This is a genomic window from Pedobacter hiemivivus (genome assembly GCF_005144565.1).
Taxonomy (GTDB): domain Bacteria; phylum Bacteroidota; class Bacteroidia; order Sphingobacteriales; family Sphingobacteriaceae; genus Pedobacter; species Pedobacter hiemivivus.
Genome location: NZ_SWDX01000007.1, coordinates 57672 through 173014 on the forward strand (window position 1 = coordinate 57672; position 115343 = coordinate 173014).

Consider the following 115343-nt stretch of genomic DNA (forward strand, 5'->3'; position numbering starts at 1 on the left):
TATCGCCATTAATGGTAATGAAATCATAGGTTATGGTTTTGCAGCCATCAACCAATTGGGAGAAGTTACGTTAAATTCCCACTGTAAAGTAGTTGAGGACTTGTCCATCGGATACACACTAGAAGAGCAAGCTAAAAAAACGCTACATTCAACATTTGAAAATGTCGGGGAAGACAATGCCAAGTTTAAGAGCTCTGTTCTGAGATTAGTAGACTGGTTAAATAACTGTTATTAAAATGAAAAAGGAATCCTTGTACCTTAAGATTGCAAAAGTAATGGAGGAGCAGATCTCGACCGAAACTTTAAAACTCGGTGATAAGCTTCCTTCTATTCGTTCCGTACAGAAGCTCTACAATGTCAGCATAAACACGGCTAAGCAGGCCTACCTGGAGTTAGAAAGTAAATCGCTTATCGAACCGAGAGCAAAATCTGGATATTTTGTGAGCAAAGCATCCATGAGGAAATTTCCGCTTCCATCAATAGGCAAACTTAAGGCTTCGGCTCAGGAGAAGCAGCCTGAGGATTTAATCAGTAAGGTTTTTAATACATTTGAAGATAAAACGATTAGCCATTTTTCTTTGGGTGTTCCAGATAAAAGCATGCTCCCCATTGCAAAACTGAACAAAGGGGTGATCAATGTTGTACGTAGACTTAATGATGATTGGGCAAGTTATGAACCGGTACAAGGCAGCGTTAACCTTAGAAGAGGTATTGCCAAGTGGTCCTTGGTGCTCGAAGGAAAGATTACTGAAGATGATCTTGTGATCACTTCTGGTGCAATGAATGCGATTTTTAACTGTCTGATGGCTGTAACTAAACCCGGAGATACTGTTGCTATTGAGAGCCCAGTTTATTTTGGTATCGTGCAGATCATTAAATCTTTGGGATTAAAGGCTATAGAAATCCCTACACATCCCATAACTGGTGTAGATTTAGAAGCCATTAAAAAAGTGCTACCGCAATTAAATGCGTGTTGCTTCATTAGTAATTTTAGCAACCCATTAGGATGCCTGATGCCAGACGAGCACAAGATCGAACTGGTTAGGATGTTGACTACATACGATATTCCCCTGATCGAAGATGACCTTTACGGTAATCTTTTCTTTGGCCCTACAAGACCTAAACCTTGTAAGGCTTTTGACGAAGCGGGTATTGTGTTGTGGTGCGGGTCAGTCTCTAAAACTTTGGCACCTGGGTACCGGGTTGGTTGGGTGGCTCCTGGAAAGTACAAAGAGAAAATTATAAGGCAGAAGCTATTACAGACCATTTCAACACCTTCTTTGTACCAGGAAGTGATTGCCGATTTTCTGGAATATGGTAGGTATGACCATCATTTGCGTATGCTGAGAGGTAAGCTCTACACAAGTTGCCTCAAATTCCAAAGAGCAATTGAAGAGTATTTCCCTTCTAATACTAAAATATCACAGCCTCAGGGCGGTTTTATGTTATGGTTGGAGTTGGATAAAAAGGTGGATACTGCCGAATTATTTGACATAGCCATCAAGCAGAAAATAAGTTTTGCACCTGGTAGGATGTTCACTCAATACAATCAATACAACAATTGTATGCGGTTAAACTATGGATTGGAATGGAACGCTCAGGTAGAGGCTGACTTAAAACGGTTAGGACGGCTAATTAAAGCTGTATATTAGTCTAAGCTAGTTGCCATCTGCAAGGATGGTGCTGTGAATTGTAAAAAAAGCTCCGTAAATCAAGTATTTACGGAGCTTTTTTTGAATAAAGGTTAGTATTAACTTAGGCTCTTTTAACCTGAGTTGCGTTCAATCCTTTTTTACCATTTTCTACTTCATAGCTAACTTTATCGTTTTCTCTAATTTGATCGACAATTCCTGTTACATGTACGAAGATTTCAGGTTCACCATTATCTGGTACGATAAAGCCAAAACCTTTTGATTCATTGAAAAATTTTACTGTTCCTTGAGGCATTTTGTTTAGTTTAAATTTGTAATTATGATTACCATAACAACATCGTTATGGGATTGTTTTGTGTTTTTTTTCTATTGTATCATAAATGTGATATTTAAATGTACAATAAAAATAGTAATAGTCTATACTTCAAGTAGATTTATTGGATAAAATTATAAACTTTAAATATTTATATTGTCATGATAATAGATTAATCGGATGCGTATACTATATGGTTTATGTTTTTTTTATAAAAAACTTATTATCCCTTCATTTGTCGTTTCAATTGTGCTGTCGTTTCTTACGATGAAGCGCATTGATTTATACGCTGGTATCGGAATTTCATTTATCTTTTTGACCCCTGCATTCCATTATTTTATCTATGAAGTTAGAAACCCTAATGAATACTATTTTTATTATAATTTAGGTCTGAGCAAACTTGCTTTATGGATAAGTACTATAGTTGTTAGCCTGATTATTGGTTTGTTATTTCTAATGTTATGAGTGGATTACATGTTGATAGCGTTAGGAAACAGATTGGAGATAAACAAATCCTCAATGATGTTTTTATCTCTTGTAAACCAGGACAAATTGTTGGTCTTTTGGGGCGAAATGGATCTGGAAAGTCTACATTACTAAAGATTATGTTTGGGTCGTTAGCCGCTGAGTATAAGTTTGTGACTATTGATGATAGTAAGCTAGATTCGTTATACGGTAATAGAAAACTAATCCATTATTTACCCCAAGACAATTATCTGCCTAACCATATTAAGATAAAAAGCATAATCCATTGTTTTTGTAATAAAGAGAATGCGGCCGTGCTTGTCGAGAATGATTTAATTAAACCCTTTTTGCAAAAGAAAATTAAAGAGCTCTCGGCGGGTGAAAATAGGATTTTGGAGATTTTATTAATGGTTCATTCCGAGGCAACATATTTATTATTTGATGAACCTTTTAATGGTGTTTCTCCATTATGTGTCGAAATTCTGAAAGACCTTATTAAAAAGCATTCAAAAGATAAAGGGTTTATAATTACTGATCATGATTACGAAAATGTACTAGATATTTCATCAACTGTCATTTTGATGGATAATGGAAATACTAAAGTGATCAAAGAATTTAAAGAGTTAATACAGTTTGGATATTTACCGGCGGGATCTCTGAGTCCTATTTTATAAACGTAATTTGGTAATATTTTTTCCTGTCATTATAGGTGTTGGTTCCATGGCTGTAGAAATGGGAATTACCATAAACTCCGTTAAAACACATCTCAGGTTGGCTAATAAAGCTTTGAGAGAAGAACTTGTAGGATCCAAAACCTATGTGATGAACGTATTGTATGCTTAATTTTTTTGTTGCTTTTTTAACTTAGTGCGTTAAGTAGCTAATGTATTTTGTTGTTTACAATTCCATTTTTGGGTCGGGTTTTGTGTAGCATTACATACACACAAATATAACCGATATGAAAAAATTATTTATTATCGCAATGGCTTGCTATGGCTTTAGCGCTCGTGCCCAGTTGCGCGAATCCAAGGACTTTTTGTACCTCTACTCTGATTCTATTATCTACGCCAGAGATATTAAAATCCGGCCAGATTTTTCAGGGAATCTACGAGTTAGAGTCGATTCGAGAAATGTTCCGATAGCACAAGTCAAATTTCTAAATAGTAAGGATGGTTTTTTTGCCAATACCAGAAAAATTGGGATTATACGTACTGCGGGCTTCGCAGAGCGAATTATTGAAGGGCGGATTAATGTTTTTCAGGACAGAACATTATCATATACCCCTTTTGTCTATGATGCACACCATACAAATGAGATGCATTATCCATCCGGAGCTGCACCATCAGTAAGTGCCAACCTGTATTATAATACCGGCTATGCTGATTTGAAGATGTTAAATTACGTTAATCTGAAGAAGGACATGGCCGACAATCCTCAGAGTATGGATATGCTTTACGCTTACAGAAGAAGTATGAATACAACTAAATTTCTTTACATAGCTGGGGCTGCGTCTATTTTGGCTGCGGGGCTAACTTCTATGGGAGGAGGTGAAAGCGCCTATTCAACGAGTAGGTTTACAACGGGAGTCAGTTTAGGGGCCTTAGGCTTGGGATTGATCGCTGGTGGGTACCTAAAGAGTGTTGCTGCTAAAGGGAAGCTAGAAACTGCGGTAGACATCTACAACCGGTAACAAGCGAATAACCCCCCTTCAAAAACAAAAAAGCCTGAGATCTTACGATTTCAGGCTTTTTGTAGGTTTTGATACCTTAGCGGAGAGTGGGGGATTCGAACCCGCGGACCCTTTGACAAGTCAACAGTTTTCAAGACTGCCGCAATCGACCACTCTGCCAACTCTCCGGCGCAAAAGTACAAACTTCAGTCTATTTTACAAACTAAGATTCAAATAAATTTCATTTTCCTTCAGAATGGCCATTTGATTGTGTTTAAAGGCTATTTAATTATATTTAAAGGGCTGAAATATGTTACGTTAATCCCTATTTTTCTCCTACGGCATTTTAATGTGGTAGTTTATTTTTAATAACTCCGTAAAGGTAAGTTCCAATCAATGCGCCTAACACAACAATTCCCATAGTCCAGTAGCCGTATCCGATATTGACAAACATCGGACCCGGACATGCTCCTGTTAGTGCCCATCCCAGACCAAAAATTGATCCGCCAATCAGGTAACGTGGCCAGCCTTTATCCTTATCAGGGAAAATAATTGGCTCACCTTGAGTATCTTTTAGTTTGAACTTTTTAATCAGATATACCGCAATCGTACCAAGCACTACAGCTGTACCTATTATTCCATACATATGGAAGGATTGAAAGCGAAACATTTCCTGAATCCTGTACCAGGATATAGCTTCAGACTTGGCCATGATGATGCCAAATAGTATTCCTGCAATTATAAATTTTAGGCCTTTCATGTCGTTAAAAAATTAATGGTAGTAAATAATGAGTCATGATCAGTCCCCCAGCAAAAAATCCTACTACTGCTATCAGCGAAGGAAGCTGTAAGTTTGATAAACCACTAATGGCATGACCTGAAGTACAGCCACCAGCATACCTTGAGCCGAAGCCAACCAGGATTCCACCCAGGAACAAGATGAATATTCCCATTGGGGAGCTCATAGCTTCAGGACCAAAAATCTGTGCCGGATTTAGTTGCCCATCGAATTGAACACCAATTTCTTTCAGATCCGAAATAGTCGAGGCCGATAAACGGAGTGATTCACCACTATTAAGTAATGTTGCAGCGATTACTCCGCCCAGTACAGAACCCAAAAGAAATAAAAGATTCCACTTTTGTGTTTTCCAGTCAAAGTCGAAAAACTTTACTCGTTTGCCCGCTCCGGCGATGGTACACATGGTTCTCAAATTCGAAGAGAACCCAAATGACTTCCCGAAAAATAAAAGTAAAACCATAATTGTAGCGATGGCAATCCCGGAAGTATACCATGGCCAAGGTTGTCTCAATAAATCAAGCATGATGTTTTTATATGGATGCAAATTACGAATTAACTAATTCTATACCTAAAATGTTTGCAGAATGCGATGGAACTCAGTCGTTAATTAACGCTAAACTGACAAAGAAATTGGTTCCTTTGTTCAATTCGCTTTCAAACCAGATTTCTCCATTTTGCAATTCTACATAGGTTTTAGTTAGTTTTAACCCTAAGCCTACACCTTTTTCTTTATTGGTTCCATAAGTCGCATTACTCTTTAATGAAAATATGGACGACTGCTGATCCTGTGCAATACCGATCCCATCATCCTTTATGGATAAGATACATTTGCCATTCAGACTAGATATACTTAGGGCAACTGTTCCGCCCGGTAAAGAAAATTTTATAGCATTGTTTAATAAGTTCCTGACAATGAGCTGCAGCATATCTGGATCTGCAATTACCTTAAGGTCTTTATCTGCCGAAAAAATAAGATTGATTCCTTTCTCCTTCGCCATGCTTTTTTGCAAATTGACAGTGTGTTTTAAGGTTTTATAAATAAAAATTGAACTTAGATTTACCTTAATTTCATCCATTTGATCCTTGGCCCATGACAATATATTCTGAAGCATTTCTGAGGTTTGCCTGGTAGAGGAGAGTAGTTGCCTTTCGATTTCCACTTTTTCTTCATTATTGAGATCCATTTCATTAAGTAGAGAGAGGTAGGTTTCTATAGATGATAGTGGAGCATTGAGATCATGGGCAACGATTGAAAATAATTTGTTTTTGGTTTGGTTGCTGTTTTCTAAAGCAATAAGGCTGTTTTTTGCCAGTTCTTTCTCACGATTGTAGTTTTTTTTCATATACATCGTAATGATGGATATCAGAATGACAACTTCAAAAAATGTTTGTGCTGTATCTAAAAGTTTATGCTGTTTGTCAACATAAATTGTTTTTACCATTTCAGGATGTAAATATTCAATGGTTAAAAGAATAGCCAGGAAAATGATGTTTAATGGTATCCATATCCAGAATTGCTTTTTTGGGGTTACCGTACTGAGGATGAAAATGATGACGATAAATGTAAAGAGGTTGACCCCGTTGGATCCATCTGCTACAAAATAAGTCCCTCCGCAAAGTAGGTTAAATGAGATGGCAAATATTCCAATAGCTATGTTTAATTTATCCTTATATCGCGACAAATAGTAACCGAATAACAAAACGGCAATTAAAGGGAGCATTAGGTAACCATATAAATCTAAGCCAATTGCGAAATTTATGATGGCATTTAAGGAGGCTACAATGGCGGCAAAAATACTGACGGCATTAAAGATCCGGGATTCCATGGAATAACGCAATTCGTCTCCAATCAATGCAGACCATTTTTTTTTTATCTGGTTTGGGAACTTCAATTTAGGGTGAGCTAAATTCAAATATAGAAAATAATACCCTTCAAAAACAAAAAGCCTGCAAATCTTATGATTTGCAGGCTTTTTGTAGGTTTTGATACCATTTTGGCGGAGAGTGGGGGATTCGAACCCGCGGACCCTTTGACAAGTCAACAGTTTTCAAGACTGCCGCAATCGACCACTCTGCCAACTCTCCGGCGCAAAAGTAGAAATCTATACTGGCTTTACAAACTTTGATTTGAAATTAACCATATTCCTACTGATCCTCAGAGAGAATAATTACTTTATAGTTTTAATATCTATTGATTTCCTTCCAATACGCCAGATTTTATAGGCTGCTGACTGGCTTCTTTTAGCTTACTTTCCTGATATGGCTCAGCAAAACGGAGGCGAAACTCTTGTTTTGAATCATGATAGGAGGTAATCATCCCCATTTTTTTTCCCGACCAAATGTAATACCATGCAAGGTCAACCTGATGCGTTAAAAATCCAGTCCTGGCACTTTTTGGATACAAGTGATGGTTGTTGTGCCATTCGCCTGCAACTATACCTGGCCATAGCTGGTTAATGGACATGTCGTTTGTATTGAAATCCGTTCCTTCTCGTCTTTTGTCTTCACCTTTCCCATGACCTTCATAATTGAAAGTCCTTACACCAACAGCCCAAAAAGCAGCGGCACCAAATACGGTACAAGCCATGGGATGTCCGCCTATAAGGAAGAAGATAAGGTACCAGAAAGCCCAGTTTAGTAAACATAGTGCAATGGCTACTGTAGGATTGGTAACAGAGCCCCATTTAAGGTACTGACTGAAAGTATTGGCCTTTACTCCTGTATGACGCATCAATTTAACCGTGCTGTTATAATCCTTTTCAGAAAGGTCTTTTGCTATAGGTTGATGGTTTGCATCTGCTAGGAAGCAGTACAAGAAGCCACCAGAAGCATTGTACGGATCGCCAGGTTGATCTGATTTGGCATGATGAACATGGTGTGAAACCACATAAATCTCTTCAGGGATCATACTGATCGTTAAATTCTGGGTAATAAATTTCCAGAAATCATTCTTGAAGGTGTATGCCTGATGCGTACAATAGCGATGATGCCATATCGTTCCATGTGTTCCCATTAAAATCATGCTGTAAACAAAGAAGACAAGCAGGAGTGTTAAACTGAAAAACTTAAACACGAATAATAAAAATAAGGGGATTAGAATCAGCACCCTTATCCAGCTGAAAAACGGCAACCAGTTTTTTTTACATCGAAATACATTTAATCGCTTAAAGAATTCTTTAAAAAGTTGTTTTGGAGATGGCTTACTCAGCGCTCCCTCACTATTGGTCCAACCATAAGACGGCGGATCAAGTACTCTATCCAAATAGGCCATGAATTAAAATTTTGCTGAAAGATACAATCCAAATTTGACATAAATATGATTATTTGCTAGTAAAATTTGTAATTCTTCTTTTAAAGCTACTTTCCTGATGTCGATTGGGCTCTACTATTGCCTGGATATACCTTTATAAAACGAACACCATGCGGGTTAACCTCCGTTGAAAATTCTTGGTCAGATTGGGCAACATCCTGCTGTCTCCATAGATCACGCACTTTTTGTTCACCGCGCAGACCTAAGGTTTTCCAACTCACCGTCATCTTCTCCATTTTTTTTCCAAGATTAAATAGCCCTACAGCCATAGCACCGTCCTCAAGTGGTTTAGCATACACAACCGTTTCAGCATTCTGAGCAACCATCATCCCGAACTTGCCCAATGGATCTTGATTCACATCATTAACTTCATCGTTAGTCAGCAAACTGATCGTAAAATCATCCAATTGGGCCATATCACAACCGATGAGCAATGGAGAAGAAAGCAAGCACCACAAACTGATGTGCGTATATTGCTCGTCAGCTGTTAGCTTTGTATAATGTAGTTTAGGTCCCCAGCCCACCATACCTACAACCAGCATATCCGGGTCTACCCAATGCCCAGGACCAGAAAAAGGAGCCCATTTTGTTTGGTTGAAGCCCAATTGACACATTCTTTCCCAAGTATCCTTAATGTCACCAGTAGTTCTCCAGCTATTGGCCATTTTTTCCCATTGCGTTGCATCGCCATAAGGGGCACTGTTCGATAAGCTATACACCACATCGCGCTTGTAAGCGCGTAAAGCATCCATCATCTCTTTAACATGGTACACATCATTAGGGTTCCAATCGTATTTCAAATAATCCATACCCCAGTCATTCCATTGCTGTACATCATTTTTTACAAATGAGTATTTACCATGATGGTAGTTTATACCATGCTTTTCTTTTCCCTGCGGATCAACAAATCGATAAAATTCATTGTGTTTACCTTGTTTCAGCCAGTCGTATGTACCATTAGGATTGTCCGAGTAGGCACCCACATGCCCTGCGTATGTTCCAACCCATGGTCCGGAGTAAATGCCTATTTTCAATCCCATACTGTGTACATCATCAGCCAATGCCTTCATGTCCGGGAATTTAGTATTGGGCTGTACCGCATTGTATTTCCCACCACGTAATCCCTGCCATCCATCATCTATGTTGATGTATTGCCAACCATGATTAACCAAACCCTTTTCTACCATTGCTTTCGCCGAACTCATCACCTTTTCCTGGCTCACGGCGTCACCCCAACAGTTCCAGCTGTTCCAGCCCATCGGAGGCGTTAGTGCTATTTGATCTCCAACGACAATACGAAAGCTTCGTTTTGATTCTCCTAATGCGTTCTTAGCAGAAAGCGTTACCTCGTATTCACCACGTTTCAGCAGCGTTCCTGTTATCCGGCCAGTATTGGGATCTATATTTAATCCTTTCGGTAAATTCTGTGCGCCAAAGTGCATCGGACGAATACCTGTAGCAGGGATGGTATAAAGGAATACTGAGCCGGGACGTACGCCAAATATTTTAGCGCCATTGATTCGTGGAGTTTCAGCCGGCGCAGGGGTAAGGATGTATTTCTTTAAGGTATCCGGAGCACCTTGTGCTTTTGCCATGTTGTTGGTTAGGCATAGGATTCCGAAAGAAAGTAAGCATGTTGTTATAATCTGTTTCTTCATCATAATTCTTGTTTAGTATCCGATTGCTTTTAAAGCTGGTTTACCCAAGCGTTCCTGTAACTGCGTTAAATATAAGCTTGAAGGACCAACGGGAACATTTTGAGAGTCAAAGATGCCTTCCGGTAGCGTAGGGCCTGAGTTGTTAAAAGGTCTTGGCAATGGCATACTTCTTCCTTTGCTGCCGATTACCCAATTGTAAGTACCCGGAGGGATTTGATTTACATAGCTGCTGGCTTCACAATTCCAGGCCACAGACCATGCAGTTCCCCAACCATGACCAGAACCCATACTGCCCCTATTTTTGAAGTCCATCCCACCATTTGGCGCTTTACAGTTATCTAAAAGCATACCTGTGCTCCAGCGTTGATGTCCTTCAATACGGCCATTGCCTACAAAATTGCAATTCAAGAAAACGATAGGGCCTGTTTGCCCGGCTCCTAAAGCGACATACCAAATGTTATCGCCTTCTACCGAACAATGATCTAACAGGACTTGTCCAGCGTTTGGTGCAAATTCTGCTGGTTTTGAAGCTCCCTCATGTAAGGCCTTACGAACAACGGCTACACGTTGGATGGTAATCCTGCGGCCGCCAACTCCAACACTTTCCATAGTTTCCATCAAGTCCAGATCTTTCATCCAGCAATCCTCACCATTCAGTCTCACTGCATAGTAAAGCGCTTTGGTGTGGTTAATGGCTTGTGGCGGAGATACAATGCGCAGGTTTTCTAAACCAGCTTGTTTAAGCCGTTTTACATCATTTGCCAATACCAAGGTAGTTTCATCATTGGTGTAGTTTGCGTCATAGGAATCCACCAAAGGGACATCCAGCGTGATTTTTTGTCCCTTTATGGCCGCAATACGACGTTCAGTAATCAACAATGAACCTGCTTTAATCCAGGTTTGAGGCTTTCCGTCACGCACTAAATCATTCATTTGCATAAACTCTACCCATTTGTCCGTAACTGGTTTTCTAACTTCTACCTGATCTCCAACTTTAAATTGAGATGCATCAACTACGGTAAAGCTCATACTTCCTGCGGGTAGGTAATTATCCGTTATTTTAACTGCTTTTTCACTTTCAGTAGCATTGCCCAAACGGTTGCCAATGCGTTGATTAACTCCATTTGATAAAGTGATTGCTACATGCTTTTCACCACTCATCAAAATCACACTTCCCGTGGATGATTTGCCGCTTCCACGAAGTACAACGCCATCAGCCGTAATCTTTATAGTTTTGGAACAAGGGTAGATTCCAGGGGCTAATAAAACAGTTCCACGAAAGCCATCCTTAGCTAAGGGCATTGCTGATACTTTGTCAATAGCCGCTTGAATTAGCGCTGTGCAATCTGCATTCGCATCACTTAACGGCTTTACTGTCACTTTTACTGTTACATTAGGTAGCGCCACACCGCCACCCATATAGCCAGCATAAGAGAAGTCCATGATCCGATCGCCCTTAGGACTTTTTTTATAAACCAGTTTGCCATCAGCGCCAAGGTAAACCCATTCACTTTTTCCTGGCTCTTTTTCTTTTTTTGGATCTGTAGCCCATGCAGAAGCATTGGTCAGCATTAAAAATAACATCAAGCTTACTTTTACTTGCGAAATTCTTGAATCAATATATTTCATAAATTAATTGTTTTTTTATCAGGGATAAAATCATGAAATTGTGCTGTATCTAATGATATAGCTAACAACGAACTTACATAAGAAGGATTGGTGTTTTATATTGAAAAATAGCTTTATGATCAGTTATCTTAACATAAAAGGAGCATGAATAATACGTTTGATAGACAGGAGGAATTAGAAGACGACCTTATCCAGATCATACCCTTAAAAGCGGAGCATTTTGAAGCTTTATATCGGGTTGCTTCAGACCCCTTGATTTGGGAGCAACACCCTAATAATGATCGCTATCTTCGTGTGGTGTTTGAAGCCTTCTTTGAGGGCGCATTAGCATCTGAGGGGGCCTATCTGGTGTTAGATAAAGAGACTGGCGAAGTTATTGGAAGTTCCAGGTATTATGATTTTGATGAAGAGAAAAAGGTCATTGCTATTGGTTTTACTTTTATTGCCAGACAATTTTGGGGAGGAACTTATAACTCAGCCTTAAAAAGGCTAATGATGAATCATGCCTTTGAATACTTAGATGCTGTTATTTTCCACGTAGGAAGTCAAAATTTACGTTCCCAAAAGGCTGTAGAAAAACTTGGTGCTAAAAAGATTGGCGAACAGGTAGTTACGCCAATCAAGTTAAACTACATTTATCAGCTTACTAAAGCTGATTGGATCTCGCGGTAATTGATTGTGTTACGAAGGGGCGTCAAACATGGCCATCATCTTCGTTATTGCATCGTTATCGTGCATCCATAAGGTATTCTCAAGGGATCCTTTCGCAGCTTCAGCTGCTCTAATGCGCATTTGGTTTTCGTAATTGGCTATGGCAGTTTGTAGCGTTTTATATTCAGGATTAATCAGGTGTTCAGACAATTCCAGTGCATCTAACATGGCCATATTTACACCTTCACCGGCATAAGGAGGCATAAGATGCGCTGCATCACCTAGCATGGTTAAATTGGATAAGGCATCCCAGGTCTGATTCAATGGAATACAATACAGCGGTCTCGGTATAAAAGGAGTCTCCGCATTTTCAAATAATTCCTGCCAAATGTTATCCCATTCTGCAAATTCATGCTTAAACCAATTTAGGATGCTTGCTTTATCCGAAAAATCCAGTTCATATTGGCTTGACCAATTTTCGGGAGCTCTGAAACCTGCATAAAAAGCCACACTTCCGTCGCCTTTTGAACTGACGATTATCGTTTTTCCGGTACCAAAACCAAATATTTTACCATCTTTTAATAACTCGAAAATACGGGGCACCTTGTGCTGAGCATCATATATGCTGCCTTCAATAGCAGTTACGCCCGAGTAAACTGGCTTGAGTGGCGTAATCAAATGCCTGATTTTTGAATTCGCACCATCTGCTGCAATCACCAAATCAGCGGTAGCAAGATTACCATTTTGAAATTCGACTGTCCAAGTGTTACCGGTTTGCTGCATAGATTTAAACTGACTATTCCATAAAACGGTATCCGGATCTAAAGATTCTAATAAGATTTTCCTCAATGGACCACGGTCAATTTCCGGTCGGAAATAGGGATTGCCAAATGTTTCCTCCGGCTGATCATCCGTATGCTGGTCGTAAAAGATATTGGCTTGGTGATCTACAATACGCATTTTGTCAGCACCGGGCCGGTAATTAGCTTTGAAAGCATCCATCAGTCCAGCTTTTTCTAAAGCTTTCAAGCCTGAATCATCATGTAGGTCAAGTGTAGCTCCTTGTACTCTTGCATTTTTATTTAGGTCTCTTTCGTAAACCTTTACTTCTGCACCATTCATTTGCAGTAGTCTCGCCAATGTGAGGCCACCCGGGCCGCCACCTACGATGGCTATTTTTATATTTTTAGTTAGCATTTTGAATATGAGTTTAACTGAGGTAAAACTACTGCTTCTTCAATGCTGCTAATTGTATAAATCGGTCGTTTTTGTTTTTAGAGAGTTCTCCTGGAGCTACTCCCGAGAATTTTTTGATCTCTCGAATAAAATGGGCCTGATCGGTATAGTTTTGTTCCGGAAAAAGTCGCCCATCGTTGAGTTGGTTAAACGAAGCGCTGAATCTTAATAGGTTGCAATACAGTTTCAGGGAAATGCCGAATTGCTGATTAAAATATCGGTTGATCTGCCTGCTGCTCCAATATACCTTCTCGGATAATTCTTTAACAGTCAATGCGCCGTTTGAGGAATAGATGAGCTCAAAGAGTTTCCGTTTTCTTTCGTCTATTTTTCCCTTGATCAATTCCTTTATTTTGTTGGAAGCTTTGAAGTGAAAACTATCAAAATCATTCAGGTCATCCTGGCTAAATCCCCAAAAATCAGGCAGAAGCGGTCGGCCCTCATTAACCAAATCTGCGATGCTGGTTTTTAATAAGTATTCAATAGCCAATAACTTAAAGCTGATGGCAAAAATGACCATTTTAGGGTTAAGGGACGTTTGACCCGCCTCATTTTCTAGTCCCATGAGCATAATGTGAAATGGTTCTGATAAAGAGCGGGATAGGGAAATATCTATGGTAGCATTGGGTAATACTACTATTTCCTTACTTTCTTCTGAATGATTGACAATCATCCAAAAGCTCTCTACAAAGTCGGACAGCGATGAGTCGGGTTTGATTATTTTATACTCAATGTCATCCATTCATTTCCTGTTATAACATAGTTTCGCTATCGATCATTTTCACCTGCTTCCCCATCTTTTTTTGAATAACTTCAAAATGATGTAGTTCATTCTGGCTTACCAATGAAATTGCGTCACCTGGGTTTTCGGCACGACCAGTTCTACCAATTCGGTGCACATAATCTTTAGGTGATCGCGGCAATTCATAGTTAATCACAAAAGGAAGGAAGTTAATGTCAATCCCTCTGGCCATTAAATCTGTAGCCACCAATACCCTAAGTTTGCCTGATTTAAACAGATATAAAGATTCAGTTCTCGAACCCTGACTTTTCTTGCTGTGAATGGCTTTCGCATCAATGTTATTTTTGCGAAGCTTATTTACTACCGCATCGGCCTGGTGAGTAGAAGAGGTAAATACCAATACTTGTTTCATCTCATGGTGATTAATCAGATAGCGCAAGAAAGGGCCTTTCTTTTCATCCGAAACAATATAAGCCAGCTGATTGATCGTATCTAGCGTATCTTCCCCAGCTTCTATTTTAATCACTACTGGATCATGTAGCAAGATTTGATTAATGTTTTCAATATCAGGACTCAGGGTAGCAGAAAACAATAGGTTTTGACGCTTTTCAGGTAACAGCGCAAGAATTTTGTTCAGCTCTTCTTTAAAGCCAAGATTAAGCATCTTATCTGCTTCGTCTAATACCAATGTTTCGATGCTGGATAAGTGTACCGCATTCGAATCTATTAACTCCAACAACCTGCCGGGTGTAGCAACAAGGATATTTACACCCTGCATACCCATCATTTGCGGGTTGATAGAAACACCACCATATACAGCCAATGTTTTGACTGGCTGCGGAAGCGCCTTAGTAAAAGTCTGGAATACATTTTTTACCTGCTCAGCCAGTTCACGTGTAGGCACTAAAACCAATGCGTTGGCATGGCGATTTTTTAGACCTAAGGATTGTTGTACATTCATTAAAAGCGGCAAAGCATAACCAGCAGTCTTACCGGATCCTGTTTTAGCAATACCTAAAACGTCTTTTTTATCTAGTATGGCTGGTATAGCTGCTTGTTGTATAGGGGTAGGTACGGTAAAATTCTGATTTGCCAGTGCTTTTAATAAAGCAGGTGATAAACCTAAGGACGAAAAAGGCATGTTGTTTAATATTTGCTGTAAAATTAAACAAAAATTGCTCGCTTACGTTAAGAAACTATTTATCGATTTTTTTGTCTTGTTAGGGAATAAGGTTATAGGATGAAAAGGAAGCAGATAAAAAGGTACCTGAAAAAAAGAATGAGGAACATTGAGCAGTATGCCTTGCTCATTATGTATAACGGCGATAAGGAAGCTATACACCAGTTTCGGGTTGAATTCAAGAAACTAAGAGCTTTCGTACGTCTGGTTGGATTAGGTTCTTCGGCAAAGAAAAAGCTAAAGGTACCTTCAAAATTAAAGAAGATCTATAAGTATGCAGGAAGCGTTCGCGATTTGCAGATCTATTATGATCATATCACCCCGTTTTATAATAAAAAAGATGGGTATCCACACCAGGTGTTGCGGCAAATAGCAATAGCAAAATGCAGCCTGCTGATAACCTTAAAGTACTTTCATTTTCGCCGCGTCATCAAACAGATGAGAAGGAATGCACCTAATCGGGTATCAAAAAAAAGGCTGGAGAGGTTTATTCAAAAAAAGTCCCAGGCTATTGATAGATTGATCGAGACAGACACCCAGGACACCCGTTTGCATGTGCTAAAAAAACAACTGAAAGATGTATTGTATACCTTGAAAATATTTCATCCCCCTGTTCAAAACCACTTTCCCATTGCCGGTAAAATGAGTCTGTATGAGTTGAATAAGTTAAGTGATATTTTAAATGACTACCTGGACTGGGTAGTCGGCATAACTTTATTAAATGCGGCCTTATTAACTAGGTTGTCCCTGCATGATAAAGATATCCTGAAAGGGATCAGGAAAAGATGGAGAATTAGAAAAGCTGAAGCTATGGCTCTAGTCAAAGGTAATTTGTTTCACACCTGATTAAGGGATAATTAATGCAACTAATTTGAATATGTAGTATCTTTATAGTAACAAACTGCTTATGAAATGCAATGTAGCCTATTGCTGTATCATTTTATTGTTGGCCTGCAGCAGTAATAATAAAGCCATCAAAGTAAAGGGCTCTGATACCGAGGTAAATCTTGTTGTCAGGCTCGCTGAAAGCTTTTACCTAGTCAACAAAGAATTTAGTGTCGCTATTTCGGGTGGCGGTTCAGGATTGGGCATAGCTTCATTGCTCAACGGACAAGCTGATATTGCCAATTCATCCAGACCTTTAAATACCGATGAGATCAGGATGTTTAAAGATAGAGGAATAAGATTGCGTACCGTAGTTTTTGCGGAGGATGCAACAGCTTTTATAGTTCAAAAGAATTTCCCTTTAGATAGTATTGATGTCGGCGCACTGGGTAAAATCCTTAGTGGGGAGTACAAATCCTGGAAACCGATAACAGGTCAGGACATCAGGATCAATATTTATGGCCGACAAAGCAATTCAGGGACACATTCATTTGTCCGTAAAAAATTAAAAATCCGATTTAGCACCGATGCGAAGGAGATGAATGGCAATGCTCAAATTATGGAGGGGGTAAAAATGGATATTTCGGGGATAGGGTATGTTGGAGCCGGATATATTTTAAAGGACGGTACTGGACAGCCCGTTAAAGTATTAAGGATTTCAGCAAAAAGTGGTCGGCCAGCTATTTCTCCATTGGATCAACAATCAATCATGCAAGGTCGTTATTATTTCCAAAGGCCGCTTTACCAGTTTATTCCAGAAACATCATGGGACAAGGTTGCAGCGTTTGTTGCATTTGAGAAAAGCGGGAAGGGGCGGAAAATTATCCAGGATTCAGGTTATTACATCACTCATTAATTCTTATCATGAAGTTAGGTGTTAGAGAAAGTATTGACAAATCCATAAAGCTAGTTGTAAAAACAACGGGGCTATTGGTGATTGCTATTTTAGGTGGGATTTTTTTTATGCTGCTATGGAATACAATTGCTTTTTTCTTAAAGATACATCCGCTTGATTTTATTACTGGTACACAATGGAATCCTTCTGGGGATCCAGAGGTTTATGGGATTCTTCCCTTATTGGTCAGTACTTGTCTGGTCACTCTTGGCGCTATGGTTATTGCAATACCCCTTGGTATAGGAACCGCTGCTTATTTGTCTGAGTATGCAAGTATGCGTGTTAAAAGTGCATTGAAACCAATGATAGAGATGTTGGCCGCTGTGCCATCTGTAGCCATTGGTTTTTTGGGAATCGTTGTGCTGGGGCCTGGTATTGCAGATATTATCGGACTTTCTAACGGTTTAAATGCCATGAATGGCGCAATTTTATTAGCTGTTATGGCATTACCAACCATCATTACCGTGACTGACGATGCTTTGCATGGGGTTCCAGGTACCTATAGGGAGGCGAGCTATGGCGTTGGGGCAAGTAAATGGCAAACGCTGATTAAGGTGACTATTCCTGCTGCTGGCCCAGGTATTATGGCAGCTGTGATGCTGGGTGTAGGTCGTGCCATTGGAGAAACCATGACCGTATTGATGGCAACAGGAAATGCAGCTGCTTTTCCAAAAGGCTTTTTTCATTCTGTTCGGACCATCACCGCTACTATTGCTATTGAAATGGGAGAGGTGCCTTATCAGACAACTCATTATTATTCACTTTTTGCTATTGCTGCAGTACTGTTCCTGATTACATTAGGCGTAAACCTTACGGGAGAGTATTTTGTTAATAAATTTAGAAAATACCATTCGGCATGATGAGAAAAATTACACCGGTCATAGAATGGGGAACCTTGTTGCTCAGCACTGGCATGGTTTGTTTTTTTATGGTTGTCATCCTTTGGGATTTGATTAGTAAAGGAGCGCCTTCACTTTCCTGGGAGTTTGTTTCTACCTTACCCAGAGCGGGAATGACTAAGGGAGGTATTTTACCTGCAATCATTGGTACGGTGCTGTTGACTATGATCACTGCCCTGGTCTCGGTTCCTTTTGGGATTAGTTGCGCAATTTATCTGAATGAATATGCTACTGATAACTGGCTGACAAGAACCATCAGAGCTTCTATAAGGAATTTGTCGGGGGTGCCCTCAATAATTTACGGACTTTTTGGTTTGGCGCTGTTTGTCCAGGGACTGCAGATGGGAACATCCATGCTATCTGCCGGATTTACGTTGGGCCTGCTTTCCTTGCCCTATGTGATTATTACTACAGAAGAAGCACTTCGTCGCATTCCAGCCAGTACACGTGAAGCCGCATTAGCTGTTGGAGCCACCCAGTTCGAATCGATAAGAGATGTGGTTATGCCAACAGCTTTACCAGGCATATTAACAGGAGTGGTACTCACACTTTCAAGAGCTGCCGGTGAAACTGCTCCTATATTATTTACAGGAGTAGCATTCTATATCAACAATCCTGCAGGCTTCTTAAACCAGGAATTTATGGCGCTGCCCTACCATTTGTATATGCTTTCCACGCAACATCAGGCCATTGAACAGGTTAGGCCATTGGCTTATGGCACCGCACTTGTGCTGATCATCGTGGTATTTTTATTAAACCTAACCGCTTTTTATATTCGGTATAAACACAGTAAAAATGACTAACAAACCGATCAAACTTTCAGGTTCATCTGTTAATGTATGGTTTGGCAGTAAGCAGGTGCTAAAAAATATCAATGTAGAATTTCCAAGAAATCAGGTGACTGCATTGATAGGCCCTTCAGGTTGTGGAAAAAGTACACTGCTGCGGTCCTTTAACCGGATGCACGATCTTTCTCCCGATGCGAGGATTGAGGGGGAGTTTTTATTGGAACAGCAGAATTTATATGAAAAAGGACTTTCTGTTACCGAGGTACGCCGTCGGATTGGAATGGTTTTCCAAAAGGCCAATCCTTTTCCAAAGAGCATTTATGAGAATATTAATTATGGTTTGAAAATTAATGATGTGCCTAAAAATGAGCGTTCTGAGATTATAGAAAACGCGTTAAAGGAAAGCTACATTTGGGATGAAGTAAAGGATGAACTGCAAAAACCTGCTACAAGATTGTCAGGGGGTCAGCAGCAGCGATTATGTATTGCACGTGCAGTGGCATTAAGGCCTGAGGTAATCCTGATGGATGAACCTTGTTCTGCATTGGATCCCTTGAGTACTTTAAAGATCGAAGAACTCATTGTAAAACTTAAGAAAGATTACACCATCGTAATTGTGACACACAATATGCAACAAGCACAACGCATAGCTGATAAAACGGTTTTTATGTATTTGGGCGAAGTTATTGAAGCGGGAGATACGCATACCATATTTCACAATCCTAAAAATGAATTGACCGGTAATTATGTGAAAGGGCATTTTGGGTAAATAAAAAGCGGAAATAGTCAATCCAACTATTTCCGCTCATCTAAATTAACGCTCTCATATACAAAGACGCTAATTCGAGAAGTATATTGTGTTGCCGAACAAATATTTTTATCTCATCGCTATTTTTGTAGGGATAATTTTTTGAGTTGACCAAAAAACTGCCTGCCAATTGGTATTTCGATTTTACCAATCTCTACGTCATGATTGGTAAAGGCAGTAATTCTATTCAGGGAAATGATAAAAGATCGGTGAATTCTCATGAACTGATGATGAGGCAGAATAGATTCTACTGAACTGAGCGACTGTTTAACTAATAAAGGCGTATCCTGATGCCGATATATTTTGATATGGTCCTTAATACTTTCTATGTATACAATGTTTTCAAGAAGAATTTTAACCATTTTCCTGTTGATCTTAAAATATAGGTATTCGCACCAATGACGATCACCTTGCCTTTCTCCAATTTGGCTATCCGTATTAATCACCTTGTTCACTGCTTTTAGGAAGCGTTCCAGGCTGAATGGTTTTAACAAGTAATCTACAGCACCCAATTCAAAAGCTTCAACTGCAAATTCTGGATGCGAGGTGATAAAGATTACCTTTGGGGGCTGAGATAGGGTCCTGATAAAGCTTGTACCCAATAATTCCGGCATCTTTATATCCAGAAAAATCAAGTCAACTCTTTCTGCCTTTATAAATTCTAAAGCTTTAAAAGCACTGTTGCAGGTGGCCACAACTTCAAGTTGATCAACCATTTTACAATACTTTTCAACGCTCTTTAAGGAGAGTTGTTCATCATCTACAATTAAGCATTTCCATATCATGTTCTTACCAATTGATACTCCATTTTTATGCTGCTGTATCATTAATTCGGCCGTCATCCTGAATTTATTTCAGGATCTCGAATATCCTATTCAAAACCTGCTTAAACGAGATCCTGAAATAAATTCAGGATGACGAAGCGCATAAAGAATAGCATAAATCGATTAATGATACAGCAGCAATTAAACTATAACCGAAAATTGAACAATAGGTCAGAATTGATTAAAACGCATAAGATCGAATATTGTTCATAATTAATAAGTATGAGCGGTATGTTTTTGTATACCAAACGCCTATATCTAACTATAAAGCGGTTTATGAGCTTGTATCTGTTGTATGAATTCGTTTAACCGTAGTGTAGCTGTTATTGATTTTTTGGATTGTAAAACGGCTTATATTTAATGTGAATTAAATTTTAAGACGATGAAAAAACAGATGTTTTTTTTATTACTCTGTGGATTGGTATCCCTTCTAGGAATGAATAGCACATCTGCACAGATAAAACTTAGTGAAGTAACCATTCTTGGTACAGCCAGTAGGACCGTAGTTACTAATGCGGTTTCGAAATCATTTAACGAATTATTTAAGGATGCTATAGCACCTCAATGGTATGAAGTAAATAAGAGGTATGTAGTGAATTTTATTATGAATGACCAAAAAAATAGGGCCGTATTTACCAAGGGCGGTTCCTTAGTGTATCATCTGGTTTATGCAGCTGAAAATGAAATTCCTGAAGATGTCAAATCAATTGTGAAAGATAAATATCCTGACTACAAAATAACTTTTTCGGTTCAGGTTGAGCAAGGAGATGCGAAGGTCTGGTTTATAAATGTAGAGGATGCGACCAAGATACTCATCCTTAAGGTTTATAATGATGAAATGACTGTTGTCAATACCATTAAGAAAGCATAAGCAATTATTTTCCATAACATTCATTGGCCACTGACATAGGGTTGTCAGTGGCCATGGTTTATTTTGAGCAAAACAAAAAAATGGAAAAGCTCAATCTAACAAAAAAATACAAAACCTATTATTCCGCAAAAGAGAGACCTGAAGAGGTCACAGTCGAAGAGGCATTTTTCTTATCACTTACCGGAAAGGGGGATCCTTCAGGAACAATGTATCGTGAAAAGATTTCTGCGCTATATGCAACCGCTTATACTATAAAGTTTGCATGTAAGGCCATCGGAAAGGATTTTGTTGTTGCCAAACTGGAAGGTCTATGGAGTTTCGACGAAAAAGAATTCGGAAAATACGGAATGTCCGAGGCTCCATTAAAGATCCCAAGAAGCGAGTGGAAGTATAGAATGATGATCCGTTTGCCTGATTATGTTACCAATAAGCAGATAAATGAGGCTATTGAAACTGTCATTCAAAAAAAAGGGCTCCCATTTGTCAAGGATGTTGAAGGTTACTTAATGAATGAAGGGAAAGTTGTACAAATGCTGCATGTTGGTCCTTTTGATCAGGAGCCAGTTACATTGGAGGAAATGAGGCAGTTCATGGAAGCCAAAGGTCTTAAAAGAAATGGTCTGCACCACGAAATTTATCTATCTGACTTGAATAAAACCTCGCCTGAAAAATTGAAAACAATATTAAGGGAACCAGTTGTTTAAATTTTGTTATTTTCATTCCATGGAAAATTCAATGGAAGACTTAATGTACCCAAATGGCCGTTTTGTACCTGCTGTTAAGTATAGTCCTAATAATATTGCCTCTTGGATTGGTGGCATTAGATCGGCGCCACTGCTATTTGATTATTGTATTGAAAATCTAGATGAAGGACAGTTAAATACGACCTACCGCCCGGGTGGTTGGAGCATTATACAAGTGGTACATCATGTTGCAGACAGTCATATGAACGCCTATATCAGATTAAAGCTGGCACTAACAGAGGAGAAACCTACAATTAGTCCTTATGATGAAAACCTTTGGGCTGAACTGTCTGATGTAAAACTTGTTCCGGTCAATGTATCCATTACTTTGCTGCACGCACTGCACAGTAGATGGGCTACTTTGCTGGAAAATTTAAAAGAGGAGGATTGGACAAGAACGTACTATCATCCGGGAAATAAAGAGTACATGCCGATTTGGCAAATGACTAATCAATACAGCTGGCATGGCGCGCATCATGCAGAACAGATCATTTCATTGCGTAAAAGAATGGGCTGGTGATTTTTGGTTATGTAATAAATAGGAATACCAAAAATATAATCAGGCTGTATCATTAATCGATTTATCTTATTCTTTATGCGCTTCGTCGTCCTGAATTTATTTCAGGATCTCGTTTAAGCAGGTTTTGAATGGGATATTCGAGATCCTGAAATAAATTCAGGATGACGGCCGAATTAATGATACAGCCTGATTGTATTTTTGTATTGAAAGATGAACTTAGAAAGAATAGCGAAGCGTAACACCGTAAGTTCTTGGATCACCAAGTACGCCTGCATACAAGCCTGAGTTACCGGCAGCAGCTTGCAATTGCTCATAGTACTTAGTATTCCCAAGGTTTCTGCTCCAGGCAAATGCTGCGAATTTTTCTGATTTAAACCCTATTCTGGCGTTCAATAGCGCATAACCATCCACATTTAACACTTTTGAAGGTGTTGGGTTTGAAGAGTATTCTGAGCGGTAACTGGCATCACCAGCAATAAAATATCTACCATTTTGGACGGCCAAACCACCAGGAATGCTAAATTCTGCACCACCTGAAACATTCCATTTAGATATACCTGGTATTCTACCGCCTGAAGCATCTTTAAACGCGACCTGAGTAGCGACATTGTTAATGAGTTCCGTATGCCCGGTTTCTTCTAAAGGCAATGGTGCATTGGTGAATTTTACATACTTGCCATCAAGATAAGCTACGGCGGCATTTAAAGTTAAGAACTTTTCTAACTGAAAGCTTCCATCAACTTCCAGACCTTTTACGTTAACTTTCTCTGCATTGGCAAGATAACCTCTGTTTACACCCAACTGTGGAGATTGAACATTGGTTTGGTAATCTTTAATATCAGTATTAAAACCCGTTACGTTTAGCAAAAAGCCTTTAAAAGGTTTAGTTTTAACACCTAACTCATAATGTTGAACGTATTCTGGTTTTACTACAGCCAGAGACAAGTCTGCCTCGCCAGTTGAAGTAGTAGGTAAGCCCCCAACGTTAACACCAACTGGTTTATAAGCAGTAGAGTAATTTCCGTAAACGTTTAACTTAGTAGTAGGGCGGTACGATAACGTAAGGTTACCGGACAAATTATTGTTGTTTGTGCTTGTAGCAAATTTCTGATTGCTGTAAACAGCGGCTTTAAGCGCAAGTAAAGCTGCGTCTGAAGTTTGCAAACCTCCGTAAGTTACCCTGTCATAGTCAACATCTTTCTTGTCATAGGTAAACCTTAAACCTGGTAACACATGCAGGTGTTCTATAAACTCCCAGTCAGCCTGTGCAAAAACGGCAGCACTTAATGATTTAATGGTTGAGTTGGTTTTGATCCCGAAGCCATCTAACAGACCTGGGGTCGAGTATAGTGCCTGAGCACCAGTAGCTGATGTTTGTACAAATCTCCATTGATCTTTACCTACTTCTTCCGTCTGAGATAATCCTTTTAAATTCTGAGCAAGTGCAAATACACCAATTACGCCACTTATTTTCTCTGTAATATTACCAGCATATCTAACTTCTTGCGAATATTGATCATGGCGGGAGTTACCTTGAGATTTGGTCAATGCAGAGAATTCAGAGAAATCCCTATCGTTTGTAGGATCCCAGTTCCAGAATCTCCAGGCGGTAGTAGAAGTAAGCGTTCCATTGCCGATTTTATAATCCACATTCACAGAAATACCACCAATGGATTGGTTCTGTTTCCAGGGTGTATTGGTGCTGATCTCTCTAGAGAAAGGATCTATTTTAGGCTGCTGATATCCTAAACCAGAAATAATATTGGCATACTGGCGGTAAGCACTTCTCTCTGTTGTGGTCACACCTGCAATTACCAATGGGTAACCAGCAGGGTGCTGGATGCTTATATCGCTGCTTAACAATACTTGTAATTTATCTGATGGGGTGTAATACAACTGACCTTTAAAACCAAGGTTGTTTTGGCCACTGTATTTGCGTTCTTCTCTGGTATTCCAGATTGTACCATCGCGTTGCGTACCTGAGATAGATAATTTTGCTGCAAGATTTTTTGCTACGCCTCCTGAAACCGATGTTTTTGCTTGTATAAAATTATAGTTTCCAAAACTCAATTCTACTTTTGCACTAGGTGTTTGAGTTGGTTTTGTTGTAGTAATGTTAAATGCACCAGCGGTTGTATTTTTTCCAAATAAGGTACCTTGTGGGCCACGCAGGATTTCTATCCGTTCAATGTCAAGAAAATCTGTAGAAGTAGCGGCAGGACGAGCCTGGTAAACTCCGTCTACGTAAAAGCCTACACCCGGATCAATACCATCGTTTGTTAAACCAAATGTTGAGCCTAAGCCCCTGATATTAAGTGTTGTGTTTCTTGCATTTGAAGCATATAACTGAACCGAAGGCACCAGTTCTTTTAAACGGTTAACGTTAAAAGCGCCTGCATTTTCTGCGGCTTGTCCACCAATAACTGTAATTGCAATAGGTACATCCTGTAATACTTCTACACGTCTTCTTGAGGTTACCACGATCTCATCTAGTAGTTCACTTTCAACCAGGACCAACTCAAAAGGTGCTTCCTGAAGCTTTAATATCTGAAAATCCTGTGCTTTGTAACCAATTGAACTGACTTGAAGGAAAAATGGAAGTTCTTGGTTTGAATTGATGCTGAAGAAACCTTTTTCATCAGCAATGGTTGAGATCTTGGTACCTCTTATTTTCACAGTTGCTTTTGGTACCGGAGTTCCATTCGTATTCTTTATTGTACCAGTTATGCTTTGGGCAAAAGCAAAGCTTGCGGTGAGTAGAAATGATAAAAGGATAAGTATGCTTTTCTTCATGATTTTAATATTTATTGATTTGTTTGGTTATAGTTAATGCCATAGCAAAGCCATGTGGATGTTTTTAAGCATCCTTTATCGTCATATTTTGAAATTGTTATTAGGAGGTTGTAAGCGTTAGTTTTTACTAGCGATTACAATGGGCTGAATCAGCAGCAACAACAACACCGGTCTATAAGGAAGTACATTTCTTCTTTAGCCATTTTTCTTTTCATTTTTATAAAATGCAAATCTGTTTTCATTTACTTGTTGTTGGTAAACAGTTGTTTAGTTAGGCAAATATAGGATATATTTTATTATTAGCAATAAAATCTATGGAAATAGTAGATTATTATTGAAATAGAGGGAATGAATTGCGATAAAGTAGCTCTAAATGCCTTTAATCGTGTTTTATGAGTTTATATTTTAATTTGATCCTAACTCAATTCTTGATGCTTTTCGATATTTTATTTTGGCAAAATACGATTAGACTGAGTTTTCAATCAAATTTCAAGCGCTTGAGATTTCTCATTAATTATCTCGGGAGCTTTGGTTAAATAACCAAGGGGAAATGAGTGAAGAAATAGGTATCACAAGGTCTATCAATCCAAAGCTGTCATATACTTTTACATAGCAATTTAACGACAGGGGAGATGAACGAATATCATCAATCACTCAGCGGTTACGGGATCTATAATTGCAGAGACTTTACTTATCGAATTTGCAGGAAGCCCACCTTGTTTTGCATGCTCAAGAATCATTTCCTCATTTGGAGCATTGTAAATGCAATAGATTTTATCAGCTGTTACATAGCTATGTACCCATTGTATTTCTGGTCCGAGGTTGCTTAACACCCCACAAGATGTTTGTGAAATTGCTTTCAATTGTTCGGCGGTCAATTTTCCTGCTCCAGGAACTTCCCTTTCAATTACATATTTAGGCATTGCAATAGTTTTTAAATTTTCCAATGATGCGTTTCAATAGGGGCGACGGTTCATTTTTTGAAGCAGGGGGTACTTGGGACATTTAATTGGGAGGAAATTCTGGATACCTGCAGCTGAAATTCAGTATATAAATTTATAAAGAAATATGGGGAAATCTATGGATTTTTAGCTGCTTTACACATTATGTATACCAAAACCAAAAGCATCTCTTTGCTGGCTATAAAAAGATAACGATTTGTTAATATACAGGGACTTAGCTTTGTATAACAAATAACGCTAATCTGTATGTGCCATACATTTCTCAAGTTCAATAGCAGCCCCTATCGTTGGATAGGCTTCTTTTTTCTGATGGTATTAATACAGGTAGCCTGCAAGCGGGAGCAGCTCAAACCTGATTATCCCCCTGGTTCTAATGAACAAATCAATACCTGGATACTCGATAGCCTCAAACGATACTATTACTGGAACGAAAGCCTGCCTGCAAAAGCCAATATCGGTATCGCACCAAGGGATTTTTTTGCTGCTTTGAAAAATCCTGCCGACCGGTTTTCCTACCTGGTATTGCCATCCGACCCGGCATCCTATACATCAGATAGTAAAAGTAAGTATGGTTTTGATTACAGTACAATTAAAGAGGTAAACACCGGACAGGTGATCGGTATTATAAAACTAGTATACAATGATTCGCCCGCATCCAGAAATGGATTAAAAAGAGGCGACTATATCCGTAAAATTAATGGAACGCAGATTTCCGAATCAAATGCCACTACCTTACAAACAGAATTATTAAAAGGGGACAAAGTCGTGCTGGGTCTGGCCGAAATTATCGGCAGTAGCTGGCAGGATACCCGGTTGGCAAACCTCAGTACAGGAATAATATCAGATCAGCGGGCCATCAGTCGTATCATTGAAAGCGGCGGGAAAAAAATAGGCTACCTTAACTTCCAGAGTTTTAACGGCGGTCTAGCCAGTTCGCTCAAACCAATTTTCGCAAGCTTTAAAAGCGAAGGCATAGCCGATTTAATACTCGACCTGCGCTATAACTCTGGCGGACAGGTGGCCGAAGCCGCGGGTGTTTGCGCCATGATTGCTCCATCGGTCAGTTATACAAGCCCTTTCATTACCTATAAAGGAAATAAAAACGGAGGCCTCAGAACCGAGTCGCTGGGTGCTGCGGCAACATTTGACGGTACCGTAAATTTTAACGACCTGATGAGTCATAACCTCGGCTTGCCAAGAATTTATATTCTGAGTACAGGGGTGACGGCCTCAGCAGCCGAAGTGGTCATCAATAATCTAAAACCATATATGCAGGTGGTCCTGATAGGCGAACGGACACTGGGTAAAGATGAAGCCTCATTCACCATTAACGACATGCGCAAACCTAAGCAGGTGCAATGGGAAATGCATCCCATAGTTTATAAGCTGTTCAATGCCCAAGGAAAAGGGAATTACAGTACTGGCATCGAAGCCGATATACAGGTCAATGAGTTCACAGCCCTTCCGCTATTGCCTTTTGGCGAAGCTGAGGATCCCCTGGTAAAAGCAGCGCTTACCGGCATAACCAATAAGGCAAAAATAAGCGCTTCAAATAGGACGCTGGCAGAGGGAAATGGTACCGGCACATGGACCATACTAAGCGACACCCGTATTTTAACAGCCAGACGCAGCGTGGCGATTACCCACCGATAAATCCGGCCTAAAGATCTCGTAGACTTAACATTAACTTAAAATGCCGAGGCTAACTTGCATAAGTTAACCAAATCAATTAATGCTATGGAATTTTTTAACGCCTCCACAAACACAGCGCTTTTAAATGGATTGAGAAACGGAGATTTTGATGCTTTCAATACAATTTACAAAACACACCGAAGAAAGGTTCAGGGCTATGCTTACCGTTTTGTACGCAATACCGAAGAAGCTGAAGAGCTAACCCAGGATGTATTTGTACAGATCTGGGTGAACCGGACTAAAATTGATCCCGATAAAAACTTCGAAGCCTTTATTTATACCATTCTGCGCAACAACTTCCTTACCGCACTGAAAAGAAAATCGAGATTCTCCCTTTTTCAAAAAGTAAAAGCGGCAGACGAAGAGGAGTTCCATACTGTAGAAGATTACATAAACTTTAAAGACTGCCAGGTCATTACTAATCAGGCGGTACAAACGCTATCCCCGCAAGTGAAAAAGGCTTATTTATTAAGCCGAATAGAAGGATGTACCCATGAGGAAATCTCAGCAAGAATGGGGATATCTAAGAATACCGTAAATAACCACATAAAAAACTCGCTCGGACAAATCCGCAGGTACCTTGTCGATCGTTCACCAGAAACCATCCTCCCTTTATTGCTGTTGTTTCTGTTTTAAGGTCATATTAATGCGATCGTATTAAATCGGTCGTCATGCTGGCGAAGGCCAGTATCCCTCAATAAAAAAAACACGCAATACTGCAAATCCCTGCCGGCGGCCAGGTATTTAAAATAAAAATGAAAAGCATATAGCTGTTGTAGCTTTCTTAATCATATATACTATTGAAGGCGCATTTATAACGCGCTGAGAAAGCACCCATCATGTGCGCTAATAGAAAATGATTAAAATAAAACAATTGAAACAGCAAAACGAAATAAAGAGACTATTTAAACTATACCTGGAGGGCGAAACAAATGCCCGGCAGGAAGAATTGTTGTTTCGCCAATTAAATGAGGGCGGGGATAAAGATCCTATCCTTTTTGAGGAAATGAAAGACAGCTGGGAAAATGAGCCCTCGTCGCCCGATAATTCCCAGGAGGCTGAGGAAAGCTTTGATCAGATCTGGCTGAAGGTAGAAAAGAAAAGCCATAAGCGCTTGCAGCGGGTTCAAGTGATGAAATATGCAGCTTCAATACTACTGTTACTCTCCACAGGCCTGGGTTGGTATGCCTATCAGAAAAAGGAAAGTATAAAAACCGTTCAGCTGATCAGCAAAATAACCAGGGCGGGCGAAAAACTCAAACTAATTTTGCCCGACAGCTCGGTGGTGTACCTGGCTGGCAATAGCAAGCTAAATTGGCCCTCGCATTTTACAAAAGGAAATACCCGCAATATTTACCTTGAAGGGGAAGCTTTTTTTGAAGTAAAACATGATACCACTAGCCCCTTTATTGTACAAACCGCAAATTTACGCACTCGAGTTGTGGGGACTTCATTTAATGTATACGCTTATCCGGACGACAAACTAGCTACCGTAACTGTAAAAACAGGAAAAGTAGCCGTAGCCGAAAATGTAAAAGGCAAAGTTAAGCGCCTTTCTTTTTTAACCCCCGGGATGAAACTTATTTATCAGCAAAACAACGGAAAATATGCAGTAAGCAGCAGCACCAATGTCAATGAAGCCAACAGCTGGACCCTGAACCGCTTTGTTTTCCGCGATGAAAGCCTGAAGGGAGTGCTTGCTGGACTTGAACGGTATTACAATGTCAACTTCATACAAAAAGGCAAACACTTTGATCACTACAAGTTTAGTGTCACCTTCTCCAATAAAAATATAAAAGATGTGATGGAGCAGTTGCACATCATGAGCGGCAATAAGCTTAGGTATAAAATAACGAACAACAACACCGTAATTACTGTATGGGAGGAGGCCGCCAAATGATAAGATAGCTATTCTATAACCTACCTATAAAAAAATGAAGAACCGCTCTGCGCGAACAGAACGGTTCATAACAAATGTTTTTAACTCTTGAAAAATTAAAAAACCAATTGAACTGATGAATATAAGGCTTTACACTTATATAAAAGAATATTTGCGCCATTTGCTAGCCATAATGCTGTATTGTAGTACCATGGGAGTGGCTATGGCTACTTTCCCAAACCAGCAGGCCGCGGCACAGCAAATCACACTAAAACTACAGTCGGCCAGCATACACGTCGGGCTGTCAGCACTCGAAAAAAAGTCGGGATGTATCATCAATTACAACAAGCCTATTTTTAAGGAAGGCCAACAGGTGAGCATCGATGTAAAAGATATGGGACTGGAGCAGGTGCTGACAAAAATACTGAACGGTACCAGGGTGGCCTTCAGGTTTACCGATCAGCGTACGGTTTTGCTGTACAAACTGCCCGATCCGGTTAAGCCAGGGAAAATAAGCGGGAAAATAGTAGATGAAAAAGGCGAAAGTCTGCCTGGGGCATCTGTTAAAATCCAGGAAACAGGGCAGGGGGTACAAACCGGCGTGGATGGCAGTTTCATCCTGAACGCGGAGCCCGGCACCTATACGGTCATGATCAGCTATATCTCTTACCAAACCCAGCGCATTACCGGCGTAATAGTTACTGAAGGAAGGAATACAGCGCTTAATATTTCACTGAAACCTGATACCAAAGGCCTCAAAGAGGTCATCGTTACTGCAGGTTACAAAAAAGCAACTGCTGAAGGACTACTCGCCCGCCAGAAAAATGCGTCCGAGATCAGCAATGGCATCAGCGCTGAGCAAATTGGTCGTACCCCAGATAAAAATATAGGTGAGAGCTTAAAGCGAATCGCCGGGGTAAGCACCATGGACAATAAGTTCGTATTGGTGCGGGGTATCGGCGAACGTTACAATTCAGCCATGCTGGATGGCGTAGTCCTGCCCAGTACCGAAGCCCAAAGCCGCAATTTCTCTTTCGACCTCATCCCTGCGAATTTGGTCGATAACGTGGTGGTCAGTAAAACTGTTACACCCGATATGAACGCCAGCTTTGGCGGCGGACTCATCCAGATCAATACCAAAGATATTCCCAACGAAGATTTTACGAGCTTTACAGCTGGCGTATCTTATAACGACCAGACAACAGGGAAGGATTTTTTAAGTCATAAAAGAGGCAAATACGATTACTTTGGTTTCGACGATGGCCGAAGGAAATTTCCAAAAAATCTGGTCGGTATTGAAGGGGCTAGCAGGGAAGTGATTGATGCGCAGAGCAAAAGCTTTACGAACGATAATTTTACGGTTTATAAGTACCGGGCTGCACCCTCACAAAATTACCAGTTCAGTATGGGGCGTTTGCTTACCGTGGATACTACAAAGGGCAGTAAGTTCGGTTTTACTGGATCGGTCAGCTACCGCAATACACAAAATATCAATGTGATTGGCGATCAGCGCCGCAACATCTGGGATGAAAATTCAACCAATAATACAGGAAAATCTTACGGCTTTAATACAACCTGGGGTGCGCTACTCAATGCAGGTCTGCAATTGGGTAAACACAGGTTCAGTTTTCGCAATACTTATACCCACCTGTACAACAATAATATGACAAGGATTGTCGGCTTTACCAGTGATCAAGATCAGATCAGCAGTAAAACTGGCATTCCAACCTATATACAGGAAGTAGAAGAACCAGTTTATACCGACCTACTACAGAATAAACTGAGTGGGCAGCATCAACTGGGCAAGGTTAAAATAGAATGGGACTTTGCACGGACTTCCGTTAAACGGGAAGATAAAGATCTGGGGATTGCCGGACAAAACCTGAAGCAACTAGGTGGGGGTAGTGCTTACTTTTATGCTTTCAGTAGTACTACAGAACCTCGCATCGAACCTACTTCCCGGCATTATTATCACAATAAGGAGGGCCATTATTCCTGGGATATTGCTTCGACCCTGCCTTTTATTATTGGCACCGTAAGGAGCACAGTAAAAACAGGTTATTTTGGAAACCAGAAAAAGGCCGATTTTAAATGGCAAATTGCCCCGCTTACAGCCAACCTTGCTACCATGCCCGAAGAACTGGGCTATCTGCCGATCGGAGAAATGATTAAGCCTGAAAACATGGGCATCAATGGTTTCCAGTATGGCATATCGCCGTGGTTCCTAGACTTTTATGAAGGTAAGAGCCAAAACCACGCAGGTTTTGTAATGCTCGATAATAGGCTGATGGATAAATTGCGTCTGGTATGGGGGCTAAGAGGAGAGTATTATAAATATACCGAGATCAAAAATGCCACTAGTATAAAAGGAGAATCAATATTTAGCCTTAAACCCGATCCGCGCTGGCAATGGCTGCCCTCCGCAAATTTAACGTATAGCCCGCTTTCATCTCTCAATATCCGCACGGCATGGTCCAGCAATGTGGTGCGGCCAGAACTGATGGACAATAGCCAGTTTTTTAGGTATAGCCCTTATTTAGGCGGCCAGTTTGGTAACGAAGGTCTATACAGTACCCGTATCAACAGCTTGGATTTTAAAACAGAATGGTTTCCGGGGCTGGGCGAAATCTTATCAATAGGTGGTTTTTATAAAAAGTTTGATAAACCTGCTGAGTTGGTCATTAATGAGCATGCTGGTGGTAGCCTAAGCTATAACCTAAAAAGTTCGGAATGGGCAAAGGTATACGGGCTGGAACTGGAACTCCGTAAAAGTTTCTTAAAGAATTTTATGATTTATGGCAATTTAACATTACAAAAAACTGAGGTAAATAGCATTTATCTGATTACTAGTTCAGTTCCCGACGAACCGGATACAGAGGCCTTCAGCAAACAGAACCGCCCTATGTACGGACAGTCGCCCTACCAGATTAATGCAGGTCTCCAATACAACGATGATCATTTTGGGTTTAATATTGCTTACAACAAATCGGGCTATAAAACCTATATCGTATCCGAAGATCCTGGACTCATTGAATATGAAAGACCCCGCGAACAGCTGGATGCGCAGGTCAGCTACCGGTTTTCTAAGAATAGATTTGAAATTAAGCTCAATGCCGGTAATCTCCTCAACAGTCCTTCAGTTTTTTATAACAATATGGGTAATTACGAGAGAAACCCTGATTACGTGGCCGGAGGAACTGATATTAGCGATGCACAAAGACTAAAACCCGGTTTTACCAATAAATATGAAGCGGGCGACAGGATTACCTTCAGCCAGAAATTTGGCCGTACCTATAGCACCTCATTAAGTTACACATTTTAGCAGCATACATCATGAATGTAGATATAATGTTAAACACAATTTTAAAAAGAAAGGAGGAAACCGAAAGAATGGTTTCCTGAACCGCCGGAAATAAAAAAACGAAGGGCAGTTTGAAGCAGGCCCCTCGTTTTATAAACCGATACTTACTCACCGGTAATCAGGAATAAACCCGAATGTTATTAAAATCCCTCTGTTCAGCTGCCAAGAGGCAGAAACAGAATCCTTTGCGTCAAAGTTTAACTGGCTGCGAAGATAGAAAAAATATGATACACCGCTATCATGAGATTCAAAATAATGTTTAACACGGTGGGGCAAAAAACAAAACAGATCCCGCCAAAACTCATAAAATCATGCTTAAAAAAGCAATTTCCCTAAAACTAAATTCAACTACAGGAACAGCATTAACGCTATTGGCAGCTTTAGCAGTATCCTTAACGTCATGTAAAAAAAATGAAGGTGACAGCGCATCACCATTTGGTAACCGCAGTACTTCTGCCGTTTCCTATGCAACAGCGGCAACCTATCCGGTAAAAACCATTACTGCTACTGATCTTGATAACGGTGGAACAGTTGTGTTCGACAGGGATACAGTTTATGAGGTGAGCGGAGTAGTATATGTAACCAACAATACTACTTTAGAGATCCAGTCTGGTACTTACATTAAATCTTCAGTAAATACCCCTAATGTACAGAATGGTGTACTGGTTGTTTCAAAAGACGGTACAATTAATGCAGCAGGCGAGTCATGCAATCCTATTGTGTTTACCAGCCGTTACCTGTTAGATGGCAATCCTGCTACAGCAGCTGCTCCTGGCGATTTTGGCGGTATCATTCTTTTAGGTGAATCGACAGTGAACACAGCTACAGGAAGCTCAAATATCGAAGGCTTAACACCTTCTGCATTAACTGCTTTTGGTGGCAATACGCCTGCTGATAACAGCGGTGTATTTAAAAATGTGCGTATTGAATATGCAGGTTATAAACTGGCCGATGGCATCGAAGTAAATGGTTTAACCCTTGGCGGTGTTGGTTCATTAACTGAAATCAACAATGTTGAAGTGTCATGGGGACTGGATGATGGTTTCGAGTTCTTTGGTGGAACTGTAAGCACTTCTGATTTGCTTGCCTTCTCTAATGATGATGATCAGTTTGATTTCGATTTAGGTTATATCGGTACACTTTTAAATTCTACCGCTATTGCGAACAAAGTTTCTTCACACAGTGCAAGCAGTGGTAACAGTGACTCAAATGGTGCTGAGATTGACAACAACCCAACTAACTTTGCAGCATTTCCGGTTACGCACCCTACTTTTGATAATGTAAGGATCATAGGTGCGCTGAATACATCAGGTGTAACTCCTCCAGGTTTCAAAAACGGTATCACTGTGCGTCGTGGTGGCGAACTAGAGTTGTATGGATCAATTGTAACAGGCTATAATATCGGTCTTAGAATTGATGGAAATGCTACTCCTGCAAACACAATTGTAGGTAGTACTTCTCTACATGGTTTCACACTTGCATATGATCCGAATACATTTACTGACGCTGGCGGAAATACTTACAACAACGGTGCAACAGCATTTGCATACGGTATTACTCAGCCTTTCTGGAACGAATCAGCCTTCAATGCCGATCTAAACTATTGCTGGGCAAAATTTGACTACTAGTCTTTAAAGATTAAAATCAAATTAAGCTATAATGAACAGGGTGCAGATTATCCATCTGCATCTTGTTTTTAAAAAATAAATAAATACAAATTATGAAATTAAATAATTACCTGTTTTTATTGATTATCGGCTTCACAATGCTGGCAGCTGCCTGTAAAAAAGGAGAACCACTTCAAAAAGAACCTGTCAAGGTTGTGAAGGTTAGCATTACCGGAAGTACTACAGTGCCATTGGAATTTATTTATAAAGACAGCATCATTGCCTCAGTTGATCTGGCTAGCCGCGAAAATTTTATAAGGGAAGTTCTGCTACCGGTAAGCAATCAAAGTTCTGAAATCAGCATCAGGGAAGCAGGAACCACAAATGTAATTGACTCCCACACAGTCCCTTCATCTCCTTTTAAACAGAATCTTAGTGTTTATTATGATGGTAGCCAAACCTATGAAAAGAGTATAACCTACCAGTTAAAAGGTTTTGCAATGGCTGGCGAACTGGAATTTCTGGTGGACGAAAAACTGGTGCACACCGGAACACTGAAAATTGAGAAAAATCTGACCATCTATGTCAATGAAAATAAGGAACGTCAGTTTACCGTCCGCAAAAAAGGAGAAACTACCAATCTACTTACCAAAACCGTCACTTCATCCCCATCAACTGGGCAGTCCCTCAAATTTTTCTTTGATGGTACTCGCCTGGTCGATAACATTGAGATTAAGCCTCCGGCTAACCCCGAAAATATGTCTGTTACCGCCCAGTTTGCCACAACATTTACTATTGCCAGCGCCGGAGCCCTTTTTAAAGGAGGAGACGTGGATGCAGTATTTTATATACGGAATTCCGCTGGGGTGGTTACTGTTCCTAGCCCCGAAATCAGGATCAAAATGCCTGCGAGTGGTGCTTTTGTAACCTTTGAGCTGCCACCATTGCCCAACAGTACCTCATTTTATACTTATGATATCTGCGAAGTTGGTAGTGATGCGCTACCATATACTGATTTTCTTGTAGCCAATATCTTTCCTCCTAAACTGAATAAAGGCAAACTCGGGGAAATTAAATTCGGCAGCAGCTATTTTGAAGCAGGTGCGGCTAAACTCATCCTGATGCAGGATATGATGGCACTTAAGTCATCTCCGGCAGCCGAAAAGGGTCGCTACTTTTTTGGAAAAATTTTAGACCTTTCCCAATATTTTCAATAGCCCACAATACTTTTAACAGCCCAACAAAAAACAGCATTGGAACTTTCGATGCTGTTTTGACTCGGGTGTTTTATCCGTTAAAGGTAATATTTTACTTCCCTCAACATAGTACATGTTTTTAAAATATGGACGAATAATAAATTCCCGTAAGTAATATCAGATGAGTAACAAAATGGACGATTTGTATGTTATATTAGTAATATGTTCGAACATTTATCTAAAAGATATCATACTATTCTTCTCACCGAAGCAGGTTTGTTCAACCGGGCAAGGATTTCCATATTACTGCAATTGCTTACGGCTTTTGCAGTACTAAGTGTTTTTTTGTTCATCTTATATTTTTTTCAGGAACGCAATATTCTGCTTTACCGAATCAGCTTACTCATGGTTCTTTTCTTTGCGGGATTAATGATGCTATTTTTAAATGTATCATGGAGAATCGTTGGACACTACTTCATGTTTTGTCTGACTTGTTTCATCTGGTCTAATTTGTTGATATTGAAAAATGGGTTCAATATCGTTACGGTACAATATGTATTGATGATTGTTTCTGGCGGTTACTATATCCTTGGTCTCAGATGGGGTTGGGTGTACTCACTGATAAATACAGTGCCGATAGTGGTACTATTTTCTCTGGAACAGTTTTACGGCATCTCGATTACTTTAGGCATGGTGGGTGTAAATATCTACGCGTATAATATCTCTATTATATTTAATTTTCTATTGCTGATTTTTATTCACTTTTATTTTTTCAGAGCTTTTAAAAGGACTAGCAAAAAGGAAAGAAAATTAACGGCAAATCTGGAACGATCGCTCCGCTCAGCCAGAATAGTTGCTGAGGAAAAAACCAATTTTCTCTCCACGATGGCGCATGAATTGAGAACCCCTTTGAATGCCGTAATCGGTATCACCAATGTGTTAATGGAAAATGATCCCAAGCCTCAACAAAAGGAAGATCTGGAGATTCTGCATTTTTCTGCCGAGAACTTAATGGCAACAATAGATGACATTCTGAGCTTCAATCGTTTGGATTTGGGAATTGAAAAGCTGGAATTAACCACATTCGGGCTAGATACCCTATTGAACAATGTGTATGGGGCACTTAAACTAAAGTCTGATGCCAAGTCTATTGATTTTTTCCTTCAAGTGGATAAAGAAATTGTAGGTTTAAGTGTGCAGGGTGATCAAAATCGGTTGACCCAGATCTTGTTTAACATTGTGGGAAATGCGATTAAGTTTACACAGGAAGGCTTTGTTAAGATTATTGTATGTGTTGAAAAGTCCGTTGACAATGTGCTTACGGTCGGGTTCGAAATCAGCGATTCTGGTATAGGAATTGCCGGAGACCAGGTGAATGATCTCTTTGATCCCTATTTTCGCGGGGAGAATGGTACAAACCGGCAATATTATGGGACTGGGCTGGGACTGAGTATTGCCAGTCGATTGGTGGAACTTCATGGTGGCAGATTAACGTTTAAAAGTAAAGAAGGTACTGGCACTACTTTTAGTTTTCAGCTGAATTTCACTAAAGTTGATCCAATGGTTGATGAGCTGAAGGAGGAAGTTCAAATACCTGCTGATGAAATTGCCCGGTTACAAATTTTGGTAGTAGACGATAGTCCGGTAAATGTAATGGTTTTTCAGAAAACTCTTTCTCGATGGAATCTGAAAGCGGATGTTGCGGAAAACGGACAGATAGGGCTGGATGCGGTAATGAAAAAAACGTATGATGTAATATTTATGGATATTAACATGCCAGTAATGGATGGCTTAGAGGCATCCCGGATGATTAGGGAAATTAATGATAAACAAAAAAAAGGAATTTATATTATTGCGTTAACCGCTTCTATTGATATTTCTTTTGATAAACGTTCTGAATTTGGATGTATGGATGACTTTATGCTCAAACCATTTTATCCAAAAGACCTGGAAGATAAGCTTCATCATGTGGCGAAGTTAAAAGCAAATCGAATGCTGTAATCCTGACCAAGGTGGCTCTATTATTGAGGATATTATGGACGTGAAGATTGAAACTTATATACCTACTGAACAACTCCGGCCATTCATAAAGGAATATGTTGTTATTGAAAGTAGTGCTAACCTTGTAAACCGGGTACTACCAGAAACTTCTCTTGCAATTGCTTTCCGCTTTAGCGGGCAAATTGATTATATCATAGAGGGTAGGAATAACAGTCTTCCAGCTTCTGTTATTTCAGGATTAAGAAAGTCGCCCAGGTTAATAAATTACTTGGCCGATACTGGGGCCATTGTTGTTAAATTTCAGGAAACCGGGGCGCATGCTTTTTTAAAGGAACCCCTAAATGAGTTGTTTGGTGAAAGTGTATCATTGGATAATTTTATCAAGCAGCAGACAATTGATAGGGTACAGGAGCAATTGGCCGAGGCGAAGAATAATATTCAGCGTATAGCACATATAGAACAACTGCTGCTTTCTGTCCTCAATTTCAGCCATAGCGATACGTTAATAACAGCAGCCGTTCAGAGGATTCATGCTTTAAAAGGGTTTATTGAAATTAAAGCACTAGCTGATGGATTATACATAAGTCTGGATGCTTTCGAGAAACGTTTCCGTAAAACAGTTGGTACCTCTCCAAAACAATTTGCATCAATTGTACGCATGAAAGCTGTGATTAAAAACATACAGCCAACACAAACTTTTACAGAGGTCGCTTTTGAAGCTGGTTTTTTCGACCAAGCGCATTTTAACAAGCAGTTTAAAGTTTTTACAGGCTTAGCTCCTGCAGATTTCTTTCGTTTATCCCCACGTTGGTAAAATCAATGATTTTTTACAATTTTTTAGTTTTTGAAGTGTCGATTTTTGGATAACATAAATTCATAACATGAAACTACAATTCAAAAAAGGCACTGTATTTTGTGCGCTATTGCTGTTCCATTCGCAATTGTTCGCGCAACAAACAACAAATCATCAATTTACTAACCAAAAAAAAGGGGCACAAATGGAAATCGTTTCAATTGAAATAGAGCACAAAGCAGCAATTCGTAATCTGTACGAAAACATCATGAACAATAGGAAATTCGAACTGCTTAAAGGTCTAATATCTGAAGAATATACAGGTATTTCTGGAAGGAAAGGACCTGCGGGATTTCAGGAACAGATTGAAGCTTTAGTTAAAGCTTTTCCAGACGCTAAATGGTATGCTGACGATATCATCTGCGAAGGAAATAAGGTGATTATCAGGCAGAAATTTCAGGGTACTCATTTAGGAGAATTTCAGCATATTTCAGCAACCGGCAAAAGAGTATCTAACACCGGCACCGGATTTTATACCTTTAAAGATGGTAAAATAATTAGCACTGAGATCCAAACTGACCGTTTAAGTTTCTTACAACAATTAGGTGTTATTCCAACCGATTTGAAATCTCTTTAACAAAGAAAGCGGGAATGATCTCCGACCACTCCCGCTTCATCTAAATTAACGCTCTCATATATAAAGACGTTGATTTAGGTTAAATATTGTACTAGCCAATAAAAAAATCTAAAAACCAAACCAGCCTTTCTTTTTTATCAGTTCTTCCGGTATCTCTAATTCTGCTGCTCTGGCTTCCTTTAAATGATGTTCTACTTTCTTTTCGTCCTGAAATCCCTTTTCATTTTTGTAAATCTTAGCGAGTTCTATATGTGCATTAGGATATCCAAGCGTCAATGAAAGTTCAAAGTATTTAATAGCCACTTCATTGTTTTTTTCAGTTCCCAAGCCTTTAGATGTTAAAATACCAAAGTTAAAGGCGGAAATCTCATTTCCTTCTTCAGCGCTTAACCGATAGCACTCCAGGGCCTTTTCATACTCCGCTTTTAAATCGTAGAGATAGCCTAACCAGTTGTATTTAGGTTCGGCTAGGTCTGCGGCTGCCTGATAGTAGGCTAGAGCTTTTTCCGGATCAAAGGGCAGGAGCCCTTCTTCTGAGTAAATGTCTCCGAGATTGTTATTGGCCAGCGCCAGTTGCGCTGCAGCAGCTTTATTTAACCAGTACAATGCCTTCTCCATATCCGCCTGGCATCCAACACCATACTTATAACACATGCCCAATCCATTCATAGAACCATCGTTGCTTTTTACGGCGCTTTTGTTAAACCAAAAGAAGGCTTTATCATCATCTTTAAAACCATTAACAGTATAGTAAGTATGTGCCAGATTATTCATGGAAGGGGCATGACCTTTTTCTGCTGCGATGGTGTAATAATAAATGGCTTTACCATAGTCTTCAGTGTCAAAAGCTTGTTCGCCATAGTCAAATAAGGTGTATGTCTCGCTTAGTTCATCCCTGATCTGTTGATCATCCATTTTTTGCCCTTTTGCATAGCGCAAAAGTCTTTTTCTGGTTTCGTATTCGAAATAGTAAACGTAATCCTCGCCAGTATGTTTCAGTGCGACAGCTTTATCGGTCGGGCGAATAGCTGTCTCACTAACGGTATATACCTTGTCTTCCTTGAAAGCATAGGCAAAGCCATCTTCGGTGGGTTTCCGTACAACCAGATCAAATTCAAATCCGCTATCCAGCCGTGTTCCATCCTTTTTGTATATGGAATTGAATTTGGTCCCTTTATGAGGTTTAATTAATAGTAGCCCTTCGTGCAGGTTTTCTACAGCTTTAAGCGGGAATTCGCCCAGGTACTTAAAAAACTCATTGAAGATCTTTTGATTTTTCTGGCCAGCTACCTCAATATGGTAAAAGCCATAGGCTGCCTGGATCTCATTTTCATGTTCAACAGCAATAACAACTTTTCCGGAGGGATCGATGGTACCCCAAAGTTCAGCTATTCTTGCATTAAAATAGTTTCCCTCGTTAAGCGTGTTCAGGTCATCATAAATGAAGGGAACGACCTGATCGCCCTTTGTATTGATAAGTCCCTTTTTTTCTTCTGATACGACTACCGCGAAGCCAGAATATTCGAAGTCAAAAGCATCATCCCAGGTTAATGGAACTGTAATTCTTCCCGTGGTATCCACATAGCCATATTTACCGTTTTTTGAGACTACCGCCAGATCTTCCGGACCAAAACTATAAAATTCATCAAATTGAGGACTTAGTAATACCCTACCATCTTTATCCTTAAGTCCCCAGAGCTCATTTTCTTCGAATATTTCATAGGGTAATTTTTCTTCCTCTGAGGAGTCGATACAAGTCCATCCATAATCATAGTCTTCATAATTTAGCAGGTCTGAGAAGGAGTTAAAGGCAGGACTGACATCTTTAAGCTCTTTATAGTTGAGTAGGCTAACGTCTCCTGAGTCCATAGCCATGGTAATTACCTGATTGTTATGTGCTATGGTTGCCAGCCAATCCTTTGCCTGCTCAGCATGAGGTTTGTCTTCCATATTTAGGACATCCCACATATCAAGATGGAAATAACTTCCATCAAGCTGACCCAGGTAATTGAACAGTTTGTCTTTGGCTTCTTTAAATTTTTCACTATTTTTAATTAGGTCGGGCTGGTCTTCCAGGAAATTATAAAACCGTTTCAGGTTTTCAAGACCAGGTTTGGCATTATAATATAAACCGGAATCGTTAAATTCCACGTGATTGTTGTAGTTATTACCAGAAATAAAGCCGCTGTCGATTAATAAGGGCTGAAGCATTAGCGGCATTTCGTATCCCCATTCCATCATCATCGTATCGGCATTTTCTGCAACTGATGGGGTATTGATATTGTATAAGTAGGTGCGGTGTGACAATTCAGCTTAAATTAAAGGTTAAAAAAAACAACTCCATATTCTTAACCAATATCGTTACCGTATTGGTGTCAATTCATTACTGCCCGCCTTTTTATGAAGCAGGAAAGAAACCTGAATATCATCATCTTCAGTCTGGGCATGAATGGCAGAAAGGTAATCTTTATACATCTCGCTTGTCGGCTGTAATGCCAGCACTTTTCCACCTGCATACAGCACCATTTTAAAATCTTTTAAAGGTAAAATCTCCCTTTTTTCGCGGACTGTACCACTCATTTCGTCCCAGCGTTCCTTGGAATCTGCGGGAGTATCCCAGTAAAATGCTTTTGCCAGTTCCACTTCTTTATCATACATGAGTGATGCATAAGCATTCACATCTTTTTTTATCAGCACATTTCTGAAGTTGTTATAAACAGCAACCGCTTCTTTCAGTAATTTATCCTGATCCTCTTTACTCAAATCTTTGGAATTTCTCCAACCTTCTAACTGATAAGGAACTTCTGCATTAAAAGAGCCTTTAAATTCAAAAACCTTTTGCCCGCTGCCCAGAAATTTTTCTGTCCCCGGTTTATTGGAGGTACTGAATTCAAAAACCTGTTTATAGGTTTCTGTAGTGTTATCAGGGTTGTGATGAATCACTTTGATCTTAAATTTAGAAGCATCCACAAGTGTCGGCGACCAGCTTTGGTCTGAAAGCTGAGGCGGAAACAAGCGTATGATCATCTCCTGTTTTCCACTCGTTAATATATGATCATTAATCGGAATACGTTGCTCATTGGCACTACCCAATAACAAATAGCGGTGCAGGGGCATGTCATTGATTAAAATTTCATAACCACAGGCATCCTGACTAAATTCTACCTCATACAATGGAGTATAATCGTATCTCTTTACCTGCTTATAAATATCCAGCATTTTCTGATCCATTTTTACCTGACTTTTAATAGTTGTGCCTGATAATTGTTTTTGCTGACAGGAAGCCAGGCTCGACAGTAATACTAAGCTTGATATAATTAGTGTCCTCATTTTTCAATTTTAATCCATCTGTGTTTTCCGTCAATAGGAATAGTAAAGGTAATTCTTTCCTGGTGTTAGGTACCGAGCTGGTTAGTTCTTAATTTTTCTGGATAAAAAACGTTGGTGGTTTTTCTTTAGATCTTCATTGAATTCCTTGTTGATGAACTCATCATTGATTTCACCATTGTCGCTTTTATATTGCCGGCCAATTTCTTTCTCTCCGGCCGCTGCGAGCTGGTTAAGCGTATTCGCAACAAAACTCCCGTTTTCTTTTTTTCTTGGAATTACGAAATTGGGCAGAGATTCCAGGTAAATGTTCCATTTTCCGTCCTCTTTGCTTGCATACATGACCTGAACATAATCCAATGCTGCCTGTGGATCCTTATCTTGGTTGAGTAACAACAAGTATCCTTTATCATTGCTGCTGTTTAGAAAAACCTGGTCATCGATTTTCCATTCACTGGTCCCGAGGAATTGAATGCCTTCAATACCCTCTACGAGCCATGAGGTTAGGATCTGGTGGGCAGCAACTTTTACTTCTTTTTGTGCTATCGTATCCATTGTAGTTTTTTCTTCAGAATTCATATTTTTGCAACTGCTGGCTATACCAAACAGTAACAAAATTGCCAGGCAGATTAAGATAATGTTTTTAGTCATATTATTGTGGTGAAATGTATCCTTACTTATGCTGGTTAAACTTTCACAACAAATTTACCGCCAAATCCTCTAACATCTACGCTATGAAAAAAATACTCCTGTTTAATTTTCTTTTAATATCCATATTGAACCCCGCATTGGCACAGGAAAAATACATGGACATACAAAGCAAGGTTAAAACCGCTGAAAAAGCCTATTCGTTTAGTGATCCAAATTATAAGTTCTTAAGAAAAATGGTTACCGGCTTTGGAAAATCCGAAAAGTTAAGCCTTGCTAATTTATCAAAGGACAATGTAGGTGTTGCTATTGTATTTTCAGACCTAAGTTCTAAACTTGTTGTATCTCCAGCAAAATATACTTTCGACAACAATAAAGTTAATATTTCGGCAATCCGATCAAAAACAACCGGAGGTTTAACCGAGGATATGAAAGAATATGTTCAAAAGTATCTCTATAAGATGGAAGAAGTAGGTAGTACAAAGTTATTTAGGTCCCTGGTGTTAAATAAACCGAAAACAGAGGGTGTTTTTACGCAAAATGCAACTGAATTTGTTGTAAATGAACCAAATACATTATCTTTTGTTCGCGGAGATGAGGATTGGATGTATGTTGTTAGTATAGACAATAAATATAAAACGCTGGAGAATCCTCGTATCATTATGTATGCTTTTAAGATCAGTATTTCTGGCAAGGACATTTTCAATACAGAAAATTCCATTGATGATATGGAGAAAAGACGGATAACCAGAGTTGACAACGAAAAAACAGAAAAGGAAAAGTGGCCCCTGTTTCATGATTTCAGAACTGATGATATTCGTGAACTATTGAAAGAACTAGTTATGAAAGAGCCGTTTAAATCTAATCAGGAATTACAAAAACATATAGAAAAGTTAGACACCAAAATCACCCGGTTTAACCTGAAAGATTATGCCGCCCAGTTTAATTACTTTTTAACCTTAAACTTTTCGACATTCAAAAAGAAAGATCAGTTTGAAATAAATGAGCTCTTAAACATACAGCATTTGTCGGCCCATGCCTTAGCAGACTATTACCTGTCACAAGGCAATTACGACCAGGCTGTTGCTTTTTATAAAAAAGCAGCATTTGAATTTCCTTATGAAGTGTCGAGTGGAACAACATTTATAAAAGATATGGAGCGTATAATTTATGATCTTTCAAAATCATGCTATAAGGCCGGCAGAAAGGATGAAGCTTATGGCTATTTATTGGGATTGATCATTGATAGTCAAAACAATGAAACACTGGCAACAAAAGACTTGAAGTCTTACCTGTTACACGAAAAAGAAGATAATAGGAAATTTGCAGCTGATTTAGACAGGGCCATGAAAACAATAAAACCTAGTGAAAACGGCTACAGCTTTACTTTTATATTCAAAAATAAAGAAGTGTTTTTTTATCCGCTTAGGGCTAAATCATTAGAAGAGTATCAACAGCAAATAAAAAACAGTGAAATTTATAATTATTTAACCCAATAATTTATAGCTAATGAATTGCTTAAAGGAGCAGTTAGAATAAGAAAGTAAAACCTAGATCAGCACGCCCTATGGCTTTTTATCCTGTTATTTTTAAGGTTTTGATCAGGTTGTTTTCAAAAGAAAAATGATAACGCAATACAATGGGGCTGCCCGGGAAATTTCCCGAAACTTCTGCCTGCAGGATTTTTTCCGTTTCGGCATAAGCTAAGGGTTTCATTACCGTCTGATACTGTTTATTGGCTTTATCGATCCAATCCTGGATGGCAGTGCTTCCCTGATAAGTGTTGCCTTCGTCCACAACTGTTGCAGTTTGGGAGAAACAGCCGGCATAAGCTGAAGCATCAGATTCATCCTGTGCTTTTACTAAATTTTTAATTACTTCTGGTAAATTCATATGTCCTGTATTTTAATTTGATTAAATAGTCGGGATGGTTCCCCCATCAATGACAAATTCGGTTCCGGTTAGATAAGCTGCCCTCGCGGAAACTAAAAAGCCAACGAGTTCGGCAACTTCCCCCGGATGTGCCGGTCTGCCGTAAGGTATTCCGCCAAGTGCATCCATTACACCCTGTGTAGCCTGTTCTATGGAGATGTTTGAATGCTCGGAAATGCGTTCCATCATTCTTTTTGCCCCATCAGTCATGATCCAGCCGGGAGAGACGGTCAATACCCTGACGCCTTTTGGGGCGACTTCATTGGAAAGGCTTTTGCTGTAATTGATCAGCCCTGCTTTAGCTGCGGCATAGGGAAGGGTAGAATCGTATAAAGGGAGTTTTCCCTGGATGGATGCGATATGGATAATGACACCGCTTTGCTGCGCTATCATATGCGGCAGAAATCCCCTGTCCAAACGGACCGGGGCCAGCAGGTTGGTACTGATGGTTTCCTCCCAATGCTGATCGGTCAAGGCAGCAAAGCCACCTGCTGGTGTCTCCGAACCTCCAAGATTGTTGATCAGGATATCTAATCTTCCAAATCTGGATAACACTTCCGCTACGGCCTTTTGCGTGCCTTCAGGCTTGCTTAAGTCGGCTGATACGAAATGTAGGTTGTCATTGTTTTCTTCAGGTTTATTTCTCGCTGTTATGATTACAGTTGCACCTGCACTTAACAAACGTTCGGCTATTGCTTTTCCTGTTCCTTTTGTCCCTCCGGTCACCAGGGCGATCCTGCCAGACAATTCATTATTATCGTTCAATGGTGTCATTACTTTATCTTTCATTTGACAAATTTCAGTCCTATGGTTTGTTTGTACAAGTACGGAAATACGAATCGCATAGGGATAAATTATTCCTATATGGTACATTTAGCTATAGAGGGCTATCTTTGTATGATGTATGAAAGAAAAACAAAACCGAACCTGAACTGCGGGCTTGACCTGATTGCTGAGGTGCTGTACGGCAAATGGAAAATCCGTTTGCTGTGGTTTATCCATGAGGGCAATAAACGCCCGAGCGAACTGCAGCGTAAAATTCCGGATGCATCAAGGCGTGTGTTGAATATGCAGCTAAACGAACTGGAAAAACATGATCTTGTGGCAAGGAAAATATATCCTGTAGTTCCGCCAAAGGTGGAATATAGCCTGACCGGGTTTGGGCAGAGCTTAATTCCTGTAATTGCTGTATTGGGCGAGTGGGGTGATGAAAATCAGGAGAAGCTCAAGGATTTAATACTAAAGGGCTAACCGGCCGATGGAAATTCTGTAACTAATCAGCAGTTCCTTTCAGGCGTTGCCTGTGGTTTTTGCCCCATCTGATCATTTCCAGGATGATATCCCCAAATGATCTGCAATATTCTGTTGAGGTGTATTCTACGATTACCGGCGTTTCATCCGTAACCGTTCTTTTGATCAGCTGGTTTGCCGTCATTTCTTTTAATTCTTTGGAAAGCATCCGTGTGGTAATTCCCGGAATGCTTCTTTCGATATCCCTGAATCTTTTATTACCGTTGCAGATAGAATTGATGATCGGCAGCTTCCATTTGCCTCCAAGCACATAAAGTGTATCCTGTAAAGCCTGCACCTCTTCCTGTTGGTTGCGTGGATTGGACAGTACCTCTGTCTCAATCTGGTTTCTTTTTTCTGTTTCCATTATTGGTATACTCTGTTATACTGACTACAAAAGTATACCAGTATAGCTATATTTTTGCATATCTAAAATATATTTTTTATCATGAACAATTTAACAGGAAAAAAAGCGCTGGTAACAGGCGGAAATAGCGGCATTGGCTATGCCACCGCAAAAGAATTAAAAGCACAGGGTGCAGAGGTAATCATTACCGGAAGAAGAAAAGATGCCATTGAAAAGGCTGCCGCTGAACTTGGTGTTATCGGTATGGTAGCCGATCAGAGCCAGATCACCGCAATTGAGGGATTGGCCGCTGAAGCAGAAAAAACATTTGGTAAAATCGACATCCTGTTTATCAATGCAGGTGTAGTGGAGCAGAGCAGCATTGCGGATGCCACTGAAAAAAGTTTTGATACCATTTTTGATATTAACTTTAAGGGTGCCTACTTTACTTTGAGCAAATTTATCCCATTGTTGAATGATGGCGGTTCTGTGGTATTCCTTTCTTCAAATACCGCACACATGGACGGGGCAAACAGTTCAATTTATTCTTCAAGCAAAGCAGCATTGAATTCGGTGATGCGTATTGCAGCGGTAGAGCTTGCACCACATCAGATCAGGGTGAACAGTGTAAGTCCAGGGCCTATAGCTACAGAAATCCTGAACAAAATGGGACTGAGTGAAGAACAGTTGGCCGGTATTGACCAGTGGCTGATCAGTCGTAGCCCGCTTGGCAAAATCGGGAAGGCCGAGGATGTGGCCAAAATGGTTGCCTTCTTTTGCGGTGATGCTGCCACTTATATTACAGGGGCAGAAATCGTAATGGACGGGGGCATGAGCCTGAAAGCCTAGGACAAAAAACGGCTTATATTCTAAGGTATTAAAATTGCGGGGAACCAGCATTAGCGCTTATATTAAAAAAGATTCTTTTAATATATCAAATTATATGTTAATATTGATCTCATAACCAAATCGTATAAACGACATCTTTATTGTTTTGATAGCTAATAACCAATTAAATGCATTAACTGATAAAGAACTTGTGGATAAGATGTCCCGGGGAGACGAAGATGCCTTTCAGATGCTTTATAAACGTTATTCAGGAAAAGTGTATAACATTGCTTTGCGCTATCAAAAATCGGCATTTTTGGCGCAAGATATCATTCAGGACATTTTTCTAAAGATATGGCAAAATCGTGAAAAGCTTGCTGAGGTTGATAATTTCCCGGGATGGCTAACAACCATTACACGGAACCATTTATTTACGCAGTTACGAAAGCAAATTCCACAACTTTCTATCGATGAAATAGAAATGGACCCTACCGTTGATGTGCGCCAGGACCACCATGATGTAGACGTGCGCGAGTTGGAGTTACTCATTACTGAGGCGATAGCTGCATTAAGCCCCAGACAAAAGGAAATTTATTGTTTAAGTCGCTTTGAAAATTTAAGCCATAAACAAATAGCCGCGCAACTAAATATCTCATACGATGTTACCCGTGAACATATGAGTAAAGCTTTGAAAAGCATTCGTTCGTTCTTGATTTTCAAGTATATGAGCCCCCTGTTTCTCTTGGTTAACTTTTTTTTTATAAAAAAATAACACTGAGCACCCCCACAACTTTTTAATTTAATAGTCATACTTAATAATGGCACCAGAAAGATTTAAAGCATTGTTAGCGGCTTACTATTCAGGAAGCATAAGTGCAGATGATAGAAAGGAACTGAATTCCTTACTGCATGATAATACCTCCTATAATAATTTGCAGGAGTTGATTACAGAATCGGTTTCAGATGCTGATTTGGAAGAGCACTTTGCACCTGAAACATTGGAAATGGTTTATCAGCGTATTAAACAAGAAAATAGCCTGCATCAGGAAGGCCTTGGCCTCACTGTTGTCCGAAATAAACGTTATACATGGATAGCAGCGGCAGCTGCTATCTTCATCTTTCTGTCCGTTGGGATTTATATCAATCATTTAAAGCAGACGAGTACAGCAACTGATCATTATATCGCTAAAAGCACTATTCATCCAGGTACAAATAAAGCCATACTGACCTTATCTGATGGGAAAAAGATTTTTTTAGATGACATGCATAAAGGAAAAATCGCGCAACAGTCCGGTATAGTGATAGAAAAAATGAAATCCGGTGAATTAAATTATGTGGCAAGTTCAACATCGGAACAAGCGGCAGACAAAGCTTTAACATATAATACCATTAACATACCCAGAGGTGGGCAATACCAGGTCAACTTACCAGATGGCACTAAAGTTTGGTTAAACGCAGCTTCCGCTCTGGTATATCCGGTGATATTTAAAGGAACCGAGCGCCTGGTGAAGTTAACAGGAGAGGCCTATTTTGAAGTTGCCAAAAATAAAAGTAAGCCATTTAAAGTTGCTACAGCTAATCAAACCATTGAAGTATTGGGTACTCATTTTAATGTCAATGCCTATGCAGATGAGACCTCGGTAAATACTACGTTATTAGAAGGTAGTGTAAAGATCATACTTTCCTCAAGTGCCTTATCACAAGTGATTAGCCCAGGCCAACAGGCCCGGGTTAATACGAAAATAAACGTTTACCCTGTGGATACAGAAGAAGCTGTAGCCTGGAAAAATGGTCTGTTTATGTTTAATAAAGAAACCATACAAAGCGTAATGCGGCAAATTTCCCGTTGGTATGATGTAGAAGTTGAATATAAAGGAGAAATTGCAGCGAAAGGCTTTTGGGGTACAATTCCCCGTGACAAAGATCTTACGTATGTGCTTAAAGTTTTGGAAGAAACAGGAGTAGCCCATTTCAAACTAATAGGAAGGAGGATAGTAGTTATGCCGTAACCTATACCACTTAAAGCACACACAGTGCATCTGACCTATTTTACTAACCAAATATACCAATTATTATATTTCTGATCAATTGTTTTATCGCCCGATAAAACAACTTTGTAACTCTTTAACAATTGAGGGTTAGTCAGAAATAGTTTAACCTGAAATAATATGAACAGCTAATCTGATACCATAACGGAGTCCAAAAAAAACCAGGAGCGCTTGCAACACCCCTGGATAATATTTAGGTCCCCGTTTAAAAATTGCGGATAACAATTCACTTACTCAAAACCTAAATTAGTCAAATGTATGAATTTTTACATTCAGTTGAGGTGTAAACCTCGTGTCTATATATTTTATAAATTTTTGTTGATAATGAAACTAACTTTTGTTTTATTGATCACAGCTTTCCTCCAAATCAGCTTTGCTGGATACGCGCAAAAAGTCACCGTATCAGGAAAAAATGTTCCGCTTGAAAAGATATTTAAACAAATAGGTAACCAAACCGGGTATAATTTTATATGCGATCTTGATGTTTTAAATAATGCCCGGTCGGTTGATGTGCATATCACAAACGCTACAATTGAGGAGGCGCTGGAAGTGTGCATCAAGGGCCAACCGATCTCGTTTATCATCCAGGACAAAACAATAATCATCCGCCGAAATTTATCAAACCCGGCTCCGGTTTCAAAGAGCATTGATATTTCGGGTAAAATAACGGACAAAAGGGGACAACCCCTGCCTGGCGTAACGGTCGCTGTAAAAAACAGTAAAATAGTTTCCATCTCCGGCGTTGACGGTCGCTACAAAATTTCTGTGCCTGATCAAAATGCGATTTTGGTATTTTCAAGCGTTGGCTTTACGCCTCAGGAAAAATCTGTCAATAATCTATCGGTTATCAATATGATACTGGAAGAGCAGCAAACGGGTTTAAATGAAATTGTGGTCATCGGTTATGCCACGGTAAATCGAAAGGATCTCACCGGTGCGGTATCGTCACTGGCTGCTAAACAAATAGCAGATATACCGGTAAACTCTACCGCTGCTGCCTTAACCGGCAGGCTTGCGGGGGTGAATATTGTGACCACAGAGGGCGGGCCAGGTGCCCCAGCCGTTATAAAAATTCGTGGCGGTGGCTCTATTACGCAGGATAACTCTCCTTTATATGTTATTGACGGGATACAGGTTGAAGATGGCTTGAACAATATCTCGCCGCAGGATATAGAATCTGTAAACATCTTAAAAGATGCTTCAGCGACAGCTATTTATGGCGCAAGGGGAGCAAATGGCGTTATTATTATTACAACCAAGGGTGGTAAAGCCATGAAAACCACGGTGTCACTGAACACGCTGTTTGGCATTAATAAAGTAGCAGGCCATTTAAATGTAATGCAACCCTATGATTTTACTGTTTATCAATACGAAAAAACGAGAAACACGTTTACCGACAGCATAAACTTTGAGGGCACATACGGACCCAACTTTGCATCACTCGATAAATATAAAGATAGTCGGTTTGTAGACTGGCAAAAAGAAGTTTTTGGGCGGGCGGCATTGATGCAAACGCATAATGTAAGTATTACGGGCGGTAACAATATCACCACCTTTAATTTCAGTTATACAAACAACGGCGAGCAGGGCGTTATGAATAATTCCAATTTTAATCGGAATATTTTAAACTCCAGGTTTCAGACAAAAATATCACCGGCCATACTTGCCTCAGTTAATATCAGGTATAATAGCCAGGCCATCAGGGGCAGCGGTACTTCATCATCGTCTTCGGGGCAAACCAATCGCCTGCGACATAGCGTCCAATATCGGCCATTATTAATGGGGACAAACGATATTAATTATTTCGACCAGGCTTATTTTGATGCCACCAATGCCAACTATGGTCAATACCTCGTAAATCCTTTACGCTTAAACGATGCCGAATATAGAAATAATACAATGAGTGTCTTAAATATGAATGGTTTTATTGACATTAAAATCAATAAGCTTTTATCTTTTAGAACCACCGGCGGAGTTGAATTGAATACTATCAATAATGACTCCTATGACGGGCCTATTACCTGGACTTCGATTGGCAGCGCAGCCGGCACACCAATCGTAGGAAAATCGAATGGCAATCAAACCTCAGTAAATATTTCCAATGTTTTAACCTTTACCAATTCCAAGCTAAAAGGTCAGTTTAACCGGGATCATGTATTTACAGCCTTAGTGGGGCAGGAACTTTATACCATTTCTCAAAACAGCGTTAACAATAGAGTGGGCTACTTCCCTTTAGAAATTAGTCCCGAGCAGGCTTTGGCACAGCTTTCATTAGGTAGACCCTTGCCTTTAACCCCCAGCTCCTCGGCTTTTCGAAATAAGCTGTTGTCTTTTTTTGGCCGGTTTAACTATACCTATAAGGATAAATATATTGCCACATTTACCACAAGGGGAGACGGATCAAGCAAATTTGGTCCGGATACGCGCTGGGGAATATTTCCGTCGGGTGCCTTGGCATGGCGCATCTCCAAGGAAGATTTTATGTCTAAATATAGTTTTATATCAGACATGAAGTTGAGGCTGAGTTACGGCGTAGCGGGTAATAATCGTATCGCTGATTATTTATATCAGCGGATATTTAGCAGTAATGCAGCGCCCTACGGACTTGGAGAGCAGGTGTCAGCCGGGTATAGTGTCGGTAATCTGGCCAATCCTTATTTAAAATGGGAAACTACCGAATCTAAAAACGTTGGTTTGGATTTATCGCTGTTTAAAAATAAACTGCAGGTAACCATAGATGCTTATCAAAACGATACGCATGATTTATTGGTTAATGTTCCTATTCCATCTAATTCCGGCTACTCTACCCAGTTGCAAAACATCGCCAAAACGCAAAACAAAGGTGTCGAACTACAGATAAGTATGCCGGTAGTCAATAATAATAACTTTTCATGGGACCTAAATTTCAATATTTCGCATAATCGTAATGTCATCAAGTCTTTATCTAACTATCAAAAATATTATTACCAAAATTCTGGTTGGGGCATAGGTGCGGCACTGCCTGATTTTATTGTACAGGAAGGCCAGCAAGTGGGTTCGATGTATGGTTATGTAACTGATGGTTTTTATAAAACGTCAGACTTTGACTATGATCCTAAAACCAGCATTTATACGTTAAAGCCTGGAGTCGTGAACGATGCTTCGGTAATTGGCACTGTACAGCCAGGTTCCATCAAATTTAAAGATTTGAACAGTGATGGTGTGGTGGATAACGTAAATGACCGACAGACCATCGGAACGGCTAACCCTAAATTTTTTGGGGGCCTGAATAATCAGTTTACCTATAAGGGCTTTGATCTCAGTATCTTCTTAAACTTTGTTTATGGCAATAAGATATTAAATGCCAATAAATTAGAGTTTACAAACGGATTTTCTACCAATACCAATTTATTGGATGTGATGAATAGCCGCTGGAAAACGATTGACGCCACTGGCCGTGTCATTCAAAGAGTAACTAACGTGGGCGGCAAATTGGTGGCAGTGGGGCAACCTCCTGCGGTATTGGATCAGGTTAATGCGAATGCACAGTTGTGGATACCTCTACAAAGTGTAAACGCTTATATCGTGCACTCATGGGCGGCAGAGGACGGCTCATTTTTACGGGTAAACAATATCACCATGGGCTATACCTTTAAAACCGCGCTGATAAAAAAGATAGGTATCAACAGTGTAAGAGCTTATGCTACGGTTAACAACGTTGCTGTGATCACCGGCTATACGGGGTATGATCCGGAAGTGAGCACACGCAGGGCAACTCCGGTAACACCCGGGGTAGATTATTCGGGTTACCCAAGGTCACGTACGTTTATCCTTGGGCTTAATGCTAATTTCTAATTAAACTATTCAATCATGAAGAATAAAATATTGTTTTTTATATTTTTTGCAGTATGCGGTCTTGTTTCCTGCAAAAAATACCTGAATGAAACCCCAACCGCATCATTTGGAGAGGATTATGTGTTCGGGAGTGTTGGTAATGCGAAAGCTGCTGTATTGGGCGTTTACAACCGGTTAACCGGCGATTTATCCTACGGCGGCAGACTGAGTTATTACTTTGCCAGTGATAACGATGAAACCTTAGGCACGGTAAACAATGGTGTGGGTGGGGGCGATAACGCTACCAAAGCAATTGCAAGATATAATGCTACGCCTTTAAATGTAGAGTTAGATCGGGTTTATAATCAAATGTTTCAGGGGGTAGAGCGTGCAAACATTTGCATTAAAGCTATCCCTCAAATGAATTTATATACCAATGGTACCGATGACCAGAAACGGGAGCTAAAGCGGCTACATGGCGAAGCTTTAACATTAAGGGCCCAGTTTTATTTCGACTTGATGAAACATTGGGGTGACGTACCTGCAGCGTTTGAGCCATCAACTGATGAGGCCAGTTTTTTAATTGGCAAAACAAATCGCGACGAAATTTATGATCATATCATTGCCGACTTGAAAACTGCTGAAGACCTGGTACCCTGGAGGGGAGACCCTGGTGTGACGGCGGATGAACGAATTACCAAAGGTGCTGTAAAGGCTTTACGCGCCAGATTGGCGCTATTCAGGGGGGGCTATTCCCTAAGGGCGGATACCCGTAAAATGGAACGCAGGCCCGATTTTTTAAAGTACTATCAAATAGCCAGAGACGAATGCAAGGAGATCATGGATGCTAAAAGGCATGCCTTAAATACAAGTTACCAGGCTGTGTTTAAAGATAATATGGATGCGCATCGGATAGAACCCAACGGTGAAGTATTATTTGAAATCGCTATGGCTGGTGGAGATGGCAATTCAGACGGTCGGGTTGGTTATATAGATGGTATCCAGGTAAATAAAAAGGGATCGGGCAATATTATTATTATGCCAACTTATTTTTATGCGTTTGATTCGTTGGATGTAAGACGTGATGTAACCATCGCTTCCTATGCCATTGATGGGAATGGTTATAAATTTGCTTATCAAAATGCCGGATTTGTTGGTTTATTGCTGGCCAAGTTCAGGCGTGACTGGATTAGTAATCCCGTAGTTTTGCCTACGTCTGATGCCGCGTATTTTGGTATAAACTGGCCATTGATCCGTTATTCGGATGTGCTTTTGATGTTTGCTGAGGCGGATAACGAAATAAATAACGGTCCCACAGCCGAAGCGATTCAGGCGTTTAAAGATGTAAGGGGCAGGGCTTTTAATGGGGATCTGTCCAAAATTGGCATTATTCCATCAGATAAGCAGGGCTTTTTTACCAGCATCGTAAATGAAAGATCATTTGAGTTGGGGGGCGAAGCCATACGCAAGTATGATTTGATTAGATGGAACCTTTTATACGATAAAATACTGCAAACGCGGGCCAATCTTGAAAAAATGCGTACCAAACAGGCACCCTATGCTAGTTTGCCGCAAATCATGTATTTCAAACAATCCTCGCCCGATCTGATATATGCCAATTCCTACTACCAACCTACGCCAGCTAAAATACCGGTTGGTTATGTCAGTGCAAACTGGATCCGAACATTAGGCCTGGATTATATTAAAATGGTTGCAGAAGTATTTGAACCGAATAAAAAGGAATTGCTACCCTTATCCAAGGCGGTAATTGATGCAAATCCTAAACTGAAGCAAGATTACGGTTATTAAGTTTAACAGTAAATCACAAAAAAAAAAGAAACTATGAATTTGAAAATAAAGATTTTAATCCTTGGAGTAATCCTTACGTTAACAATGCAATATAGGGTTAGTGCACAGGGAATTGCCTATGATGAAAAGACCTATGTAAAACCGAGCGACCCCTTAGTGTTGGCAAAGCTATCAGAATGGCAGGATCTGAAGTTTGGGTTAATGATGCATTGGGGACCTTACAGTCAATGGGGAGTTGTGGAGTCCTGGTCTATCTGTCCGGAGGATTATCATTTCACGCAACGAAAAGGACAGTATGCCGGTAATTTTTTTGAGTATAAAAAGGCTTATGAGAATCTACAAACCACATTTAATCCAACCCGGTTTAATCCGGATAAGTGGGCTGATGCCGCTAAGTCGGCCGGAATGAAATATGTGGTATTTACCACTAAGCACCATGATGGATTTGCGATGTATGATACCAAGTATTCAGATTATAAAATAACCAGTCCACATACACCATTTTCATCCAACCCCAAAAGTGATGTTACAAAAGTGGTTTTTGAGGCTTTCAGGAAACAAAATTTTATGATAGGGGCTTACTATTCTAAACCCGACTGGCACTCTGAAGATTATTGGTGGTCCTATTTCCCGCCAATGGACAGGAAAGAAAACTACGACAAAGTCAAGTATCCTGAAAGATGGGCTCGTTTTAACAGCTTTGTATATAACCAGGTACAGGAATTGGTTAGTAATTATGGCCAACTGAGTTTACTGTGGTTTGACGGTAGCTGGGCTAAGTTAAAGGTAGATTCGATCGCAACCATGGCCCGGTCAAAACAGCCCGGGGTCATCATTGTGGATCGGAATGGCCCGGCTAAAAACGTCAATTACCTAACTCCTGAGCAAAAAATCCCCGAGAAATTTATGAACGTACCTTGGGAAACCTGCCTGACGATGGCTGGATCATGGTCGTACGTTCCTAATGACAATTATAAAACAAGCCGGTACTTAATCCAGACATTGGTTGATATTGTTGCAAAGAATGGCAACCTGTTGCTAAATGTCGGCCCGGGACCGGATGGTGAATGGGATCCGCGCGCTTATCAAAGACTCAATGAAATTGGCGCCTGGATGAAAATCAACGGCGAGTCTATTTATGGGACTAAACCCCTTTCACCTTACCGGATAGACAAGTGGGCGTTTACAAAAAGCAAAAACGCGGTTTATTTATCTTATTTACCTGCTGATAAGGAATCGAATCTGCCGCCGATCCTTTCCGTACCTGAGGAGATTATGGACGGTAAAAAGCAAATACAATTGTTAGGTTATACCGGTCGTATCAAATGGGTAAAGAAAGCGGATCACATTGAAATAATTATTCCGGAGAATGTGCAAACCAAAACTTTAAACCAGGCTGTTTGGGTTTTTAAAGCCGATTAAACAGCTGTAAATTAAAATGTGGTTATGAATCTGATAAAAATGAAATACTTTTTAATGTTTATGCTGCTTTGTTGTTGCGCGGTTGCAAAGGCCGGAGACTACCCGATTACGGATTTTGGTGCAAAATCGGATACCTCTTTCCTTTCAACGGCTGCAATTAATCGGGCAATAGCGGCCTGTTATAGAGCCGGTGGGGGAAGGGTGATCATCCCTGCCGGTAATTTTAAATCGGGTACCGTCGTCCTTAAAAATAACGTAGTGCTTTATTTAGAAAGTGGCGCAACCTTATTTGCCAGTACGAATCCCCATGATTTCCCCCGCCAGCAACAACCTGTGTACCGTTCCCAAAAAGATCCTGGCGGTTGGTATGCTTTAATCTATGCGGTAGACGTGGTGCATACAGGCATTTGTGGTTCTGGTATCATAGATGGACAAGGTGCTTTACAAAGCCCGAGAAAAGATGCTTTACAAGGCGATCTGGATGGACGGCCCAGAAACATTTTGCTGATCAGTTGTAAAGATGTAACCATTACGGGAATTACGATGCGCAATGCCGGCATATGGAACCAGCACTACCTCAATTGCGAAGATGTGATCGTGGATCGCATCCGGGTATTTAATCACAGTAACCGTAATAACGATGGTATAGATATAGATGGCTGTCGCAGATTTACTTTATCCAATAGTATCATTGATAGTGATGATGATGGTATTGTGATGAAGAGTACTGGTTTGGCTGGCTGTGAGGATATCGTGATTAATAATTGCATCGTGAGCAGTTTTACCAATGCTATTAAATGCGGCACTGAATCAACCGGTGGTTTTAAGAATATCGCCATCAGTAACTGTACTGTAAAACAATCCATTAGTCAATTGCCTTCAGTTTTTGGTCTCCCAAGGAATGGGATTACTGGTATTTCCTTAGAGATTGTTGATGGGGGCATAATGGATGGTGTGAGTGTAAATAATATAGTCATTAGCGGTACAGACTGTCCGATTTATGTGCGTCTGGGTAATCGTGCCCGTCCTTATAAAGCAGGGGAGCCTGCTCCAGCCGTAGGCCAAATGAGGAATATCAGGTTGGCGAATATTACAGCCTATAATACAGGGAATTTTAGTTCATCGATTACTGGTGTACCCGGGGGCCTAATTCACGATATCAGTTTAAATAACATCAGACTGGTGAATACCGGAGGTGTACAAAAGGGCGATTTTATCGCCCATGCAGGTCTGGTTAAGGAGGATGAAAAAGGATATCCTGAGCCAACTGTTTGGAAAAATCTGCCCAGTTACGGCTTATTTATCAGGCACGTTGGACAAATTTCACTCAGTAATTGCAGTTTTGGAAGTACTCAACCTGAGCTCAGGAAGCTGATTATCGGCGTGGACATTAAGCGGCTCGCTATACAAAACCTCAGTGTAGATGGTATCGATGAGCCTAAAATAACTTTAACTCAGGTGACAAAATTCAGTAATCCTGATCGTATTAAAGTAATCCCCTAATGGGGATAGCGATATAAAAATGAAATCAAGCATGATCAATTAAACAATATTCATTAAAAAAAATCATTATGAAAATGAAATTATTAATGGCAATAACCCTCTGTGTTTTGCTGAGTGCCTGTAAAAAAGTTCAAGTTGCAAATGTAAGTGCAACTGAAGATGATATTGAATTTGTGGCTAAACATTCCACACTTGGTGCACCTGTTGATGCCGATGCAACGACAGAAACGCGGGCGCTTTTCCACAACCTACACCGGCTGGCAACGCAGGGGATTATGTTTGGGCATGAGGCCGATAATGCCAACGGATATGGCTGGCAATATACGCCTGGCCGGTCTGATGTGAAAGAGGTAGTGGGTGAATATCCTGCCGTTTTTGGCTGGGATATGGGACAATATGAAATTGGGTACACCTGGAATGTGGAAGGAACAAACTTTGTGAAAATGAGGCAATATATTAAAGATGTATACGATCAGGGTGGGGTGAATACCATCTCCTGGCACATGCACAACCCCATGGATTCAACTCAGAGTGCCAAAGGTACCATGGACTCGGTGATCTATAAAATATTTGCAGATACTGTGGCACTGAACCACTACAAAGCATGGCTGGGTGGTGTTGCTACCTACGTGAAAACCCTGGTAGGTAGTGATGGTAAGACAATTCCCATTATTTTCAGGCCATTTCATGAGCATACCGGGACCTGGTTTTGGTGGGGGAAAGATCGCTGCACACCTGATGAGTTTAAAAACATATGGCGCTTTACTATTGATTATTTTCGGAGTCAGGGGGTACATAATTTGCTGTATGCTTACTCTCCAGACAGAATTACCTCACAAAGCGATTACCTGGAACGATACCCGGGCGATGATTATGTAGACATTCTCGGTTTGGACTGTTATGATACTATTAATTTTCATCCTGGTAATACTTTTATTACTACGGCTAATCCTATGATTAGTATTGTTACCACACTCGCCAGGCAAAAGAGTAAGCTATCGGCAATAACCGAAACCGGCTTATCTCAAGTACCTGTTACCAATTGGTGGACACAGTTTTTATCCCCAATTACTAAGGATAAGAATCTATCCTATGTTTTGTTATGGCGAAATTTTCAGACACAATTTTGGACACCCTATGTGGGGCAGGCCAGTGCGTCTGATTTTGTTACTTTCCACGCCGATGAAACTAACTTTTTTCAGCACAGGATAGCTAGTGAGTATCTTTATAAAACATCGCTTCTCAACATTGATTTTGAAACTTCTAACACGTTAGCTGATTACCAAAATGCTAGCGGGCCAAACTACCGGCAGTTTAATGCCATTGTAACAGATGCGGGTGCCACGATAGCTATTGACTCGGCCAGGTTGAAGTTTACAGGCAGCGGTGCTGCGACATCCAACTCCTACATCATCAGAAGCAATTACATTGCACCGGTGGATGCTAAGCTGATGATGTTTAGTTTTAATATCAGTAATCATGGACCGATCACGCCGTCCACCAATCCGGTTATCCGGGTACAATTTGGTACCGGTTTTACGATAAATAACCTGATCGAAACGGCTTCGTTAACACATTCTGAGTTTGGTATCCATTTTCCTAGCGATGGGCATATGACTTTTGTGGATGAAAATGCTGCTGTAACTGGTACTGGTAACTATACCGGTGAAAAAAATGTGCGGCTGATTGTCAATAACTCGGGCGCAGCAAAAAATTACATAGCACCGGATGGCACGACAGAAAGCATTGCCAATGATACCTGGGATCTTTGGGTGGGTACTGTAAAAGAGTTTAATGACAGGACGGCCACTAATGCGGCTAAAGCTTTAAACAATTTCAAAATGAACATTAAAAATATAGGTGGCCAGTATATTGATCTGGACGATTTTAATATAAAGGAGCTTTAATTTTAATCCAATCCAATGAAAGTAAAAAGAACAATCCATAATAAAACCATCCTGTTATCGACAGGATGGTTTATCATCCTTTTTGTCCTATGCTCATTTACGGTTTTTCAGGACAGGCCGATTACAATTTATCTGGTTGGTGACTCCACCATGGCCAATAAAACCAGTACGGAGTGGCCGGAAACCGGCTGGGGGATGCCCTTTAAATATTTTTTTAATAAATCAATAACTGTTGATAATCGGGCCGTAAATGGGCGAAGCACAAAAACCTTTATAGCAGAGAACCGCTGGCAGGAGGTTTTGGATGTGCTAAAACCCGGAGATTACGTTTTTATTGAGTTTGGGCATAACGATGAAGCGGTAGGAATCCCGAGGTCTACATCGCCAGAGGCTTATCGGGTTAACCTGGAAAAAATGGTAAGGGAAACCCGTGCTAAAAGTGCGTTACCCATTTTGCTTACCCCTGTTTCCAGGCGGAGATTTACCCATGACGGAAAAATAGACGACACGCACATTTTATACTCACCGATAGTTAAGGAGGTTGCAGCCAATACGCATACCCCCTTGATCGATATGGACAAAAAAAGTGCAGCGTTGTTAGAAGAGCTGGGGCCTGAAAATGCCAAATTCCTGTTTAACTATATTAAACCCGGAATAAACCCAAACTATCCGGCAGGCAGATCAGACGATACTCACTTTAACGAAACGGGTGCCCGCAGGATGGCCGAACTTGTGCTGGCTGAAATTAAAAATATAGATGCGGCGCTGTATGCCAGGGTAATTACCAAATAGCAGATGAGCTTAAAAGAAAGTATGGTTAAGGGATCAGATCTTACAACATCTGAAGCAGACGAGGATCTGCTTACCGACAATGATGATAATTATTTAGTAACAGAAGATGACAACAAATTAATCGTAACCTAAAAAATGTCAAATATCCCAATTTCAAGTCTCCCGGATGAAACTAATCTTACATCTGCCAAATTATTAGGTGTAAATAGCGCAGGCCAAACAAAGCTATTCCCAACGGCCAACTTGTTACCCGTTTTTACAGTAGTGGCAGATCCGGCCCCTAATTTATTAGACCCGGCAAAATATGTAGTAAACCGGGCCATTAATGGATCAGCTTGGGCCATAGGGGTTGTTACCGGTTATACCATAAGTGATTATGTGCCCGTTACGGCGCTTAAGACTTACCGGGTAACAGGCTGGCCCAATTCAACAAACAGAACCATCATGTATTTTGATGCGTTCAGAAATAAAATGGCTGCTGCGCCTTTTGGTGTTAATGGTACTGCCACATCCTATGATTTTACGCCGCCGGCGGGTGTTGCCTTTATTGTGCTAAATGTAAAGATCGATACCGATGCATCCACTCCGGCATTAAGTATGGTATTGGCTAATCCGGATACCAATGTTACCAAAATAAATGGTTTGAACATCAAACCCGCGTTGGTAGATAACGCGGCAACCAAGGGCGGTAAGCCGATAGCCACCGAAGAAATTCGTCTGGATCTGGAGTTGTATACACCTGCCAGGGTGTTTGTGGCCTGCAACGATATCAGAAATGATGGCCAAACTTTACCCAATCGCAATTACAGCCTGGGTGTCTATGTGGATCATTGTATTAATTTGAATGGTACTGGCTTAACTACTTTAGCCATTGATTGGGCAGAATATTTTAGCGACCGAATCAAGTTTTTTGGGCCGGTTGCCATTGACACTACTCCAAATGCTGGAGTAGTAGTGAATTTAAGCAACAAAACTGGCAGTACAAAGTCTGCTTATCTGATCAATAAATCGGCAAGTATTCAGCAGGTATCAACCAAGGTAACGACTGGTAAAGCAGTTACTGTGAAATATCTTAAAATGGGCGATAGTACCGTAGACGGGGTAGGTGCTGCCCGTATAGGTGCAAATCTTAACGGGCCACTGCGGTCTTATGAGTTTACGCGGATGCTTTTTGAGATGGATAAAATTGATGCTGGCAGTCCTGCCGGGAACTATAACCTGGTGAACATCGGGGCTGCAAATAACCGCCTGTGGAGTTTTAGCTATGCCGGCACAACGGTTTCAGCCATCAAAGGGCAAGCCCAGGGGATAGGTGGCTGGAGTGCGCATGATTATCTTTATTTTGCAAATAAAAGAGATGCGTCGCAAGGCGTTTGGAACTTGTTGGGCCTGGGCAACGGAACAGGGACAGATTATACAGGTACAACAACACAGAAAGCAACTTTGTATGCCAGCCCTGAAGGAGCTGCCACTCCTAAAAACACCACTGCATTTATTGCCTACATGCAGGCGCAATATCCTACTGCAGGCATAACAGATTATACAAGCGCATTGGCAAAATTTAATGCCGTATTAGCAGATCCGGTGAATCCGTTTTTTGATAAAGACAAAACCGGAGCTAATAGATTCTCGCCTCAAAAATGGCTCGATAGCTATAAAACCCTTGCTGATGATGGCGTTACCAGATTAGTTGTGGGCACTACGGCTGGTACAAAAGTGACCAATGTAAACGCCTGGGATGTTTGTTTACCCTCCCATGTTGTTATTCAATTGGGTATTAATGACAGTAATAAGGTTAATGCTGATGTTTATTTAACCAATATGCAAAGTCTCATTAGTGCCTGGAAAGCGATTAATCCGGTTGTATGTGTAGCAGTTTCCATGCCTGATAGCACCGGAATGTATAATGCTGGTAAATATCCCGAGTTTGATGATAGCTGTCGTTTTGATCCAACATTGCATACGAATGCAATAGCTTTTAACAAAAAACTGCAGACACTGGATCTGGATGCCGATAAAACTTTTTATCTGCCGCATTTTTTTACCAATCCTACAGCGGATAGCATTCCGGTAAGAAAAATCCCGGCGCCAGATAGTTTAACTGGTATAGAAAGTGAGGACAAAACAAACTTTTTTACCAGGTATACCGACAATCCGCAAAGCCATATGAATGTAAACGGGCAAGCTGCCTGTGGCTATTCCGAATATGCATGGATAAAATACACCCTCAGTTTATAGTTGAGCAGGCATGATAAAACTAATGAAACTGTTGATAGGGTTAATGATGTTGCCGCTTATGCTTTCGGCACAAAGGAAGATCAATGTCGCCTGTATAGGTAGCACTTATCCCATGCAACTACAGGAATTGCTTGGTGAGCATTACCTCGTAAATGATTTTGGATTAGCCGGCGCCACGGTATTGCATAAGGGTGATCAACCGTACGTCAAACAACCGGTTTATCAAAAAGCCTTGGCCAGCAATCCCGATGTGGTTTTTATCGCTTTAGGAGCTGAGGACAGTAGGCCCGTTAACCGGGTTTATTTAAATGATTTTGAAGCTGATTACCGCGACCTGATTCGTGCTTTTAAGGAGTTACCGACAGCTCCGCGCATTGTAATGCTCACACCTGTTGCTTCCTTTGCTACCGATAGTACAGGGATATGGGAGAAAGTTATTAAGGAACAAATTATTCCAGGCATTCAACATTTGGCTTATACTGAGCAGTTGGAAATCATCAATCTGCATATGCTTTTTGTGGATAAGGCAACATTTTTGCCCGATAAAATACATCCCAATGCCGAGGGAGCGGCCCTCATTGCCCAGCGACTTTACGCATTACTAAAGCAAAAGCAGGATGCTGCGTTTGATTTGTTTAACAAAATAGAGCAGCCGCACAAAAGGAGTTCGTTTTATGGTTATGATGGGATTGATTTTAGTTTCATGGGCCGTTCTTGTAAAATAGTTAAGCCGAAATGGGCTGCGCCCCATCATCCCTGGGTATGGCGGGCGCGGTTTTGGGGCCATGAGCCGCAAACGGATATTGCTTTATTAGAGCGCGGCTTCCATCTCGTTTATTGTGATGTGGTGGAGCTTTATGGTAATGCTACTGCGGTTAAGGCCTGGAACGATTTTTATAAACTGGTTAATAGTGCTGGTTTAGCCCATAAAGCAGTATTGGAAGGGATGAGTCGGGGGGGCGTATACCTGTATAATTGGGCTGCGGTTAATCCAGACAAAGTTGCTTGTGTCTATGCTGATAATCCAGTGCTCGACCTGAAAAGTTGGCCTGCTGGTATGGGAGCTGGGCCAGGAAGTAAAAGGGATTTAGCGTTGTTAAAAGAGGATTATCATATCACCAGCGATGATCAAATGCGGCAATTTCATAACAGCCCATTAAATAAGATTTCACAAATCGTAAGGGGAAATTTTCCTATGCTGCATCTGCTGGCCGATGCAGATGAAGTAGTGCCGCCTGCAGAAAATACCCTGCCATTTGCCAGGCAGGTTGAAGCGCTCGGCGGCAAGATTCAGGTGATTCATAAAGCCGGTTTTAAACACCATCCGCATAGTTTCCCTAACCCAACAATTATTGTTGATTTTATTTTATCACACGTAGCATTGTAGTGTACACATGAAGTATATCCTATTTTTACTGGCCTTTGTTTTCTTTAATGAAAATTTATCGGCTCAAAAAAAGCAATATGTCGATTATGTAAACCCTTTGATTGGCACGCCAGCTAAAGGTAAAGGAGGCACAATGCCAAGTGTTGGGCCTCCTTTTGCCATGACTAACTTTACTGCGCAAACCCGCGTAAACAAAATGAAGGCTATGCCTTATGTTTATGAGGATTCCACCATACATGGTTTTATCGCTACGCACCAGCCAACCGTTTGGATGGGCGATTACGGTTATGTATCTATAATGCCGCAAGTTGGTCAGCTTGCGGTATTACCGGAACAACGGAAGATGAAATTTTTGCATAGCGATGAAGTTTCAACGGCTTATTATTATTCGATAAAAATGAATAATGATCAGGGAGTATCCATAAAAGCAGAAATGGCCGCTACTGAGCGCTGTGGTATCCTGAAATTTACCTATCCGGCTTCTACCGAAAGCCATCTGATTATACATGGTATTAACGTAAACCAGGCGGATGATGATGGGCAGAACAAATCCAACAAACGGGCTAAACTGAAAGGGTACGTTTACGTAGACAACGTAAATAACGAGATTAGAGGGTACAATCCGGATAGGACGGCTTACAACCTTGGTCCCGAACTCCCCAATTTTAAGGGGTATTTCATTATAAAATTTAATAAAAAGATCAAGAGTTTTGGCACCTGGAATGAGGATGTTATCACTAAAGGATCGATAGCGCAATACGGTAAGAGGATAGGAGCATACATCAGCTTCGCCACAAAACAAAACGAAGCTGTCACCGTTAAAATAGCTACATCTTTTATCAGTTTAAACCAGGCTAAAGAAAACTTAAAGCGGGAAATACCAGATTGGGACTTTAACAAAGTTCGGCAAAGCACCCGCGCCATCTGGCAGAAGAATTTAGGACGGATTAAAGTTGAGGGCGTTACCGAAGACGAAAAGGCCATCTTTTATACCGCAATGTACCATACGATGTTGTTCCCCCGCGAATTTTCAGAATATGGCAAGTATTATAGTGCCTTTGATGACAAAATACACAATGGCGTTTCTTATAATGACTATTCACTGTGGGATACTTTTAGAGCTTTACATCCATTACTGATATTTACGCAGCCCGAACGGGTGAATGCAATGATCAACTCTATGCTGCAAATGTATAAAGAAGGTGGCTGGTTACCCATGTGGCCTAACCCGACAGAAACTAATATCATGATAGGGACACATGCCGATGCGGTAATAGCCGATGCCTATGTAAAAGGATTTAGAGGATATGATGTCAATCTTGCTTATGAGGCGATGCGAAAAGATGCCATGATCCCACCTGATCACGATACCACGAGATGGGGGGGCGACAGAGACGAATGGCAAGGGTTTGAAGGGCGGATCGGTTTAAGCTATTATCATTCTTTGGGGTATGTACCTTCGGATAAGGCTGCTGAATCTGTCTCCAGAACGCTGGAATATGCTTTGGATGATTATAGTGTGGCCCAGGTAGCTAAAGGTCTTGGCAAGCACAATGACTATGATAAACTGATTAAATGGTCTGCAAATTATAAAAATCTATACCATCATCAGTCGGGCTTTATGGCGCCCCGAAAACGTAATGGGAAATGGGGGGGAGATGAAAAGAAAAGCTTTACCGAGGGTAGCCCCTGGACTTATTTGTTTTGTGTGACGCAGGATATTCCCGGAATGATAAAAATGATGGGCGGTAATGAAAAATTTGCAGCCAAATTAGATCAGAATTTTTCCGAGGGGCATTATGCTCATGATAATGAACCCGGACATCATTATATTTATTTATATAACTATTGCGGGCAGCCCTGGAAAACGCAGGAATTGGTGAGAAAACAAACCCGGGAGAATTATTTTAACAGGCCCCAGGGCATTAATGGTAATGACGATTGCGGCCAAATGTCGGCATGGTATATTTTTAGTGTAATGGGCTTCTATCCGGTAACTCCGGGCTCGGGTATGTATGCTATTGGCGCGCCTCAATTTCCTAAAATCAGTATGAACTTTAAGGCCGGTAACGAATCAAAAACACTGGATATATTTGCTGATCATATTTCTGAAAAAAATAAATTCGTAAAATCAGTTACATTTAATGGAAGGCTATTGAAAGACTTCTTTATCAGCCATAATGAAATCGTTAAAGGAGGAAAGCTCGTTTTTCTAATGACAGATAAACCGGCGGTTAGAAGTATCAATTGATCAGTTCCCTCAACAGTAAACCAAGAAATAAGAATATAAAAAAGAAAGCGGGAATGATCTCCGACCACTCCCGCTTCATCTAAATTAACGCTCTCATATATAAAGACGTTAATTAGGGCTTGATATTGTGTTGCCTTATAAAAGAACTGAATCTTTTTGTGAGAAAAAGTAATTTGTTATTTTTTTGTTAGAATAAGAAAGTAAAACCTCGTCCTTTTTTAGGGTGTTTCATTTCTTCAAATTTGTTGATTTCAGTAGACAAATGCCTGATATATTCCTCATCCATAAATTTTCTGAAAATGTTAATGTCCTCGTGTTTACGGGTGTCAATGAGTGCCTGATAATAATCAGTTTTTGTTTCATTGTGTACGATCGCAAGTGGTAGTTCGTACACAGCTTGGATATAGTTCATTAACAATCTGCAAGTTCTGCCATTCCCATCATAAAAAGGATGGATACTAACCAGGTTAAAATGCGCATCATAGGAAAGATTTAATTTTTCCCTTATAGTTAGATCTTGCTGCATTCGTTTGGCTAGATCCGAAGCAAGATTTTTTGTCAGCGTTTCTACCTTATCGAAATTAGGGAAATACGTATCACCAGCCACTACATTACCTTTGCGAAAAGCTCCGGTAGCGGCGTCAATAGTTCCAAACAAAGTACTTGCTGTTTTTTTTACAATATGTGAATTTAGCTTTTGAATAAATTGGGGGGTAATACGACTTCTAGTTTTAGCTTGCTCTATGGCATATTGAAGTGCCGCATAGAGATCCGTTACCATCAGACTTTCGTGGAGTGGCTTTCCTTTTGGCGTCAATCCTTCACTAAGTAAAACCTGAGTTTCTACCTCAGTAAGAGTTGAACCTTCAATCCTGGTAGAATGGTGAACGATAGAAATCAGATTGAATTTTTCATGATCTATCACCTGATCTAGGTTAAGATGTTTATACTCTTCTATGAGTTTGATGATGTCCATGGTCTTGATTGCAAATGTAATCAATTGATGCTGATTGATCCATCCTTTGCTTTTTTCACCCGGATTGAACTAGAACTTACCAGCGATAATAGATAATATAATTATTGATTGCAAATTATTTCAGCAGCCTTTTTTGCCAATTTAACGGGTTGTGAATTACCTATTCCTTTGCTTCTGATAATAGCTCCTTCAAAGAGTATTATGATTTGCATGGCTAACGATTTGCTATTAGCTGTGTTTCCATTTTCTAAATAAAATTCAATGAGTTGTTGGATCGCCGCAACATAAGCGTCATAAGCTGCTTCTATTTCTTTTGCTTTGCTCGCATATTCGGTTTTAGCATTCATTGCAAAGCATCCATATAACTTACCCGCATCTACCAATTCTGCCAGAAAATCAAAAATTCTCAAGGCCTTATCAACCGGGCTTTTTGAGATATCTTTTTCCAGATAATCGGAAATAGCTTTGTACATCGTTTGATGATAATAGTCAATTGTGGCAATAATTAAACCTTCTTTAGATGCAAAGTGCTTATATAGTGTACGTTTAGAGATGCCTGTACCTTCAATTACCGTGTCCACACCAGTAGCATGAAACCCGTTCTTATAAAAAAGATCATAAGCATATTTAACCATCTCGTCCCTCTTTGATGATTTTGAAGCTGAATCTGTTTCTTTATTCATAATTGATAATTTATTTGCAAATGTAAACTAACCTGTTTACATTTGCAACCATGTAAACAGATTAGTTTACATTTGTCTGTGGAGTATATGCATTGTTTCATAACAATTAATGATTTAAAATTTCTAAAAATTTCTAAAAATGAACAAAAATAAAGAAATGGGGACAGCTGTAATAACAGGAGCCTCTTCAGGATTGGGCGAAGTATTTGCCGAAAGATTGGCCAAACGTGGATATAATTTAAAATTGGTAGCACGCCGTAAAGATAGATTGGATGCTCTTGCAAGCAGGTTACAAACCAAATATAACGTAAAGGTCACTAACCTGGTTGCCGACTTGGGCTCAGAAACAGATTTGGAAAATGTAGCTAATGATCTAAGATCGGATAAAAGTATTACAGTGCTTATTAACAACGCTGGTACCTCAACACTTGCAGCTACTACAGCAACTAGTGTAGCTAAACAAAAGGCTATGGTTGATGTAAACATTACCGCTGTAATGCTGTTGTCTAACGCGGTTTTACCTCAATTTATCGAAAAAAATGAGGGCATCTTAATTAATATAGCTTCGGTACTGGGCTTTTTTACCTTACCTATTAGCGCAATTTATAGTGGCACAAAAGGTTTTGTGGTTCAATATACGCTTGGGTTGCAGCAAGAACTAAAAGGAACAAATGTTCAGGTACAATTGGTGAACCCTGCTACTACTGCAACGGAAATATGGGAAGTTGGCGGTGTTCCGTTAGCTGCATTGGAGCAATCTACCATCATGACAACTGAAGATTGTGTTGATGCCATCCTTTCCGGATTAGATAAAGGTGAGCTGACTACACACCCATCCGTGCATGACCAACAATTGATTGATGCTTATGAAGTTGCCCGTATCAAATTATTTGAGGGTTCGCAAAATGGCCAGCCAGCTGGACGTTACATTCAAAGTTAAATTTGAAAAAAGATAAATTAACGCTCTCATATAGATCAAAAATTCTTCTACTCCTAAATTTTGATCGCTTGAATGTACCTGGGGAAATCTGCTCCGGAATACCTGAGCGAAATCCGTAAGCGGTTTATTTCTTAAACTGGTTTAAGAGAATTGGGATTTCTGTTTAGCAACTTTGTATGACAGTTAAAATATAATTGTAAGACGATAGACTATGACAATACATACACCTAAAGCTGTAGCGGGAATTACCTTGCCCGACAGCACTATCGCCAAACAGGCGACAGAATTGCTACTTGAACATGGTACAGAATTTCTTTATAATCATTCCCTAAGGGCATTCCTATTTGCAGCCCTTAATGCCCGGCAAAACAAAATTGCGCACGACACTGAACTCCTATACGTCGGTTCGGTTTTCCATGACCTTGGTCTCACACCTCATTATAGAAGCCTGGATAAAAGATTTGAAGTGGATGGAGCCAATGCAGCCAGGGATTTCCTTCATAGTCATGGACTGTCCCCACAGGCACTTCAATTGGTATGGGACACGGTCGCTCTGCATACCAGCCCTGGAATTGCTGAATATAAGGAAGCAGAAGTCGCATTGTTGAATTACGGAGTGGCCCTGGATGTGGTTGGCAGGGGATATGCAGACCTGTCAGAAAAACACCGGCAAGACATAGTCAAAAATTTCCCCCGTACCGATTTCAAAAAGACAATCATTCCTGCCTTTTACGAAGGGTTTAAACATAAACCCGATACAACGTTTGGGAGTATTAATGCGGATATATGTGCCTGTATGAACCCGGATTTTCATAGAAAGAATTTTTGTGATGCGATCCTGCATTCACCCTGGACGGATTGATCCAACCGCAAGGTAGACCAGGCCGTGTGTATTTTGATGCTAATATAGCGCCATTGCAGCGCTTAAACTTTCAATAATTCTTGTTTCCTCATGATGTCCATCGGTTGATAATCTAAGCACTGGTAATCCGATAACCGCTAAGATATGATTCTTCTTGCTGTCCCTTTCTCGTTGCAATTCATTATCATGGAATGCCACCCCGTCCACCTCGATAGCCAAGACAGGAGTCTTGTCAATTTTGTTGTAAAGCAGAAAATCAATTCTTGAATTACTCCTTATGAACCTGATTTCATCTTCGGAGAATGGTTGAAAATCCCGAACAAGATCGTTAAGCCTATATTCTCTGACCATGTCAATAGACGAGAATTGGGTATTGTTTGACAGTATATTTTCACTCAACAGCTTGTGAATAATAAGCTCTGCAGCAGATCCTCTTATGTTCTTGTTCGATAAACGAAATGATGTAAAGGCTTTATTGTACTCTTTATACAGAAGATCAAAAACGGAACAGATACTGCCTTTGACGATCGTTTCATTCGGGTCGGTGGTATAACATATATAGCGTATCATATCACCGATGTTAGTTCCGTGAGGAAGATCCATCGATGCCGGTTTTACCACAATAAATTCTTTTACGGCTCGTGAAACAGCGACATTTATGAGGTTGGGGTTGTCAATAAATGTTCCTATGTTGTTTTTGACCGTGTTAAATATAATCACTTCCTTCTCACGTCCCTGAAACTTATGTATGGTGTCGGCTTCTGCTCCATCTGGTAGCTGCTTTTGCAGCATATCTACATGTTTTCTATACGGTGCAATAACGCCAACTTTTTTAAAATCTGCAGCATAGTTGTTACGGACATATAAATTCGTTTCATCTATCTGTCTTTGATTGTAATTATCCCTTCCACCCGCTATGTTTGTCTCAATGATTCTAAATGGATGACTATCCGCATGAGTCATAATAACCAGCTTATTATCATAGTACTTTTTATTACAGAATCCAATAATCGTAGGATGGCATCTGTAATGCTCTTTTAGCAGGACCGATTTTACGTTATCCCGATACAAGCTTTTCAGCGAGTTCAAAATATTCTGTTTGACATAGTCATACATAGGGGAAATGTTGTACTTAGCATGAAATTGCTCCGCAGCGTCCTTACTCTGTTTGTCTACAATGTGGGCAAGCTGCATACTATCTCCAACAACAACCACATTTCGGCAACGCGAAAAACATACGGCAGACTTTATAATATCCACCTGCGAAGATTCATCTATAATCAGATAGTCAAAAAGATACTCTTTGGGAACGCTCGTGTGTAGCGAGAGTGTAGAGCTCAGTACCACAGGATAACGCTTTATGAAATCATCAAACTGGTTACGGTAATTCTGTGCATTAAATGCAATTTTGTCCAAGCGGTTATATTTTTCAAATAACACTCCATTGAATACCCCTTTAGATGCCTCAATAAAACTTTTAAGATTAGCTTCTTCATTGTTAGCTGCCAGCCAATTTTCAACGTTCAGGATTTCGTTTTTTATTTTTGCGATGTATAATTCATAGAATTTGTGGTTAACATAAACAGGAAACTCCTTGCTATACTGACGAATACTATTAAGGTCAAAGAAACCATATTGCAGAACAAGTCGCAACTTGTTTATAATGGATAACTTGTTCTCGAGGTTTATGGGCGATAGCAAATTTTTCAATTTCAAAGTCATTTTGAAATTCCATTTGCGGTATAATTTCTTGTTGAGTACAGATTGTATGTCCTGCTTGAGTGGTTGTTCTGCCTTTATATGGCCAAATTCTATTTCAGCATCTGACAATTTCGTCTTTAAGGTGGCTAATTTATTTCGGTACTGAAAACACGCTGCTAATACAGAATCCAAGTCCTGAACCTCATTCTTTGCCTTTTTCAATTGATCGTCCGATAGCTCAAAATCTTGATTGACTGTTTGCTCTTCGAGATTGTTAAAGAATGAGGCTTTGTTATCGTTGTTTCCAAGTGATGCCACAACCATTCCGTAGCCATATTTCGTTAACTTCTCCCATACGTTAAATACCGCAGCGTTATTGTTTGAAACAATTGCAACAGTTTTGTTTTGTACGATAAGATTGGCTATAATATTTAGGATTGTTTGAGTTTTTCCTGTTCCTGGAGGACCTTCAACTATACTTATGCTATTGCTAAGCGTAGTCTCGGCCGCCAATTTTTGACTCTCGTTACATCCGAAAGGATAAATTAGTGTCTCCTTTGGAGCATCAATAGCAGGATTGATCCCATCAATGTAGTTAGATAGTGCTGACCTTGATTCCAATTTATCTATATCATCAAGGGCCTTGAGCAATATTTCAGCGCTTATTTGATTAGGATTTTCACTAGCTGTCTCTTCTGATTGAATGTCGAATGATACTCCACCACTTTCTTTAAGTATCTCTTTAAAATAATTGATTACTGATTCCGCCTGATCAGTATTCTTTTTTATAGCATAGATTTCAACATTAGCATTGTTTTCAATTGGAAAAGAACAACTGTCTTTATTTCGAAAAATTAAATAACGGCTATAATTATCAACCGTATTATATGTCTTATTTAATTTGCCATTCTCATATATGCGCACATCTTCTCGGCTCGATATAAGCGGATAGTACTGTACTTTGTCAGTTCCATAGTTATAGCTTCTCCCATTATTAAATGTGATGTGATATCCCGTGTCTGTACAAACAACCGTTGAAACATCGCTTTTGTATTCAAACTTTAGGGATGTTTTATTTTTTAAGTATACTATGAAAGGAGGAGCCATTAATTTTTTTACAGATGTATAGCTTCGAATTTACTAAATTTCATTCGGAATTAGGGATCGATATTTACCATGAAAGCAAAACAGACGAATAAATATTTCTAGTTTTTGATTGAGTGTGAGATCAATTCAATATGGGATTTTCGTACATTGTAATCCTGGGACAGATGTTTCCATTTGTTTAAAGCACTATTTGTTTGCTCAATAATTTCTTCTATTAGCTTTTTTGATAATTTAGCTTCCAAACCAAGTTTTAATAAATGATGATTTGAAGGTTTTTTACCCTCACCCATTATCATGGTACTTTGTTCACCATTTGGTCCACTTGAATAAGTAAGGTCGTAAGCAGGGGCAAGTTTCCATTCGCCATTTTCATTCATAAGAAAACTGAAGTTTTTTGCGTGATCGTCTCTGTTATGAGATAATACATTGAAAACGGCGAGGCGATACATTTTTTCCACTTCACGGATGTCTTTCGTTAGTACAGCAGTTAAATTTAGAAGGTCTTCATAATCTAGAGCAGGGGTTCTGAAATCACTATGCAATAAGCCGCTTGCGGTATGCATGTGTAGTCTTTTGTTTCCATTCCTATCAAAACGTTTTACCGCAAAGTAACCTGCTCCTTTTTGTGATGGAAACAAATGCACCTCATGCATCAAAACACCTGCTTCTTTCGCCATTAGTGCATAAACATATTCAATCGCCCCAGCATCGTAACCGTCTTGTGAATTAGGGAATTTAACAAGCCAAGGCTCGAATCCTTTATCAAGTGTTTTTGCTCCGAAACGTATATTTCTGTGGTCATTATCTACACCGATAAGTGCCTTTGGACGTGCGCCTGCAGAAGACCCGTTTAAAGCCAATAATTCTTTAATGACATCTTCCGAATTGCCTTGTAGGACTTCTTCGGTTTGTATAGCCAAATGATCTAAATCAATGAAGTGATTGATATCCGATGGACTATTATCTGGTTCATAAACCAAAGCGCCCATACCAAATAATCCGACGTGTGCCAGACGGTCCAATGAAGAAATACTTGAAGGTAATATTCCTTGTGATCTCATCGTGCGGTCAAAAAGTAGTCGTCCCCATCCGTCGGGTAAACTGTCGCTGAAAACACCTGCTAATCCTTCAAATGGACGTGTTGGCAGCTCTATAACACCCTTTTGCAAGGGCAGACGAAAGGGAGATATTTCTATGTTTTTTTGTCTGAATTCCTCATTATATTCAAAATAGATAATACTGTTACGTATGGCCAAACGCCCTACTACTTGAATTTGTGAGTCAAAATTTAACCCGACTTTAACTTCTGTAATTGGCTGACTCATTTTTTACGTCCTCTCTTTCGGGTAATACTATTCGTATCTTTTAATACTTCATCTATTGATGTGAAATTCGGCTTTGACGGTTTCAAGACCTGGATAATTTCTTCCAGCCCACCAACAACCATCAAAAGCTTCAGAAAGGATTCCAGAGAAATAGTCCCCTTTTGTTCGAACTTGCGCAAAGTGGCAAGAGGAACACCCGATCGTTCAGCCAAGCCCTCTTGGGTCAACTCTATGAAAAGTCTTCTATCTCGAATATTTTCGGCAAGTTTTTGTTGTGCTTTAGATGCGGATATAAGTGATAACATAATAGCAGTAATTTGATTTATTTAATGGTTACTAATACTATAGTAGTACAAATTTAACGAATTTTAATGAGAAAAATGATTTGTATCGATACTGATCTACGGATTAATCGCAGAAAAAAGAAGGACGCCAGGAAAAATATAGCGGTGGAAAAAATCCCTATATTTATTTGTAAAAACCATCCAGAAATGACAGTTAACAGGCTAATCTATCTATCGTCGATCCTGGTCTTGTCAGGCTGCGTTTCATTAAAGCAGACCAGGCAGGAAGGGGTACAGGAAATTTCAGACCTGCAGGCGTTTGACGGTACCTATGAGAATCCGTTCAGCAAGAAGAGCGATTCTGAATTTTCTTCGCTATGGAACCAGCTTAACCTGAGCGAGAAACTCGATACGCTCGATTTCCAGACGGCAACAATTGGGCTCAAGGTTATAGGAAAAGACCAGATCAGGGCTACTTGGCTGCAGGGAGACAGGGAGAAGATGAGCGTAGTACTGAAAGGAAAGCTGAAGGACAGCTATTTTGTATCGAGACACAAACGGAAAATAATACCGATCCCGCTGATATATGGGCAGTTCAGCAATAACCAGTTCCAGCTATCGCTTGGCAAGGACGGTCAGCTGCACGTGGAGAGGATGCAGAACGAGTGGGGATGGGTATTGGTGTTTCTTGCAAGCAAGGACAATACGAGCAGCTATGAATATAAAAGAAGATGAATTCATTCGGGTCCTGGGATCGATTCTGTCAGGATGAGCTGATCTTTCTGATCAAAATAAGTACAGGTCATCAATGATAAATTCACTATCCATTTATCGATTCCTGTTTCTGCACAATGCCTGCAAAAGCTGAGGTAATCTGTTTGCCCTGCCTGATGCATTTTCAAATACTTCATAAACTTTTTCTTATGACTTACAGCAGCGACGACTAAAGGTTCATACTTTGCCTTGGAGCTTAGCTGATGGCCATTATTCCCAGAATACAGGGTATGGCTATCGAATACGTAGGTCACAAATTCTTCTACTCCTAACTCTTTGATCGCTTGAATGTACTTGGGGAAATCTGCTCCGTTTTTCACTTTTTCATGTTCCTGCTCAATCTGCGCAATTGTAAAAGATTCATCCTGTAAATCGGCGGATACTGCTTTAAGTTCCATTTTGGGTTTATTAAAAAATTTAGAATCCCTCACCAATTCGATATCATCCCATTTTTCTGTCTGTTCCTGATCGACTGTCCCATCCGCTATTACAGCTCTGAATACAGCAACAGGATTGAAGCTTTTACTATTGATGATCAGGTTACCAGAAAATGTCTTTTGTATAAACTGAAATGAAAACATAGAAATACATAAACAGCCTGGTTCTATTTCAAAGTTAAGTTCCTGAGCTGGCATAACGCTATCTTTTGAACCATTTGGAATTTCAATCGACTGAATCGGACACATCGTTCTATTTCCATAAGTAAGGTCAAACATCCCCACAGTGATGTTTAGCAAGCAGGAAGTCGCTTTTGCTGGAAATTTCATGTCCTTTGAAACAAGCATTTCCGGTAACTTGATGGTCAGGATATTTCCATTGATGGTCTGTTCAGGTTGCGCAAAGAAATTATCCATTACAGGAGAATCCGCATTAAATTCAAAACCATTGAGCCGATCAAAACTATTGGTTGTAAAACGATAGGTCTCAGATTGAGCGTCGAATGCCTGTTTCAATGCCTTTTGTACGTCTGTTCTAAAGCGATAAACCATTGTTCCATCATAAAAATCTGTGATGATCTCCGTTGCATCTCGCCGGAATTGCTCTGCCAGGGTACTGGCGATCCCAAATTGAGTTGCTGCTTTGTGTGTGTTTTCAGTTTGCTTCTCCTTTGTCAACCTGGATTTGCCTGTAACCAATTGCATATTGCGATATTTCTTAAAAACAGCAGGTCCTATTACACCTGTCAGGAATTTTCCGTCAAATTTTGCCATGATCTATATGTTTTTTATAAATAAACAACTGATCTAAGATAATGTTTGGATAGCATGCTACAAAATTTCAAGTTAAAAAAAATCAAACAGTAATCAAACTCTATGTTTTTTATAGAAAAACTTGGAGTATAGTTGGAGTATACTTGGACTATAGTTGGAGTATTATACTGATCAGACCGATATCTGTCTTATCCGTATATAGCTTTTTTAGGAATCGACATCAAGCAATATAAGATTGATTGCTTTTAGGGCGGTTGATTAATTTCTTAACCTGTTGTTAACGTTGTTCTTGCTAGCTTTGCCCACACTCAGGGAACTTACATTGAAACAGCAGGCAAAAAAGCAATACATTACCGATATGTACAATAAGTTCTGGAAAGAACTTTACATCGTTGCCTTTCGCCGTTTGCGGGATGAAGCGCAAGTAGAAGATATGCTCCAGGACCTGTTTCTTTCTCTGCTCGAGGGAGATTATAACCTGGAAAATGAAAATGCTGTGCGCGCTTTGCTTCATACCCGTCTGAAAAGCCGGATCATTGATTTTTTCAGAAAAGAGCTTTTGAAGATCAACTTTGAAAACCATGAAGCTGCAAAGTCCCAGGCTGATCCGCATTCCAGCGACGACCATTTGATGGGCCGGGAACTGGAATCTGTTGTGATGCGGGAGATCAACAGGCTGCCTGAAAAAATGAAAGAGATTTTCCTGCTCAGCAGGGAGGAAATGCTTTCCAATGAGGAAATAGCCAGCCGTTTGAACATCTCTGGTAAGACAGTAAGGAACCAGTTGAGCACCGCCTTAAACCGCATCAGGCTTGCTGTGCGGCAATACGGTTCTGCCGAACTCAGACCTGCCTCGGTCGCGGTTATCATTACCATAGCAGCCTTGATGTTAACAGATCGTTAACAAAACATACTGATCATATTAAGTTTCATTTTGGTCTGGGACAACCTGTGCCTCCGTTCGGTTATATAGCCAAAGGACATTATAATGGATGAGCAGGAAAAGAAAAGATTAATAGATCACTGGTATGCGGCTTTTGACCATTCGGACGAAGAACTGAAAGTTTTTGCCAATGCTGAACACGAAGAAAAAGTACGTCTCATACTGCTCAACAGGATTGTTTCCGGAATTCCGAAAACTGGCCCAGGGCGCGATATCTTTTTTCTTCAGCAGGCAAACTGGATGAAAATAGCTGCCGTACTGGCCTTTTTTTTAATCAGTATCCCTTTATACCTATATCTGGCTAACCGCGGTGTGCACAGCATCGAAGATAACGCCACATGGATGGTCAGCAGGGCTGGAACGGGGAAAATGCTGAAAGTGATGTTAGCTGACGGCTCAGAAATATTGCTCAATTCCGGTGCTGAACTTAAGTATCCCCGTCATTTTACCGGAAAAAAACGGGAGATTTCTCTGGATGGGGAGGCCTTCTTTAAGGTAGCCCATAATCCCGAAAAACCCTTCGTGGTAACCACTGGAAAGCTGAAAACGATCGTACTGGGTACATCCTTTAACATCCGGGCCTATTCTGGGCTGGATAGGATAGTGGTAAGTGTCGCTACAGGTAAAGTTGGTATTTCCGCTTCGGGCAAAACACTTACTTTACTGCATCCCGATCAGCAGATCACTTTCCAGGTAGCCAGTGGAGCATTCGATGTTACCGAATCGAGTGCCGAGCGGGCCCGGTCATGGCAGGATGGCAGGGTCAGTCTGGACGGTGCATCGTTTTCTGAACTGGCGCTGGTGGTCAAGAATACCTGGGGCCTTACACTTGAGACCAAGAGTGAAAGACTGGCCGCGGCAAGTTATAAAACTACATTCCAAACAAACAATAAAATCACACAGGTTATGAAAGCAATCAGTAAAATGACGGATGCGAAATACCGTATCAGGGACCATATCATCACACTCTATGAATAGATAAAGACAAAAAAAGAAACAGCGGCTAACTCCCCTTCGAAAGTTTGTTAGTCCCGCTGTGTAATTAAAGGCATAACCATTTAAAAACAATCAAAAATAGGAAACCTATGTGAACTGGCAATATAATGCCGGGATTAATTCTCAAGTCGGCTTCCTACCTTTTGAGCAATAACAAAAACATGAAAAAAAAACTCACGGCGATTATGAGGATCTCGACCGTTGTATTAGGACTATTAATTGGTTTCAGCAGTTTGATCGTGGCCAGGGAAACCAAGGCCCAGAACTTAAATGAAATCAAGGTTACCATCAATATCAAAAATGAAAATATGGCAGCTGTGCTGTCCAGAATTGAAAAAAGCACAGGCATTGCTTTTTCTTATGACAAAAATCTACTCAGTAAATTAAAAGTACCCGCACAGGTTTATCGCGGAGCATCGCTTCCGCTGGTACTTGGTAAGCTGTTAAGGCAGACAGGGTATGATTATGAAGTGATCAATAACAATGTGGTGATTGGCAGGTCAAGACCGGCTCCCAAGCCTGCCGAACCTGGGCGAATCTCGGGAAAAGTCGTCGATAGCAAAGGCGGGCCACTTCCAGGTGCTTCCATACGGATTCTGGAGCTCGACAAAACGGTTGCCAATGCGCTGGATGGCGGTTACAGAATTTCTCTTCCGCCGGGAAGCTATACCCTGGAGGCCAGCTATATTGGCTTTCAGTCCAAACAGGTTACAGATGTAAAGGTATTGTCCGGCCAGAATACGTCTTTGGATATCGTACTCAAAGAAGATGCTAAGAGCCTGAATACCGTGGTTGTCACCAGTCCATATAAGAAAGCCTCTGTTGAGGGTTTATATGCCAGACAGAAGAATGCCGCTACGGTGACCGATGGGATCTCAGCAGAGCAGATCAGCGCCACTCCGGATAAAAACATTGGTGAAACTTTAAAAAGGATTACCGGAGTAAGCACTACCGATAACAGGAATGTGGTGGTACGCGGCGCGGCCGAAAGGTACAATGTGGCACAGTTGGATGGTGTCATGTTGCCCAGTACGGATGTGCAGAGCCGGAATTTCGACTTTAGCCTGATTCCGAGTAATCTGGTGGAAAGTGTGGTGGTGAGTAAGTCTGCTACACCGGACATGAATGCCGGTTTTGGCGGTGGGCTGATCCAGGTAAACACCATTTCCATTCCTACAGAAAATTTCCTTTCTTTCAGTGCAGGGGCTTCTGTGAATTCCAGGACAACGGGTCAGGATTTTTATGGGTATCAGCGTGGGAAATACGATTACCTTGGCTTTGATGATGGGAGTAGGGACCATTTCCCAAAAGGACTGAAAGATGTTTCCACCTTTAATCCAAAGGCAACCAATCCAGCCGATATCAAAGCTGTTGAAGTAGCCGAACAGAACCGCAGGATAGGGGGGACTGAGCGATTGGGCAGCCGGATTTTTCAAAGCAGGCCTTCCCAAAACTACCAGTTCAGCCTTGGAAGAAGTTATGATTTGTCTAAGCAGGTTGCACGGAAAATCGGTTTTGTAGGCTCATTGAGTTACCGCAATACGCAGAATATCGAAAACATTGATAACATCAGGCGTGGAACCTGGCAGATCATTTCCACCCCCGATGATCCTGAAAACGTCAATACCGGATACCTGTATAATTTCAATACCACCCTGGGGGCATTGCTGAACGGAGGTTACCGGGACGGCAAGCACCAGATCATTTTCAATAATTTTTATTCGAGGGCTTTCAGTGAGCAGCTGGAGCGGGTCAGTGGATGGAGTTATGCTAATCCCAAAGATGATGGGAACAGTAAATACCCCATTATCAAAGAAGATGACCGGCCGGTGTTTACCGATCTTTTACAGAACAAGGTTAGCGGGGAGCACCTGTTGGGCAGGGTAAAACTGGATTGGAGTGCGGCAAGGGTAGCGACCAATGCCCGTGAGATCGATGCCATTACCGCAACGCTGCGAGCTGAGGAAATGGCAAATAAGGTGATTTATAAATATACGCCCGGTCAGGGAACCGTTAGTGGCGGGGGTGGTATGTTGGAACGTGATAAGTTTGCCTACAAGGAACGGAACCTGACTGTGGCCATGAACGCCGCAGTTGATTTTAAGATCGCGGGTCAAAAGCAGATCTTCAAAACGGGGGTTTTCTATCTGGACAGGCATGCGAGCTATGAGTGGACGATGTTGCCCATCGTAAGTTTTGTAACCGTAAATAACCCTTATGGTTACCTTCCCGTACAGGATTATGGCAACTATATGGGTATGGAACATCCGCTGACTGATATCCTGTACATGCCTTCTGCATTCCAACTTAATAGGTATGAGGGTAAGGATGTGAACAAGGCGGCATATGCAATGCTTGATAACAGGCTGACCAAAAATTTAAGATTGGTGTGGGGTGGCCGGTTCGAATACTTCAGGTATGACAGTCTGCAGAACAGTAGCAATATGCAGAACAGGCCGGCGATCACGCTCGCCGACAGCGTGAGGTGGAAGTTTATGCCTTCTGCCCACCTGACCTATACGCCTGTTAACAACCTGAATGTCCGTTTCTCTTATGCCAAAACCGCCGTAAGGCCGTCGCTGATGGATAATTCCAGGTTCTCCAGGTACAATACCAATTTTGGCAGGATGCAGGTCAACCTTGGTCTGGAATCTTCGATCATCGATAATTACGATCTCAAGCTGGAATGGTTTCCGGGTGCCGGGGATATCATTTCGGTTGGCGCATTTTATAAGTATTTTGATAAGCCGGCCGAGTTCTATGCCGTTAATTCGGTTTCAGGAACTGACAACCTTTATGTATACACCAATAACTCGGACTGGGGCAAGATCCGTGGGATCGAGTTCGAAGTTCGCAAGTCCTTGGGTTTCATTGCTCCCTCGGTAGCTTTGCTGAAAGAAATTACCATAAGTGGCAACCTCACCTTGCTAAAATCGGAGGTGCAGTCCAGGATATTGCGTACTAAGGCGGATGATAAAGGGAAAGACTATTCTTACTATGAGTATATGAAGTACAAGCGCCCGTTGTATGGACAGGTACCTACTGTGGTCAATGCGGGGCTGAATTATACAGGCAAGCATCTGGGGCTCAATCTTGTATTTAACTACATGGGTTATAAAACCTATATCACAGGAGTTGACCCTAACCTGGTAGAATATGAACGGCCAAGAAGTCAGGTGGATGCCCAGGCAAGCTATCGTTTTTACCGCAACAAGATGCAGTTTAAGCTGAATATCAGTAATTTGATGGATAACCCTTACCGTTTTTACGTCAATGATGCTTCTACCTTTGAGATCAAAAATGCCAATCCCCCGATCAATTCGGAGTGGGATGATGTTTTTAAATACAAATTCGGCTTCAGCGATAAATTCGAAGAGGGCTATGTTGATCACAGCAAAGGGGCAGGGCAGCAGATCGGTGACCGCCAAACGCTCACCCGTTATATCGGCCGGAGCGTAAGCCTTTCACTTTCTTATAATTTTTAAATCTGGTTACAAAAAGATAAAATATGAAACAAAAATATAATATGGTAATGGTGTTGATGCTTATGCTGAGCCTGGCCATGCAATCATGTGAAAGGGACGGGCAATTGGCAGTTCTTCCCATTGATAAATTGAGTCCCATCGAATTTAAAGGTTTCGTTATGGGCGATACACTGGAACAGTATTTCGATGGTGTCAAGCTGCGTGAATTTCAGGGCTGGGCAAGATTTAACGGTAATATTGCTTTTAACAGTGAGGCCCCGGTCAAAATGGAGTTGAGAAAAAAGAGTACGGGCGAAGTGCTCCTAACCCAAAATATCGAGCGCAACAGGACCGAGAAGCCTATTACTTTTTTTTACGACGGGAAAAAAATCAGTGAGAAATATGAATATCCTGCAGCAATTGCAGATATAGAACAGATTGCCTTTTATTTTGATTTCCCGGCAGATATGCCCGTGGATGTTGCATACGGGGATGGTTCGGACGTCAATTCCGTAGTATATCTGGCCAGAAATGTTAAACCGGGACAGTGGACAGATTTTATTCAGGTGCCACCACTGGAAGGGGAGATGTACGTTTTATTGCTCAAAGCCGGAAAGAAAGAATACCTGATAGACAATGATGTGAATTATAGTGTTATGTCGGCTGGTATCGTTCTGCCCAATAAGTATGGTTATCAGGGCGGTGGGGTACAAAGCTGGTATGTGGGAACAAGAATGGATGTGAACACAAATAAACCAGTCCTGGATCCTCAGAGTAACCTTGTGGCAATTTTTCCCCGCTAAGGGTGTTCAATATTGAGCCTTATTTTTAGACTATCCTGGTCCGGATCACAAAGATCCGGACCTCTTTGTAAAATGTCAAAAGATACGGATGCTGGACCGGGTGAGTAAAGACGTTAATTAGGGCTGGATATTGTGTTACCCGTTAAATATTATATTTTGAATGTTCCCCATGTCTTAAGGTGCCAAATTGGCTCCTTAAGATTTTTTGCTCTTCGTTCCCGAGTTCAAACATAAAATCTTCGGGGAAACGATCTATATTTCGTTTAACCTGTCTTTTAAGTTGCTTAGTTTCTACTTCATAAAGTGCTGCTAAATCAGTATCTAGCATTACCTTATGTCCACGTATATAGTAGATTTGGTTCATGATAATTTCATCAGGAATCAGCGTGTTATCATTATTTTCGGTCATTTTTACTCGATTTAAGTATCAAGTTAAACCTCTCTATTTTTACGGAATTAACAGCAATCTATAATTGATTATATTTAAATTTTTCCCTCAACACCGTCATATTAGCGCCCAATTAGTATCCGATATTTTAGCATAATGTTCATTTACTCACCTATGTCCTGGTTTTAACCTGATACCTGCATATATTGCATTCGGAAAGACATCCACCGTGAATTTCGATGTTGAGGTTCCTTTAAATACAATGAATTCTTGATTGATCGGCAGGAGTTTGATGAAAACCAGTTCGCAGCAGCCATGGGGTAAAACAATATGTGGTATGGGGTTAGCCGATTCAGACTGACTGGCAGGAATAATAAACTTCCAGTAGCATTCAACCTTATCCTGAAGAGCGGGTGCAGGCAGGTATTCTTTATAGATCATGAAACTAAATTTGTGTGATTGTTTTATGTCGTGGTTTGCAAAAAATCCTTATTTTTAAGCTATAATATTTCAATATCGATATTTTATTTTCAAAATTTCATCACATCATAAATATATATAAATGAAAATCTTTGCATTTGCAGGAAGTAATTCTTCTACCTCTATTAACAAACAACTGGTAAAATTTGTATTGAAAAGTTTTGAAGGGAATGAAATTAATTTGATTGACCTTAACGATTATGCAATGCCTGTTTTTTCTGTAGATCTGGAAAAAAGTGGATTCCCGGCAGCGGCACACCTATTTCTAAAAAATATTGAGGATTGTGATATTATCATATGTTCACTAGCAGAAAACAATCGCTCTTATAGTGTAGCATTCAAAAATACTTTCGACTGGGCTTCCCGGATTAATGTAAAAGTTTTCCAAAACAAACCGATGTTTCTGATGACTACTTCTCCGGGTGGGTTTGGCGGTGGAAATGTAATGGCAGAAGCGTCGAAGTTTTTTCCACAATTTGGAGCTGATATTAAAGAAGTCTTTTCATTGCCGAAGTTTTATGAGAATTTTGATGTCCATAATGGCGTTATAAATCAGGAATCATTGACTGAATTGAATACAAAAATCGAAAAGATCAAAACCCAGCTAGCAAACCCGTACTGATCTCAGTTGCTTTAACTCTTCATCCTTTAGGTGGCTGAATTTCCAGCTTCCTCTTTTCCGTGTATATAAACGCTGCATTTATAAAATCCACGAGTTGGGTGTAAAAGTATAACATATCGGCATTTTCATCTCCCTCAGTAAATCCGACCGAGTTATTCACCCAGCCTTTATAGAATTGCCAAACTTTTTCCCTAATATGATGGAGATCATTGTTATCCATAAAGTCGACCATTGTGCTTAAAGGGTTTTGTAATTCATAGTCTGATAAATTTGTAGGCTGGTAATCGAGTTTTTTCATGATGTTTTCCATAATCTTATTTTTAAATCAGTATTGAATAATAAAATTGATCGCTAATTGGAGGCTGTGGCTGGATTAGCAAATTCGTTATATAGCATGGCTTGTTGTGTTAACTGCGCTATTTTCTCTTCACACATTACCTTAGCAAGTGTTACAAACTCTGTAATCTTATTGTATAAAAGCCAGGAGTCATCTTCGGAAATGTTAAAAGTATCTTTGTATCTCGCTCCCGAATAACTTTTAAGCAATACTTCAAAGAGTCTTTCGTCATCAGGGCTACCGGATAAGAACATTTTAATGGGGGCATTTGAAAAGCAGCAGCACAGGTGTAAAAGACGGCGTAAATTATGTATCTCTGCTCGATAGGCCAGGTGCACCCTGATCAGTGCAATACAGGTTTGTTCTACTGCCTGATGCAACATAAATGCGCATACATTGTGCTGTTCAGTAATGATGCACTCATGTGCTCCGGTTAAGAAACCATCTGCTAATGTCATTCGGTGGTCGAAATGTTTTCTTGCTTTTATAGCTGCCTCGGTTGGAATAACACGATTGGAAAAATCGAAAGTAGTCATTCCATTATGGCTATAAATCAATTTCGAGGTACTGCAAACCGTAATGAAAAAACGATTATTGGCTATAATAGCTTCCTCAATGGCTTTTTTCGCATGACAGAGGATTGTAATTACACCCTGTTTGTAATTGCCATTTGTGAAATCTTGGACCTCATGATCAATTCGGGTGTTGCTCTCAGTGACAAGTAGTAGGCAATAATCGCAATGAAAGGTATCGGATTTTTCTTTAAAACAGCCTTGATCATGTTGGTCGTAACTGTTTTTATAAAAACTAAAGATTTGAAAAGGCTTGAATTTTTGGACAAGCTGATTGATAAACGCTCTAAAGTAAATCGCGTGGTCTTCTGCTGGTGATAAGATTTGTAGTTCCATATATTGATCTCATTTAATTGGTTACAGTTTAAATGAGTCTTGGAGATGCAGAAATAGGTGCGGAACTGCATCTCGTGGTTGCATAGAGTTTCTGAAGCCTTACGTAACACGAGTGTACAGCAGTCCCGCACCTATTTTAGGAATACGCAAATATAGCATATTAGTAAATAGGCAGGGTGTTCTGCTGTCTTGCGTTACGGCTTCAGAAATGCAACCGCAAGACCATTAATATTTTATTTGCTGTTTATTCTCACATAATCAATTGTTTAATGCACTAAAGATAACGAGATGATTTTGATACTCCAAATAAAAATACTCTTTTTATGGAGTGTGTAAAAATGGAGTATTTCCCTTACTTTATTTTATGACAAATAAGGATCTTTTAACAAATGAAAGAGAGCTAAAGAAGATAGGTTTAAGGCTTAAGAGTCTCCGTAAGTCTGCAGGGTTTACTAGTCCAGATAAGTTTTCTTATGAAAACAACCTGAACCGTTCTCAATATGGTAAATATGAAGCTGGGAGCGCTAACATAACGATTGGTACATTGATTGGTATCCTCAATTGTTTCGGAGTAAGCCTAAGTGAGTTTTTTAATGAGGAATATGAGGGGCTAGGTAAATAGTGATTGGACATCTAAGATACCTAAAGAATTACCATGATAGACATTGAAAGAAGAAGAAAGCTGGCTCTTCATTTGCGACATCTCTCAGTTGGGCTTATTTCGAATGATGACTTTGAAGATAGTCTTATGGATGATGTAACGAATGGTTGGCTACCGGAGCAATATCATAAATCGGAAGATGCTAAGGTCGATGATAAAATAATTCAACCAATGCTCGAACTCTGCTGGGGATTATATGATGATACCAGAAATCACAAATTAAGAGGTGGGGACAAATTACCAGAACGGAGCCTGAAAATAATTGCTCGTTGCATATTGTTCCTGCAGGGTGATAAAGAATACGAATGGCCGTATTTTGACACTAACAGTCCCTTAGTTAAATTTTCATTGGGGGAAGTTCTCTTGACCATTCTTTCTCTTGGTCAGTACTACCGAGACGTAAGGAAACAGCAAGAAAAAGCATTCGAGGAATTTCAAAAACTTGGTAATTTTGAAATTTGGCCATTTATCAACCAGAACGACTATGATGAACAATTGAAACATCAGCCCTTCTTAAAATAGAAACTTCGAAGCTATACAGGCAAATGTTCAATTTTAAATAACGAAATTATCAATTGATGAATATAGATTACAAAAATGGCGATGCAACAACCCCTGAAAACAAAGGCAATAAAATAATAGTACATGTTTGCAATGATATTGGTGCGTGGGGAAAAGGCTTTGTGATGGCAATTTCAAAACGTTGGAAAGAACCAGAACGTAGCTATAGAGATTGGTTTAAGACAAAAGACAACTTCGTTCTCGGTCAAGTCCAATTTGTACAGGTTGAAGATGAGCTTTGGGTTGCTAATTTAATCGGACAACATAAAATCAATAAAGACGAGCAAGGGAATGCACCAATTCGCTATGAAGCAATTTTATCAGGGCTGGACAAAGTAGGGCAATTTGCATTAGAGAATAATGCTACAGTTCATATGCCTAGAATTGGTTGTGGATTAGCAGGTGGAACCTGGGACAGAATAGAGCCATTAATCCAATCTACTTTGATAGAAAAAAACATACTGGTAACTGTTTACGACTTTTAATATGTGGACACCGATTTCATTAAATGAATTAGAAGAACACATTTCGCGTGGAGAGTCCGAATTTGAAGGTGAATTGTTAAGCTTTTGGAACTTAATAAGAATAAAACCTCAAAAATGGGAAGAGAAAGAATATGGGGGTGAAGGGGGTGGTTTTTGGGCTGTTGCAGTTTTTGAAACTGAAGTTGTTTATTATAACGACATTGAGGATGGTTTTAATATATCTGAATATGAAACCTATGGACAAATCAAGGAGTATTGGGGTAATCAAGATGAGCTTATCTGGGCAATAAAGAGGCTATATAAACGCGTTAAAGGCAATAAATAAAACAACTATAGAAAGATGAAATTTGAACCGACATATAACTATGGTGATACAGATTTAACAATTGACCACAATCTTATATGTTGGAAGTTTGGAGAGTTGATAAAGAATTTGATAACTCTTTCTAGTAATGCTGATAGACAAGCAGAAATTATTGGAATTGGTGCTACTTGCGATGAGATGGCCTTAGAGTTCGATACTTACTTGACGATGTCATATAATTCTTTTCTAGACCATAATTTCTTAACACAAGATCAGGTTAATAAACTAATTGAACTTGATACATTCTTTATTGAACGTAGCGGTGATAAATCACCCGACTTTTGGGACGACTTTACATTAGAGATAAACCCGGAGTGGGAAATTGTTAGGCAAAAAGCCTCAAATATTTTAGAGCTTTTAGGAATGCAAAACTTAGCAATTGAATTTGATAGAGAAGAGGAATATGAAATGACAAGAAATGGGAAGCGAATAACAATGCAATCCACGAAAATAAGATTAGTATATAAATAAGAAAGCGGGAATGATCTCCGACCACTCCCGCTTCATCTAAATTAACGCTCTCGTATATAAAGACGTCAATCGGGGCTAGATATTGTGTTAGCGGATAAATAAAACTAGCAAAATATTCAGTCACGGGCTACTTTTCATGGGCTCTAATCAGTGTCTTGTTAGAGCTAAGCCTAACAAGACACTGATTAGAGCCCTTTCAAATTTCTTCTTGTATATGGCCAGTATACCTGTACTAGAAGCCCCTCTGATAAATCACTTTCGACTTAGCTCCTTGTTTGTTAAATAACTTTAGGAATAGATTTATAATAATTGCTGTCTCTGTGAACTATGGATGTAAGTTTGTTATGGATCTAAGTTTGCTTTAGTAATAAATTGTTTAGATATTGTAAATTCTTTACGCTCTTGGTTAATGCTTGTAGATTTAAATTTTATCAGTATGAACTATTTGTTGTAATTATTTACTGATTTAACAAATAAATGATGAACGAACTCTTCAACGAGGATATTATTTTTTCTGCATATAAAAAACTTAAGCATTACTTTTATTATGACAATACTTCGCTACTAATTAAACAAAGAATTTCTGAATTTGAGGCTAAGAATCTGAATGAAAGCGATTTTTCAGGAATAAAAGTGAAACTTTTTTCAATTATAGAGTCATTCTTAAAATTGGATTTAAAACAGCAAAATGAAAGTTTTAATTCAAATGATTTATTGAGCCGACCTCATATAGACTTTCATTTACTCCCAAAGACATTTAAAAAAATATCCCGACGCTATATAACAAATGTACCACATGAAGATGATTTGAAATTGAAAAGAATCAATATTTTTATTGATGCAAGTGTGGAGGTTCATTTAATAAGTGTGTTATGGTTGATGTTTGCAGGAAAATACCTTACAAGGGAGATTGGAACACATAATTATGCTTATGAATTACAGCTTAATGAAGATGATCAAGAAGGAAAAATTGTCGATGGCTTAAGATTGTATAAACCTTATTTTATACAATATCAAAAATGGAGAGATAACGCAATTTCTAAAGCGGAAGATTTGCTTAAAGACAAGAAAGATGTCACAATATTAAGCCTGGACATTAAGGATTATTTTCACAGTGTTGAGTTGGACTTTGGTCAGATAAAATTAGATATTAAAAACATAATTGATCTAAAAATTAAGAAATCGAATAACGAAATTGAAAAAAACGGGTATTCGAAAGATCAATCAAGGATTAATGTTTTGTGTGATTTATTATGCAATATTCACAAGGTTTATAAGGTTAAGATATTGAAAATCAAACCTAGTTTAGAAGGAAGGAAATTTGCGCCTCTTCCAATTGGATTAATGTCATCAGGTTTATTGGGGAATTATTATCTGAAAAACTTCGACAATAATATTATAGACCAATTGAATCCGACTTACTATGGGCGATATGTTGACGATCTTATGTTTGTTTTTCCCAACATGAAGATAGATGCTACTAATAGTTCTACTATTGATCTTTTTTTGGATAGATATTTTGTAGATCGTAACCTACTTTCATTCAATAGTTCCAACTTATTTGATAATGAGAGCTATGATAAACAAAGTCCTCTTGAGTATAACTTGGAAGGTTATCCAAATATGGTAATTCAGTCTGAGAAAGTTATTTTACATCATTTTAATCATAAGGAGTCTAAAGCAGCTTTAAACAAATTTAAAAAGAAGCTAGAAGATCAAAGGAGTGAGTTTCGGTTTTTACCTGACGAAGATAAACTTACAAGCGACTTTGATGAGGAAGCATTTTCTTTACAATATAGCGATTCTATAAATAAATTCAGAAGTATACAAGAACTTAGTGAAGATAAATATGGAGCATCGAAATTTCTTGCTCAAAAGATTTTTGCTAGGAGTTATGGTGATAAGGAAAATGATCTAGAGTCTGATAATCAGATACTCACGTTTTTTAAAGGATATGTAGGGTTATCTTTTTTTTCGCTTTGGGAAAAAGTTGCAACATATTTTGTAATTACTGATAATGCTTCGAATATTGTAAAATTCACCCGTCATATTTTAAGATCAATCAACAATATTAGTTATTCTGAATTGGATACCGAACTAGATAAAACATTAGTTAGGAAATATATTCAAAACAATTTAGAACTCTTTTTAAAAGCTTCCATATCCGTTCCGTTGGCTTTGAATCCATCTATTATATTTGATGTTTCTAAGCAGGAGGAAAAGAGTTTCTTTGAAGAATGTCGTATGATTGCAATCGAAATTCGAAAAAGTAATATGTTTAGACATGCATTAACACATATTCCATCTGTTAATTATACACTTTATACTACCATTAATAATTGGGGAAGTAACCTTTTAGAATTCAAAGAAGATCTTTTATTTGATAATTCAAGTGAATATGGGAAGTTGATCGAACTTGCCAAGTTTGATGAGAATTTTATATATCCCGATTCCAAATTGGGAATGGAATTAGAATCAAAGGTGTCACTTCTTCACTCGTATAATAGGTTAGCTATTTTATCCCCAAGATATGTATACTTTCATGAAGTAAATATTAAAAAAATATATGAAGCAGTTATTTCAATTGATGAGGAGACAATAAAAAAAACAAAGTCTTCAACCAAGAAGGGAAATCGAGCACAAGAAATGCCTAAAATTTCCCAAATTGAAACTAAAAAAGAACTTCAATTAGATTTAGTTAACGCCATACCTGATAATGCATTTGAAGAATATTGGGTGATCAATTATTCTTGGCGGGTAAATGCAAAATCAAAGGCACAGGGATTAAAAGAAAAGTATTTTAATATTTCAAGTAAGGAGGTTTGTGGGGAAATAATCGAAAATTACGTTGATGTAAGAGGAGAAGATAAGAAGAATATTGTAGATAAGAAAATTGCAATTGGTAATATAAAAGTTGAACAAACAAATATTCTTAAAAGTATTAATCAAAAGCCAAATTTATCACGAGATCGGCGAAAAGAGTTGTTTGATTTACTAAATGAAGCTGATAAGCAAAGGTGCGACTTATTTGTTTTGCCAGAAGTATCAGTTCCCTTTTCTTGGATCAAGTTGCTAGCATATAGGTCTCATAAAAGAGATGTTGGAATAATTGCTGGGCTTGAGCATTGGATTAATTCTGGGAATTTTGCATTTAATTTTATGCTCACAATTTTACCTATTAAATTGGATGAGTATACAACTTCAATCATAAAAATTAGATTAAAGAATCACTATGCTCATGATGAAAAGGAACTTTTAAAAGGACATAGACTTCTTATCCCTAGAGATACAATAATAGAATATCCAAAATCATATGATTTGTTTCATTGGCGTAATACTTATTTTTCTGTTTACAATTGTTTTGAACTGGCTGATATATATGATAGAGGGCTTTTTAAATCAAAAGTTGATTTTATTGTAGCCGCAGAGTTTAATAGAGATACTGGCTATTTTTCTGATATAGCTGGATCATGGGTAAGGGATATTCATTGCTATTTTGTCCAAGTTAATACCTCTCATTATGGTGATTCCAGATTGATTCAACCAGCTAAATCATATGCTAAAGACCTAATTCAGATTAAAGGCGGGTTAAACTCAACAATACTTGTAGGAGAATTGAAAATAGAGGATTTGAGGGAGTTTCAGCTAGTTGAATATAATCTTCAAAAGGAAAAAATAGATAAAGGACTCACTGTATTAAAACCAACTCCACCCGATTTTAATCGCAACAATGTGAGAATAAGAATTAACAACAAGTCATTTAAATAAAAAATGGAATTTAGAATACAAGATTTACTAAAATACGTTATTCCTGGTATGTTGATTTTAACAATCATCTTACTAGGGAATATAATTAGTAACATTACAGTTTTTCCAGATAAGGTGCCAGAATCAGTAAAAGATTTATCTACAATACTATTATTAGTATTTCTTGCTGTAAGCTATACTTTTGGGTATTTCTTAGATGGTCTAGCAAGTCTGATAGAGAAAGGTCTATATGTATGGCTGTCGAAACCTTCATTTGAATTGTTTAATGGAACTAATAAAAGTTATAAATTGAATGATGCAGAAAAAATTGTGAAATTTCTGTGTAATAATATGAACATAATGGTCGTACCAGCCTCAATTACGAAGGAATTTGCTGTTTTGCTCTTTAAAACCGCTAATGTTAGTAAGGATAAAAACCCTTCAGATATTATTAGGGATAGAGTTAATGAATATTACAGCGCTTATATTTTTAGTCGGAATTTGATGGCCACCCTTTTTCTAAGTTTCATATATTGTATTACATTATTAATTTTCGCTGACAGATCAGCTACCTTAACGCTTTATTTTATCCTTTTATCATTTCTTTTGATGCTTTCTTTGGTTCGTTGGAGAATGCGTGGGTATTATTATTCTAGACAAGTAATCTACGCTTCTCATATAGTTTAGCTGGCACCTTAGACGAATTATAAAGTACTCTGGTCTGGAATAATGATCGTTTTAATATTGTTTATCTAGTCACTTACTAATATTGTATGTATTGACATGAACCTGTCCATATTAAGAATACTAAAATGAAAAAATCTGAAGATTCCAGGCTTTCAATGGCCTTGACGATCATTTAGAGATGAAAGGATGATTCAGAAAGAAAGACGCCTTTAGGGTGAATGATTTCAGAGTACCTAAAGGTTAACTTGTTATTATCGATATACATAGTTATTAACATTTGCATATAGTGCTGAATATTTAGCTATTTTCGCATTATGGCCTGTTAGGTTGAACGACCGAAACATACCCAAAGCGATGGAGCGCATGATGCATAAAGTTTTGGCTTTAACGGTCAAGATGAGTATCATCTGCTCACTTATCTGCCCTTCGAAACCCATAACGTTTAGCAGACTAACTGTTTCCGTTGTTGTGGAGTGGAGAATTTTACAGGAGCAGGTGAGGCCGCGGGAGGAAACTATTTTCAAAAAAGTTGCAAAAGTGGGAAAAAACATTAAATTTGAGTAACATGAAAAAACTGCCTGGAAATTACCCTTCAAATCGCCGGATGCAAAGCCGCAGGGTTGCGTCTACAAGGAGCCTGTTAGGTTGAACGACCGAAACATACCCAAAGCGATGGAGCGCATGATGCATAAAGTTTTGGCTTTAACGGTCAAGATGAGTATCATCTGCTCACTTATCTGCCCTTAATATTTGTTGTCTGCTAGACCCAGTGGCACTGGAACGGAAACGGCAATTACTACAACAAAGATGGCAAAGACCCGAAAATACAGACTGATTACTCAAATTGCAAATCCGGCATATCTCAGAAGAGCTTGGGTGAAATTAAACAAATCTAACAAGGACTCACGTGGGGTCTCTGAAGAAACAATCGCTGATTTCTCAAATTCTTTAGAATCAAATCTGCTGATAATTAGTGCCGAACTCAAGACTAGAAAATATGAATTTCAAAGCGTTCGTCCAGTTTTGGTATCTAAAGGCGTAAAAGATGAGTTTCGTCCTTTGCGCTTGGCAGACATACGAGATCGGCTTGTTCAGAAAGCATTAGCAATGAAGCTTGAGGAACTATTAGCAATAAAGTATCAGCTAGACAATGATTGCAGTTTTGGATACCGACCAGATAAAAATGTAGAAGATGCGGTTAAAAAGATGGTCGAATATTATAAGCAAGGGTATCATGTCATATTAGAAGCTGATATTAAAAAATTTTTTGATAATGTAAACCGGAAAAATTTGTTAAAAAAAATCTTCGGTGAACTTCCAGATAAAACGATTAATACTTTGCTAGGTAAGGCGTTAGCGCAAAGTGTTGGTGATTTGAGTAACTACGATGAACGCCATCATCATTATTTTAAAGATTCGATGCAAGGAATCCCTCAAGGCAATGCATTATCACCTTTGTTAGCGAATATTTATTTAGCAGACTTCGATCAGCGAATGATCCAAGAAAACTTCAAACTGATCAGATATGCCGATGATTTCATTGTAATGTGCAAAGATAGAAATGAAGCTCATAGAGCACTTTCTGTAGCACGGGAAGAAATTCACAATAAATTGGGCTTAGAGTTACATCCACTACCTAGTCCGATAAATGCATTAGGATCAAAGACCAGAATAGTTAATCCCATTAGAGATTCTTTTTCATTCTTATCTATTCGGTTTGATGGAAAGAATATTTGGGTAGACCCTAAAAAGGTAGCAGCTTTAATCACAGCTATCAATGAAGTTACAGATCTTTCCACCTATAAAAACGATCAAAAATATCAAGGCTTGATTACGATTTTTAGACGACTTAAAAATCTGCTGGAAGGCTGGCTTTCTGCATTCAAGTATGTTGATGTTGATCGTGACTTCAGAGAAATTGACGACCATATAGATTATAAATTGACCATGACATTACTAAAAATGAACTTTAAATTGAAAAGTTCTAATTTACGTAGCAAAAATCTTAAATCGGTTCGTGACGAAGTTCAGATCCTGTTACCGGACCAGCGTCTAAATACGGGAGTTCCCACTTGTGAAAAATTTGTGAAGAGTTTGAAAAGAGAAGTTATTAAAATTTGATAATCATCTATTCATTTTAAGTCGCGGAGCAAACTTTCAGCTTTGGAGTCTCTAACTATTGACGTAAAATGAAACATTGTCTCATTAAAAAAGTTTAAAATGCCATTCGCAGATACGGTAAATGTCACTAGTGACAAAAATGGTCTAAAAAGTAAAATAGACTGGATATAGTTCGGCATTGGAGGAACCAAATAATTTAGATTTTAATCAATTAAAAGATGTCAGTAGCTTAAAAATGGAACAGTATAAATTAGCAATAGGAAGGATTGCCAAAAATGGAAAAACATATATGAGTTTAAAAGGAGGAGAAATTGACTGTGGGGCTAAAACTGTAGACTTTGAGTTGCCTGTTCAATTTTATATGATGAAATTACAAAACTTCCTAATAAGAAAGGGGAATGATCGTTGATTATTCCCCTTTCATGTCCATAAAAGCTTTAATTTATGGGATATTAACGCTCGTATTTTTTTTAAAGTAATTTATCCATCTTAATTATATTATCTTTCAGCTGAACTATTGCACTTACTTGGAATAGTTACTTTTTTAACTCTTATGCTCAGTTTATATTGAACGGAAACCAACAGAATTGCTAATTAAAGAACTATCGAAAACATAAAAAAACTAAGGTTTAATATGTGGCTCACCAAATGACTCATCTATAAGATCGAAATTTCTGCGAAAACAGTAACTTCTTAAAATGCAAAAAGCCAGAGATCTTTCTATTCAGGTTTTTCTCGGTTTTTGTGGAGAATCGGATTACCCACTACAACATCTATAGGAACTTTTTAGAATAATCAGAGAAATATATAAGGATAAGAAGTGAATGGAGGATAATGGAAATTTATAAATTAGACTGATGCTGGTACAGGAGACTCCAACCTCATTTGAACGAGGTTTTTTACCGATCGAAATGAAGAGATACTTAGTAGGGAATTAATGAAATATTCTACTAGGTACCTTGTAAAGTCGGTCTCTTGTTAATATTTACGTAAATTTGGTTACCTCATAAAATATAGAAGCCAACCTAAATGGGGGCATTTCGAACCTTTTTCGAGTCCGGCACATTTAAGGAGAGGAAAATGCGATCAAACGGAAGAAGATTATCAGTGTATCTTAACTGAAAATATGATTTTGTCGATGGGCTAGTTCGAACCGCTTTTAAGCACAGGAAATTTTAAGCCTTTCACCTATTATTGAAAATGGAGTTAGTTATGATTATTTAAAATTCGAGGAAATTACTGATCATTATTATAGTTCAGTGGATAAGGTGATATGTTATTCAAATAAATATTGTAATTTGTCATTATAAATCTAACCAACTACGATCTCAAATGAACCAAAACGCAAATTGGCCCGTCCAGTTACAAAATTCAATCATAATCAATCTTTCGATTAGGATGAAAAAAAAGTCATCCATAATTTCTACCTCTCTATTTATTGATCTTCAAGCATACAATTACCATGTGGAATGATAATGAAACAGACGAAGATCTTATCGATTGTGGGCATTTAGTCACAGCCGTATCTAATATTGTAGATTCCAAAAATCTTCTTCCTTGTAGTATCGGGATCTTCGGGGATTGGGGAAGTGGTAAATCGTCACTGATGCGGATGATCGAAAATAAATATAGCGCAAAGCCTGATATACTAGTCATAAAATTCAATGGTTGGCTATTCGAAGGGTATGAAGACGCTAAGATTGTGCTGATGTCAAAGATTGTTGATGCAATTGTATCTGAACGCACATTAAGTGAAAAGGCGATCAGTTTTGCTGCAAAATTATTGAGGAATATTGATGTGATTAAGGCTGGCGGTCAACTGGTAAAATATGGAATTGGTTTTGCTGCGGGAGGCCCCGTAGGAATGGCTGCCGTATCAGCGTTAGATATCGCAAAAAAAGCTTCGGAAGCAGATTATACCCAACTGCTTAAAGAGAATAGATCGAAGCTCAAAGAAGACGATGTAAAGAATAACATTCAAAGCTTTCATGAAAATTTTTCTAATCTTCTATCGGAAACTGATCTGGACAAAGTTTTAATCTGCATTGACGATCTAGATAGGTGCTCTCCCCCAACCGTAATTGGTACTTTAGAGGCTATCAAACTTTTTTTGTTCACCAAAAAGACAGCATTCATAATTGGAGCCGACGAGCGGTTAATTAAGCATGCTGTTAAGACAAGATTTCCAGAAATTTCCGGGGATAATGCTGAGGTGGGAAGGGACTACCTTGAAAAGCTCATACAATTTCCGATTAGAATTCCACCACTAAATGCGACTGAACTTACCAATTATGCCAATCTGTTATTTGCCCAGTTGCATACTGACGAAGGAGAATTTGGCATTGCGAGAGAACAAATACTAAATGAGAAGCGTAACAAAGGCTTTGACTTTTTATTCGATATGAAATGTGCAGGAGATTTCCTAAATACTGTAAACAATGAGCTCAGCGAAGCCTTGCTAATGTGCGGGCAGATTGTTCCGGTATTAAGTGTAGGACTAAATGGCAATCCTCGCCAATGCAAACGCTTTCTAAACACCTTACTGCTTAGAAAAGGCATGGCCGATTCAATCGGAATTGATTTAAAGAAGACACTATTGGCCAAGCTCATGTTGCTAGAATATTTTAAACCGGAGACATTTAGGAATTTCTACGAAATGCAGGCCAATAACCAAGGGGTGATACAAATATTAGATCAACTAGAGGAAAAAAATGAGGAACAAAACATCGATGTTTCGCAAAAGTCTAAACCAGAACTAGAGATCTACCAAAAAGACAAATGGTTAATTAACTGGTTCAAGCTTGAACCAGCGCTTTCAGGCGTAGATCTAAGTCCGTATTTTTATTTCTCAAGGGATCATCTTTCTGTCGTATCATCAACAGCACAACGGTTGAGTCCGGAAGCGAGCGCAGTCGTACAAAAACTATTCAGTAATTCAAAAGCAGAACGTAACGTAACCCTGGGCAAATTAGGAGACTTAGCCCCGGCTGACATCACAGCCGTTTTTGCACTCATCACTGAAAGATTTAGGCAGGAAGAAGATCATTCAGGTGATCTGTCCTATATGGAGCTTATGTTTGATTATGCTTCAAAACGAAGTGAGGTTAAAAGTGAGCTGATTACGCTGCTTGGGACATACCCTGAAAAAGGACTGCCTGCGAAGGCGGCAACACTTGTTGCAAGGACTTTTAAACAAACCGAATTTCAAGATCCTGCAATTAAGTTATTAAAAAAATGGGAAAAAAGTACATCCAATACCAAGCTTGTACCTTTTGCCCAAAAAGCGATAAAAGACCTCAATAAATAATGGGAACATCAGCATCTAATAATGGCCCTGTAGGTCGCAGTACACTTCTACCACCTTGGTATCAGCCGTCCGCAGGGACCGGAGAAAATAACTATGACACTTCAGAAAGTTCCGCGGATAAAAAACCAAATGCTGGTAAAATGGACAGTCAACCAAATTGGACCTCCGGTAAAGGTGCGTTGAAAAGACTTGCAAATGGAACGCGCGGATCAAGCATGAGAAAAGCTGGCGCTGCATATGTTCGTTCTTCTGGTGGAGCAACTAGTGCAACACGCGCGGCAGGTATAGGGTCTTCGACAGGCGCAAGGTTCGCGGTCTTTCTAGGTGGGGTTGCTGCCGCGGGGATCGCTGGTAGTTTAAGTGATCTGGGTATTAAAAATCTAGATGGCCTGAATCCAGAACAAATGCTTGCTGCCATCTCTGATGCGCTTGCCCCAGTTGGGACGACCAATGATGAAGCCATAGCTCGTGAGGCACTGATCGTAACCTTGGATGGGCTATATGAGAAAATGATTGATGATGGCAAAGATATTACCAACCTTGATCAAATCGACCAGACGGATATTGGAGAGTCGGTATCATCCTATGTGAGCAATTACATTTTCCTCAAGTGGATGCATGAGCTGGGACTTGCATTGGAGAAAGGAGATCTTTCTGTTAAGCAAGCGGTAAAGCTGGAAAGCGAAATCAAAGACTATGTTCGACTTGAAGTACAAACAGCTTATGAAAATAATGAAATTGACCCATTTACGATGAGTGTAGAACAGAATAAAATTATAATAGATCAAATACTCCTTACCTCTTACACTGCTATAAAAAATGAGCGCAATTAATATTCATGTAAAATTCGATCCTAGGGATGCGACTGAGCAAAAAACAGTGGAGGGAGATAAAAATATTGTTATATCCATAAGTCAGGCAGACAGGGAGAGGTGGGTAACAACAAATATTATATCGCATCTCCATGACCACCGGTTAGCATTGAAGGATGAGGTTTTTGACTTATTGAGAATAGGTATCGCTATTTATACTGTAGACCAGACAGTGTCTAGAAAGGAGAACGGTTTTCAAGGATGGAGCAGGTACCTCAAAGTCAATCTGCCAGTGTATGATCCTGCAAAATGGAATCAAGCAGTCCCGGTACTTGAAGAAATGTTAAGCTTCCTTAGTGGAGACAAATGGGAAATAAAATTCAGAAAGAATAAAGTAAAGAGGGAGACTCAGTCAAGTTTTGAGAAAAATGCTAATGGCATTGAAAAAGTGTGTCTTTTTTCAGGTGGGCTAGACTCATTTATCAGCTCCATTGACTTACTTAGAGGAGGATCGAAAGTCGCTTTTGTTAGTCACTATAAAGCATCTGAAAGTGCTGTCCAAACGATGTTGTATGATGCCCTTGCTGAAAACTTCAGCAAAGCTGGCTTTGAACGACATAAGATACGGGTTCAACCCGGACATAATAAGGCCAAGACTCAGCAAGAGAATTCATCTCGTGCCAGATCATTCCTGTTTTTCTGTTTAGGCATTGCCGTCGCCAATGCTCACGGAGAGGAAATTCCATTAATCATCCCAGAAAACGGTCTAATTTCATTGAATATACCGCTAACCTTAACTAGGCTAAGCAGCCATAGCACCAGAACAACCCATCCCTACTACTTAGATAAATGGAGGGAGATGCTAGAGACTCTTGGGCTAAAGAATAAGTTGGTCAATCCATACCAATTTAGGACCAAAGGTGAGATGATGGCCGAATGCAAGGACAGAAAGTTTCTAAATACCTATTATCCCCATACTATATCTTGCTCGCATCCCGAGGTCAGTCGATATGAGAAAAAGAAGCCTGGCCTAAATTGTGGCTACTGTGTTCCTTGCATCATCCGCCAAGCTGCAGAAAAACGAGCAGGTAAGATATTGACAGATTACTCCAATCAGATATTAAGGGATGTGTTACCTAATCAATCCAAAAAGGGCAGTGATCTGAGGGCATTCCAAATGGCATTCCAGCGCAACGAAGGGATGAAGAGTTCCCGCCTCTCACTACAAGTTTTACGATCGGGACCTCTTCCTTATCAAAATCCAGAGGAGCTCAGCGCATACATAGATGTCTATAAACGTGGTATGGAGGAAGTGAAAAATTTTTTAAAGGACAGGAATGAATCTACATGATACGCATTTTCATTTAGACCTTTGCCCGGATGTTACGAAAATGGTCGCACAGATTGAGCGTGAAAAAATTTACACCATCGCAGTCACAAACTTGCCAGATCTATTTCACCATACCAAGAATTTTATAAGGAATACCAAATATATTCGGCCTTCATTAGGATTTCATCCGGAATTGGCGGCAAGTCACATAGGCCAGTTGGGCAAATTCATTGCTCTTGCCAGAGAAGCAAAGTATATTGGAGAAATTGGACTTGATAATTTCAAAAAGCAATCAGATGATTATCGGAGTCAGAAGAAAATATTCCAGGCCATTCTAGAATGTTGTGCGATACATGGAGGAAAAGTTCTCAGCATTCATTCGCGCCGTGCAGAAGCAGAGGTGATTGCTATGGTTGGAAAGAATTATCCCGGTAGCCCTATCTTGCATTGGTATTCAGGTTCAATAAAAAATCTGGAACAAGCTTTAGATAATGGATTCCTTTTTTCAATTAACTATGCTATGACGCAATCCACGAATGGAAAATCAATTGTAAAGGCTCTTCCATTAGCACATATCTTACTCGAGAGTGATGGACCTTTTACGCGTCTAGGAGATGAAGAAGGTTGGCCAGGTCATGCTAAAGCTGTTGTTGAACAGATAGCCAGTATTAAAGGGCTCTCTGTTTCAGAAGTCTCTACTAACCTCATAATAAATTTTAAAAAACTCGTTTCTTAGTAAGTAGAGAAATCTCGATGAATCTGAATAACACCTATTACTAAATCAAACAATCCATGAAAATCAGGAAAACTAAAATATCAATTTTAGGGGCATTCAAAGCGCAGAATCTTAACAATCATAAAGGTGGAAACATATATTTTTATAGACTTGACATTTTAGAATGTTAATCTATATTTGGATTAGCAATGAGAACGAGTGTAAAATAATATATCATTGCCAAAATCATTTTTGGATTCAATCTAAAGTACTTGTATAATAAAATCAAATTTGATGCATAGAGAAAATTCCAAACTTCCACTCCCATCATCCAGCCCAAATGAGGATCTTGAAACTATTTCAAAAAATAGGCTTTCTCTATTATTTGACCTTACACATTTTGAACTGAGGATGGAAATTACAAGGGACAAGGGTGTAGATCTATTTGCAGAACTCAAACAGAATGGTTTCTATACGAACTTTAGGCTTGCTCTTCAGTTGAAATCAACCATTTCGATTAAGAAAAATACAGATGGCTCTATCTCCTTTCCGATAGAAGTAAGCAATATCAATTACCTGCTCAATCTTTCCATCCCTGCTTATTATATTCTTTATGACCATAATGAAGGAGTATTCTACTATGAAAAGGTTTTTGCAGTCTATCAGTCACTCCTGAAAAAATATAATTCCAAAAACATCCCTTCCCAGTTCAAGATCCGCTTTTCAAAAATTCTGACACCAGAGGTAATCTCCGAAATCTATACCGATACATTAAATCGTGGGAACCTTTATAGAAAGATCAATCCGCACCTGGAGCATGCGGAACAATCAAAAATTGCTTCCGGAATTGTGATTGACCATCACAATGAAGTCTATAACATAGATCAGAATATTAGCTACCTTGAGCAATGGGGATTGGCGCTTATCAATGACGCTGCCTTCAATACAATTACGGAAATTGAGCGGCGAAGCCATCCCAGAAATGAAGCCTCGGCAATGTTCAACTTGATCTGTGGGGTGGCCTATTATTATAAGGGGAAAGTGTTCAGGGCAATTGAATTTCTGCGGTTGGCTGCCAGGGGGAAAGCGGGCTTCGACCCCGTTTTAAGGTCAATGCTGTCCTACACCATGTTACAGGCTGAACACGAAGCTGGCATCCTGACCGTAATGAAACTGAAGTCAAAGACACTTTTATTGATGGAAGGGGACGACATCGGTTCTTTTCTGGAAGTCCAAAAAGCCTGGAAGGAACTGGATAACAAGAATATGCCAAACAAGGAAAAAATGCAGGAATTTTATGCGTCAATCCATGGCATCATTGGAAGGGAGCCACGAGACTACAAGGCAAGAATAATGGCTTACTCCAAAGTGATAGAGGCGGACTTGCTTACGCTGATATTCGATCTTGGCAAAAACCTATTTACTGCCGTCTGCACTAGAAACGAAAGATCAAGGGAAGTGATCGCAAGTGATTTCGCAGATTTTGAAAAATATTTCCACTCGAGAATGGATTCTCTGATGGATTTTATAGGAAAATCCCAAGACCTACAGGCGATGGCCAATGTTTCGCTGATGAAGATCGAATGGTATTATAGAAAGGCTTTTGTTTTTCATTTATATGACCACTGGGATTTTTCCACGTTGACTTCCGAAGGGGAGCTATCTGCCATTTATAAAAAGGATTTTGACAAGCATCTGGGTTTTTTGAACGACACCATCAAGCTTTTAAAGCAACTTGGACAGGAAGAAAATATGTTAATGTCCCTGAGGCTCAAATATAAGATCCTGCACTTTATGAATGATCCTGGCATCAACGAAGTGTTAAATGAGATGGACCAAGTAACGGCCGGTGGTGATTTTACGAGGATGCGAAAATTGATCAAAAAAATGATCAATAAAGGTACAGATCATGAGATACATTCTGCTGATGCAATATTTCGGCTGAGCAATGTATATAATCTTTCGAAAAATGAGGGTATCGAACAATACCTCTTTGAAAATATTGAAGGTGACGACCTAGAAAGAAATGCCAATGTCGATTGGAGTATTAGCAAGCTAATGGATTTTGATTTTTCCGTTGCCTATGAGGCTTTATAGCAATTCTTCCAGGACGAACAATCCATAAAAGTTATCTTGATCTGTTGTTTCAGATGGATAATGAAGAGACGAAACTTGAAATTTTGAAGCGATTGTTTTTGCAGGAAGTAATTCTTCTTCCTCGATGGCCTTGGAAGATCAGGAGTTTAAGCATGGGGTTAAATTTATTATATTTAACTATTACTGTGTTTTTTTGCATGGCTTATGATGAAGTTAAAAATACATTCAAATAAATTCCTGATGGCAGATGAATAGTTTAATGCCTGTTTTGAAAATCCGCTTATGCATGCAACTGATTTTTACTCTTTTCGCTAATGATGTGGTTGCACAGTATAAAGATATTTTCTTAATGACATCTCAAACGCCAGATAAGAGGCAAAAGAATTTGATCATTAAGAATAAAGCGGACACAGCATTCCTGTCTATAAAATACTATGAAGACATGGGGCGTAGATACGGCGCCCATTATGAATTTAATAAAAAGCTGCCAGATGGAGATTATCAAGTATACATTGACAGTGTATTGCGTGAAAGCGCAACATTTTTGAATGGTGTGAGAAACGGCAGTAGCAATATGCATTATCCAAATGGTGAGTATCTAATAACACCCTATGTGAATGGCAAAATTGAAGGTACAGTACGTAGGTACATAAGCAAAATATTATTTTCAGAGGCTTTTTTTGTTAAAAGCAAGTGCATGGTAAGAATAGTTTATAACCGCGATGGGACTGTTAACAATAATGAATTTTACATCAATTCAACGCTTGTCCGTAATGAGTCTTTGGATAGTAATTCCAAAATTAAAAAGATTGTCGATTATAAAATTCTAACAGGAAACTCCGAATTTGGGCTAAAAGGCAGCGAGTTAAACGGAGAAGAAAAATATGGCTACAAAGAAGGAACTTTTATAGTATTATACCAGAAAAGTAAGATCATTAGTTGGAAATGGCTACAGAATGAACAAAATCCGCCTGTCGTTTTTTACCATAAGATGGTTAGCCTCCGCGGTCATATAGGAAGTGCAGCTCTTTTATTTCAAAGTCTGAGTAAGTCGGATGATGCATTTTTTGAATTTACAGATAAAAAGGACATCGGGTTTTATATAGATACATTGAGTCATGATCTTTTTTACAATAACTATGTGGTTGGAGAGGAAACTGTAGATACTGTGCATAAAACTAATTTTAATAAAATTTATGATGTAGGTAAATTAAATCTTAGGAAAGGCTATTTGAACATCACAAAACAAAGGGTAACTAATGAAACTTTTGATGGCTTTTTTGTTAATAAAGTAAATTTATCCAACTTAAATAAAAATGTGCTTCTTAGTCTCACTGAATTCAGTGATAACGTTCATGAAAAAGTAAGTCCCGGAACGAAGTCTTATACCCAAAGTTTCCTGATTGACTTAAATGCTGATGGAACAAAGGAGAAGTTGGTGATTACTGTGAGGTTTGATATGGACACTCCTTTTGAACATCGAGCCCTTTCTGAATTGGAATTCAAATTTTCGCGTTACGAACGAAATAACTGGTTGCTGTACGATAGTATAAACCTGAAAAATGAGTTAGAGAGAGATATTGACCAGATAACAGTATTTAGGCAAGAGCGAAACAGTTTCCCTAATATTTACATCAATTCCAGTTCTACCAATATGAACGGAAAGGTGTTACAGGACCAGGTATTATTACTTGGAAGTACGGACACGGAAGAAGTGAAAATCACAAAATAGAAAACTATGTTTTTAATTCCCCACGGTTGCCATTCAGGGTAATGCGAAGATAGATCGGGGGATCGGAATTCCTGCGAAAATTGTAATCCCTTAAAATAAAAAAAGCCTGAAAACTTACGATTCCAGGCTCTTTGTAGGTTTTTATACCATCTTGGCCGAGAGTGGGGGAATTGTACCCACGGTTAAAATCCCGCTTTAATATGGTGTCTAGAAGGTTTGTAATTGTCGACTCACCGAATCACTCACCGTTCTTAATTTTCTTTTAAAACTGCAAATGCTATAAATTAAATTTATATATAATTCTATTGAAATCAAAGTTTTAAACTATATGGTGTATTATAAATATTGTATGTGGCTTAAAAAAGCGAATTATTATCATCATTTAGGTATGTATCCGGTTCGACTCCGGCTAGGGATTACTGATTAATTATGTGAAAAGTCTTGTAGGTTATTGCTTGTAAGACTTTTTTGTTTCAACAATAAAGATTTACCGGACATAGTGATTATGATAAACGTTATGACATGGTATGGGTAGTTATCTATTCCGTCTTGTATAGCTGGATGCCGCTCGAATTGGCTTTGAGCAGCAGATTGTCCCTAAAGATATAGTCTTCTTGGTAGCTATTGCCATTGGACAGGTCAAATTTCAGTGTGCTATTGATGTTGCCCTTGTCATCCAGCAGCACATAATTGATTTGTTTTGTCTTGGCCTCCTTTACGATCAGCCAAGAGGCCGTGCCGGTCGAAAAGGTTGAGAAGCGAACGTCTTCCCAACCCAGATTTGCATAGGGTATAGTCTTGGTACTAACTTTTTTGCTAGCCAAGTCGAGATAATAGTATTTCAGATATTTGTTCATATCACCATAGACGCCAGGAAAGACACAGACAGTCGTTAGGATATTTTTGTTAACGTAACTGTCCAGGAAATATTCCTCCTTCTTTGGCTTTAGTAAAATCTCTCCATATCTGCCACTTTTAAGGGAAATGACGTTCGGTCGGTTCGGCTTCAGGTACATGTCCGAAAGGAATATACCGGCATTAGTCGCAATGATTTTTTTTGGGTAATAAAGTCCCTGACTCCCCTTGTGCTTAGTGATTTTTTTGGTAGTTAGATTGTACCTGATAATTTCTGGCGTCGAGGGACTGGAATAGCTAGTCCCTGCGTTGGAAGTACTTCCGAACACGAGGTGTTGTCCATCGATAGCGATATTGGAGGGGGCATAGAATGTCCGGCCTAGCGGTATCCTTTCTGCTATTGAACCATCGGGGAGGATGATGTATAGGGTGAGAAAGATATCCTTAGAAAGAGGCTGCATCTTGCCTTGGCTGACAAGGGCGTATATTTTCTCCTTATACCTCATGATAGCACCTATCTCATTGTAATGTTTATCAGCGATCTTAAGTGACCATTTTGGCTTTAAGGATAGGTCGTAGTTGACCAGATAGGCATCCGTGGAGTTCCCATCATTGATCTTAGTTTTAAAGGTATAGCCGCTGCAATATATCTCATTCTCATACCAAGCTAGGGCTTGGACATATTGGATGTTTTCGAAGGAAGCTCTGGTGACCAGTTCCTGACCGAATACAAAAGCCGGCAGGATGATGGCAAGGATTATTGAAAGTTTGATTTTCATTTTTTATTCACATTTTTCGTAAATAGCCCGTCTTTTATTCAGTGTAATCATCAATGATATGAATACTCCCAGGCCAGCCAATGTTTCTGCCAATCGCATGGGATGGAATCATTGAACTGTCGTTTTTAAATATAACTTCGGGTTGATTTAACATTATAGTTTGTTTGGCTAATTTAAACTTAAATACTATAATGTTTCGAATCTTTAGTTTTGCAACTTAATCGCGATTTGTTCTAACATAATTTTCTCAAGGTCTCCTTCATGAAAATCAGAATAATTTTCATATGCTTTTATATGAATCCTTTCCTTTTCAAATCTTCATTTATAGGCTCAATAAGCAATAAAAAGCGTTTTAAATGTTCAAAGTATTACTGCTGAACACAAGTAAAACAATATTAATAAGTATAAGTTAATGATTCTTCAATTCAATTTTCGGTTCATGCATAGAAATAATATGAACTACATGATTTGCAGCAAAAAGTCCGTAATGCTTTAATTCTGTTGGATAGATGTCGTTTGCAAATGTTTCGTTCAAGATGAAATCCATATAACTAGACGTTTGGAAAATACAAAAAGTTCCATAATCGCCAGAAATGTATTCATCTTTGGGATCTGAATTAGCATAACTTTCATTTATTACGTGATATGAAACATAGTCATTAAAGGTAATAGTGAAAAACGTTCCAGTTTCATCCTTAGTAATTTCCTTGCAACCAGATAGCTGTTTATCACCTATCTGAACGTCAACTTCAAAGTCAGACATCGTTGAGTTTTTTACCTCAAGCAAGAGTTTGTTATCTTCTGGTTCATATAAATTGGTTAAGAAAACACTTCCATGTTTATTGATCGCTTCAAAATTTTCCATTTATAAAAATATCAAAATCATTTATAAGTCTCAATTATATATTGGTATTAAAACTTAAAGATATTACAAAGTAAATGAGAGCCATATTTAGTTCGTTTGGACATTGATTATCTGTTTAGTGAATACATATATATAAAATGCAAGTCCAAATGAAACGACGATTTTAAACAATACTGGTGAACAAATTTAGCTTTTGGCACTTTATCCGCTAAAGGTAATATTTTGCACTACTCTACATCGGCACATGTTTTGAAGAACGAGTAGGTATATCTTTGCTCAAAATAAAAAGACCTTAAATTGAAACTACATGACTAACATTATTCATAAAAACCCGAAAAGACTTTTTGATCCGACTCCATTCGCTTTTTCACATTCTACAAGTACTCCGGATAATGGAAAATATATTTTTATATCTGGGCAAAGTGGGGGTGAGGACTTAGAGCATAGTCTCTCAATTGATTTTAGAAGACAAGTTCAATTCGCATTATTAAACTTAGAAATAGTGCTCCAAGAGTACAAACTAAAAGCTGATGACGTCCTTAAAATTACCATATTAATTGTTGACCATGATCAGGAAAAACTTAAGATATGGACAGAGGAAATGCATAAAGTATGGACGAATAATAAGTTCCCTGCAAGTACTTTAATTCCAGTTCCAAGATTAGCTTTAGATGGCATGCTGATAGAAGTTGACGCTATCGCATTTATGCCATCTTAAACTACGCTCTACAGATATTTTACTTCCCAGCTATATACTCCGGGTTCTACATCAGCGATTTTCCAGAATTTCCCCTCTGATATCGCTTTAATTGTTCGACCATTTTTCAATATGCGGTCATTTGCCATTCGTCTTGGCAAGTATACCATTCCTGTAGAGTTGGGCGGGAGTGTAGTTTGTAAAAGAAACTGCTTGGGGCTATTGGTAAATGCAACCTTTACTTTTCCCCGCAAGGTGGACAGCTGTAATTCTGCTGAGTTAAGCGTGCCAGGCTGTGGCTTGATCTTTATGGAGCCAAAAGCAGGAGATAATGGTTCAACGCCCATTAATTTTCTGACAATGATGTTTGCTGGAGCTGCACCCCAGGCATGGTTCCAGTCCTGATTCTTCTTATATTCGGTATCCCAGGCTTCAGTTGTCATCGTAGCGCCGCTTCGTAACATATTGTACCAGCTGCGTTTGTCTGTTGCAGTTAAAAGCTTTAATGCATATTGGGCTTCATGGTTATCATAAAGACCGTCTAGCAGAAACTGAGCACCATATACACTACAGGCCATACCTCTGGAGCGGATATGATCTAGTACGCGTGCTTTGTTGTTTTCGGGAACCAGGTTAAAGGCGAGGGCAAACATATTGGCGTGAAGAGAGCTGTGTAAAGTCTCTTCTCCATCTTTTATGATTCCTGTTTCGGGGCTAATAAACGCACGCTGGAAGGCCAATTTTACCTTGGCTGCCTGTGCAGCAAAGAAATTAGCATCTTTTCTTTCGCCCAGTTTTCGCGCTAACTTTTCTGCGCTGATCAAGGCTTGGTAATGAAAAGCATTTACAACTGAATTGTAAGTGGTAAATACAAAACCATCCGTTTCGCCAGGGGCATCTTTGGGGATGCTAAAACCTCCCTTTTGCGGCCAGTCTACGATGTCCTCCAGAATGGAATGTCCGTTGAAATTTTCAAAATAAATGGATTTGGTAAATGCACTGTCCTGTTTTCCAGTTTTGGTGCTGATCAAGCCATCCGGCCTCCCCAGTGGAAGCAACAATTTGGCTTTCAATTGCGGATAGATTACTTTGACGGCACGAATATCGCCAGAGTACAAGTAATCGTTCCATCCAATCAACAAGTTCTGCAGCGACCATTCTGTAGGCCAGGTAGCATGGTATATCAAATATGCCAGGGATCTTTTAGTCATGTTGAATTCTGCATCAACGGCATAATGCGATAGCTGATTGATGAGTACATCGGCTTCATAAGGTATCCGTTCCCGGTCGCCATCCACATACAATCCGGTAAAGGAAGTCGCTTTAATGGTATGCTTAGAAAGCTCCCAGATCTGGTTTAACAGTGTATCTGATGATTTAAACGTGGAAGCATTATCATCAAAAGGATAATTAACTGCATTGCGCCATACGCTGTCGATCCTGATGTTTTTGTTTGCTTCTATTTCTGCATAGCGGAAAGGCAATACTTCACCAATATCTTCGGGCATAAGAATGGCCTTAGCGCCCGTATTTTGTTTATCAGGGCTAAACTTCGGCTCGTAATTGTGTGTGCCCATCTTTAATGGGATGGATAGCAGGCGGTAACGGATGTGGCCTTTCGGCGCTCTATCAATCTGCCCAGCTGCTGTAATGGCTTCGCCAATATGAACGCGCAGGGTATCTGTTCCGGTTGATGAGGAAGCTTTGATCCGGAATTGTCCAAATGCAGCTTTACCAAAGTCGTACCGGAGGTTGTTACTGTTTAGCTGACTATTGCTGCTGGGTAGCTGTCCCCATTTGCTCAATGTATGGAAGGCAGTTTGAACGTGTTTTAGCTCAGCACCAGTAGTAAATGCGGTCGGCTTTGAAAAAGCGCTGGGTAATGACTTATTGTTCCATACCATCACTTTCCAATAGTAAGTGCTATTGGGTTTCAGCTTATTTCCTTTGTATGGAATGCCAGGCCCCCATTTTCCGTTTACTTTTCGGGAATCCCAGGCATCGCCCAGGTTTGTAGAAAGCTTTTCTGGTGTGGAAGAAACCAGTATGCGGTATGCTGTTTGACGACTGCCTTGGCTAAGATCGTTCATTACCCAGGTAAAATATGGATGCTGATTGGCAGTAAGCACAATGGGGTAGGGATGGCCCAATGGGCTCTCAGACAAAAGCAGATCTACACGTAATGCAGATGGTGCTTTTAAAGATTGAGGGCTTGCTTTTACCGCCGAAATTGCAAGTAAAACAGTTAAAAAGTATTTCGCTGGTGCTGAGGATAAACAGTTCATTTACATTTTAATTTCTAGGGTCAATCAATTTTGGAAGCCATACTCTGAAGCGTGAAGCCTCAGTGTTGGTGTTTCCTGCCGAAGCATAATCACACAATAATACAGAAATAGGTTCATTTGGTCCTTCCTTATGAGATTCAGTTTTAAACATCGTTTTGAATTTCATCCAAAAACCTTCACTACTCGTCCCAACAGGCTGAAGGTCTACATATCCATCTTTATCTGCGATTGGAGTTAGAGCATCATCTATATTGGGTCCGCCCAGGCGCAGATCTCTGGCCAGCGTAATCGGGCCACGAATAATAGCGAAATGTTCTGATTTATCGCCCATATAAATGAGCTTTCCCTGCATATCCAATTCAAGACTGATGGCGTCTGTGCTGGTCCAGGTTCGGGTAATTTCCATATACTTGCCCGGAACAATACCCTCGATAGTTTTGCCGTTGACCAGTATGCGGCTTTGTTTGCTCCAGGCCGGAATGCGTATGCCTACTGCAAATGATTCTGGTTTCTTTAGGTTTAATTTTAAATTTACTTTGCCTGAAACAGGGTAATCTGTTTGCTGAACCAATTCGGCAGTTTGCCCTTTAGGGGTATGAAGTTGATAAGTACCAGGCATAAAAAAATTAATCTGCATACCCGTGGTACTGCTCATTACTGCCGTGAGTGGTAAGGTAAACAGACCTCTTGGCCCGCTTGCCACGCAACAGTTTAAGCCCATGTCGCATTGTTCTCCGCCCTCTAGTCTATGGCCAGCCAGCGGACTGTATTTAGCCCAGTCGCTGCCATCGGGTTTCATTGCGCCCAGAAGTGCATTGTAAAAGGTTTGCTCAATGGCATCTGCATATTTCGAATCTGCGGTAAGCTTAAGTAGCTGCTGACTTAGCTTAATCCAGGTAGCGGTTACACAGGTTTCCTGGTAGTGATTGATCGGTAGGGCCTGGGCATCTTTGCCGCCAAACCAGCACTCTACACTTGAGCCTGATCCGGCAATGTTAATCTCAGTTTTTTGGATGTTCGCCCATGTTTTTTCGACGGCTGCTTTATATTCCGGTTTGGCGGTTAAGCGGTACAATTCCAGTAGACCTTCGTAGCAGGACATCATTTCATAAGCTTTCTGGCCTTGTTCCCAACCAAACCAATGTGCTGGTTTTGGAAATCGTTTTGCCACATCGGTATCCGATTTGGCGATCAGCATGGGACCGCCTTCTGATTCCCATTGCCTTACAATCTCTTCTGCAAAATCCAGGTAGCGTTTTTCTCCAGTGCGGCTGTACAAAAGGCAAATGGGTTCCAATATAGATGTTGCCGCCATACCTCGATGGTTTCCTTTTTTTACAATGCTGACCTTACGGTCGCCCAGCTCTTTTATCAAATGATCTGCCAGCGCTTTAGCTGCTTTTAAAGTTTTAGAATCATGCGTCAAATCATAATAGGACAGCAGGCCTAATAGACAATATTTCCTTCCCCAGATGTCCCATTGTTCCAATTGTGCCTTTTCGGTATAGTTACCGATGTATCCATCGGGGCTTTGAGTAGCCATGAGTTTTGCTACAGATTGATCCAATATGGCTTTAAGTTGGGGCTCTGGACGATATTTGTAAGCCAGAACGGCCGAAGTAAACCATTTTCCCCAGAATTCAGATTGCCAGCAGCGCGTTTCCATACGGTTTTTGAAAGGTTCAATTAACCGGTCAGCGTCTTGGGCGAGTATACGGTTTGTATAAGCATTGCCAAATTCCTGACCTGCAAAGCCTTGAATCTGCGCTGAAATGGCCGGCTTTAACTGATCTTGAATCATTGCAGGTTTTTGTGCTGTACTGCTGACCCAGGAGATCAGCAGTACGGCAATCAGCTTAGCGCTGTTATATTTTGAATAATATGCCATATGATTTTAAAGATTAAATGATGGATTAGCTTCTTGAAATTTCCTGCCAGTACGTTCCCATCCAGATTAATTTTAGGGTTGAGCGGGAAGTGGTCGTAAAATCAGTACTGCCCGAGAGTTTGATGTTCGTATTGTTTGCAATTGTGGTTAATGAGTTACTGAAAGTGAGCAGTAGTTCCCTGAATAATTGTCCGCCAGTAATATTTGTTACCGTTGTGGCCGCAGTGTTGTTGAAATTCAGAATCTGTGCGGCTTGTAGCGTGCCAGCACCCATTCCACAAGATACTACAGCGGCATTGTTGCCCACAGATAAGCGTCCTCCAGCTGCGGTAGTTAAAAATGCAGTAAGGGCTGATTCTGAAATATAGGTTGCAGGAGCCTGGTTAAATATGGGATCTTCGAGACTGAGCCTGTTGCTGGCTACATTTGTACCGTAAGCATCGATAAAAATGCCACTGGTTGCGCCATATGTTCTAACTGTTCTGACTACCGGTCTGCGGATAACCAATCCTTGTGTTAGGGCTTTGTTAAATACGATGCCATTGCCCAGGTTATTGAACAGCAGACTATCAAATTCAACACCTACACCATCTTTAATGTGGACGGCATAACTGTCGTAACTACCATCTTCAATTCTTCCACCTCCGGTGAAATAAGTGTTCGTGAATTTTATATTTCTTGGCAGGTCGTTGGCTCCATCAGAATCAATTAGGATTGCATTGAGTCTGGAGCCTTCAAATTGCTGGCCGGTAGAGACCAGGTTATAAGTTCCGCCATCCAACCACATGTTGTGCTGATCAGACAGGCTGACTTGTCCGCCTACAAAATTAAGCGGGCCTATGGTGCCTACAGTTGAACTTCTCCTGCCAATTCGGATTCCATATCCGCATTTGTAGACATTCACATTGCTATAGATTTTCATATTGATTTGGCCATCAGATTGGTTAGACGTGATGTTTAGACCGATACCTGTCCAGCTGCCATTTCCTGAAGCTTGTCCCCGGATCAATCCATTTTGATGTTCTGTTTCCCAGGTGGTCACTTCGGATATGCCATTTCCGATGGGGTTATTGATCTGAACAGTATAGTTTTTAAATAAAATCTGTCCCTGGCAAGCCTCCAGATAAATCACATTGGTGGTTTTGTTGCCACCCATGAAATTGACATTTTCGAAATCGATTTGTCCACCCATGGTTGCTGGACTAGTTATAGAAAAGAAACCAATGCATTCGATTAGGTTAGCTGTTTCGTTGTTGACATGCACAAATCCGGCACCCTGAGGTTCCAGGTCGCCCGTAGCTATTCCGCCTGCTTGTCCGGTGATTTTTACCCGTCCTGGTTTAGACTGGTAGCCCGGATTTTTCAGACTGTCTTTATACAGATAAAGCGTATGGGTGAGGTATTTTTTGCCTCCAAGTAGTTTAATTTCCGTGCCGCTTTTGGAACAGTAGTTTAAGGCATTTTGTATGGCTTGTGTATCATCTGTTCCAGTTTTGTTGAGATAATTGTAATCACCTTTGGCGCCAAACATCTCAAGGGTAACAAAGGTAGAGGCTCTTTTGTACCTTCTTGAACCACTCACAATAACCATGGAGCCGTCATCAGCCGTACTGGTATCATTTGCATCGTACTGAAAAGTTCCAGATCTCAGTCCATCATTGACGTATACGATATCGTGGTTATCAGCTACGCCGCTTCTAAGTTGTGCTATGGTTAAATATGGAACATGATTGAGTGTGTCGGTTAAGCTTTCTGGCTGTAATTCCACCATTTTTTGGCATGAGCTTAGCCCGGCTATCAATAAGATAGCCATTAATATGTTGTATTTCATGTGTCTATTTAGCTAGGGTTAATACTTGACGTTTGGCTTTTAAACGTTCGGTTAGTTTAGGCAGGCTTATTTTTTGTACACTTACTTTTTCCTCAATCGCTAATGCTGCAGCAATTCCAGCACTTTCGCCCATCACCATCCAGGCCGGTTCGACCCTTAAAGATGAAAAAGCTACATGTGAGGAAGATAGGCATACGGGTACCAGGAGATTTGTGCATTCAGTGGCTTTTGGCGTAATGCTTCGGTATGGGATCTGGTAGGCGATGCCTCGGCCTTCTATACGTGTTTTGGCAGGGAAGATGGTTCCTTCATTGATGAAGCCACCGCCCGGAGTTAAAATCCTTTGGCAGTCGTGCGAATCAATAGGGAAGGAGCCAATACCAATGGGATCGGGCTTTTCTTTAGTTTCCAGTATGTCTTTCTGGGTTAAAAAATAGTCGCCAACCATGCGCCTTGCTTCTCTTACATACAGCACTGGCGGGAAGTAACCGTATTTAGCAAATTCATCTTTTGCATAGCCCAGGTTTTTCATCCGCTCCCTTACGGCTTCAGGAACCGCAGGATCAGTCATTAGAAAATAGAGCAGACCTTCGGTATAATTGCGATGATTGTTCCATATTTCCTGTCTACGTTTTGGGTTTGCATCCGGGTAGTCCCAGTTTTCGCCCACCAGACCTGTAGACAGCTGTGCCCCGATACCATTATTGCCATCCAGCTTATTTCCAGGAATGGGATAAAGATCAAAGGGGATACCGCTTTTGGGTGACAATTTGTAGAAACGACGGAACAGTTCGTATCTGTCGGCGTTGTAACCCGCAGGTGCTTTGAAAGCTACTCTGTTGGTGGGATCTTCAGATAGACATAGGCGGAAGCTGTAAGTCATAATCCGGTGATCGCCTTGGCCTTCTGGTGTAACAGTTGTCCCGGTGATTAAAGGCAGTGGTTTTTTGTCCTGATCTGATGAAATTACGCCCATTGCTTTTTTCTGATAAACAGCACCGGCAAAAGATTCGCCGAACTCATCTCGGCCTTCACGGCCTACCTTGTAACTCACACCTGCGGCAGCCATCAGGTCGCCCTCATAACTGGCATCGATGAATATTTTGCCTGAAAACTCCTTGCCCGATCTCATTTTAAGACTTTGGATAGCCTTATCTTTTAATTTTGCAGATTTTAAGGTTTCGTTAAGCACAACCTGTACTCCGGCTTCTTTTAACATCGTATGGAAAACCAGCTCGGCCACATGAGGC

96 protein-coding genes and 2 tRNA genes (2 of these 98 cut by a window edge) are annotated in these 115343 nt (G+C 39.7%); 61 read left to right on the plus strand and 37 right to left on the minus strand.

The features are described from left to right. Positions 1-235, plus strand: the 3' portion of a protein-coding gene (locus FBD94_RS17720) for a hypothetical protein (RefSeq protein ID WP_131611277.1). The gene continues 140 nt to the left of window position 1, outside the view; the window shows 235 of its 375 coding nt (coding positions 141-375); its start codon lies off the left edge, out of view; its stop codon occupies positions 233-235. A gap of 1 nt (position 236) precedes the next feature. After that, entirely contained in the window at positions 237-1652 is a 1416-nt protein-coding gene (locus tag FBD94_RS17725) for an aminotransferase-like domain-containing protein (protein WP_136881194.1), read from the plus strand. Between the two features lie 103 nt (positions 1653-1755). Here FBD94_RS17725 and FBD94_RS17730 read toward each other — a convergent pair whose 3' ends face one another. Beyond that, positions 1756-1947, minus strand: a complete 192-nt coding sequence (locus FBD94_RS17730) for a cold-shock protein (protein WP_090780871.1) — start codon at positions 1945-1947, stop codon at positions 1756-1758. A 479-nt stretch (positions 1948-2426) separates the two neighbouring features. On the opposite strand from FBD94_RS17730, the gene FBD94_RS17735 reads away from it, so the two are divergent. Together FBD94_RS17735 and FBD94_RS17740 are read left to right on the plus strand one after the other, a co-directional pair. Next, positions 2427-3104, plus strand: a complete 678-nt coding sequence (locus FBD94_RS17735; protein ID WP_136881195.1) for an ATP-binding cassette domain-containing protein — start codon at positions 2427-2429, stop codon at positions 3102-3104. 284 nt (positions 3105-3388) lie between these two features. Beyond that, complete coding sequence (locus FBD94_RS17740; protein WP_136881196.1) at positions 3389-4120, plus strand: hypothetical protein; 732 nt, start codon at positions 3389-3391, stop codon at positions 4118-4120. Positions 4121-4200: 80 nt separating this feature from the next. On the opposite strand, the gene FBD94_RS17745 is transcribed toward FBD94_RS17740, so the two are convergent. From FBD94_RS17745 to FBD94_RS17780, 8 genes are all read right to left on the minus strand, one after another. Next, a tRNA-Ser gene (locus FBD94_RS17745) sits at positions 4201-4287 on the minus strand. A gap of 158 nt (positions 4288-4445) precedes the next feature. Beyond that, positions 4446-4859, minus strand: a complete 414-nt coding sequence (locus FBD94_RS17750) for a DUF6691 family protein (protein WP_136881197.1) — start codon at positions 4857-4859, stop codon at positions 4446-4448. A gap of 4 nt (positions 4860-4863) precedes the next feature. Further along, on the minus strand, positions 4864-5421 hold the full coding sequence (locus tag FBD94_RS17755; protein WP_136881198.1) for a YeeE/YedE family protein: 558 nt from the start codon (positions 5419-5421) through the stop codon (positions 4864-4866). A 73-nt stretch (positions 5422-5494) separates the two neighbouring features. Then, positions 5495-6811, minus strand: a complete 1317-nt coding sequence (locus FBD94_RS17760) for a sensor histidine kinase (RefSeq protein ID WP_136881199.1) — start codon at positions 6809-6811, stop codon at positions 5495-5497. 82 nt (positions 6812-6893) lie between these two features. Next, a tRNA-Ser gene (locus tag FBD94_RS17765) sits at positions 6894-6983 on the minus strand. Between the two features lie 103 nt (positions 6984-7086). Next, the gene (locus FBD94_RS17770; RefSeq protein ID WP_136881200.1) at positions 7087-8169 is read right to left on the minus strand and encodes a fatty acid desaturase; all 1083 of its coding nucleotides are present in this window, start codon (positions 8167-8169) and stop codon (positions 7087-7089) included. 86 nt (positions 8170-8255) lie between these two features. Continuing rightward, on the minus strand, positions 8256-9869 hold the full coding sequence (locus FBD94_RS17775) for a putative Ig domain-containing protein (protein ID WP_235884547.1): 1614 nt from the start codon (positions 9867-9869) through the stop codon (positions 8256-8258). 9 nt (positions 9870-9878) lie between these two features. Then, positions 9879-11495, minus strand: a complete 1617-nt coding sequence (locus tag FBD94_RS17780; protein ID WP_136881201.1) for a hypothetical protein — start codon at positions 11493-11495, stop codon at positions 9879-9881. Between the two features lie 144 nt (positions 11496-11639). Here FBD94_RS17780 and FBD94_RS17785 point away from each other — a divergent pair, with 144 nt between their 5' ends. Continuing rightward, positions 11640-12167, plus strand: a complete 528-nt coding sequence (locus FBD94_RS17785) for a GNAT family N-acetyltransferase (protein WP_136881202.1) — start codon at positions 11640-11642, stop codon at positions 12165-12167. Positions 12168-12176: 9 nt separating this feature from the next. On the opposite strand, the gene FBD94_RS17790 is transcribed toward FBD94_RS17785, so the two are convergent. From FBD94_RS17790 to FBD94_RS17800, 3 genes are read right to left on the minus strand one after another with little or no spacing between them, the layout of a single operon-like run. Beyond that, positions 12177-13343 (minus strand): FAD-dependent oxidoreductase, encoded by a 1167-nt coding sequence (locus FBD94_RS17790; protein WP_136881203.1) that lies wholly within the window; start codon positions 13341-13343, stop codon positions 12177-12179. Between the two features lie 28 nt (positions 13344-13371). Further along, positions 13372-14124 (minus strand): helix-turn-helix domain-containing protein, encoded by a 753-nt coding sequence (locus tag FBD94_RS17795; protein WP_136881204.1) that lies wholly within the window; start codon positions 14122-14124, stop codon positions 13372-13374. 10 nt (positions 14125-14134) lie between these two features. Continuing rightward, on the minus strand, positions 14135-15265 hold the full coding sequence (locus FBD94_RS17800; RefSeq protein ID WP_136881205.1) for a DEAD/DEAH box helicase: 1131 nt from the start codon (positions 15263-15265) through the stop codon (positions 14135-14137). 99 nt (positions 15266-15364) lie between these two features. On the opposite strand from FBD94_RS17800, the gene FBD94_RS17805 reads away from it, so the two are divergent. The 5 genes from FBD94_RS17805 (at position 15365) to pstB (ending at position 19540) form a co-directional block, all read left to right on the plus strand. Then, a complete protein-coding gene (locus FBD94_RS17805; protein WP_131612791.1) occupies positions 15365-16150 on the plus strand; it encodes a CHAD domain-containing protein in 786 nt (261 codons plus the stop codon). Positions 16151-16211: 61 nt separating this feature from the next. After that, the gene (locus tag FBD94_RS17810) at positions 16212-17045 is read left to right on the plus strand and encodes a substrate-binding domain-containing protein (protein WP_136881206.1); all 834 of its coding nucleotides are present in this window, start codon (positions 16212-16214) and stop codon (positions 17043-17045) included. A gap of 8 nt (positions 17046-17053) precedes the next feature. After that, entirely contained in the window at positions 17054-17944 is an 891-nt protein-coding gene (pstC, locus tag FBD94_RS17815) for a phosphate ABC transporter permease subunit PstC (RefSeq protein ID WP_136881207.1), read from the plus strand. Then, positions 17941-18786: a phosphate ABC transporter permease PstA gene (gene pstA / locus FBD94_RS17820; protein WP_169472346.1), complete on the plus strand. Its 846-nt coding sequence runs from the start codon at positions 17941-17943 to the stop codon at positions 18784-18786. Before pstC ends, pstA begins: the two co-directional genes overlap by 4 nt. After that, complete coding sequence (pstB, locus tag FBD94_RS17825) at positions 18779-19540, plus strand: phosphate ABC transporter ATP-binding protein PstB (protein WP_131612788.1); 762 nt, start codon at positions 18779-18781, stop codon at positions 19538-19540. The genes pstA and pstB overlap by 8 nt, the downstream gene beginning before the upstream one ends. 119 nt (positions 19541-19659) lie before the next feature. Here the strand turns inward: pstB and FBD94_RS17830 are convergent, their stop codons facing one another. Next, the gene (locus FBD94_RS17830) at positions 19660-20421 is read right to left on the minus strand and encodes a LytR/AlgR family response regulator transcription factor (RefSeq protein WP_225874856.1); all 762 of its coding nucleotides are present in this window, start codon (positions 20419-20421) and stop codon (positions 19660-19662) included. 364 nt (positions 20422-20785) lie between these two features. Here FBD94_RS17830 and FBD94_RS17835 point away from each other — a divergent pair, with 364 nt between their 5' ends. The 3 genes from FBD94_RS17835 to FBD94_RS17845 all read left to right on the plus strand — a co-directional run bounded on the left by FBD94_RS17835 (position 20786) and on the right by FBD94_RS17845 (position 22537). Beyond that, entirely contained in the window at positions 20786-21274 is a 489-nt protein-coding gene (locus FBD94_RS17835) for a hypothetical protein (protein ID WP_131612787.1), read from the plus strand. A gap of 80 nt (positions 21275-21354) precedes the next feature. Next, a complete protein-coding gene (locus FBD94_RS17840; protein ID WP_131612786.1) occupies positions 21355-21978 on the plus strand; it encodes a GyrI-like domain-containing protein in 624 nt (207 codons plus the stop codon). A 19-nt stretch (positions 21979-21997) separates the two neighbouring features. Beyond that, the gene (locus FBD94_RS17845; protein ID WP_165503731.1) at positions 21998-22537 is read left to right on the plus strand and encodes a YfiT family bacillithiol transferase; all 540 of its coding nucleotides are present in this window, start codon (positions 21998-22000) and stop codon (positions 22535-22537) included. Between the two features lie 216 nt (positions 22538-22753). On the opposite strand, the gene FBD94_RS17850 is transcribed toward FBD94_RS17845, so the two are convergent. Beyond that, positions 22754-25330, minus strand: a complete 2577-nt coding sequence (locus FBD94_RS17850; protein ID WP_136881208.1) for a TonB-dependent receptor — start codon at positions 25328-25330, stop codon at positions 22754-22756. 650 nt (positions 25331-25980) lie between these two features. Then, positions 25981-26253: a DUF4242 domain-containing protein gene (locus tag FBD94_RS17855; protein ID WP_136881209.1), complete on the minus strand. Its 273-nt coding sequence runs from the start codon at positions 26251-26253 to the stop codon at positions 25981-25983. 285 nt (positions 26254-26538) lie between these two features. On the opposite strand from FBD94_RS17855, the gene FBD94_RS17860 reads away from it, so the two are divergent. The 9 genes from FBD94_RS17860 (at position 26539) to FBD94_RS17900 (ending at position 39458) form a co-directional block, all read left to right on the plus strand. Continuing rightward, positions 26539-27945 carry a S41 family peptidase gene (locus FBD94_RS17860; RefSeq protein ID WP_136881210.1) on the plus strand — a complete coding sequence of 469 codons (1407 nt, stop codon included), beginning with the start codon at positions 26539-26541 and terminating at the stop codon, positions 27943-27945. 84 nt (positions 27946-28029) lie between these two features. After that, a complete protein-coding gene (locus FBD94_RS17865) occupies positions 28030-28620 on the plus strand; it encodes an RNA polymerase sigma factor (protein ID WP_136881211.1) in 591 nt (196 codons plus the stop codon). Positions 28621-28840: 220 nt separating this feature from the next. Continuing rightward, positions 28841-29884 (plus strand): FecR family protein, encoded by a 1044-nt coding sequence (locus tag FBD94_RS17870; RefSeq protein ID WP_131612782.1) that lies wholly within the window; start codon positions 28841-28843, stop codon positions 29882-29884. Positions 29885-29999: 115 nt separating this feature from the next. Continuing rightward, a complete protein-coding gene (locus FBD94_RS17875) occupies positions 30000-33185 on the plus strand; it encodes a TonB-dependent receptor (protein ID WP_136881212.1) in 3186 nt (1061 codons plus the stop codon). Positions 33186-33535: 350 nt separating this feature from the next. Continuing rightward, the gene (locus tag FBD94_RS17880) at positions 33536-34852 is read left to right on the plus strand and encodes a hypothetical protein (protein ID WP_136881213.1); all 1317 of its coding nucleotides are present in this window, start codon (positions 33536-33538) and stop codon (positions 34850-34852) included. Positions 34853-34944: 92 nt separating this feature from the next. Further along, the gene (locus FBD94_RS17885) at positions 34945-36048 is read left to right on the plus strand and encodes a hypothetical protein (protein WP_131612779.1); all 1104 of its coding nucleotides are present in this window, start codon (positions 34945-34947) and stop codon (positions 36046-36048) included. A 201-nt stretch (positions 36049-36249) separates the two neighbouring features. After that, a complete protein-coding gene (locus tag FBD94_RS17890) occupies positions 36250-38028 on the plus strand; it encodes a hybrid sensor histidine kinase/response regulator (RefSeq protein WP_136881214.1) in 1779 nt (592 codons plus the stop codon). Between the two features lie 34 nt (positions 38029-38062). Further along, positions 38063-38842: a helix-turn-helix domain-containing protein gene (locus FBD94_RS17895; RefSeq protein WP_225874855.1), complete on the plus strand. Its 780-nt coding sequence runs from the start codon at positions 38063-38065 to the stop codon at positions 38840-38842. A gap of 67 nt (positions 38843-38909) precedes the next feature. Further along, positions 38910-39458 carry an ester cyclase gene (locus FBD94_RS17900; RefSeq protein WP_131612777.1) on the plus strand — a complete coding sequence of 183 codons (549 nt, stop codon included), beginning with the start codon at positions 38910-38912 and terminating at the stop codon, positions 39456-39458. 108 nt (positions 39459-39566) lie between these two features. On the opposite strand, the gene FBD94_RS17905 is transcribed toward FBD94_RS17900, so the two are convergent. The 3 genes from FBD94_RS17905 to FBD94_RS17915 all read right to left on the minus strand — a co-directional run bounded on the left by FBD94_RS17905 (position 39567) and on the right by FBD94_RS17915 (position 43364). After that, entirely contained in the window at positions 39567-41765 is a 2199-nt protein-coding gene (locus tag FBD94_RS17905) for an SEL1-like repeat protein (RefSeq protein WP_136881215.1), read from the minus strand. A 54-nt stretch (positions 41766-41819) separates the two neighbouring features. Beyond that, positions 41820-42788, minus strand: coding sequence for a hypothetical protein (locus FBD94_RS17910; protein ID WP_136881216.1), 969 nt, complete (start codon positions 42786-42788; stop codon positions 41820-41822). Between the two features lie 81 nt (positions 42789-42869). Continuing rightward, positions 42870-43364, minus strand: coding sequence for a hypothetical protein (locus FBD94_RS17915; protein ID WP_136881217.1), 495 nt, complete (start codon positions 43362-43364; stop codon positions 42870-42872). Positions 43365-43519: 155 nt separating this feature from the next. On the opposite strand from FBD94_RS17915, the gene FBD94_RS17920 reads away from it, so the two are divergent. Beyond that, positions 43520-44932: a tetratricopeptide repeat protein gene (locus tag FBD94_RS17920; RefSeq protein WP_136881218.1), complete on the plus strand. Its 1413-nt coding sequence runs from the start codon at positions 43520-43522 to the stop codon at positions 44930-44932. 76 nt (positions 44933-45008) lie between these two features. Here FBD94_RS17920 and FBD94_RS17925 read toward each other — a convergent pair whose 3' ends face one another. Next, the gene (locus tag FBD94_RS17925) at positions 45009-45326 is read right to left on the minus strand and encodes a nuclear transport factor 2 family protein (protein WP_131612903.1); all 318 of its coding nucleotides are present in this window, start codon (positions 45324-45326) and stop codon (positions 45009-45011) included. Positions 45327-45347: 21 nt separating this feature from the next. Beyond that, positions 45348-46154 carry an SDR family oxidoreductase gene (locus tag FBD94_RS17930; RefSeq protein WP_235884550.1) on the minus strand — a complete coding sequence of 269 codons (807 nt, stop codon included), beginning with the start codon at positions 46152-46154 and terminating at the stop codon, positions 45348-45350. A 75-nt stretch (positions 46155-46229) separates the two neighbouring features. Here FBD94_RS17930 and FBD94_RS17935 point away from each other — a divergent pair, with 75 nt between their 5' ends. Beyond that, entirely contained in the window at positions 46230-46616 is a 387-nt protein-coding gene (locus FBD94_RS17935; protein ID WP_235884552.1) for a winged helix-turn-helix transcriptional regulator, read from the plus strand. Between the two features lie 22 nt (positions 46617-46638). Here the strand turns inward: FBD94_RS17935 and FBD94_RS17940 are convergent, their stop codons facing one another. Further along, entirely contained in the window at positions 46639-47022 is a 384-nt protein-coding gene (locus FBD94_RS17940; protein ID WP_136881219.1) for a winged helix-turn-helix transcriptional regulator, read from the minus strand. Between the two features lie 81 nt (positions 47023-47103). Between FBD94_RS17940 and FBD94_RS17945 the strand changes: the two genes are divergently transcribed. The 13 genes from FBD94_RS17945 (at position 47104) to FBD94_RS18000 (ending at position 66999) form a co-directional block, all read left to right on the plus strand. After that, the gene (locus FBD94_RS17945) at positions 47104-47850 is read left to right on the plus strand and encodes an SDR family NAD(P)-dependent oxidoreductase (protein WP_136881220.1); all 747 of its coding nucleotides are present in this window, start codon (positions 47104-47106) and stop codon (positions 47848-47850) included. Between the two features lie 145 nt (positions 47851-47995). Beyond that, entirely contained in the window at positions 47996-48601 is a 606-nt protein-coding gene (locus FBD94_RS17950; protein WP_136881221.1) for an RNA polymerase sigma factor, read from the plus strand. Positions 48602-48647: 46 nt separating this feature from the next. After that, a complete protein-coding gene (locus FBD94_RS17955; protein ID WP_136881222.1) occupies positions 48648-49838 on the plus strand; it encodes a FecR family protein in 1191 nt (396 codons plus the stop codon). 363 nt (positions 49839-50201) lie between these two features. After that, positions 50202-53711 carry a TonB-dependent receptor gene (locus FBD94_RS17960; protein WP_169472347.1) on the plus strand — a complete coding sequence of 1170 codons (3510 nt, stop codon included), beginning with the start codon at positions 50202-50204 and terminating at the stop codon, positions 53709-53711. Between the two features lie 15 nt (positions 53712-53726). Beyond that, entirely contained in the window at positions 53727-55499 is a 1773-nt protein-coding gene (locus FBD94_RS17965) for a RagB/SusD family nutrient uptake outer membrane protein (protein ID WP_136881224.1), read from the plus strand. Positions 55500-55532: 33 nt separating this feature from the next. After that, positions 55533-56921, plus strand: a complete 1389-nt coding sequence (locus tag FBD94_RS17970) for an alpha-L-fucosidase (protein ID WP_205945905.1) — start codon at positions 55533-55535, stop codon at positions 56919-56921. A gap of 24 nt (positions 56922-56945) precedes the next feature. Then, the gene (locus tag FBD94_RS17975) at positions 56946-58424 is read left to right on the plus strand and encodes a glycoside hydrolase family 28 protein (RefSeq protein ID WP_136881225.1); all 1479 of its coding nucleotides are present in this window, start codon (positions 56946-56948) and stop codon (positions 58422-58424) included. 68 nt (positions 58425-58492) lie between these two features. Beyond that, complete coding sequence (locus tag FBD94_RS17980; RefSeq protein ID WP_136881226.1) at positions 58493-60331, plus strand: glycoside hydrolase family 26 protein; 1839 nt, start codon at positions 58493-58495, stop codon at positions 60329-60331. Positions 60332-60346: 15 nt separating this feature from the next. Further along, a complete protein-coding gene (locus FBD94_RS17985; RefSeq protein WP_136881227.1) occupies positions 60347-61123 on the plus strand; it encodes a rhamnogalacturonan acetylesterase in 777 nt (258 codons plus the stop codon). 3 nt (positions 61124-61126) lie between these two features. Further along, positions 61127-61255 (plus strand): hypothetical protein, encoded by a 129-nt coding sequence (locus tag FBD94_RS26475; protein ID WP_262710992.1) that lies wholly within the window; start codon positions 61127-61129, stop codon positions 61253-61255. A gap of 3 nt (positions 61256-61258) precedes the next feature. After that, positions 61259-63361, plus strand: a complete 2103-nt coding sequence (locus tag FBD94_RS17990) for a hypothetical protein (RefSeq protein ID WP_136881228.1) — start codon at positions 61259-61261, stop codon at positions 63359-63361. Between the two features lie 22 nt (positions 63362-63383). Beyond that, positions 63384-64748, plus strand: a complete 1365-nt coding sequence (locus FBD94_RS17995; RefSeq protein WP_136881229.1) for a GDSL-type esterase/lipase family protein — start codon at positions 63384-63386, stop codon at positions 64746-64748. Between the two features lie 7 nt (positions 64749-64755). Continuing rightward, complete coding sequence (locus tag FBD94_RS18000) at positions 64756-66999, plus strand: GH92 family glycosyl hydrolase (protein WP_136881230.1); 2244 nt, start codon at positions 64756-64758, stop codon at positions 66997-66999. A 187-nt stretch (positions 67000-67186) separates the two neighbouring features. On the opposite strand, the gene FBD94_RS18005 is transcribed toward FBD94_RS18000, so the two are convergent. Continuing rightward, positions 67187-67999, minus strand: coding sequence for a Fic family protein (locus FBD94_RS18005; protein WP_235884553.1), 813 nt, complete (start codon positions 67997-67999; stop codon positions 67187-67189). A gap of 77 nt (positions 68000-68076) precedes the next feature. Next, positions 68077-68658: a TetR/AcrR family transcriptional regulator gene (locus tag FBD94_RS18010; RefSeq protein ID WP_136881231.1), complete on the minus strand. Its 582-nt coding sequence runs from the start codon at positions 68656-68658 to the stop codon at positions 68077-68079. Between the two features lie 139 nt (positions 68659-68797). Here FBD94_RS18010 and FBD94_RS18015 point away from each other — a divergent pair, with 139 nt between their 5' ends. After that, complete coding sequence (locus FBD94_RS18015; RefSeq protein ID WP_136881232.1) at positions 68798-69598, plus strand: SDR family NAD(P)-dependent oxidoreductase; 801 nt, start codon at positions 68798-68800, stop codon at positions 69596-69598. 211 nt (positions 69599-69809) lie between these two features. Next, on the plus strand, positions 69810-70460 hold the full coding sequence (locus FBD94_RS18020) for an HD domain-containing protein (protein WP_136881233.1): 651 nt from the start codon (positions 69810-69812) through the stop codon (positions 70458-70460). A gap of 39 nt (positions 70461-70499) precedes the next feature. Here FBD94_RS18020 and FBD94_RS18025 read toward each other — a convergent pair whose 3' ends face one another. The 3 genes from FBD94_RS18025 to FBD94_RS18035 form a co-directional block, all read right to left on the minus strand. Further along, positions 70500-73268 (minus strand): AAA domain-containing protein, encoded by a 2769-nt coding sequence (locus FBD94_RS18025; RefSeq protein WP_136881234.1) that lies wholly within the window; start codon positions 73266-73268, stop codon positions 70500-70502. 98 nt (positions 73269-73366) lie between these two features. Next, positions 73367-74593, minus strand: coding sequence for a type II toxin-antitoxin system HipA family toxin (locus FBD94_RS18030; protein ID WP_136881235.1), 1227 nt, complete (start codon positions 74591-74593; stop codon positions 73367-73369). Beyond that, entirely contained in the window at positions 74590-74898 is a 309-nt protein-coding gene (locus FBD94_RS18035; protein ID WP_136881236.1) for a helix-turn-helix domain-containing protein, read from the minus strand. Before FBD94_RS18035 ends, FBD94_RS18030 begins: the two co-directional genes overlap by 4 nt. 66 nt (positions 74899-74964) lie before the next feature. Between FBD94_RS18035 and FBD94_RS18040 the strand changes: the two genes are divergently transcribed. After that, on the plus strand, positions 74965-75612 hold the full coding sequence (locus tag FBD94_RS18040; RefSeq protein WP_136881237.1) for a hypothetical protein: 648 nt from the start codon (positions 74965-74967) through the stop codon (positions 75610-75612). Positions 75613-75614: 2 nt separating this feature from the next. On the opposite strand, the gene FBD94_RS26325 is transcribed toward FBD94_RS18040, so the two are convergent. Continuing rightward, the gene (locus FBD94_RS26325; RefSeq protein WP_235884554.1) at positions 75615-76862 is read right to left on the minus strand and encodes a DUF1398 domain-containing protein; all 1248 of its coding nucleotides are present in this window, start codon (positions 76860-76862) and stop codon (positions 75615-75617) included. Between the two features lie 322 nt (positions 76863-77184). Here FBD94_RS26325 and FBD94_RS18050 point away from each other — a divergent pair, with 322 nt between their 5' ends. The 4 genes from FBD94_RS18050 (at position 77185) to FBD94_RS18065 (ending at position 83068) form a co-directional block, all read left to right on the plus strand. Then, positions 77185-77766, plus strand: a complete 582-nt coding sequence (locus FBD94_RS18050) for an RNA polymerase sigma factor (RefSeq protein ID WP_136881238.1) — start codon at positions 77185-77187, stop codon at positions 77764-77766. An 84-nt stretch (positions 77767-77850) separates the two neighbouring features. Beyond that, positions 77851-78783, plus strand: a complete 933-nt coding sequence (locus FBD94_RS18055) for a FecR family protein (protein WP_136881239.1) — start codon at positions 77851-77853, stop codon at positions 78781-78783. Between the two features lie 179 nt (positions 78784-78962). Continuing rightward, positions 78963-82286, plus strand: a complete 3324-nt coding sequence (locus tag FBD94_RS18060) for a TonB-dependent receptor (protein WP_169472348.1) — start codon at positions 78963-78965, stop codon at positions 82284-82286. Between the two features lie 23 nt (positions 82287-82309). Continuing rightward, positions 82310-83068, plus strand: coding sequence for a hypothetical protein (locus FBD94_RS18065; protein ID WP_136881241.1), 759 nt, complete (start codon positions 82310-82312; stop codon positions 83066-83068). A 142-nt stretch (positions 83069-83210) separates the two neighbouring features. Here FBD94_RS18065 and FBD94_RS18070 read toward each other — a convergent pair whose 3' ends face one another. Beyond that, on the minus strand, positions 83211-83477 hold the full coding sequence (locus FBD94_RS18070) for an ORF6N domain-containing protein (RefSeq protein WP_136881242.1): 267 nt from the start codon (positions 83475-83477) through the stop codon (positions 83211-83213). Positions 83478-83624: 147 nt separating this feature from the next. Then, the gene (locus FBD94_RS18075; protein WP_136881243.1) at positions 83625-83897 is read right to left on the minus strand and encodes a DUF6597 domain-containing transcriptional factor; all 273 of its coding nucleotides are present in this window, start codon (positions 83895-83897) and stop codon (positions 83625-83627) included. Between the two features lie 121 nt (positions 83898-84018). Between FBD94_RS18075 and FBD94_RS18080 the strand changes: the two genes are divergently transcribed. Further along, a complete protein-coding gene (locus tag FBD94_RS18080; RefSeq protein ID WP_136881244.1) occupies positions 84019-84558 on the plus strand; it encodes an NADPH-dependent FMN reductase in 540 nt (179 codons plus the stop codon). A gap of 19 nt (positions 84559-84577) precedes the next feature. Here FBD94_RS18080 and FBD94_RS18085 read toward each other — a convergent pair whose 3' ends face one another. Both FBD94_RS18085 and FBD94_RS18090 read right to left on the minus strand, forming a co-directional pair. Beyond that, the gene (locus FBD94_RS18085; protein ID WP_136881245.1) at positions 84578-84868 is read right to left on the minus strand and encodes a hypothetical protein; all 291 of its coding nucleotides are present in this window, start codon (positions 84866-84868) and stop codon (positions 84578-84580) included. 41 nt (positions 84869-84909) lie between these two features. After that, the gene (locus FBD94_RS18090; protein ID WP_136881246.1) at positions 84910-85803 is read right to left on the minus strand and encodes a HEPN domain-containing protein; all 894 of its coding nucleotides are present in this window, start codon (positions 85801-85803) and stop codon (positions 84910-84912) included. A gap of 364 nt (positions 85804-86167) precedes the next feature. Here FBD94_RS18090 and FBD94_RS18095 point away from each other — a divergent pair, with 364 nt between their 5' ends. From FBD94_RS18095 to FBD94_RS18160, 15 genes are all read left to right on the plus strand, one after another. Next, a complete protein-coding gene (locus FBD94_RS18095) occupies positions 86168-86425 on the plus strand; it encodes a helix-turn-helix domain-containing protein (protein ID WP_136881247.1) in 258 nt (85 codons plus the stop codon). Between the two features lie 33 nt (positions 86426-86458). Continuing rightward, a complete protein-coding gene (locus FBD94_RS18100; protein ID WP_136881248.1) occupies positions 86459-86986 on the plus strand; it encodes a hypothetical protein in 528 nt (175 codons plus the stop codon). A gap of 56 nt (positions 86987-87042) precedes the next feature. Then, entirely contained in the window at positions 87043-87510 is a 468-nt protein-coding gene (locus FBD94_RS18105; protein WP_136881249.1) for a macro domain-containing protein, read from the plus strand. Between the two features lies 1 nt (position 87511). Beyond that, positions 87512-87835 carry a hypothetical protein gene (locus FBD94_RS18110; RefSeq protein WP_169472349.1) on the plus strand — a complete coding sequence of 108 codons (324 nt, stop codon included), beginning with the start codon at positions 87512-87514 and terminating at the stop codon, positions 87833-87835. A 15-nt stretch (positions 87836-87850) separates the two neighbouring features. Further along, the gene (locus tag FBD94_RS18115; protein ID WP_136881250.1) at positions 87851-88345 is read left to right on the plus strand and encodes a hypothetical protein; all 495 of its coding nucleotides are present in this window, start codon (positions 87851-87853) and stop codon (positions 88343-88345) included. Between the two features lie 477 nt (positions 88346-88822). Beyond that, positions 88823-92113 carry an RNA-dependent RNA polymerase family protein gene (locus FBD94_RS18120; protein ID WP_136881251.1) on the plus strand — a complete coding sequence of 1097 codons (3291 nt, stop codon included), beginning with the start codon at positions 88823-88825 and terminating at the stop codon, positions 92111-92113. 3 nt (positions 92114-92116) lie between these two features. Next, positions 92117-92779 (plus strand): hypothetical protein, encoded by a 663-nt coding sequence (locus FBD94_RS18125; RefSeq protein ID WP_136881252.1) that lies wholly within the window; start codon positions 92117-92119, stop codon positions 92777-92779. Positions 92780-93586: 807 nt separating this feature from the next. Next, the gene (locus FBD94_RS18130) at positions 93587-94900 is read left to right on the plus strand and encodes a reverse transcriptase domain-containing protein (protein ID WP_136881253.1); all 1314 of its coding nucleotides are present in this window, start codon (positions 93587-93589) and stop codon (positions 94898-94900) included. A 235-nt stretch (positions 94901-95135) separates the two neighbouring features. Continuing rightward, positions 95136-95309, plus strand: coding sequence for a hypothetical protein (locus FBD94_RS25985; RefSeq protein ID WP_169472350.1), 174 nt, complete (start codon positions 95136-95138; stop codon positions 95307-95309). A gap of 1053 nt (positions 95310-96362) precedes the next feature. After that, positions 96363-98207: a KAP family P-loop NTPase fold protein gene (locus FBD94_RS18135; RefSeq protein WP_136881254.1), complete on the plus strand. Its 1845-nt coding sequence runs from the start codon at positions 96363-96365 to the stop codon at positions 98205-98207. Then, positions 98207-99040 carry a Qat anti-phage system associated protein QatB gene (qatB, locus tag FBD94_RS18140; protein WP_136881255.1) on the plus strand — a complete coding sequence of 278 codons (834 nt, stop codon included), beginning with the start codon at positions 98207-98209 and terminating at the stop codon, positions 99038-99040. The genes FBD94_RS18135 and qatB overlap by 1 nt, the downstream gene beginning before the upstream one ends. Further along, entirely contained in the window at positions 99027-100370 is a 1344-nt protein-coding gene (gene qatC, locus FBD94_RS18145) for a Qat anti-phage system QueC-like protein QatC (protein WP_136881256.1), read from the plus strand. The genes qatB and qatC overlap by 14 nt, the downstream gene beginning before the upstream one ends. Next, positions 100357-101085: a Qat anti-phage system TatD family nuclease QatD gene (gene qatD / locus FBD94_RS18150; protein ID WP_136881257.1), complete on the plus strand. Its 729-nt coding sequence runs from the start codon at positions 100357-100359 to the stop codon at positions 101083-101085. Before qatC ends, qatD begins: the two co-directional genes overlap by 14 nt. A 273-nt stretch (positions 101086-101358) precedes the next feature. Further along, positions 101359-103161, plus strand: a complete 1803-nt coding sequence (locus tag FBD94_RS18155) for a DUF4365 domain-containing protein (protein ID WP_136881258.1) — start codon at positions 101359-101361, stop codon at positions 103159-103161. A gap of 286 nt (positions 103162-103447) precedes the next feature. After that, entirely contained in the window at positions 103448-104893 is a 1446-nt protein-coding gene (locus FBD94_RS18160) for a toxin-antitoxin system YwqK family antitoxin (protein WP_136881259.1), read from the plus strand. Between the two features lie 539 nt (positions 104894-105432). On the opposite strand, the gene FBD94_RS18165 is transcribed toward FBD94_RS18160, so the two are convergent. Together FBD94_RS18165 and FBD94_RS18170 are read right to left on the minus strand one after the other, a co-directional pair. Then, positions 105433-106209 carry a hypothetical protein gene (locus tag FBD94_RS18165; RefSeq protein ID WP_136881260.1) on the minus strand — a complete coding sequence of 259 codons (777 nt, stop codon included), beginning with the start codon at positions 106207-106209 and terminating at the stop codon, positions 105433-105435. Positions 106210-106936: 727 nt separating this feature from the next. Further along, entirely contained in the window at positions 106937-107392 is a 456-nt protein-coding gene (locus FBD94_RS18170) for a hypothetical protein (RefSeq protein ID WP_136881261.1), read from the minus strand. A gap of 307 nt (positions 107393-107699) precedes the next feature. Between FBD94_RS18170 and FBD94_RS18175 the strand changes: the two genes are divergently transcribed. Next, positions 107700-108110, plus strand: coding sequence for a RidA family protein (locus tag FBD94_RS18175; RefSeq protein WP_136881262.1), 411 nt, complete (start codon positions 107700-107702; stop codon positions 108108-108110). An 8-nt stretch (positions 108111-108118) separates the two neighbouring features. Here FBD94_RS18175 and FBD94_RS18180 read toward each other — a convergent pair whose 3' ends face one another. The 4 genes in view from FBD94_RS18180 to FBD94_RS18195 are tightly spaced (at most 25 nt apart) and all read right to left on the minus strand, a layout consistent with a single transcriptional unit that may run on beyond the window. Further along, positions 108119-110374 (minus strand): alpha-L-rhamnosidase-related protein, encoded by a 2256-nt coding sequence (locus FBD94_RS18180; RefSeq protein WP_136881263.1) that lies wholly within the window; start codon positions 110372-110374, stop codon positions 108119-108121. 7 nt (positions 110375-110381) lie between these two features. Next, positions 110382-112262, minus strand: coding sequence for a glycoside hydrolase family 127 protein (locus FBD94_RS18185; protein WP_136881264.1), 1881 nt, complete (start codon positions 112260-112262; stop codon positions 110382-110384). 25 nt (positions 112263-112287) lie between these two features. After that, the gene (locus tag FBD94_RS18190) at positions 112288-114093 is read right to left on the minus strand and encodes a hypothetical protein (RefSeq protein ID WP_136881265.1); all 1806 of its coding nucleotides are present in this window, start codon (positions 114091-114093) and stop codon (positions 112288-112290) included. A 4-nt stretch (positions 114094-114097) separates the two neighbouring features. Further along, positions 114098-115343, minus strand: partial view of an FAD-dependent oxidoreductase gene (locus FBD94_RS18195; protein ID WP_136881266.1) — the 3' portion only. Its footprint extends 344 nt past the window's final position; 1246 of the gene's 1590 nt are visible here — the last part of the coding sequence; its start codon lies off the right edge, out of view; it ends in the stop codon at positions 114098-114100.

Excerpts from the sequence above, each read along its gene's own strand:
- FBD94_RS17725 (WP_136881194.1), top strand. The coding sequence starts at position 237 with ATGAAAAAGGAATCCTTGTACCTTAAGATTGCAAAAGTAATGGAGGAG.
- FBD94_RS17730 (WP_090780871.1), bottom strand. The coding sequence starts at position 1,947 with ATGCCTCAAGGAACAGTAAAATTTTTCAATGAATCAAAAGGTTTTGGC.
- FBD94_RS17735 (WP_136881195.1), top strand. The coding sequence starts at position 2,427 with ATGAGTGGATTACATGTTGATAGCGTTAGGAAACAGATTGGAGATAAA.
- FBD94_RS17740 (WP_136881196.1), top strand. The coding sequence starts at position 3,389 with ATGAAAAAATTATTTATTATCGCAATGGCTTGCTATGGCTTTAGCGCT.
- FBD94_RS17750 (WP_136881197.1), bottom strand. The coding sequence starts at position 4,859 with ATGAAAGGCCTAAAATTTATAATTGCAGGAATACTATTTGGCATCATC.
- FBD94_RS17755 (WP_136881198.1), bottom strand. The coding sequence starts at position 5,421 with ATGCTTGATTTATTGAGACAACCTTGGCCATGGTATACTTCCGGGATT.
- FBD94_RS17770 (WP_136881200.1), bottom strand. The coding sequence starts at position 8,169 with ATGGCCTATTTGGATAGAGTACTTGATCCGCCGTCTTATGGTTGGACC.
- FBD94_RS17775 (WP_235884547.1), bottom strand. The coding sequence starts at position 9,869 with ATGATGAAGAAACAGATTATAACAACATGCTTACTTTCTTTCGGAATC.
- FBD94_RS17780 (WP_136881201.1), bottom strand. The coding sequence starts at position 11,495 with ATGAAATATATTGATTCAAGAATTTCGCAAGTAAAAGTAAGCTTGATG.
- FBD94_RS17785 (WP_136881202.1), top strand. The coding sequence starts at position 11,640 with ATGAATAATACGTTTGATAGACAGGAGGAATTAGAAGACGACCTTATC.
- FBD94_RS17790 (WP_136881203.1), bottom strand. The coding sequence starts at position 13,343 with ATGCTAACTAAAAATATAAAAATAGCCATCGTAGGTGGCGGCCCGGGT.
- FBD94_RS17795 (WP_136881204.1), bottom strand. The coding sequence starts at position 14,124 with ATGGATGACATTGAGTATAAAATAATCAAACCCGACTCATCGCTGTCC.
- FBD94_RS17800 (WP_136881205.1), bottom strand. The coding sequence starts at position 15,265 with ATGCCTTTTTCGTCCTTAGGTTTATCACCTGCTTTATTAAAAGCACTG.
- FBD94_RS17805 (WP_131612791.1), top strand. The coding sequence starts at position 15,365 with ATGAAAAGGAAGCAGATAAAAAGGTACCTGAAAAAAAGAATGAGGAAC.
- FBD94_RS17810 (WP_136881206.1), top strand. The coding sequence starts at position 16,212 with ATGAAATGCAATGTAGCCTATTGCTGTATCATTTTATTGTTGGCCTGC.
- pstC (WP_136881207.1), top strand. The coding sequence starts at position 17,054 with ATGAAGTTAGGTGTTAGAGAAAGTATTGACAAATCCATAAAGCTAGTT.
- pstA (WP_169472346.1), top strand. The coding sequence starts at position 17,941 with ATGATGAGAAAAATTACACCGGTCATAGAATGGGGAACCTTGTTGCTC.
- pstB (WP_131612788.1), top strand. The coding sequence starts at position 18,779 with ATGACTAACAAACCGATCAAACTTTCAGGTTCATCTGTTAATGTATGG.
- FBD94_RS17830 (WP_225874856.1), bottom strand. The coding sequence starts at position 20,421 with ATGACGGCCGAATTAATGATACAGCAGCATAAAAATGGAGTATCAATT.
- FBD94_RS17835 (WP_131612787.1), top strand. The coding sequence starts at position 20,786 with ATGAAAAAACAGATGTTTTTTTTATTACTCTGTGGATTGGTATCCCTT.
- FBD94_RS17840 (WP_131612786.1), top strand. The coding sequence starts at position 21,355 with ATGGAAAAGCTCAATCTAACAAAAAAATACAAAACCTATTATTCCGCA.
- FBD94_RS17845 (WP_165503731.1), top strand. The coding sequence starts at position 21,998 with ATGGAAAATTCAATGGAAGACTTAATGTACCCAAATGGCCGTTTTGTA.
- FBD94_RS17850 (WP_136881208.1), bottom strand. The coding sequence starts at position 25,330 with ATGAAGAAAAGCATACTTATCCTTTTATCATTTCTACTCACCGCAAGC.
- FBD94_RS17855 (WP_136881209.1), bottom strand. The coding sequence starts at position 26,253 with ATGCCTAAATATGTAATTGAAAGGGAAGTTCCTGGAGCAGGAAAATTG.
- FBD94_RS17860 (WP_136881210.1), top strand. The coding sequence starts at position 26,539 with ATGTGCCATACATTTCTCAAGTTCAATAGCAGCCCCTATCGTTGGATA.
- FBD94_RS17865 (WP_136881211.1), top strand. The coding sequence starts at position 28,030 with ATGGAATTTTTTAACGCCTCCACAAACACAGCGCTTTTAAATGGATTG.
- FBD94_RS17870 (WP_131612782.1), top strand. The coding sequence starts at position 28,841 with ATGATTAAAATAAAACAATTGAAACAGCAAAACGAAATAAAGAGACTA.
- FBD94_RS17875 (WP_136881212.1), top strand. The coding sequence starts at position 30,000 with ATGAATATAAGGCTTTACACTTATATAAAAGAATATTTGCGCCATTTG.
- FBD94_RS17880 (WP_136881213.1), top strand. The coding sequence starts at position 33,536 with ATGCTTAAAAAAGCAATTTCCCTAAAACTAAATTCAACTACAGGAACA.
- FBD94_RS17885 (WP_131612779.1), top strand. The coding sequence starts at position 34,945 with ATGAAATTAAATAATTACCTGTTTTTATTGATTATCGGCTTCACAATG.
- FBD94_RS17890 (WP_136881214.1), top strand. The coding sequence starts at position 36,250 with ATGTTCGAACATTTATCTAAAAGATATCATACTATTCTTCTCACCGAA.
- FBD94_RS17895 (WP_225874855.1), top strand. The coding sequence starts at position 38,063 with ATGGACGTGAAGATTGAAACTTATATACCTACTGAACAACTCCGGCCA.
- FBD94_RS17900 (WP_131612777.1), top strand. The coding sequence starts at position 38,910 with ATGAAACTACAATTCAAAAAAGGCACTGTATTTTGTGCGCTATTGCTG.
- FBD94_RS17910 (WP_136881216.1), bottom strand. The coding sequence starts at position 42,788 with ATGAGGACACTAATTATATCAAGCTTAGTATTACTGTCGAGCCTGGCT.
- FBD94_RS17915 (WP_136881217.1), bottom strand. The coding sequence starts at position 43,364 with ATGAATTCTGAAGAAAAAACTACAATGGATACGATAGCACAAAAAGAA.
- FBD94_RS17920 (WP_136881218.1), top strand. The coding sequence starts at position 43,520 with ATGAAAAAAATACTCCTGTTTAATTTTCTTTTAATATCCATATTGAAC.
- FBD94_RS17925 (WP_131612903.1), bottom strand. The coding sequence starts at position 45,326 with ATGAATTTACCAGAAGTAATTAAAAATTTAGTAAAAGCACAGGATGAA.
- FBD94_RS17930 (WP_235884550.1), bottom strand. The coding sequence starts at position 46,154 with ATGAAAGATAAAGTAATGACACCATTGAACGATAATAATGAATTGTCT.
- FBD94_RS17935 (WP_235884552.1), top strand. The coding sequence starts at position 46,230 with ATGGTACATTTAGCTATAGAGGGCTATCTTTGTATGATGTATGAAAGA.
- FBD94_RS17940 (WP_136881219.1), bottom strand. The coding sequence starts at position 47,022 with ATGGAAACAGAAAAAAGAAACCAGATTGAGACAGAGGTACTGTCCAAT.
- FBD94_RS17945 (WP_136881220.1), top strand. The coding sequence starts at position 47,104 with ATGAACAATTTAACAGGAAAAAAAGCGCTGGTAACAGGCGGAAATAGC.
- FBD94_RS17955 (WP_136881222.1), top strand. The coding sequence starts at position 48,648 with ATGGCACCAGAAAGATTTAAAGCATTGTTAGCGGCTTACTATTCAGGA.
- FBD94_RS17960 (WP_169472347.1), top strand. The coding sequence starts at position 50,202 with ATGAAACTAACTTTTGTTTTATTGATCACAGCTTTCCTCCAAATCAGC.
- FBD94_RS17965 (WP_136881224.1), top strand. The coding sequence starts at position 53,727 with ATGAAGAATAAAATATTGTTTTTTATATTTTTTGCAGTATGCGGTCTT.
- FBD94_RS17970 (WP_205945905.1), top strand. The coding sequence starts at position 55,533 with ATGAATTTGAAAATAAAGATTTTAATCCTTGGAGTAATCCTTACGTTA.
- FBD94_RS17975 (WP_136881225.1), top strand. The coding sequence starts at position 56,946 with ATGAATCTGATAAAAATGAAATACTTTTTAATGTTTATGCTGCTTTGT.
- FBD94_RS17980 (WP_136881226.1), top strand. The coding sequence starts at position 58,493 with ATGAAAATGAAATTATTAATGGCAATAACCCTCTGTGTTTTGCTGAGT.
- FBD94_RS17985 (WP_136881227.1), top strand. The coding sequence starts at position 60,347 with ATGAAAGTAAAAAGAACAATCCATAATAAAACCATCCTGTTATCGACA.
- FBD94_RS26475 (WP_262710992.1), top strand. The coding sequence starts at position 61,127 with ATGAGCTTAAAAGAAAGTATGGTTAAGGGATCAGATCTTACAACATCT.
- FBD94_RS17990 (WP_136881228.1), top strand. The coding sequence starts at position 61,259 with ATGTCAAATATCCCAATTTCAAGTCTCCCGGATGAAACTAATCTTACA.
- FBD94_RS17995 (WP_136881229.1), top strand. The coding sequence starts at position 63,384 with ATGAAACTGTTGATAGGGTTAATGATGTTGCCGCTTATGCTTTCGGCA.
- FBD94_RS18000 (WP_136881230.1), top strand. The coding sequence starts at position 64,756 with ATGAAGTATATCCTATTTTTACTGGCCTTTGTTTTCTTTAATGAAAAT.
- FBD94_RS18010 (WP_136881231.1), bottom strand. The coding sequence starts at position 68,658 with ATGAATAAAGAAACAGATTCAGCTTCAAAATCATCAAAGAGGGACGAG.
- FBD94_RS18015 (WP_136881232.1), top strand. The coding sequence starts at position 68,798 with ATGAACAAAAATAAAGAAATGGGGACAGCTGTAATAACAGGAGCCTCT.
- FBD94_RS18020 (WP_136881233.1), top strand. The coding sequence starts at position 69,810 with ATGACAATACATACACCTAAAGCTGTAGCGGGAATTACCTTGCCCGAC.
- FBD94_RS18025 (WP_136881234.1), bottom strand. The coding sequence starts at position 73,268 with ATGGCTCCTCCTTTCATAGTATACTTAAAAAATAAAACATCCCTAAAG.
- FBD94_RS18030 (WP_136881235.1), bottom strand. The coding sequence starts at position 74,593 with ATGAGTCAGCCAATTACAGAAGTTAAAGTCGGGTTAAATTTTGACTCA.
- FBD94_RS18035 (WP_136881236.1), bottom strand. The coding sequence starts at position 74,898 with ATGTTATCACTTATATCCGCATCTAAAGCACAACAAAAACTTGCCGAA.
- FBD94_RS18040 (WP_136881237.1), top strand. The coding sequence starts at position 74,965 with ATGAGAAAAATGATTTGTATCGATACTGATCTACGGATTAATCGCAGA.
- FBD94_RS26325 (WP_235884554.1), bottom strand. The coding sequence starts at position 76,862 with ATGGCAAAATTTGACGGAAAATTCCTGACAGGTGTAATAGGACCTGCT.
- FBD94_RS18055 (WP_136881239.1), top strand. The coding sequence starts at position 77,851 with ATGGATGAGCAGGAAAAGAAAAGATTAATAGATCACTGGTATGCGGCT.
- FBD94_RS18060 (WP_169472348.1), top strand. The coding sequence starts at position 78,963 with ATGAAAAAAAAACTCACGGCGATTATGAGGATCTCGACCGTTGTATTA.
- FBD94_RS18065 (WP_136881241.1), top strand. The coding sequence starts at position 82,310 with ATGAAACAAAAATATAATATGGTAATGGTGTTGATGCTTATGCTGAGC.
- FBD94_RS18070 (WP_136881242.1), bottom strand. The coding sequence starts at position 83,477 with ATGACCGAAAATAATGATAACACGCTGATTCCTGATGAAATTATCATG.
- FBD94_RS18075 (WP_136881243.1), bottom strand. The coding sequence starts at position 83,897 with ATGATCTATAAAGAATACCTGCCTGCACCCGCTCTTCAGGATAAGGTT.
- FBD94_RS18080 (WP_136881244.1), top strand. The coding sequence starts at position 84,019 with ATGAAAATCTTTGCATTTGCAGGAAGTAATTCTTCTACCTCTATTAAC.
- FBD94_RS18085 (WP_136881245.1), bottom strand. The coding sequence starts at position 84,868 with ATGGAAAACATCATGAAAAAACTCGATTACCAGCCTACAAATTTATCA.
- FBD94_RS18090 (WP_136881246.1), bottom strand. The coding sequence starts at position 85,803 with ATGGAACTACAAATCTTATCACCAGCAGAAGACCACGCGATTTACTTT.
- FBD94_RS18095 (WP_136881247.1), top strand. The coding sequence starts at position 86,168 with ATGACAAATAAGGATCTTTTAACAAATGAAAGAGAGCTAAAGAAGATA.
- FBD94_RS18100 (WP_136881248.1), top strand. The coding sequence starts at position 86,459 with ATGATAGACATTGAAAGAAGAAGAAAGCTGGCTCTTCATTTGCGACAT.
- FBD94_RS18105 (WP_136881249.1), top strand. The coding sequence starts at position 87,043 with ATGAATATAGATTACAAAAATGGCGATGCAACAACCCCTGAAAACAAA.
- FBD94_RS18110 (WP_169472349.1), top strand. The coding sequence starts at position 87,512 with ATGTGGACACCGATTTCATTAAATGAATTAGAAGAACACATTTCGCGT.
- FBD94_RS18115 (WP_136881250.1), top strand. The coding sequence starts at position 87,851 with ATGAAATTTGAACCGACATATAACTATGGTGATACAGATTTAACAATT.
- FBD94_RS18120 (WP_136881251.1), top strand. The coding sequence starts at position 88,823 with ATGATGAACGAACTCTTCAACGAGGATATTATTTTTTCTGCATATAAA.
- FBD94_RS18125 (WP_136881252.1), top strand. The coding sequence starts at position 92,117 with ATGGAATTTAGAATACAAGATTTACTAAAATACGTTATTCCTGGTATG.
- FBD94_RS18130 (WP_136881253.1), top strand. The coding sequence starts at position 93,587 with ATGGCAAAGACCCGAAAATACAGACTGATTACTCAAATTGCAAATCCG.
- FBD94_RS25985 (WP_169472350.1), top strand. The coding sequence starts at position 95,136 with ATGGAACAGTATAAATTAGCAATAGGAAGGATTGCCAAAAATGGAAAA.
- FBD94_RS18135 (WP_136881254.1), top strand. The coding sequence starts at position 96,363 with ATGTGGAATGATAATGAAACAGACGAAGATCTTATCGATTGTGGGCAT.
- qatB (WP_136881255.1), top strand. The coding sequence starts at position 98,207 with ATGGGAACATCAGCATCTAATAATGGCCCTGTAGGTCGCAGTACACTT.
- qatC (WP_136881256.1), top strand. The coding sequence starts at position 99,027 with ATGAGCGCAATTAATATTCATGTAAAATTCGATCCTAGGGATGCGACT.
- qatD (WP_136881257.1), top strand. The coding sequence starts at position 100,357 with ATGAATCTACATGATACGCATTTTCATTTAGACCTTTGCCCGGATGTT.
- FBD94_RS18155 (WP_136881258.1), top strand. The coding sequence starts at position 101,359 with ATGCATAGAGAAAATTCCAAACTTCCACTCCCATCATCCAGCCCAAAT.
- FBD94_RS18160 (WP_136881259.1), top strand. The coding sequence starts at position 103,448 with ATGCAACTGATTTTTACTCTTTTCGCTAATGATGTGGTTGCACAGTAT.
- FBD94_RS18165 (WP_136881260.1), bottom strand. The coding sequence starts at position 106,209 with ATGCAGCCTCTTTCTAAGGATATCTTTCTCACCCTATACATCATCCTC.
- FBD94_RS18170 (WP_136881261.1), bottom strand. The coding sequence starts at position 107,392 with ATGGAAAATTTTGAAGCGATCAATAAACATGGAAGTGTTTTCTTAACC.
- FBD94_RS18175 (WP_136881262.1), top strand. The coding sequence starts at position 107,700 with ATGACTAACATTATTCATAAAAACCCGAAAAGACTTTTTGATCCGACT.
- FBD94_RS18180 (WP_136881263.1), bottom strand. The coding sequence starts at position 110,374 with ATGAACTGTTTATCCTCAGCACCAGCGAAATACTTTTTAACTGTTTTA.
- FBD94_RS18185 (WP_136881264.1), bottom strand. The coding sequence starts at position 112,262 with ATGGCATATTATTCAAAATATAACAGCGCTAAGCTGATTGCCGTACTG.
- FBD94_RS18190 (WP_136881265.1), bottom strand. The coding sequence starts at position 114,093 with ATGAAATACAACATATTAATGGCTATCTTATTGATAGCCGGGCTAAGC.